Annotated in this window: 129 protein-coding genes, 2 tRNA genes and 1 pseudogene (2 of these 132 only partly in view); 67 read left to right on the top strand and 65 right to left on the bottom strand. The window is 57.8% G+C overall.

All coding sequences use genetic code 11. The features are described from left to right. A protein-coding gene (locus FZZ88_RS11600) for an SRPBCC family protein (protein ID WP_166017274.1) crosses the window boundary here: on the top strand, positions 1 to 96 show its end. Its footprint begins 426 nt before the window's first position; 96 of the gene's 522 nt are visible here — the last part of the coding sequence; its start codon lies off the left edge, out of view; the stop codon is at positions 94 to 96. 45 nt (positions 97 to 141) lie between these two features. Here FZZ88_RS11600 and FZZ88_RS11595 read toward each other — a convergent pair. Continuing rightward, positions 142 to 214: transfer RNA gene (locus FZZ88_RS11595), tRNA-Glu, on the bottom strand. A 47-nt stretch (positions 215 to 261) separates the two neighbouring features. Next, positions 262 to 1413 carry a histidine kinase gene (locus FZZ88_RS11590; RefSeq protein ID WP_166017273.1) on the bottom strand — a complete coding sequence of 384 codons (1152 nt, stop codon included), beginning with the start codon at positions 1411 to 1413 and terminating at the stop codon, positions 262 to 264. A gap of 107 nt (positions 1414 to 1520) precedes the next feature. Here FZZ88_RS11590 and FZZ88_RS11585 point away from each other — a divergent pair, with 107 nt between their 5' ends. The 3 genes from FZZ88_RS11585 (at position 1521) to pepN (ending at position 5417) form a co-directional block, all read left to right on the top strand. After that, positions 1521 to 2108 (top strand): hypothetical protein, encoded by a 588-nt coding sequence (locus tag FZZ88_RS11585; protein WP_166017272.1) that lies wholly within the window; start codon positions 1521 to 1523, stop codon positions 2106 to 2108. Between the two features lie 139 nt (positions 2109 to 2247). Further along, entirely contained in the window at positions 2248 to 2625 is a 378-nt protein-coding gene (locus tag FZZ88_RS11580) for a cAMP phosphodiesterase (protein WP_206339188.1), read from the top strand. 188 nt (positions 2626 to 2813) lie between these two features. Continuing rightward, positions 2814 to 5417, top strand: a complete 2604-nt coding sequence (gene pepN / locus FZZ88_RS11575) for an aminopeptidase N (RefSeq protein WP_166017270.1) — start codon at positions 2814 to 2816, stop codon at positions 5415 to 5417. On the opposite strand, the gene FZZ88_RS11570 is transcribed toward pepN, so the two are convergent. The 8 genes from FZZ88_RS11570 to FZZ88_RS11540 all read right to left on the bottom strand — a co-directional run bounded on the left by FZZ88_RS11570 (position 5407) and on the right by FZZ88_RS11540 (position 8834). Beyond that, positions 5407 to 5616: a TFIIB-type zinc finger domain-containing protein gene (locus FZZ88_RS11570; protein ID WP_166017269.1), complete on the bottom strand. Its 210-nt coding sequence runs from the start codon at positions 5614 to 5616 to the stop codon at positions 5407 to 5409. The genes pepN and FZZ88_RS11570 overlap by 11 nt on opposite strands. Before the next feature lie 40 nt (positions 5617 to 5656). Then, positions 5657 to 5896, bottom strand: a complete 240-nt coding sequence (locus FZZ88_RS11565) for a hypothetical protein (protein WP_230332881.1) — start codon at positions 5894 to 5896, stop codon at positions 5657 to 5659. Positions 5897 to 5934: 38 nt separating this feature from the next. After that, complete coding sequence (locus tag FZZ88_RS11560) at positions 5935 to 6153, bottom strand: hypothetical protein (RefSeq protein WP_166017267.1); 219 nt, start codon at positions 6151 to 6153, stop codon at positions 5935 to 5937. A gap of 65 nt (positions 6154 to 6218) precedes the next feature. Beyond that, positions 6219 to 6455: a hypothetical protein gene (locus tag FZZ88_RS11555; RefSeq protein ID WP_166017266.1), complete on the bottom strand. Its 237-nt coding sequence runs from the start codon at positions 6453 to 6455 to the stop codon at positions 6219 to 6221. A gap of 101 nt (positions 6456 to 6556) precedes the next feature. After that, positions 6557 to 6724: a DUF4278 domain-containing protein gene (locus FZZ88_RS12275; protein ID WP_166017265.1), complete on the bottom strand. Its 168-nt coding sequence runs from the start codon at positions 6722 to 6724 to the stop codon at positions 6557 to 6559. A 215-nt stretch (positions 6725 to 6939) separates the two neighbouring features. Beyond that, positions 6940 to 7311 carry a hypothetical protein gene (locus FZZ88_RS11550; protein ID WP_166017264.1) on the bottom strand — a complete coding sequence of 124 codons (372 nt, stop codon included), beginning with the start codon at positions 7309 to 7311 and terminating at the stop codon, positions 6940 to 6942. Positions 7312 to 7910: 599 nt separating this feature from the next. Then, positions 7911 to 8222: a ferredoxin gene (locus FZZ88_RS11545; RefSeq protein ID WP_166017263.1), complete on the bottom strand. Its 312-nt coding sequence runs from the start codon at positions 8220 to 8222 to the stop codon at positions 7911 to 7913. Between the two features lie 24 nt (positions 8223 to 8246). After that, positions 8247 to 8834, bottom strand: coding sequence for a phycobilisome rod-core linker polypeptide (locus FZZ88_RS11540; RefSeq protein ID WP_230332880.1), 588 nt, complete (start codon positions 8832 to 8834; stop codon positions 8247 to 8249). A gap of 369 nt (positions 8835 to 9203) precedes the next feature. Here FZZ88_RS11540 and FZZ88_RS11535 point away from each other — a divergent pair, with 369 nt between their 5' ends. Both FZZ88_RS11535 and FZZ88_RS11530 read left to right on the top strand, forming a co-directional pair. Next, positions 9204 to 9500 (top strand): hypothetical protein, encoded by a 297-nt coding sequence (locus FZZ88_RS11535; RefSeq protein ID WP_166017261.1) that lies wholly within the window; start codon positions 9204 to 9206, stop codon positions 9498 to 9500. Positions 9501 to 9863: 363 nt separating this feature from the next. Then, on the top strand, positions 9864 to 10232 hold the full coding sequence (locus FZZ88_RS11530) for a hypothetical protein (RefSeq protein WP_226426187.1): 369 nt from the start codon (positions 9864 to 9866) through the stop codon (positions 10230 to 10232). Positions 10233 to 10481: 249 nt separating this feature from the next. Here the strand turns inward: FZZ88_RS11530 and FZZ88_RS11525 are convergent, their stop codons facing one another. Further along, on the bottom strand, positions 10482 to 10760 hold the full coding sequence (locus tag FZZ88_RS11525) for a DUF3764 family protein (RefSeq protein WP_166017259.1): 279 nt from the start codon (positions 10758 to 10760) through the stop codon (positions 10482 to 10484). Between the two features lie 107 nt (positions 10761 to 10867). Between FZZ88_RS11525 and FZZ88_RS11520 the strand changes: the two genes are divergently transcribed. Further along, positions 10868 to 11149, top strand: a complete 282-nt coding sequence (locus FZZ88_RS11520; protein ID WP_226423686.1) for a hypothetical protein — start codon at positions 10868 to 10870, stop codon at positions 11147 to 11149. 234 nt (positions 11150 to 11383) lie between these two features. Here FZZ88_RS11520 and FZZ88_RS11515 read toward each other — a convergent pair whose 3' ends face one another. The 3 genes from FZZ88_RS11515 to FZZ88_RS11505 form a co-directional block, all read right to left on the bottom strand. Then, complete coding sequence (locus FZZ88_RS11515) at positions 11384 to 11962, bottom strand: thermonuclease family protein (protein ID WP_166017258.1); 579 nt, start codon at positions 11960 to 11962, stop codon at positions 11384 to 11386. Between the two features lie 1640 nt (positions 11963 to 13602). Next, on the bottom strand, positions 13603 to 14064 hold the full coding sequence (locus tag FZZ88_RS11510) for an FUSC family protein (protein WP_166017257.1): 462 nt from the start codon (positions 14062 to 14064) through the stop codon (positions 13603 to 13605). Positions 14065 to 14204: 140 nt separating this feature from the next. Then, complete coding sequence (locus FZZ88_RS11505; protein WP_166017256.1) at positions 14205 to 14648, bottom strand: cupin domain-containing protein; 444 nt, start codon at positions 14646 to 14648, stop codon at positions 14205 to 14207. Between the two features lie 1194 nt (positions 14649 to 15842). On the opposite strand from FZZ88_RS11505, the gene FZZ88_RS11500 reads away from it, so the two are divergent. Both FZZ88_RS11500 and FZZ88_RS11495 read left to right on the top strand, forming a co-directional pair. Next, the gene (locus FZZ88_RS11500; protein ID WP_166017255.1) at positions 15843 to 16046 is read left to right on the top strand and encodes a hypothetical protein; all 204 of its coding nucleotides are present in this window, start codon (positions 15843 to 15845) and stop codon (positions 16044 to 16046) included. Then, the gene (locus tag FZZ88_RS11495; RefSeq protein WP_166017254.1) at positions 16021 to 16752 is read left to right on the top strand and encodes an AhpC/TSA family protein; all 732 of its coding nucleotides are present in this window, start codon (positions 16021 to 16023) and stop codon (positions 16750 to 16752) included. Before FZZ88_RS11500 ends, FZZ88_RS11495 begins: the two co-directional genes overlap by 26 nt. A 2-nt stretch (positions 16753 to 16754) precedes the next feature. Here the strand turns inward: FZZ88_RS11495 and FZZ88_RS11490 are convergent, their stop codons facing one another. Next, positions 16755 to 17294, bottom strand: a complete 540-nt coding sequence (locus tag FZZ88_RS11490; RefSeq protein ID WP_166017253.1) for a rhomboid family intramembrane serine protease — start codon at positions 17292 to 17294, stop codon at positions 16755 to 16757. A gap of 44 nt (positions 17295 to 17338) precedes the next feature. Between FZZ88_RS11490 and FZZ88_RS11485 the strand changes: the two genes are divergently transcribed. Both FZZ88_RS11485 and FZZ88_RS11480 read left to right on the top strand, forming a co-directional pair. Continuing rightward, positions 17339 to 18874, top strand: coding sequence for an NAD(P)/FAD-dependent oxidoreductase (locus tag FZZ88_RS11485; protein ID WP_166017252.1), 1536 nt, complete (start codon positions 17339 to 17341; stop codon positions 18872 to 18874). Between the two features lie 43 nt (positions 18875 to 18917). Beyond that, positions 18918 to 19118, top strand: coding sequence for a hypothetical protein (locus FZZ88_RS11480; protein ID WP_166017251.1), 201 nt, complete (start codon positions 18918 to 18920; stop codon positions 19116 to 19118). Here the strand turns inward: FZZ88_RS11480 and FZZ88_RS11475 are convergent. Genes FZZ88_RS11475 through FZZ88_RS11465 form a run of 3 tightly spaced genes read right to left on the bottom strand, consistent with a single transcriptional unit; the run spans position 19104 to position 20438 of the window. Then, entirely contained in the window at positions 19104 to 19607 is a 504-nt protein-coding gene (locus FZZ88_RS11475) for a WbuC family cupin fold metalloprotein (RefSeq protein WP_166017250.1), read from the bottom strand. The two genes, FZZ88_RS11480 and FZZ88_RS11475, sit on opposite strands and share 15 nt — an antisense overlap. Next, complete coding sequence (locus tag FZZ88_RS11470) at positions 19604 to 19858, bottom strand: DUF6737 family protein (protein WP_166017249.1); 255 nt, start codon at positions 19856 to 19858, stop codon at positions 19604 to 19606. Before FZZ88_RS11470 ends, FZZ88_RS11475 begins: the two co-directional genes overlap by 4 nt. Next, positions 19836 to 20438, bottom strand: coding sequence for a PCC domain-containing protein (locus tag FZZ88_RS11465; RefSeq protein ID WP_166017248.1), 603 nt, complete (start codon positions 20436 to 20438; stop codon positions 19836 to 19838). Before FZZ88_RS11465 ends, FZZ88_RS11470 begins: the two co-directional genes overlap by 23 nt. Positions 20439 to 20522: 84 nt before the next feature. On the opposite strand from FZZ88_RS11465, the gene FZZ88_RS11460 reads away from it, so the two are divergent. Next, entirely contained in the window at positions 20523 to 20759 is a 237-nt protein-coding gene (locus FZZ88_RS11460) for a CopG family transcriptional regulator (protein WP_166017247.1), read from the top strand. An 8-nt stretch (positions 20760 to 20767) separates the two neighbouring features. Here the strand turns inward: FZZ88_RS11460 and FZZ88_RS11455 are convergent, their stop codons facing one another. Together FZZ88_RS11455 and FZZ88_RS11450 are read right to left on the bottom strand one after the other, a co-directional pair. Next, positions 20768 to 21841 carry a transporter substrate-binding domain-containing protein gene (locus FZZ88_RS11455; protein WP_166017246.1) on the bottom strand — a complete coding sequence of 358 codons (1074 nt, stop codon included), beginning with the start codon at positions 21839 to 21841 and terminating at the stop codon, positions 20768 to 20770. An 87-nt stretch (positions 21842 to 21928) separates the two neighbouring features. Beyond that, a complete protein-coding gene (locus tag FZZ88_RS11450; protein ID WP_166017245.1) occupies positions 21929 to 22108 on the bottom strand; it encodes a hypothetical protein in 180 nt (59 codons plus the stop codon). Positions 22109 to 22197: 89 nt separating this feature from the next. Between FZZ88_RS11450 and pdeM the strand changes: the two genes are divergently transcribed. Genes pdeM through FZZ88_RS11430 form a run of 4 tightly spaced genes read left to right on the top strand, consistent with a single transcriptional unit; the run spans position 22198 to position 25167 of the window. Continuing rightward, a complete protein-coding gene (gene pdeM / locus FZZ88_RS11445; protein ID WP_166017244.1) occupies positions 22198 to 22872 on the top strand; it encodes a ligase-associated DNA damage response endonuclease PdeM in 675 nt (224 codons plus the stop codon). A 38-nt stretch (positions 22873 to 22910) separates the two neighbouring features. Next, on the top strand, positions 22911 to 24317 hold the full coding sequence (locus FZZ88_RS11440) for a hypothetical protein (protein ID WP_166017243.1): 1407 nt from the start codon (positions 22911 to 22913) through the stop codon (positions 24315 to 24317). Between the two features lie 3 nt (positions 24318 to 24320). Further along, positions 24321 to 24911 (top strand): 4'-phosphopantetheinyl transferase superfamily protein, encoded by a 591-nt coding sequence (locus FZZ88_RS11435; protein WP_166017242.1) that lies wholly within the window; start codon positions 24321 to 24323, stop codon positions 24909 to 24911. A gap of 34 nt (positions 24912 to 24945) precedes the next feature. Further along, positions 24946 to 25167, top strand: coding sequence for a hypothetical protein (locus FZZ88_RS11430; RefSeq protein ID WP_166017241.1), 222 nt, complete (start codon positions 24946 to 24948; stop codon positions 25165 to 25167). Between the two features lie 826 nt (positions 25168 to 25993). Here the strand turns inward: FZZ88_RS11430 and FZZ88_RS11420 are convergent. From FZZ88_RS11420 to FZZ88_RS11395, 6 genes are all read right to left on the bottom strand, one after another. Then, positions 25994 to 26170, bottom strand: coding sequence for a hypothetical protein (locus tag FZZ88_RS11420; RefSeq protein WP_226426188.1), 177 nt, complete (start codon positions 26168 to 26170; stop codon positions 25994 to 25996). 888 nt (positions 26171 to 27058) lie between these two features. Next, positions 27059 to 27253, bottom strand: a complete 195-nt coding sequence (locus FZZ88_RS11415; protein WP_166017239.1) for a hypothetical protein — start codon at positions 27251 to 27253, stop codon at positions 27059 to 27061. A gap of 386 nt (positions 27254 to 27639) precedes the next feature. Further along, the gene (locus FZZ88_RS11410) at positions 27640 to 27864 is read right to left on the bottom strand and encodes a hypothetical protein (RefSeq protein ID WP_166017238.1); all 225 of its coding nucleotides are present in this window, start codon (positions 27862 to 27864) and stop codon (positions 27640 to 27642) included. Positions 27865 to 28318: 454 nt separating this feature from the next. Beyond that, on the bottom strand, positions 28319 to 28588 hold the full coding sequence (locus FZZ88_RS11405; protein WP_226426189.1) for a hypothetical protein: 270 nt from the start codon (positions 28586 to 28588) through the stop codon (positions 28319 to 28321). A 2395-nt stretch (positions 28589 to 30983) separates the two neighbouring features. Next, positions 30984 to 31253, bottom strand: a complete 270-nt coding sequence (locus FZZ88_RS11400) for a hypothetical protein (protein WP_166017236.1) — start codon at positions 31251 to 31253, stop codon at positions 30984 to 30986. Positions 31254 to 31285: 32 nt separating this feature from the next. After that, a complete protein-coding gene (locus FZZ88_RS11395; RefSeq protein ID WP_166017235.1) occupies positions 31286 to 31747 on the bottom strand; it encodes a L,D-transpeptidase in 462 nt (153 codons plus the stop codon). A gap of 85 nt (positions 31748 to 31832) precedes the next feature. Here FZZ88_RS11395 and FZZ88_RS11390 point away from each other — a divergent pair, with 85 nt between their 5' ends. Beyond that, the gene (locus FZZ88_RS11390; RefSeq protein ID WP_166017234.1) at positions 31833 to 32996 is read left to right on the top strand and encodes a hypothetical protein; all 1164 of its coding nucleotides are present in this window, start codon (positions 31833 to 31835) and stop codon (positions 32994 to 32996) included. A 1-nt stretch (position 32997) separates the two neighbouring features. Here FZZ88_RS11390 and FZZ88_RS11385 read toward each other — a convergent pair whose 3' ends face one another. Next, positions 32998 to 33471 carry a CBS domain-containing protein gene (locus FZZ88_RS11385; RefSeq protein WP_166017233.1) on the bottom strand — a complete coding sequence of 158 codons (474 nt, stop codon included), beginning with the start codon at positions 33469 to 33471 and terminating at the stop codon, positions 32998 to 33000. Positions 33472 to 33502: 31 nt separating this feature from the next. Here FZZ88_RS11385 and FZZ88_RS11380 point away from each other — a divergent pair, with 31 nt between their 5' ends. Then, positions 33503 to 34039: a CDP-alcohol phosphatidyltransferase family protein gene (locus FZZ88_RS11380; RefSeq protein WP_166017232.1), complete on the top strand. Its 537-nt coding sequence runs from the start codon at positions 33503 to 33505 to the stop codon at positions 34037 to 34039. Here the strand turns inward: FZZ88_RS11380 and FZZ88_RS11375 are convergent. Beyond that, positions 34008 to 34928, bottom strand: coding sequence for an NAD-dependent epimerase/dehydratase family protein (locus tag FZZ88_RS11375; protein ID WP_166017373.1), 921 nt, complete (start codon positions 34926 to 34928; stop codon positions 34008 to 34010). The two genes, FZZ88_RS11380 and FZZ88_RS11375, sit on opposite strands and share 32 nt — an antisense overlap. 71 nt (positions 34929 to 34999) lie before the next feature. Between FZZ88_RS11375 and hisA the strand changes: the two genes are divergently transcribed. The 15 genes from hisA (at position 35000) to FZZ88_RS11300 (ending at position 47729) form a co-directional block, all read left to right on the top strand. Continuing rightward, entirely contained in the window at positions 35000 to 35767 is a 768-nt protein-coding gene (gene hisA / locus FZZ88_RS11370) for a 1-(5-phosphoribosyl)-5-[(5-phosphoribosylamino)methylideneamino]imidazole-4-carboxamide isomerase (RefSeq protein ID WP_166017231.1), read from the top strand. 128 nt (positions 35768 to 35895) lie between these two features. Next, the gene (locus FZZ88_RS11365; protein ID WP_226408286.1) at positions 35896 to 36264 is read left to right on the top strand and encodes a Fur family transcriptional regulator; all 369 of its coding nucleotides are present in this window, start codon (positions 35896 to 35898) and stop codon (positions 36262 to 36264) included. Positions 36265 to 36331: 67 nt separating this feature from the next. After that, the gene (locus FZZ88_RS11360; RefSeq protein ID WP_166017372.1) at positions 36332 to 37930 is read left to right on the top strand and encodes a DUF3685 domain-containing protein; all 1599 of its coding nucleotides are present in this window, start codon (positions 36332 to 36334) and stop codon (positions 37928 to 37930) included. Positions 37931 to 37945: 15 nt separating this feature from the next. After that, on the top strand, positions 37946 to 38512 hold the full coding sequence (locus FZZ88_RS11355) for a thylakoid membrane photosystem I accumulation factor (protein WP_166017230.1): 567 nt from the start codon (positions 37946 to 37948) through the stop codon (positions 38510 to 38512). A gap of 64 nt (positions 38513 to 38576) precedes the next feature. Continuing rightward, the gene (locus FZZ88_RS11350; RefSeq protein ID WP_166017229.1) at positions 38577 to 39737 is read left to right on the top strand and encodes a F420-0:Gamma-glutamyl ligase; all 1161 of its coding nucleotides are present in this window, start codon (positions 38577 to 38579) and stop codon (positions 39735 to 39737) included. A 38-nt stretch (positions 39738 to 39775) separates the two neighbouring features. After that, a complete protein-coding gene (locus tag FZZ88_RS11345) occupies positions 39776 to 40807 on the top strand; it encodes a hypothetical protein (protein WP_166017228.1) in 1032 nt (343 codons plus the stop codon). Continuing rightward, on the top strand, positions 40807 to 41283 hold the full coding sequence (gene ruvX / locus FZZ88_RS11340) for a Holliday junction resolvase RuvX (RefSeq protein ID WP_166017227.1): 477 nt from the start codon (positions 40807 to 40809) through the stop codon (positions 41281 to 41283). The genes FZZ88_RS11345 and ruvX overlap by 1 nt, the downstream gene beginning before the upstream one ends. Before the next feature lie 20 nt (positions 41284 to 41303). Next, on the top strand, positions 41304 to 41858 hold the full coding sequence (locus FZZ88_RS11335) for a DUF3727 domain-containing protein (protein WP_115025245.1): 555 nt from the start codon (positions 41304 to 41306) through the stop codon (positions 41856 to 41858). Beyond that, the gene (locus FZZ88_RS11330; protein ID WP_166017226.1) at positions 41846 to 42367 is read left to right on the top strand and encodes a YqeG family HAD IIIA-type phosphatase; all 522 of its coding nucleotides are present in this window, start codon (positions 41846 to 41848) and stop codon (positions 42365 to 42367) included. Before FZZ88_RS11335 ends, FZZ88_RS11330 begins: the two co-directional genes overlap by 13 nt. Continuing rightward, the gene (gene proB / locus FZZ88_RS11325) at positions 42364 to 43437 is read left to right on the top strand and encodes a glutamate 5-kinase (protein ID WP_230332879.1); all 1074 of its coding nucleotides are present in this window, start codon (positions 42364 to 42366) and stop codon (positions 43435 to 43437) included. Before FZZ88_RS11330 ends, proB begins: the two co-directional genes overlap by 4 nt. A 35-nt stretch (positions 43438 to 43472) precedes the next feature. Continuing rightward, positions 43473 to 44516, top strand: a complete 1044-nt coding sequence (gene lpxD / locus FZZ88_RS11320; protein ID WP_166017224.1) for a UDP-3-O-(3-hydroxymyristoyl)glucosamine N-acyltransferase — start codon at positions 43473 to 43475, stop codon at positions 44514 to 44516. Between the two features lie 32 nt (positions 44517 to 44548). Beyond that, positions 44549 to 45622 (top strand): 3-isopropylmalate dehydrogenase, encoded by a 1074-nt coding sequence (leuB, locus tag FZZ88_RS11315; RefSeq protein WP_166017223.1) that lies wholly within the window; start codon positions 44549 to 44551, stop codon positions 45620 to 45622. Positions 45623 to 45686: 64 nt separating this feature from the next. After that, a complete protein-coding gene (locus FZZ88_RS11310; protein ID WP_115025240.1) occupies positions 45687 to 46589 on the top strand; it encodes a phosphoribulokinase in 903 nt (300 codons plus the stop codon). A 67-nt stretch (positions 46590 to 46656) separates the two neighbouring features. Beyond that, positions 46657 to 46944, top strand: a complete 288-nt coding sequence (locus FZZ88_RS11305) for a hypothetical protein (RefSeq protein ID WP_166017371.1) — start codon at positions 46657 to 46659, stop codon at positions 46942 to 46944. Further along, positions 46932 to 47729, top strand: a complete 798-nt coding sequence (locus FZZ88_RS11300; RefSeq protein WP_166017222.1) for an A24 family peptidase — start codon at positions 46932 to 46934, stop codon at positions 47727 to 47729. The genes FZZ88_RS11305 and FZZ88_RS11300 overlap by 13 nt, the downstream gene beginning before the upstream one ends. A 12-nt stretch (positions 47730 to 47741) precedes the next feature. Here FZZ88_RS11300 and FZZ88_RS11295 read toward each other — a convergent pair whose 3' ends face one another. Continuing rightward, positions 47742 to 48284, bottom strand: a complete 543-nt coding sequence (locus FZZ88_RS11295) for a ferritin (RefSeq protein WP_115025237.1) — start codon at positions 48282 to 48284, stop codon at positions 47742 to 47744. Between the two features lie 186 nt (positions 48285 to 48470). On the opposite strand from FZZ88_RS11295, the gene accD reads away from it, so the two are divergent. The 6 genes from accD to fba all read left to right on the top strand — a co-directional run bounded on the left by accD (position 48471) and on the right by fba (position 54529). Next, positions 48471 to 49352, top strand: a complete 882-nt coding sequence (accD, locus tag FZZ88_RS11290) for an acetyl-CoA carboxylase, carboxyltransferase subunit beta (protein ID WP_115025236.1) — start codon at positions 48471 to 48473, stop codon at positions 49350 to 49352. Continuing rightward, complete coding sequence (locus tag FZZ88_RS11285; protein WP_115025235.1) at positions 49349 to 49720, top strand: hypothetical protein; 372 nt, start codon at positions 49349 to 49351, stop codon at positions 49718 to 49720. The genes accD and FZZ88_RS11285 overlap by 4 nt, the downstream gene beginning before the upstream one ends. 1 nt (position 49721) lies before the next feature. Then, entirely contained in the window at positions 49722 to 50801 is a 1080-nt protein-coding gene (locus tag FZZ88_RS11280) for a Gfo/Idh/MocA family protein (protein WP_166017221.1), read from the top strand. Positions 50802 to 51241: 440 nt separating this feature from the next. After that, positions 51242 to 51952 carry a histidine phosphatase family protein gene (locus FZZ88_RS11275; RefSeq protein ID WP_166017220.1) on the top strand — a complete coding sequence of 237 codons (711 nt, stop codon included), beginning with the start codon at positions 51242 to 51244 and terminating at the stop codon, positions 51950 to 51952. Between the two features lie 309 nt (positions 51953 to 52261). Continuing rightward, entirely contained in the window at positions 52262 to 53329 is a 1068-nt protein-coding gene (locus FZZ88_RS11270; RefSeq protein WP_166017219.1) for a class I fructose-bisphosphate aldolase, read from the top strand. Positions 53330 to 53455: 126 nt separating this feature from the next. Next, the gene (gene fba / locus FZZ88_RS11265; protein ID WP_115025231.1) at positions 53456 to 54529 is read left to right on the top strand and encodes a class II fructose-bisphosphate aldolase; all 1074 of its coding nucleotides are present in this window, start codon (positions 53456 to 53458) and stop codon (positions 54527 to 54529) included. Positions 54530 to 54596: 67 nt separating this feature from the next. Here fba and FZZ88_RS11260 read toward each other — a convergent pair whose 3' ends face one another. Genes FZZ88_RS11260 through purS form a run of 4 tightly spaced genes read right to left on the bottom strand, consistent with a single transcriptional unit; the run spans position 54597 to position 57661 of the window. Next, complete coding sequence (locus FZZ88_RS11260; protein WP_226423682.1) at positions 54597 to 55784, bottom strand: CARDB domain-containing protein; 1188 nt, start codon at positions 55782 to 55784, stop codon at positions 54597 to 54599. 4 nt (positions 55785 to 55788) lie between these two features. Beyond that, on the bottom strand, positions 55789 to 56754 hold the full coding sequence (locus FZZ88_RS11255; protein WP_166017218.1) for an LD-carboxypeptidase: 966 nt from the start codon (positions 56752 to 56754) through the stop codon (positions 55789 to 55791). Further along, on the bottom strand, positions 56754 to 57410 hold the full coding sequence (gene purQ / locus FZZ88_RS11250) for a phosphoribosylformylglycinamidine synthase subunit PurQ (RefSeq protein WP_166017217.1): 657 nt from the start codon (positions 57408 to 57410) through the stop codon (positions 56754 to 56756). The genes FZZ88_RS11255 and purQ overlap by 1 nt, the downstream gene beginning before the upstream one ends. Beyond that, positions 57407 to 57661 (bottom strand): phosphoribosylformylglycinamidine synthase subunit PurS, encoded by a 255-nt coding sequence (gene purS, locus FZZ88_RS11245; RefSeq protein ID WP_166017369.1) that lies wholly within the window; start codon positions 57659 to 57661, stop codon positions 57407 to 57409. The genes purQ and purS overlap by 4 nt, the downstream gene beginning before the upstream one ends. Before the next feature lie 55 nt (positions 57662 to 57716). Here purS and FZZ88_RS11240 point away from each other — a divergent pair, with 55 nt between their 5' ends. After that, positions 57717 to 58121: a hypothetical protein gene (locus FZZ88_RS11240; protein ID WP_226426190.1), complete on the top strand. Its 405-nt coding sequence runs from the start codon at positions 57717 to 57719 to the stop codon at positions 58119 to 58121. A gap of 38 nt (positions 58122 to 58159) precedes the next feature. After that, a complete protein-coding gene (locus FZZ88_RS11235; RefSeq protein ID WP_115095327.1) occupies positions 58160 to 58474 on the top strand; it encodes a Tat pathway signal protein in 315 nt (104 codons plus the stop codon). On the opposite strand, the gene FZZ88_RS11230 is transcribed toward FZZ88_RS11235, so the two are convergent. Genes FZZ88_RS11230 through FZZ88_RS11220 form a run of 3 tightly spaced genes read right to left on the bottom strand, consistent with a single transcriptional unit; the run spans position 58435 to position 60460 of the window. Beyond that, positions 58435 to 59529, bottom strand: a complete 1095-nt coding sequence (locus FZZ88_RS11230; RefSeq protein WP_370520008.1) for a mechanosensitive ion channel family protein — start codon at positions 59527 to 59529, stop codon at positions 58435 to 58437. The genes FZZ88_RS11235 and FZZ88_RS11230 overlap by 40 nt on opposite strands. Next, a complete protein-coding gene (locus FZZ88_RS11225) occupies positions 59526 to 60143 on the bottom strand; it encodes a DUF938 domain-containing protein (protein ID WP_166017215.1) in 618 nt (205 codons plus the stop codon). The genes FZZ88_RS11230 and FZZ88_RS11225 overlap by 4 nt, the downstream gene beginning before the upstream one ends. A 2-nt stretch (positions 60144 to 60145) precedes the next feature. Then, positions 60146 to 60460: a helix-turn-helix transcriptional regulator gene (locus FZZ88_RS11220; protein ID WP_166017367.1), complete on the bottom strand. Its 315-nt coding sequence runs from the start codon at positions 60458 to 60460 to the stop codon at positions 60146 to 60148. A gap of 63 nt (positions 60461 to 60523) precedes the next feature. Here FZZ88_RS11220 and FZZ88_RS11215 point away from each other — a divergent pair, with 63 nt between their 5' ends. From FZZ88_RS11215 to FZZ88_RS11195, 5 genes are all read left to right on the top strand, one after another. Then, positions 60524 to 61546, top strand: a complete 1023-nt coding sequence (locus FZZ88_RS11215; RefSeq protein ID WP_166017214.1) for an ArsJ-associated glyceraldehyde-3-phosphate dehydrogenase — start codon at positions 60524 to 60526, stop codon at positions 61544 to 61546. Continuing rightward, positions 61543 to 62796: an organoarsenical effux MFS transporter ArsJ gene (arsJ, locus tag FZZ88_RS11210; protein ID WP_166017213.1), complete on the top strand. Its 1254-nt coding sequence runs from the start codon at positions 61543 to 61545 to the stop codon at positions 62794 to 62796. The genes FZZ88_RS11215 and arsJ overlap by 4 nt, the downstream gene beginning before the upstream one ends. A gap of 23 nt (positions 62797 to 62819) precedes the next feature. Beyond that, positions 62820 to 63290 (top strand): thermonuclease family protein, encoded by a 471-nt coding sequence (locus tag FZZ88_RS11205; RefSeq protein ID WP_230332878.1) that lies wholly within the window; start codon positions 62820 to 62822, stop codon positions 63288 to 63290. A gap of 89 nt (positions 63291 to 63379) precedes the next feature. After that, positions 63380 to 63601, top strand: a complete 222-nt coding sequence (locus tag FZZ88_RS11200) for a hypothetical protein (protein WP_041435027.1) — start codon at positions 63380 to 63382, stop codon at positions 63599 to 63601. 49 nt (positions 63602 to 63650) lie between these two features. Next, entirely contained in the window at positions 63651 to 64388 is a 738-nt protein-coding gene (locus FZZ88_RS11195) for a hypothetical protein (RefSeq protein ID WP_166017211.1), read from the top strand. Positions 64389 to 64575: 187 nt separating this feature from the next. Here FZZ88_RS11195 and FZZ88_RS11190 read toward each other — a convergent pair whose 3' ends face one another. Further along, positions 64576 to 64788 carry a hypothetical protein gene (locus tag FZZ88_RS11190; protein ID WP_206339145.1) on the bottom strand — a complete coding sequence of 71 codons (213 nt, stop codon included), beginning with the start codon at positions 64786 to 64788 and terminating at the stop codon, positions 64576 to 64578. 207 nt (positions 64789 to 64995) lie between these two features. Between FZZ88_RS11190 and FZZ88_RS11185 the strand changes: the two genes are divergently transcribed. After that, the gene (locus FZZ88_RS11185) at positions 64996 to 65298 is read left to right on the top strand and encodes a hypothetical protein (RefSeq protein ID WP_115095332.1); all 303 of its coding nucleotides are present in this window, start codon (positions 64996 to 64998) and stop codon (positions 65296 to 65298) included. A gap of 418 nt (positions 65299 to 65716) precedes the next feature. On the opposite strand, the gene ppk2 is transcribed toward FZZ88_RS11185, so the two are convergent. From ppk2 to FZZ88_RS11170, 3 genes are all read right to left on the bottom strand, one after another. Continuing rightward, positions 65717 to 66631, bottom strand: coding sequence for a polyphosphate kinase 2 (gene ppk2 / locus FZZ88_RS11180; protein ID WP_166017209.1), 915 nt, complete (start codon positions 66629 to 66631; stop codon positions 65717 to 65719). Between the two features lie 67 nt (positions 66632 to 66698). Next, entirely contained in the window at positions 66699 to 68024 is a 1326-nt protein-coding gene (locus tag FZZ88_RS11175; protein WP_166017208.1) for an ATP-binding protein, read from the bottom strand. Position 68025: 1 nt separating this feature from the next. Next, positions 68026 to 68751: a response regulator gene (locus FZZ88_RS11170; protein WP_206339144.1), complete on the bottom strand. Its 726-nt coding sequence runs from the start codon at positions 68749 to 68751 to the stop codon at positions 68026 to 68028. A gap of 136 nt (positions 68752 to 68887) precedes the next feature. On the opposite strand from FZZ88_RS11170, the gene FZZ88_RS11165 reads away from it, so the two are divergent. After that, positions 68888 to 69352 carry an EF-hand domain-containing protein gene (locus FZZ88_RS11165; RefSeq protein ID WP_166017207.1) on the top strand — a complete coding sequence of 155 codons (465 nt, stop codon included), beginning with the start codon at positions 68888 to 68890 and terminating at the stop codon, positions 69350 to 69352. On the opposite strand, the gene FZZ88_RS11160 is transcribed toward FZZ88_RS11165, so the two are convergent. From FZZ88_RS11160 to FZZ88_RS11150, 3 genes are read right to left on the bottom strand one after another with little or no spacing between them, the layout of a single operon-like run. Beyond that, on the bottom strand, positions 69337 to 69705 hold the full coding sequence (locus tag FZZ88_RS11160; protein WP_166017206.1) for a hypothetical protein: 369 nt from the start codon (positions 69703 to 69705) through the stop codon (positions 69337 to 69339). The genes FZZ88_RS11165 and FZZ88_RS11160 overlap by 16 nt on opposite strands. Positions 69706 to 69764: 59 nt before the next feature. Then, positions 69765 to 70379 carry a DUF4335 domain-containing protein gene (locus tag FZZ88_RS11155; protein WP_166017205.1) on the bottom strand — a complete coding sequence of 205 codons (615 nt, stop codon included), beginning with the start codon at positions 70377 to 70379 and terminating at the stop codon, positions 69765 to 69767. A gap of 7 nt (positions 70380 to 70386) precedes the next feature. Further along, on the bottom strand, positions 70387 to 70935 hold the full coding sequence (locus FZZ88_RS11150) for a DUF3038 domain-containing protein (protein ID WP_166017204.1): 549 nt from the start codon (positions 70933 to 70935) through the stop codon (positions 70387 to 70389). Between the two features lie 7 nt (positions 70936 to 70942). Here FZZ88_RS11150 and FZZ88_RS11145 point away from each other — a divergent pair, with 7 nt between their 5' ends. Beyond that, a complete protein-coding gene (locus FZZ88_RS11145; RefSeq protein WP_166017365.1) occupies positions 70943 to 71497 on the top strand; it encodes an adenine phosphoribosyltransferase in 555 nt (184 codons plus the stop codon). On the opposite strand, the gene FZZ88_RS11140 is transcribed toward FZZ88_RS11145, so the two are convergent. The 5 genes from FZZ88_RS11140 to dapB all read right to left on the bottom strand — a co-directional run bounded on the left by FZZ88_RS11140 (position 71488) and on the right by dapB (position 74733). Next, positions 71488 to 71700 (bottom strand): DUF2949 domain-containing protein, encoded by a 213-nt coding sequence (locus tag FZZ88_RS11140; protein WP_166017203.1) that lies wholly within the window; start codon positions 71698 to 71700, stop codon positions 71488 to 71490. The two genes, FZZ88_RS11145 and FZZ88_RS11140, sit on opposite strands and share 10 nt — an antisense overlap. A 20-nt stretch (positions 71701 to 71720) precedes the next feature. Further along, positions 71721 to 72866: an FAD-dependent monooxygenase gene (locus FZZ88_RS11135; RefSeq protein WP_166017202.1), complete on the bottom strand. Its 1146-nt coding sequence runs from the start codon at positions 72864 to 72866 to the stop codon at positions 71721 to 71723. 41 nt (positions 72867 to 72907) lie between these two features. Beyond that, entirely contained in the window at positions 72908 to 73162 is a 255-nt protein-coding gene (locus tag FZZ88_RS11130) for a high light inducible protein (RefSeq protein ID WP_115025216.1), read from the bottom strand. A gap of 76 nt (positions 73163 to 73238) precedes the next feature. Beyond that, the gene (locus FZZ88_RS11125; RefSeq protein WP_166017201.1) at positions 73239 to 73889 is read right to left on the bottom strand and encodes a hypothetical protein; all 651 of its coding nucleotides are present in this window, start codon (positions 73887 to 73889) and stop codon (positions 73239 to 73241) included. A 10-nt stretch (positions 73890 to 73899) separates the two neighbouring features. Next, entirely contained in the window at positions 73900 to 74733 is an 834-nt protein-coding gene (dapB, locus tag FZZ88_RS11120; RefSeq protein WP_166017200.1) for a 4-hydroxy-tetrahydrodipicolinate reductase, read from the bottom strand. A gap of 114 nt (positions 74734 to 74847) precedes the next feature. Between dapB and FZZ88_RS11115 the strand changes: the two genes are divergently transcribed. After that, positions 74848 to 78858 carry a magnesium chelatase subunit H gene (locus FZZ88_RS11115; protein ID WP_166017199.1) on the top strand — a complete coding sequence of 1337 codons (4011 nt, stop codon included), beginning with the start codon at positions 74848 to 74850 and terminating at the stop codon, positions 78856 to 78858. 113 nt (positions 78859 to 78971) lie between these two features. Here the strand turns inward: FZZ88_RS11115 and FZZ88_RS11110 are convergent, their stop codons facing one another. From FZZ88_RS11110 to FZZ88_RS11090, 6 genes and pseudogenes are all read right to left on the bottom strand, one after another. Next, positions 78972 to 79799, bottom strand: a complete 828-nt coding sequence (locus tag FZZ88_RS11110; RefSeq protein WP_166017198.1) for a hypothetical protein — start codon at positions 79797 to 79799, stop codon at positions 78972 to 78974. 136 nt (positions 79800 to 79935) lie between these two features. Next, complete coding sequence (locus FZZ88_RS12205; protein WP_255453069.1) at positions 79936 to 80430, bottom strand: UDP-N-acetylglucosamine-transferase; 495 nt, start codon at positions 80428 to 80430, stop codon at positions 79936 to 79938. Between the two features lie 77 nt (positions 80431 to 80507). Continuing rightward, positions 80508 to 80900 (bottom strand): annotated as a pseudogene (locus FZZ88_RS12200) (GlcNAc-transferase family protein); the annotation flags it as partial. Between the two features lie 14 nt (positions 80901 to 80914). Further along, positions 80915 to 81760: a dihydropteroate synthase gene (gene folP / locus FZZ88_RS11100; RefSeq protein ID WP_226423681.1), complete on the bottom strand. Its 846-nt coding sequence runs from the start codon at positions 81758 to 81760 to the stop codon at positions 80915 to 80917. Continuing rightward, positions 81738 to 82469 (bottom strand): triose-phosphate isomerase, encoded by a 732-nt coding sequence (gene tpiA, locus FZZ88_RS11095; RefSeq protein WP_166017363.1) that lies wholly within the window; start codon positions 82467 to 82469, stop codon positions 81738 to 81740. The genes folP and tpiA overlap by 23 nt, the downstream gene beginning before the upstream one ends. Before the next feature lie 30 nt (positions 82470 to 82499). Beyond that, on the bottom strand, positions 82500 to 82697 hold the full coding sequence (locus FZZ88_RS11090) for an RNA-binding S4 domain-containing protein (protein WP_206339142.1): 198 nt from the start codon (positions 82695 to 82697) through the stop codon (positions 82500 to 82502). Between the two features lie 39 nt (positions 82698 to 82736). Here FZZ88_RS11090 and FZZ88_RS11085 point away from each other — a divergent pair, with 39 nt between their 5' ends. Both FZZ88_RS11085 and FZZ88_RS11080 read left to right on the top strand, forming a co-directional pair. Beyond that, positions 82737 to 84482, top strand: coding sequence for an ABC transporter ATP-binding protein (locus FZZ88_RS11085; RefSeq protein WP_166017196.1), 1746 nt, complete (start codon positions 82737 to 82739; stop codon positions 84480 to 84482). 49 nt (positions 84483 to 84531) lie between these two features. Next, on the top strand, positions 84532 to 84765 hold the full coding sequence (locus FZZ88_RS11080) for a DUF6447 family protein (RefSeq protein WP_115093491.1): 234 nt from the start codon (positions 84532 to 84534) through the stop codon (positions 84763 to 84765). A gap of 58 nt (positions 84766 to 84823) precedes the next feature. Here FZZ88_RS11080 and FZZ88_RS11075 read toward each other — a convergent pair whose 3' ends face one another. Genes FZZ88_RS11075 through carB form a run of 3 tightly spaced genes read right to left on the bottom strand, consistent with a single transcriptional unit; the run spans position 84824 to position 90257 of the window. Then, positions 84824 to 86176 (bottom strand): sodium:alanine symporter family protein, encoded by a 1353-nt coding sequence (locus FZZ88_RS11075; protein WP_115025206.1) that lies wholly within the window; start codon positions 86174 to 86176, stop codon positions 84824 to 84826. A 56-nt stretch (positions 86177 to 86232) separates the two neighbouring features. Next, positions 86233 to 86898: a DUF3386 domain-containing protein gene (locus tag FZZ88_RS11070; RefSeq protein WP_166017195.1), complete on the bottom strand. Its 666-nt coding sequence runs from the start codon at positions 86896 to 86898 to the stop codon at positions 86233 to 86235. Between the two features lie 35 nt (positions 86899 to 86933). After that, the gene (gene carB / locus FZZ88_RS11065) at positions 86934 to 90257 is read right to left on the bottom strand and encodes a carbamoyl-phosphate synthase large subunit (RefSeq protein WP_166017194.1); all 3324 of its coding nucleotides are present in this window, start codon (positions 90255 to 90257) and stop codon (positions 86934 to 86936) included. Positions 90258 to 90361: 104 nt separating this feature from the next. Between carB and FZZ88_RS11060 the strand changes: the two genes are divergently transcribed. The 6 genes from FZZ88_RS11060 to FZZ88_RS11035 all read left to right on the top strand — a co-directional run bounded on the left by FZZ88_RS11060 (position 90362) and on the right by FZZ88_RS11035 (position 94664). Continuing rightward, entirely contained in the window at positions 90362 to 90997 is a 636-nt protein-coding gene (locus tag FZZ88_RS11060; RefSeq protein ID WP_115025203.1) for a DUF3318 domain-containing protein, read from the top strand. Then, entirely contained in the window at positions 90990 to 91346 is a 357-nt protein-coding gene (rsfS, locus tag FZZ88_RS11055; RefSeq protein WP_166017193.1) for a ribosome silencing factor, read from the top strand. Before FZZ88_RS11060 ends, rsfS begins: the two co-directional genes overlap by 8 nt. A gap of 11 nt (positions 91347 to 91357) precedes the next feature. Further along, positions 91358 to 91852, top strand: a complete 495-nt coding sequence (locus tag FZZ88_RS11050; RefSeq protein ID WP_166017192.1) for a CGLD27 family protein — start codon at positions 91358 to 91360, stop codon at positions 91850 to 91852. A gap of 17 nt (positions 91853 to 91869) precedes the next feature. Then, entirely contained in the window at positions 91870 to 92838 is a 969-nt protein-coding gene (locus tag FZZ88_RS11045; protein WP_166017191.1) for an asparaginase, read from the top strand. 46 nt (positions 92839 to 92884) lie between these two features. Continuing rightward, positions 92885 to 92961: transfer RNA gene (locus FZZ88_RS11040), tRNA-Met, on the top strand. Positions 92962 to 93020: 59 nt separating this feature from the next. Continuing rightward, entirely contained in the window at positions 93021 to 94664 is a 1644-nt protein-coding gene (locus FZZ88_RS11035) for a GMC oxidoreductase (RefSeq protein WP_166017190.1), read from the top strand. Here FZZ88_RS11035 and FZZ88_RS11030 read toward each other — a convergent pair. After that, positions 94645 to 94911, bottom strand: coding sequence for a DUF2811 domain-containing protein (locus FZZ88_RS11030; protein WP_166017189.1), 267 nt, complete (start codon positions 94909 to 94911; stop codon positions 94645 to 94647). The genes FZZ88_RS11035 and FZZ88_RS11030 overlap by 20 nt on opposite strands. Positions 94912 to 95313: 402 nt before the next feature. Next, positions 95314 to 96411 (bottom strand): sirohydrochlorin chelatase, encoded by a 1098-nt coding sequence (locus tag FZZ88_RS11025; RefSeq protein ID WP_166017188.1) that lies wholly within the window; start codon positions 96409 to 96411, stop codon positions 95314 to 95316. Between FZZ88_RS11025 and FZZ88_RS11020 the strand changes: the two genes are divergently transcribed. Continuing rightward, complete coding sequence (locus FZZ88_RS11020; protein WP_226423680.1) at positions 96352 to 97665, top strand: FAD-binding oxidoreductase; 1314 nt, start codon at positions 96352 to 96354, stop codon at positions 97663 to 97665. The genes FZZ88_RS11025 and FZZ88_RS11020 overlap by 60 nt on opposite strands. A gap of 30 nt (positions 97666 to 97695) precedes the next feature. Continuing rightward, positions 97696 to 99258: a SulP family inorganic anion transporter gene (locus tag FZZ88_RS11015; RefSeq protein ID WP_166017187.1), complete on the top strand. Its 1563-nt coding sequence runs from the start codon at positions 97696 to 97698 to the stop codon at positions 99256 to 99258. A gap of 15 nt (positions 99259 to 99273) precedes the next feature. Here FZZ88_RS11015 and FZZ88_RS11010 read toward each other — a convergent pair whose 3' ends face one another. Continuing rightward, positions 99274 to 99597, bottom strand: coding sequence for a hypothetical protein (locus tag FZZ88_RS11010; protein WP_166017186.1), 324 nt, complete (start codon positions 99595 to 99597; stop codon positions 99274 to 99276). Positions 99598 to 99687: 90 nt separating this feature from the next. On the opposite strand from FZZ88_RS11010, the gene FZZ88_RS11005 reads away from it, so the two are divergent. The 4 genes from FZZ88_RS11005 to FZZ88_RS10990 are packed head-to-tail and all read left to right on the top strand — an operon-like array spanning position 99688 to position 103353. Beyond that, a complete protein-coding gene (locus tag FZZ88_RS11005; protein WP_166017185.1) occupies positions 99688 to 100749 on the top strand; it encodes an amino acid ABC transporter substrate-binding protein in 1062 nt (353 codons plus the stop codon). Beyond that, the gene (locus tag FZZ88_RS11000; protein ID WP_166017184.1) at positions 100749 to 101639 is read left to right on the top strand and encodes an ABC transporter permease subunit; all 891 of its coding nucleotides are present in this window, start codon (positions 100749 to 100751) and stop codon (positions 101637 to 101639) included. The genes FZZ88_RS11005 and FZZ88_RS11000 overlap by 1 nt, the downstream gene beginning before the upstream one ends. After that, a complete protein-coding gene (locus tag FZZ88_RS10995) occupies positions 101639 to 102613 on the top strand; it encodes an amino acid ABC transporter permease (protein ID WP_166017183.1) in 975 nt (324 codons plus the stop codon). The genes FZZ88_RS11000 and FZZ88_RS10995 overlap by 1 nt, the downstream gene beginning before the upstream one ends. After that, a complete protein-coding gene (locus FZZ88_RS10990; RefSeq protein WP_166017182.1) occupies positions 102610 to 103353 on the top strand; it encodes an amino acid ABC transporter ATP-binding protein in 744 nt (247 codons plus the stop codon). The genes FZZ88_RS10995 and FZZ88_RS10990 overlap by 4 nt, the downstream gene beginning before the upstream one ends. 27 nt (positions 103354 to 103380) lie before the next feature. Here FZZ88_RS10990 and FZZ88_RS10985 read toward each other — a convergent pair whose 3' ends face one another. The 3 genes from FZZ88_RS10985 to FZZ88_RS10975 all read right to left on the bottom strand — a co-directional run bounded on the left by FZZ88_RS10985 (position 103381) and on the right by FZZ88_RS10975 (position 104627). Then, positions 103381 to 103656 (bottom strand): hypothetical protein, encoded by a 276-nt coding sequence (locus FZZ88_RS10985; RefSeq protein WP_166017181.1) that lies wholly within the window; start codon positions 103654 to 103656, stop codon positions 103381 to 103383. A 162-nt stretch (positions 103657 to 103818) separates the two neighbouring features. Further along, positions 103819 to 104208 (bottom strand): AbrB family transcriptional regulator, encoded by a 390-nt coding sequence (locus FZZ88_RS10980; RefSeq protein ID WP_006849603.1) that lies wholly within the window; start codon positions 104206 to 104208, stop codon positions 103819 to 103821. A 203-nt stretch (positions 104209 to 104411) separates the two neighbouring features. Further along, on the bottom strand, positions 104412 to 104627 hold the full coding sequence (locus FZZ88_RS10975) for a hypothetical protein (RefSeq protein ID WP_166017180.1): 216 nt from the start codon (positions 104625 to 104627) through the stop codon (positions 104412 to 104414). A gap of 179 nt (positions 104628 to 104806) precedes the next feature. Between FZZ88_RS10975 and FZZ88_RS10970 the strand changes: the two genes are divergently transcribed. Continuing rightward, positions 104807 to 105709: an AEC family transporter gene (locus FZZ88_RS10970; RefSeq protein ID WP_166017179.1), complete on the top strand. Its 903-nt coding sequence runs from the start codon at positions 104807 to 104809 to the stop codon at positions 105707 to 105709. Here FZZ88_RS10970 and FZZ88_RS10965 read toward each other — a convergent pair. Further along, on the bottom strand, positions 105700 to 106284 hold the full coding sequence (locus FZZ88_RS10965) for an alpha-ketoglutarate-dependent dioxygenase AlkB (protein WP_166017178.1): 585 nt from the start codon (positions 106282 to 106284) through the stop codon (positions 105700 to 105702). The two genes, FZZ88_RS10970 and FZZ88_RS10965, sit on opposite strands and share 10 nt — an antisense overlap. Positions 106285 to 106343: 59 nt before the next feature. Here FZZ88_RS10965 and FZZ88_RS10960 point away from each other — a divergent pair, with 59 nt between their 5' ends. Both FZZ88_RS10960 and FZZ88_RS10955 read left to right on the top strand, forming a co-directional pair. Next, the gene (locus FZZ88_RS10960) at positions 106344 to 106661 is read left to right on the top strand and encodes a hypothetical protein (protein ID WP_115093507.1); all 318 of its coding nucleotides are present in this window, start codon (positions 106344 to 106346) and stop codon (positions 106659 to 106661) included. A gap of 8 nt (positions 106662 to 106669) precedes the next feature. Then, on the top strand, positions 106670 to 107773 hold the full coding sequence (locus tag FZZ88_RS10955) for a DUF819 family protein (RefSeq protein ID WP_166017177.1): 1104 nt from the start codon (positions 106670 to 106672) through the stop codon (positions 107771 to 107773). A gap of 6 nt (positions 107774 to 107779) precedes the next feature. Here FZZ88_RS10955 and FZZ88_RS10950 read toward each other — a convergent pair whose 3' ends face one another. Continuing rightward, positions 107780 to 108411: the 3' portion of a homoserine O-succinyltransferase gene (locus tag FZZ88_RS10950; protein WP_166017176.1), read on the bottom strand. The gene runs 262 nt beyond the window's last position; 632 of the gene's 894 nt are visible here — the last part of the coding sequence; the start codon falls outside the window, past its right edge; the stop codon is at positions 107780 to 107782.

Genomic DNA, 108411 nt, shown 5'->3' with positions numbered 1-108411 from the left:
GGCATGCCGATTGGTTTGATTGAAGAGCGTCTACGCGATGATCTTTCCAGCAATCTGAGCGCTGTGGTGCAGGAAGCGCACCGAAGAAACGGCTGAAGTCGCTGCTCAATTCATCGCGAATTGAATTCGCGATGTTGTCTATACCCCCAAGGGGATTCGAACCCCTGTCGCCTCCGTGAAAGGGAGGTGTCCTAGGCCTCTAGACGATGGGGGCGAGGCCGTGATGAGCGAGCAGTCAGTGCTCCTGATCACTTGTGAACACTAGGGCTTGGTCGGACCCTCCGTCAAGACAGCCTGTCCCCATTCGACACCTTGTCCTTGCCAGATCGGCACCGTGAAGGTGAAGCAGGCTCCTTCTCCAGGGTCTGAGACAACCCAGATCTTGCCGCCGTGCACTTCAACGATGCGGCTGCAGACCGCCAGACCCACGCCGTACCCGGTGGTTTGGTCGGAGGTTTGCGGTAAACGGACCCGATCCAGAAAAATTCGCTGTTGTTCCGCTTCCGGAATACCGGGACCACTGTCACAAACACTGACCTCTACCCGCTGGCTGGTGCGGTGCAGCATGGTGAGCGAGATGTGCCCTCCATCCCCGGTGTACTTCAGGGCATTTTCCAAGAGATTCAGCAGCACCTGACGCATGCGGCGCTGGTCGGCAAAGACCTTGGGAAGATCAGCGGGGATATCAGTTTGTATTTCAACGTTTCGGCCCAACCACAATTTTTCGAGCTCGAGAATGACCTCGGCAGAAACGCTGGCAAGGTCGAGCCGTTGCGGGTTGAACAGCGTTTCCCAACGGGTTGTTCCCACTTCGAGCAAATCCTTTGACAGCGCCTCCATCTCCTGCAGGCGGCGGGTGATCACATCCTGAAAGCGATCCATGTCGATCTGTCCCAAGCGCTGGCTTTGCAGGGCTAACGCCGCTGCCGTGAGCGGTGTGCGCAGTTCATGGGCGACCATGCGCAACAAGCGTTCTTGGGCATGAACGCGATCGATCAGTGTCTCGTTCTCTTGACGTAGCACCAAGAGTTGATCCTCGAGTTGGAGTTCCTTTTGGGTCCGACTCCCATCAAGTTCCGTGGGTCTGAGGCTGAGGCCGAGACCGCTTACCACCCCATCCTGTTTCCAGCGCGGCACCCACCCTTTGAGTTGCTGAAGGATGTTGCTTCCTGCAAAAACCTGTTTCGGGTTTGGAGCAAGTTTGATGAGGGCTGGCGTCACCACAAGGCGATGCAGTTCCAGAAGTTCGGGTTGGTGCGAGGGATCAGCGACCTGCAGGGTGACTTCGAAGCCCAGGTCTTCACGTTCCAGAAACTGCACCACGGAACGAAGATCCTGGCCAGACAGGTGGTGTCGCGCTGCTACCAGCAATAGCTTCAACGGCTGATGGGTCTTGGGACCGTCCTTCACCACGCGGACTCAAGACAACAAAAACCGATGCTTACCTTATGGGTTTTTGACTAAACCGCCATCAGAGCTAAGACGATGAAGAACACTCCATTGCGTCATCGAGGCGGTCCATGTCGCTTTTTTCCGCGCAAAACCGTGTTCCTCTGACCGCTCCCGGTGGAGTGGCTGTCCAGCCGACGATTCAGGTCGACAGCAGCCTGCGTCGCTGGTTCAACCGCAATTTGGGGGTCTGGCGTTCCAGACGGCAATACACCTTCAGTGACGACCAGGTGCTGCATTTGGATATGAACCTCAAGATGGAGGCCTTCGCCCATCCCGAGGCCGGCGAGAGTCGGTACCGCTTCAGCTGGTGGTCCGACCAGGAGGACCAGCATTCCGACGAATTTTTTGCACGGAAGCCTTGGTTTGAACGCACAGGGGTGATGGAGGCCACGCTGTGGGGCCATCAGCTCCAGCGAAGTCGTGGTTACCTCGCTGGAGACCCGGTGCGAACCAGGATCCGGCAGGTGGATGAGCACGAAACCATCCTCGAATCCCACTATCAGCAATGGGACATCCTTGAGCACATTCGGCTTGTGGATCAGGACCGCTACCGCTACCGCGCTATTTACAGCTGGGAGAACGGTGATCTCTCCATCGTTGAGCACCATCACGAGATTCGACTTTCCGATTCCCTGCCGCTGATCGACGACGAATAGGGAGTTCCGTTCTGCTGTTGTCCCAGTTCAACAACCGCGCCTTGCCCTCGTGCAGCCTTGGCTTGGGCGGTAAGTTGCAAAAAACTGACGCTGTCCGAGAAACAAGGTGATTCGTCGTTCATTCGCTGCAGCTGCTCTTTTGCTGGCAGCTCCACTGCTGTCGCCGGCTACCGCCCTGGCTCAGGCGTCAAATGCCAAGTCCACCCCTGCTACGGCCATGGATGTCAATACTTACGGGGTGATGTCGATCGCCACCTTCTGTGAGGCGAGGGCCCAGAAGATCGATTTCAGCAAGTCTCTTGCCGTTGCTCTTGCCGCTCAGTTGCATGTGATCTACGGCAAGCATGGCGGTTTGCTCCCCGGCTCCAAGACTCCTTTGCCTGAGAAGCAGTTCTTGAACAATGCTGGTTTCATGGTCGTAGGCGGCGCTTTGAAGTTCTGTCCTAAATCAGTTCCGGCCGCAGAGAAAGCACGCTTTGAAAAAGCAGCCGCGTCCTTGAAGCCCGCCAAGAAATAGCTATAGCTCCTCTCCCGTTTTTAGTGTAATAAATATCTCGATTGGACTGGCTATGTACGATTCCGATCTTTGGATGAATCGATAGTATTTAGTTTCTCTCCTGGTGTTCCAGAGGTTCATCTTTGGCTTAAAAGCCCCAGTCTTGGATGCCGTCCGTCAGGATCGTTGTGTCCTTGCGTCGTTAGCCCATGACTGCAGCTGCTTCGATTCGTCTCGCGGACTACACGCCATGGGCATTTGATCTTCCCGACATCGCTCTTGATGTGAACATCCAGAGCGATCATGTCGTTGTTAACTCCAGGCTCAGCCTTCAACCGCGTCGTTCCAGTGAGCCCCTCGTGTTGTGCGGCGTCGATCTGGCCATCGAATCTCTCGCGATCGACCAGACGCCGTTGAAGCCAGAGGATTACAGCTTCACGGACGGACGTCTCACCATTACCAACGTGCCGGGTCAGCCGTTTGTCCTGGAGACTCGTTGCCGTCTGGACCCCTACTCCAATAGCTCTCTCGAAGGCTTGTATGCCAGTGGTGGTCTGCTGAGCACCCAGTGCGAAGCGGAAGGATTCCGGCGCATCAGCCTGCATCCGGATCGTCCAGATGTGCTCAGCCGTTGGCGGGTGCGGATTGAGGCCAGTCGCAGCAGCTGCCCTGTGTTGTTGAGCAATGGCAATGCAATAGAGACCGAGCGCGTTGGCGCTGATCGTCATGCGGTCACGTGGGATGACCCCTTCCCCAAGCCCTCCTATTTGTTTGCCTTGGTGGCCGGAGACCTCAGGGAGATTCGAGATCACTACACAACAGCGTCGGGCCGGCAGGTCACCCTGCGATTGCATGTGGAGGAGGGGGATGAACCCTTCACTGCCCATGCGATGGCGTCGCTGAAGCGATCCATGCAGTGGGATGAATCCGTTTACAACCTCGAATACGACCTTGACGAGTACAACATCGTTGCCGTCCGCCACTTCAACATGGGCGCGATGGAAAACAAGAGCCTGAATATTTTTAATTCAAAGCTTGTTCTTGCCGATGCAGAGACCGCCACCGATGCCGAGCTGGAACGCATCGAGAGTGTGATTGCCCATGAATACTTTCACAATTGGAGTGGAAATCGCATCACCTGCCGGGATTGGTTCCAACTGTCGCTCAAAGAGGGACTGACGGTTTTCCGGGATCAATGTTTTACGGCAGATCTGCATTCAGAAGCGGTGAAGCGAATCGAGGATGTTTCGATGTTGCGCAACACCCAATTCCGCGAGGATGCTGGCCCCACAGCCCACCCGGTGAAGCCATCGGAATACCAGGCAATCGATAACTTCTACACAACAACCATCTATGAAAAAGGCGCGGAATTGATCCGCATGCTTCGCACCTTGCTTGGGCCTGAGCGGTTCATGAAGGGAATGCAGGTGTACGTGGAACGTTTTGATGGCACGGCCGCCACAACTGAGGACTTTGTTCAGGCCATCGCTGATGGCGCCACCAGCGATGGACAACCCCTGGGATTTGATCTGGAGCGCTTCAAGTGCTGGTACCACCAGGCTGGAACACCGGAACTCAACATTTCGCGGCAGTGGAATTCCGAATTGGGTCGGTTGACGGTCGACTTGCACCAGTCGACGCCCCCCACGCCAGGACAAGCGGACAAACAGCCCCTGGTGCTGCCGATTGCCATGGCTCTCGTGGGGGATCAGGGTCGCATCGGTGAGGAACAGCTGCTGGTGATGGAAGCCCAGCACGCCAGCATCACCCTGCAGGGCCAGCCCGGCGACACCCCCCCTGCCCTTTCGATGCTTCGCCGCTTCTCGGCGCCGGTCCACGTGCGTTTGGACCAGCCGCTGGAGGAGTGCCTGCAGCTGTTGGCCTCCGATGATGACCCCTTCTGCCGTTGGGATGCAGCCCAGCGTTTGGCACGCCAGGTGCTGTTGGCGCGGGCTGACAACCAGCCGAAGCCTGCCGAGGAGGCGGCTTTGATTCAGGCCCTGGATCAGCGGATCTCCGCTTACGACGGTGGTGATGGCATGGACCTGGCGGCACTGTTGGCGCTGCCGGGAATGGCTGAACTGGAGGCGTTGCAATCCCCGGTAGATCCGCTGGCGCTGGACCAAGCCTTCCGGGCGTGGACCCAGGAGATGGGCGTTCAATTGCAGTCGTCCTTGCGACGACTCCTGGAGCTGGCCCGGGTCGACTGGACCCTGGCTTGGCCGGCTGGCCAGGGCGGCCGTGCCCTCACGGCCTTGGCCTGGCGCTGGCTTGCCGCCGCGGGCGATGCCACGGTTCAAGCGGAGGCGTTGGCGGCGGTTTCTGGCCCCTCGATGACCCTGGCGCGGGGAGCGCTGCGGGCTTTGCTGCCGCAGGAGAGCGCTGAGCGTGAGCAGGCGATGGCGCTGTTCTACGACCGTTGGCAAGACAAGCCCGTGATCCTGGATGCCTGGTTTGCGATGGAGGCATCAGCTCCAAGGTCCAACGCTTTGCAGCGGGTGAAACAGCTTTTGGAGCATCCGCGTTTCGACCCCCTGGCGCCCAATTCCCTCCGCGCCGTCCTGGGCGGATTTACGGCCAATGTGCAGGCCTTTCATGCCGCCGATGGCAGTGGCTATCGGTTCATGGCTGAGCAAATCGCAGCGGTTGATTCCCGGAATCCGATCACAGCTTCACGGATGGCCAAGGTGTTCAGTCGCTGCAACAGTTACGGATCCGACCGCCAGAAGGTGATGCGTCAGGCCATCGAACAGCTGGCATCCGAGCCCCTGTCTGCAAACACGGCCGAGGTTGTTCAGTTGCTCATGACGTGATCACCACAAGCACGATGATCGCCAGAAGCAGGATGACGAGCCACAACTTTCTGTTGCTGCGCCTACTGCTCAGGGGCGTTGGGCGTGTGGCTCGGCTCCCTGCCGCAAGACCGCAGTTCTGACAGACCAGCCGACCGGCCATGGATCGATCGGCACGAAACCGACGGCTTCCGCAGTTCTGGCAGACGGTGACGGCCAAGGTCTCTCAATCATCGTTCCACCAGCTTGCCTGGCATCCGTTAGTCCCGTTCCCAGCCATCGCAGCCTGCTTTGGAGCGCTGACGTTTCGTGCGTCGATAGCTCTCGTTCTGTTGGGTAAGAGCCTCGCTCGCAACAGCAACAGCTGCGCTGTCAGTGCTTTCAGCGATGATCGCTCGATTGATTGCCATGGCGTTGCCCAGGCGATTCAGCACCTGATCCATCAGCTGGCACTCATCGAATGCGGCGCGTCCCGCGGCCGGTACTCCAAGCAGCAGCAAGGCCCAACATGGAGCAAGCAAGCCTTTCATTGATCTGCTCAGGGGCTGTAAGTGATGGTGCACTGATAGCGGCTGCTGAATCCCACATCAATGCTTTTGCAGGTTGTGTCGGTGATCGTTGCCCCTTTTGGGACCACGCGCATGGCCTCTGCGGTGGCGAACTGCTCTGAGGCCCCCTGGGCTGTGGCCCGATTTCCGCCTGCGAGAACCGTGGAGCCCCAAAGGATTGTGGCCATCACCAGCGCCGCACGTCGCATGATTGGAGTCAGAAGTGATGTCTTCGGTTTACACAAAACGCGTTTGTGCGACAGCACTGGTGGCTTTAGCAACGGCCACGGCACCAGCGGCGGCCCTGACGTCTCGGTTCAGTTTTGGATTCCGCGTCCTGATTCGCGTCGGGGACTGGCGGTGGGGGCAGAAGCGCTGCTGGCTGGATGGGAAGACGTCGCGATCCCCATGCCGCGTCAAAAGGAACCACCACGAGGGGAATCGGTTCCGCACTCAGCACCGGCAAGGTCAATGCCGATGACGCGATGAGGGCTGTGACCAGAAATCTCATCCAGCCATTTTTGCTGATGCTTGATCTTTTCGCCGTAATTTCTGCTGCCCCATCCGGGCTCAGGCCGGCGGCGACAGGGCAGGGGTGGCCCCTGAGCCTGTTCAGGCCTTGGAATAGGAGACGCCGCGATAAGTCAGAACAAAGGAATTACGAACCAAATTGACTTGATCAGCTCGATAGGATTTACCCATGTATTTGAGTTGGATTGTTGGCCTGGAAGTTACTTTCTCTGACTTTGCATATTTGTTGCCCAAGAAAGTGAGTTCCATGGCTGAATAGGGCGTGAATAAAAATGTTTTCAAGTTCTACATCGTTGCTGCTGGCCCGCAAGGTTCCACTGGATACTTCATTCTTTAGCCATTGTTAAAATTGCCTCGGCTTGATACAGGTACCGCCTTCTGGCCTTGGCCTGACAGGGAAAAGTGTCTATTGCTATTTATCGACTGTCGTCTCAGTTGTCATGAAGAGCGCGAAGTATTGGCGATTATTTTTCTTTACTGCACCGTTGGCAGGCAGAAATTCTGTCTTTGTGATGCTCTGGCAATGTCAGCCGAAAAGGGTCAACATCAAATTCATAACCACATGAGCATCTCGCGTGGAATCTCAGCTTTTTTGATTTTGTGAGTCGTTTCAAGAGGGTGACCTCTCCATAGATTTGCTCTGGCTTGAACCGATCAAGCTTGATACGTTCTTCGGGTGCATTTTTGATTCGTGCCTTTTGCAGTGCGTTGCGCACTGAGTTTTCACTGCCTTTGCCAAGGATCTTGGGGATCTGGAGAATCGATCGACCTTCCTTCAGATACAGACGCTTGATCTCTTCGATCTCTGCACTGGTGAAGCCAGACTTTTTGCCCACCTGCTTTCTCGTTTTGGGTTGATTCTCTCAGGGCGCTGGTCGCTGCCCTGACGCCTTGCCAATAAGAGGTCCGGGAGTCAGACCAGCATGATTCACTGAAGCTGATTTAAGCCACAACATTGCTGCGGCTCATATGGTCGCTGCTTTCGCCTCATAGGAACAGCATTGAACCCATCGCCGGGTGATGGTGTTGTTGGAGGGTCCACACCTCCATCCATTGGCCCCTGCATGGTCATTGGGCGCTGAGTGTTAGCGATCTTTCCCACGCCGACACAGCATGCACAGCCTGGCTCCTCTTTTGAAGGGGAGGAGTCAGATCAGCGTTTCTCACCGGCTGCTCACGAGCCAACCATTACCGACCGGCTACGGGCGGTAGTAACCGGGAGCATCAAGCCTTGAAATAAACATCAGCCGATGAATTTGTCTGTCGATAGCGCATCTTCAATTGCGCAATTTTTGAGAATTTTAATTGTTAGTATTTGCCAATAAAAAAGAAATAGCTCCTAACATGCCAGACTCTTGAATTTTTGATTTAATAAAAGAAGCCACTGCTGATGTAATCATGGTTATAAGCTCCTTTGGGAGTAAATGGCTCATGTTTAGTTGAGGTCTTTAAAATCAACCCAGTGAATGCAATCGACGGGACAAGTGTCAATCGCTTCCTGGATTCGATCTACTGAATCACCGTCTTGTCGAATCGCACGACAGCGACCTGTTTCTGGAACCATCACAAAAGTATTGGACGCTACATGTGCGCAATAACGGCAGCCAATGCAGTCAATTTCCTCAACCCAAACTGCTTTGTCACGAAGTCCTCCGCCTAAAGACGGTTCGGATCCCGTACGAAGATTACGAAGCTGTTCAGAATGTGATAAAAAAGCTGCATCAACCGGATTTTTTTGCGTGTACATCTGTATCAAGCTGGCATAAAGATTTCAGCGGATCGTGAACATTTGGCTGAATATTAAAAGCACCAAGTAAAGGCTTCCAACGCCACCAACAATTAAGAAAAGAAGCCAAAGCTTGAGAAGACGACCCTTTGGCTTTTCGTAAATCAGACGGGATACCGTCATTGGACGACTAATTTTATTGAAAGCATCTATAGACAACATCAACTCATCACGAATCAAGCGCTCGCGCCAACTCTCTCCATAGCGAGGCAGGCGCTGATAGATGGGCATCTCACCCTGAGAACGACCTGGCAATGTTCGATTAACTTGTTCAGGTATCTCATCATTGCCAAATCTCTCAAAATACTCAGGAGAGGCAAGAACAGCATCAACAAATCCTGAAAATCCTTGCTCAGCAATAACAATAGACCAAGACCTCTTTTCGTCTGAACCATAAACAGGACGGCCCAAAACCCGCCCTACAACCTGCTCGACAATTCTCTCGTTATTGTTGCATGCAACATATCCATTGTAAAAACGCTCAGAGAGCAGCAAGCCCCTTACGAAATCCCTTACTGTGATGCTGCCAGACTGAAATTGTGATTCCAGAAAAGGATCACGATCAAAAGACATCGCATGAAAAAAAATCTGGCGGTAGCACTTCCCGATTATTTCAGATGCTAATTCTGCCGATAGATCTGATCGACGCTCAGGTAAGCGACCTGCTATAGCGTCAACTCGGGAGTTCTGGCTTGATAGATTGAATCGTAAACGAGCCCTGGAAGAAAGGGAGGCCAATTAACCCGGAAATTCTTTAATATAAGAATTACATCAAAAGAATAAGAGGCAAGACAATAAGTGACAGTAGAATGAAGGTTCAAAACATTTGCCATGCAAAAAAGAGTCAAAATTTTGACCATTTGATACTTGCGTATGGTGCGTTTTGAGATCCTGAAATGCTTTTATCGTGCAGTATTGCAATTGTATTTGCTTAAATGAAAGATGGCTCTAAGTGGATTTGAAATTGCCATGGGTGGTATCGCTTCGATCCCTGTGGTCGGCGGACTGGTCTTGCTGGGTTATAAATCTTTTGGTGAAAGTGCTCTGGATGCAAGCAAGCTGAAACCAAAAAAGAAGCCAGCAGCCAAACAAGAAAAAGCAGTCAAACAAGAAAAATCTGTATCTGATAAAAAAACATCTGCAACAAAGAGCGAGACTTCAGAGGGTCAGCAGAACCCGTCCGCAAGTGTGAAAGAACAATCTGCTTCGGCCGAGCAGGCAGCTGCAATAAAGAAATAGGCTTCTGCTCCAATTAAAAGAAGCCCGGAATCACAATAGGAAATTCAATGCCCGTCTAAAGCCGTGATTGTCAATGAAATTGCTACCCGGTAGTTCAATGGCCTATGAGTAAGCAGTAGGTAATAATCAATCAAGGCTAGTTGAGTTTAGTTTTTATGTGGTTCTTTTCGAGGCATTTTTCTGGATGCTTCGTATAAGGTTAGCCAAGGCGCCCTTTCTGCGTAGCAAATTTGTGTGCATATTGCATCTATTCTTGGCCGTCTTTGCCAAAAATAATCAGAGGAATGGAAGATATGTCAGCGCGACTGTGATCAAAGTAATAGCTGCTCAGGAATTTAATGGGCAGAATATGATTTTAGTCTAATGGATTATCTAAACATCCTTGTGTGCATTCCAGTAATCTTTTGGATTGTGATTGGTATTCGCGCGCATAGTAATTGGATACAGTCTGTTTTTATGGCTGAGAGTAAAAAAATTAAGCAGCAATCGCAAATGATTAGTGAGTTTGGTTACGGCTCGCTAAATACTCGTGACAAGCTTGTGGCCAAGAAGGGTTTGGTCTTCGCCTATTGGGAAGGATCTCATCAAGATCAAAAGCCGACGGCACAGTTGGAATTGCTGCAGAGCCCAGTGATTTTTCAATTAGTTAATTTTAGTTTGGTAGCTGGCACCTCAATATGCCTATTAATGATTCTGAGCAAAGGTCTATTCGCTACTATCGGACTTATTTGATGGCTTCTTGTTTTTGGCGGAAGTTTATACTTGTTATCGGTTTTCTTTTGCATCCATAGTGCAATCAGCGCTCCTTCAATTGGATGGCTGCATTGATAGTGATAAGTGTAGCGACATTGCTGCAACGAGTTCTCCAAGCAGGAATGGGACTTTGCGGGTGTCTCGTGTCATGGGTCAAACGTGACTGCCTTGAGTGTTCCCCGCTGATTAGCCAGCCTCAGGCGCTCACTGACTGCTCTTCAGAGGGTTCTACGCAAGCCAGCGAGTGATCACGGTGCCTTCATAGACATGACCAGAAGCTTCAACAATCGGCTTGGTCTCTCGGTTCGTGAAGATGTTGTAGAGGACGTCTTCGGGTCCTTGAAATATCACTGTCGCTCTTTGGGGGTCGTCTTTGCAGACACCGATAAAGAAGGTCTTGACTCCCATCTCGGCAAACATCGCTTGCTGATCAGGCGCATTCATATATGCGCGATATTCCTCAAACGTGTTGCTGAGCTTGAAGTCCAGAACAGTTGTCTCTGTCATCTTTTAAGGGGCTTTTATTCGCGATAGACCTCTTTTAGCCCGCCTCAGGAGCCCAGCCCATCTCCTTGTGCCAGGTCGGTGCCCTGAGCTGGCAGCTTTTTTTATGCATGCTGCAGCTTTCCCGATGGTTTGTTCCAACACAGTTCTCACCCCTGAAGACGCCTTACAACGGAGTCACCACTGAAGGAGGTGCCATGAGCCGATCAAGGTCGTTCAACCGCTTTCATCGTTATTTGGCTCGACAGAAACGTCGTGGACTGCGCTCCGTCCTGCCGCAGTTCCAGATGGACTTCGAGTACTACGGATCGCCCATCGATCACAGCCGCGACATCCTAAATAGGCTGAAAGGGCGTGAAGTGCAGATTGAGCTGCTGGATTCTGAATCCTGACTGACTAGCCAGCCTCAGGAGCCCAACCCACTTACTTCTGCCAGGTGGGTACCCAAAGCTTGCAGCACTTCTTCCGGTGCTCTCCTTCTCAGCATCTTCTGTCTGAGGTTGAAGCCCGCCGTTGTGTAGCTCTACAGCACCGATGGAGAGGATGGCAGCCAGCAATTCAGGGAAGGAGGCTGGGGCTCGATTGATTGGGTCGCGTGATGATTCAGCCTCCCTTCGCGGCCCCCCTCACATCTTCCAAGGATTCATCCAAAGGGAGTCCCACCAGAACTTGAGACCTCGCTTGTCGCTGTCAGGGCAATAGCCCCTCCGACTATTCCAGGGATTGCAGAAGTTGCCATCACCCTGGACACCACGGCGAAAGACACGGGCCCACTTCTCGTCCCACCAGTAATCAGAGCGATTGCACTTGCTGAGGTACTGCGGATAGACAACGGCCTTCCCCTCGGCAACCAGCTTGCGGTTGGCATTTGTGTAAAAGGGCCAGCGTCCGGAATACAGCTCACCGGCGCGACGGCCCCAGCCACCTGAACCAAGCTCCACAAAACGGATGGTGGCGCCTACGGGGGTCAGTTCCTCCAGGCGTCTAGCAGCGGCACCACCGTGGCCTTCAACATTGCCTTCGGGCGCATCAATGCAGGCCAGCCTGACCCTGAGCTTCCTCCCGTCTTCGGTCTCCAGTCGGACGGTGTCGCCATCAGTCACTGATGTGATGACAGCTGAGACCCCTGGCGTTGTTGATGACTTGACCCACACCCCGCCGCCAACAACAGCCAGCGCCGTGACGGTGAGAAGAGTGCGTTTCATGGCTTCAGCTTTGACTCGATGAACTGATTGCACCTCCCCTATCCGAGTGGTTGTTCTGGCTGTTTTCAGGGGTCCCCATCCCCCAACCGAGGGATTGATCCAACCTCAGCCAGCCTCAGGAGCCCAACCCACTTACTTCTGCCAGGTGGGTACCCAAAGCTTGCAGCACTTCTTCAGATGCTCACCCTTTGGCGCTGCTATCAAATTGACGTACTGGGTTCTACGCCGATGCGACTTGCTGCGCTTCTCTCGCTGGCGTTCCTGAGCCCAGTGGCTGTGTATGCCCATAACTCGCACACAGCACGTGCCTCAGATCAGTCACAAGAGGTCGCGACAGCCAAGGCAATGCGCCGTGTACCTGAAGGAGCGACGGTGACTGACACTTTTTGCAAGAAGCTCAACTACGTATTCCAAATACGGTGGCGGTGCACGATCACGTACAGCGACTAGCCAGCTTTTGGCTAGTTCTCGTTTCTCTTGAGCTTCTCGAACGCTGCCATCACGTTTGCCGTGGCTACCGCTTGAGACTCTCCAGTGTTCTGCATCCGTCTCTCGACGAGCTTTTCTAGAAGTCTCTTAGTGGAGTCCATAGAGAAGTGTTAACACGGGTCAGTTCGTTTTGGCATATAAAAACCCCGCCATTGCTGACGGGGCCTCTGATCAGTCTTCATCAGAATGAATGATTCGGATTGCATTGGCATAGATGCCAAGCAGTAGTGCAGCGAGAATGAAGACGATGGATTGATTTGAATGGTGTTATTTGACTTCAATTCCAGGGCGTAGTGAACCTGATGATGAGCCTCGGTACACTAAATCTTCTGCTTCGAGTTCTGTGGTGTCTAGGCTTGTCGAGAAAGGGAACTTTTCCATTGCCACCGCAGTACCAATAGTAATTCCAAGCATTGCAAAGCAGGAGATTATTAATGCTGGATGGATGTCAAAATTTTTAGTCATTAGGAATCGAGAGTTTAGTGGCGATAAAGCATCCAATCACGCAGGATGAAATCAGAGTAAAACCTTTGCAAAACTGACCGGTATCAATACCAATTAGAGTTTCAATCATGGCCGTCTAAAGTGTTGATTTGGTCCTCCAGGAAACAGTAGATGCCTATGACCCATAGTCCGCCAATGATGATGCTGGCCAAGGGTGTGCCTCCCGCGACGAATAAGGCAGAGATTGAAAACAGAGTGAATGAAAATGTAATCATCAGCCTTTGAAGAGGTTGAAGCTGTCTCCCTGTAAACACACCTTCGCTTTTTGATTGACTAAATACATTCAAAACAAAAAAGAGTTGCCTGAGAATTGGATAAGTGCGCATTCCTGCCTGGTTAGAGGCTCACGCCCAGGTGCTAACCCGTCAGCCTGTCCTGCTCTTCCACCGTTAGGAACGAATAGAGTCAGTCCAGCAACAACTCCTCGACTACAGGCTCCCCAAGGTCTTGCAGGCCTCCAGATAGCCAACACTTGAAGGCATCAGGGCCATTGGCTCGTAGTGCTGACACCAGTTCCCCCTATAAGGATCAAGGCAATGCGGGTGTCTTGAACGAGCAAAATGCCAAGCCCGAAACTGCTCCAATTGTTGTTATTAGTGGTTACTTGATCATCTGCGCATGATGGCTGTGATAACCCGTCTTTTTGTTCATTGAACTTGTTTGCTGCCTTTGGGCCAGGCTTTAACCACTAAGAGAGCAACTGCTATGCCAAGTGCAACATCGATAAATCTTGCTCCAGCTGTGAACCAAACCTCAGATTTGTTTGGATCGCTCACGACCACCGTCAATGCTATGGCGCCAAATCGTAGTGCGCTTGGGTGCAGCCTTGCAGCACGACATAGCAGTCCCAGCAAAGCGATAGCCAGTCCGTAATTGATGAGGTTGTATGCCGTAAAACTGATTTGCAGTGCTGCCAGAAGAACGCCAAGAAGAGTCCCTAAAAGGCGACGACGCGCCGTGGCTGTGGCCCCTTCAAAAGCATCTAAAGAGCAGACGATTGCGGAGATAGGCGCCCAATAAGGGTCTGGCAAATGAAGAGCTTGCGCTAAGCCCATCGAGACAACTGCAGCGACCGCCGTCTGAAGTGGGCTGCTAATGAAGGAATGCATTTGTCCTTACCCCGCTGACGGTGAGCACCGTCGACAGCTTGTTTTGAGCATCTTTTCGCACGCCTCAATGGCGTTGTGCCGAAGCATTCACCTGGGGTTGCGGCATCGGTGGACGAGGCGAAGCCCTCAAGGCATGAACGTCATTTGGACAAAACGGTTGTCGGCTGCCCTTGGCTGCCTGCATAAAACACAATTAGGTCAACATCTTCGGAGCCCAAAGCCTTCCCTGCGTGGACTGTATTGACAACTTCAATCAGAGCCTCACCTGGCCCAAAAGCCTTGGTCATCCCACCCTTTGAATAAGGCTCTAAACGGCCTTTGAGGATGACTGCCGCATTTATCACGGGGTGATAGTGCCATGGCAGTGTCACTCCGGCAGGAATCTTGATCCTTAACACTTTGATTTCCGGTGGGCTAGCTGGGTAAGCAGGCAGAGGTTGCCCATCCCATTCTTTCGTTGAATTTACTAACTCTTTGATCGTGACACCAAGTTGCTTCGCGCCATGACCGTCATCAGCGCGGATTTGTAGCGGACTACAAGGCAATGCTAAGAGCACAAGAAAAGTCAATGCGACTCGCTTCATGGGGCTCCAAAAAGATGATTCACACTCTCACGATAAGGAGAGGTTCCATGGCCAAATAATGGACTCTCCGTAACGAACTGGCCGTCTACACCTGCGCCAGCCGCGGAAACGCCCTTGCACGTCTGATGTCAGCCGATAGGCAAGCTCATCTGCGTATGGGGCAGGTGTGATGACACGGCTTTTTGTGCTGACCTCACTTTCTCTTACTGAGGCTTAGATGCTCCGACTGGGCAATGTGAGACAGCCATCTGCCGCATGATTGCTGCTACTGCGGTCTGATTGTTGAATGCACGATAGACAGAGAGCTGTTTGCTCAATTCTTGGCATTCCTTCTGTTGGGAATCCATGAGTAAAACCTTGGTATAGAGATCATGGCTTCAGCAGGCACGGGGTGAGTGTGTCAAGTGCCACAAAATGGCATTGCTGTGCATCGAAGAACCTAATGCTTAGGCTAAGTATTAATGCTCCCGAAAGTTTTGTGTGCTGAATGATGCAGAGCCTCCTTGATCAGCCTATTAAGGTAAAACCCTTCACGAGATGGCTATGGGATTCACTATTCCAACGTTCTCAATCGGGCTTGTTTTGTATATTTGCTTTCACTTTTTGCTGAGTGGTGTATTGCGCTAGTACGCGCAGTCTGACTGAGCCAGTCAGTCGCTTACTGCAACAGGACGGAACCACATCACTGAGCGATAAGTAACGCGGTTCCGCCACCGGTAGCCCTGCATTCATAACTACCGGCTCATCGTTCTTATCCCTGGCAATTGCCGGAATTACGCGTCACTTACTACAGAACGCAACCCTTTAAACAAACCTTCTCCGAGCCCTAATCAAAAGTAGGGGCAATAGGCAAGGGGTGGAGGATTGACGACCCTGCTAAGAAGGTCGTCAACGCTGAGTTTCCCCACTCAGGCTCCACCGAGACAACGATGGCTCAACAGAGCTGGAGAGTCAGTGTTTTGGCTGAAATCTGAGGAGATATGGCTATTTACGAGGCTGATTGTTTGTTGGGCATGAATGTTCCCCGTTGGTTAACCCTTGTCAGGGATGAATGCGCACAGCAGCTGTGCAGCAGAGATGCAAGCCATCGCTGAGAGAAGCCTTTTGCGTGCGGCCTGCATCGACTTGATGACTTCAACGTGGGATTAGTGGTGTGGTCCTTGTTCGGCATGGCCAACCGCATCTCTTGAAGTGGTGGCAGCCACGGTGCGCCTGCTGCTGCGCCACCTGACCTGGAACGGCAAACGTCTGCTGGGGGCGATGGTGCTGAATCGCCTGGACGTGGAGTTGGCACCCACCCGACTGGATGTCGATGTTTGCCACGCTGCCGTTGACAACAGCTCTTCTTGTCAACCAGGTTCTCAACATGGCCATGATTTCACTTCAGCCACTGCTTGACCGTCTCGCTGAAATCCCAGGCATGGAGGGCGGCAGCAAGCGTCTGGTTGTTGTGCTCGGCCAGCTGGGTGACTTTGACTCGATCGAATATGCCCAGGCGTTGGTGCCGAGGCTTCCCCATTTGGCGGCGGTCGGGGTCAAGGTGCAGTTGTTCGGCATTGGCAACGCCTCTGGCGCTGACCGCTTCGCTGCCTTCACGGGGTTTCCCCTGCAGCAGCTGATCGTGGATTCTTCACCGGTGTTGCATCACTCCCTTGGTTTGGAGCCCGGGCTGCATCTGCTCGGTGGGCCATGGCCTGGTTTTCTGCTGATGTGTGCTGGAGTGGGATCTCCAGGCACCCTTCGTGAGGTGGTGCGTGGTTACACCGGTGATCGCTCAGCTGCCCAGATCTTCGATGACGAGGAGTGGATCGAGGCGTTTCCTCTGCCGCGCTTTCGTGGAGGTCTGTTCCGCCGGGCCGGTGGTGATGGCTTTCAGCGACCTTTTGAGCTCGCGACCAAGCGTCTGCGCAACATGAACGAAGTGCTCAGGCACTGGCGCACCTATGTGCCTTGCGATGACTACCTCACTCAGCGCGGTGCCACGGTGCTTCTTGATGCTGACGACAGCGTGATTTACAGCCATCGCGATCAATGTCTGCTGGGTTATTCCGCCACCATGCATCGACCCCTGGCGTTTCTCGATGTTGTCTTGTCTCACCCCTGACCTCAATCGGTGGAGGGCTCGCGATACACCGCAAGGGCCGCCACCAATCCGCCGATGAACCCTGCGCTGTGGCCGATCCAGCTCACGCCGGCCGGTGAAACGCCGGGAATCAGGGCGATCAGGGCTGAGCCGTAGAGCCAAAACGCCACAAGCCCCAGGAGGATGGACAGGATGCGACGTTCAAGCCAACCGATCAGCAGCAGGTAGCCCAGGAGCCCATAGACCACACCGGAGAGTCCATGACTCCGTGCGGGCCAGAACAGGGCGACCGGAATGTTGATCACCAGCACGCACAGCCAGACGCTCAGGTAATCGCGCATTCCCCTGCTGAGGACCAGCCAGCTCAGGGGGAGAAAGGCCAGGCTGTTGGAGATGAGATGTCCAAAACCAGCGTGACTGAACGGGGCGGTGACGACCCCCCACCACGGTTGATCCGGCCCCATCGGCAGGTTCAACTGCCCCGCAAAGATCAATTGGTCGATCAGCTCCTGAGCCCAGGCCACCGCCAGGATCAGCAGGGGAAGTAGCAGTCGACTGCGCATCGTCTTGCGCCAATGACCACAATGATGACGCGCGTGCTCCATGGATGCTCAAAAGCGACGTCGACGTCCTCGTGATCGGTAGCGGCATTGGCGGATTATGTGCCGCTGGCCTCTGTGCCCGCGCCGGCCGCGAGGTGTTGGTGCTGGAGGCCCATCACCAACCGGGTGGGGCCGCCCATGGGTTTCAACGCCAGGGCTATCACTTTGAATCCGGTCCATCCCTCTGGAGTGGGCTGGGGCGCTGGCCCACCAGCAATCCCCTAGCGCAGGTGCTGCGTGCGTTGGGACAAACCTTGGAGGTGATCCCTTATCGAACCTGGGATGTGCTGTTGCCGGAAGGTGATCTGCGCATCGCCGTGGGGCATGACGATTTTGAGGCTGTGGTACTCGGCTTGCGCGGTCACGAGGTGGCCGCGGAATGGCGGCGTTTTGTCGAAGCCCTTCGGCCGATCGCCGCCGCCGCCGACGCTCTGCCCTTGCTGGCCCTGCGTCCAGGGGTGGATGGGATGGCGCAATTGCTTAAGCGCGGCGGGCGCTTGTTGCCGCATCTTGCGGCGATGCGTCACCTCTCCGGTTCCTTCGGACCCTTGGTGGATCGTCACCTCACCGATCCCTTCCTACGCCATTGGGTGGATCTCCTCTCCTTCCTGATCAGCGGCATGCCGATGGGAGATACCAACGCAGCGGCCATGGCCACGCTGTTCGGCGAGTGGTTCGACCCTGAGGCCCATCTTGATTACCCCGTTGGCGGCAGTGCTGCTGTCGTTGAGGCCTTGGTGCGTGGCCTGAAGGCCCATGGCGGCAGCCTGAACACGGGCGTGGCTGTGCAGCAGCTGCGAGTGGAAGGGGATCGCGTCGTGGGTGCGACGCTGGCGGATGGAACGTCGATCGCGGCGCGGCAGGTGATCTGCAATGCCGATATCTGGTCCACCCTGGCGCTGCTGCCGGACTTCGTCGCGCCGAAGTGGCAGCGTCAGCGTCAGGCCACGCCGGCCTGCAATGGCTTTCTGCATTTGCATTTGGGCTTTGATGCCACGGGGCTGGAGAATCTGCCGATCCACACCGTCTGGGTTGATGACTGGGAGCGTGGGATCGACGCCGAACGCAATGCCGTGGTGTTGTCCATCCCGTCGGTGTTGGATCCTTCCATGGCACCGGCCGGGTGCCATGTGCTGCATGGCTATACCCCCGCCAGCGAGCCCTGGGAGCTCTGGACTGATCTTGAGCGCGACAGTGCGGCGTATCAGCAGAGGAAACAGGAGCGATGTGCTGTGTTTTGGCGCGTGCTGGAACGACGTATCCCTGATATTCGCGACCGCTGCGAGGTGATCATGGAGGGAACGCCGCTGACCCACAGCCATTTCCTCAATGTGCATCGCGGCAGTTACGGCCCCGCTCTTTCTGCAGCTGAAGGCCTTTTCCCCGGAGTGACGACTCCCCTCGCCAATTTCTGGCTGTGTGGTGCCAGCACGTTTCCAGGGATCGGGATCCCGCCGGTGGCGGCGAGTGGCGCCATGGCTGCCCATGCCGTGCTTGGCCAGGAGGCGCAGAACGGTTTACTGCGTGAGCTGGAGCTCTGAAACAGCTGCGTCATAACCTCCCTTCGGAACCCCCTCTCAGTCCATGAATTCCAACGCTCGGATTGATTCGCTTCAGCTGATGCTGACGGATCTGCGCATGCGCAACGAGCCGATCCGTCACAAGGCGGCGTTTCGTGGCTGCCAACCGGAATTCCAGGCGTTGGTCAGCCGCTTAATTGAACAGCTGGAGGGAGAACTGCTCGAGGAGAAGCAGCGTTACCGCGCAGCGTCACGCCAGGCGTGATTCTGAGAGGAGGTCGCGCCACTGCGCCTCCTGCAGTGCGGCTTCCGTTGTGCCCTCTTGGGGGAAGCCGCTGAGGAAGTCCTTGTCCTGCGAGGGCTGATAGGGCCCTTGTTTCAGTTCAAAAATCACGCTGTCTGTGTCTAGGGCCACCAGGGTGTGGAACTGATCTTCTGCAATCTCAATGCCATGGGTGGGCCCAGCGGCGTTGAGATGAAGCTGCTGCTGGATTTCGCCGTCCCCGTTGAACAGCAGCAGCCCAATGGCTCCCTGAAGCACCAGGAAGCATTCAAAGCCTGTACCTGAACCGTTGCGCCGGTGGCGGTGGGGGCGCACATAGCTGCCGGGCTGCAGCACATTGAGGAAGCGTTGAACCTGATCCTGCTCCTGGTGAAGATTGTGGTTCAAGCGCAGACGGGGATGCTGCCGGGCCTCTGCGGCAACCCGTGCGAACAGCTGCTGGTCGATGCGGCGAAAGGGTGAAGACGTCATCCGTGCGGCTCCGCAGCGGATCGGTAGGCGGCGGGGACGAGTCCCAGAAACAGCAGCCACCAGGCCAAAACGCCGAGGGCCAGGGGAAGGCTGATCCAAAGGCGATGCAGGAGTCCCCAGGAGCCGCCAACCACCAGCACCCCTGTGGAGACGATGGACCAAGGCTGGCACCACCAGGGTTTCAGAGACCAGAACGGTGGCTGTTTCGGAGGTGGCTGCTCCGGCGGTTCAGCGGAGGGCGTTGAGTTCACCGGCGGCTTGCATGGCGGCGAGGTTGTCGTAGCCACCAATCACGGATCCGTCGATGAACACCTGGGGGAAGGTGGTCATTCCACTGCGTTGTTGCACGGCCTGGAAGGCTGCGTCGTCGTTGATTGTGGTGACGGTGTGCGGCAGGTCCAGGGTTCTCAGGATGCGTAGGGCACGGCTGCACCAGGGGCATCCGGGAAGAACGGCGATCTCCAGCCGTGGCGTCGAGGATTGCGGCGAAGGGCTGCCTTCGCGTTGCTCAAGCACACCAATGAGCAGGTCGACGCCTTTCTGGACGATGGTCCCTGGCTCCAGGTGGCCTCCCCAGACCTGGCAGGCCCCATCCGAAAGGCTCAGGTGCAGATGAACGCCTTCAGGGGAGAAGGTTCCATTGAGGGTGATGACTTCGAGGTCGCCCTCCAGCACGGTGGGGTTGGCCTGGCCGGGGCATTGAAACGACGCCTTGGTGAGGTTGCCGACCACGCCGAGAACAAAGCCGTTGATGCCGTCCCGCTGGGCCAGCTCTTCAAGGCTGAGGCGCAGATCACTGCCGGGAGCAAGCTTCAGCGGCAGGGAACGCATGGCGCCTCAAAAGGGTGCTCAAGATTACGCAATCCTGGCTTGCACGATATTGTGCTTATATTGAGTAAATATATTCACGCTATCGTGCCCCTCCTTCAAGACCTGGTTCAAGAGTTGCAGCAGCGGATCGAAGGGCAGGCCGTGGCTCCCAGCACGGCTGCGGTGGCGGATGCGGCCGGTTCGGAGCGCATCAACGTCACCCTGCCTCGCGGTGTGATGGACGACCTCAAGCGCCATGCCCTCGCTGAAGGGCGCAGTTGCGGAAATCTCGCCGCCTATCTGTTGGAAGAGGCCCTACGTCGGCATCGCCCCCTGGGCTAGGGCTCCGTTCAATCCAGAAACTTGTCGGCGATGGCTTCCGCCTGGCCACTCTGTTGGAGCTTCAGGATCGACACCCCCATGGGCGTGCGCAGATGGCTGTTGGGGGACAACACGAATCCGTAGGTCTCATCCGAGAGGGTGAACGGTGCGATCCGCAAAGCAAGGTCGGGGTTCTGTTTGAGGTGGTAACGAAGCGAATGCCGATCGAAGATCAAGGCGTCGGCCTTGCGATCCAGCACCAACTGAACGGCGCTGTCGAGGCTGGGTGCTGGCACGACGCGCAACTCGCGGTTTTCCGCGAGCTCCATGCCATCGGTGCCTTCGACGACGGCGACCCGGCGGCCGCTGAGCTGTTGAGGACTGTCAATGGCTGCTTCGGAGGTCCCCGAGAGAAACAGCGTGAAGGCTGAAGCCAGGCTGGCGGTGAGGGACGACACCGCGATCAGCGAGATCACCATCCAGGCGCCGGTGATGCCCCGGCCGGTTCGTGTGATCGGTGCCTTGTCGCCGTAACCCACGGTCGTCAACGTCACCAGGGCAAACCACATGCCGCTGCTGATGCCGGGCAGCCAGTCGCGAGGGAACTGTTCACTATTCGTGTGCCGCTCAGCCATCCAGATCAGGCTGCCGACCACCAATAACACGCTGATCAGAACCAGAACGGAGGAGATCACGGCCCAGCCGAAGAACACCTGAACGCGACTGAAAATTGAGGGGGCCTTCAAGGGAAGAAGAATGCCCTCCTTGCTCAGGAAGTAGGGCTGGGTGAAGTCAATCCCCGCAATGGCAAGTCGGCGGGAGGTGATGCTGATCGGGCCGACGAGCAAGTCGATGACGCCCTCGTCCACCGCCTCAATGCCGGCTTTAGGTGTCGGCTGGGGAATCAGGTCGTAGCTGAGGTTGTTGTCTTCGGCGACGCGTCGCCAGATCTCAAGGCTGATGCCGCTGATCTGGTCGCCGTTTTTGATCACGAAGGGGGGCGATCCGCTGATTCCCACCTTCAGTTGATTGGCCTGCAGAGGAAGTGCGCTGCCCAAGCAGGTGATCGCGAGGACGATGGGCCAGCGTCGAAGCCTGCGCATCAGCGCTGTTCAAGACGACGCACGATCACGGCCATTGCCGCCAGGGAACCCGCTAGCGCGATCAGCAGGGCAATGGTCATGGAAGGATCAGAGGAAGGATGGTGCGCTCAGGTTGGCATCCCTGGCACCGAGCAGCCAGTCGGCCACTTCCATCCTCAAGGCATAGGCGCATTCGTAGCGGCCCTCCTCTTCCAGCAGGCTCAATCGTTGTTCGAGCGTTCGCAGGGTTGAAATCGCGAGCTGGTGTGGACTCTTGCTCCGCGCCACAATGAGTCTTCTGGAGGCTCTTGAAGCTTGAGGCACGACGTCGGGAATCAGATGCAGCCAGCGCTACAGATCCGACATCTGAACGATTCATGACCCCATTGGAGTGGTCCTGGGGCAAGAGCTCCCTGACGTTTTTGCCCCAGCGGGCCTTATGGCGGGCTGAGGGTCGTGAGCTGTTCGTGGCCGATCTGCATCTCGGCAAAGCCGAGGTGTTCCAGGCCCATGGCGTTCCCATGCCCAGTGACGGTGATCAAGGAACCCTGAATCCACTGCTGGCCCTGTGTCACGCCTGGTCGCCGGAGCGCTTGTTTGTTCTGGGTGATCTCGTGCATGCCCGGATTGGCATCACCGCTCCGCTGCGTGACACCTTGCTGGCTCTGCCCGATCTCTGCGGTTGTCCGGTCGTGCTGATCGGTGGAAACCATGACCACGGCAGCTGGATTGAAGGCTTGCCCCAGCAGTCCTCCCAGCGTCTGGGCGATCTCTGGTTAAGCCACATGCCTGAACAGGTGCCAGAGCCGGGTTTGTTGAACGTATGTGGTCATCTGCACCCCACGACCCGGCTTCGCAGCCGTTCTGATCAGTTGCGTTTGCCGTGTTTCGCCTTTGATCCGGATGGTCCGCGTCTTGTGATTCCCGCGTTCGGACAGTTGACGGGAGGCCATAACTGCGGCGACCGTTACCGGCAATGGCTGGTTGCTGACGGCTCCATCATTCCTTGGTTCGAACCACTCCCCCACCACCGAGAGCGAAGGATCGCGTGACTCAGCCTGCTGAGTTGCGGACCAGACCCAAGCGGAGCATGCAGCTCCGCAAGAGATGGCTGCTGCTGACGATGCCGTTCGTGGTTTTCGGTGGCTTGATCGCGCTTGCGCCTGGCGCTCCCGAGCGTTCTGATCGCGGTGCCCGGGATGTCAGCCTTGCTCAACAGAGACGGCTGGATGCCGAGCCTTTCAGCTACATCCCAGACGACGAGGTCTACGCCCTGGATCTCGATCCAAGACGGGTGCGGTTCGGGTTGCTGGAAGGCTGGGATCGTGAACAGGATGCCTACGAGGACAGCGCCGCTCTGGCCTATGTCTCAGGCCCCATGTATGAGCGCCATGTGGACAACGCTGGCCGTGAGATCACTGTTCCTCTAGGCGATCTTAAATTCGGTAGCAAGGTCTGGCGTGGGCGTAACCGCACGGCCTCACGGCAGCGTGCCTATGTCGGCATCCGCCATGACGGCAGCATTGATTTCGGTTATGGGGAGCTGAACGATGCCCGCAGCCGGACCTACGACACCTTCATCGGTGGCCTCCACAGTCTCTACAACGACCTTGAGGCGCCACCCGAGAGCTACAAGGGGGCTTACAGCATCAGCATGGGCCAGCGAATCCGCTACTACCTCCCGCGGATCCGCATGGTGATGGGACTGCGGCAGGACGGTCGCATGGAAGTGTTAATGAGCCGTGACGGTCTGACCCTCGAACAGAGCAAGGAGCTGGCTCATCGCAGGGGCTATCTCGCGGCTTATATGCCGGACCATGCGTCGAAGAGTCGGTTCATCATTCCTGGGGTCAAAGGATTCACCGAAGAGGACGCGAACTGGATCAGTGGTGGGGCGACCAGCTTTGTGCATGTGCCCTACATGCTGCGGTTGAGCCCGCGCCAGATCCCTCTGCAGGGCAACCTGATTGCGGGTCTGACGCCAAAACTGGTCATGGATGAGGCCTGCAATGGCCCGGCCGACTGTGTGTTGTCCTTCGGTAACCATCTCGCTGATCGCGCCCTGGCGGGGTTGAACAGGGTGATGGAACAGGGTGTTGAACCCTTGGCCAGGATGATTTGGGGACCATCAACCCCCACCAAGCCTGGGGGCCCTGCAGATGCCGGCAACGCTGGGGCCGATGTGGATCGATCTCCTTTGCGGGAACCCCCCATCACGGCGGATCCGTTGGTCTTGCGGGAGCAGCCTGCCTTGATTCGGGAGCTGGAGCCTGCCGAGCCCGATCCGGATGACAGTTGGATCGAGCCGCAGCCTTTTGCGCCGTTACCCCCCGATTTGCCGCCGCCGATCGTCCTCGATGAACCCATGGCCAATCCCGCAGAGGTTCTCCTGGCGGAGCCTGCGGATGCAGTGACCTCTGATCTCCTTCAGGAGGCGCCGCCGCCACCGGATCTACCGCCTCTCCCGCCGGTGCCCCTATCGGTTGAGCAGGATTGAGTTTTGGAAACCGCGTGGTCCTGGTGGCCCATTCCCGGCACGCAACGGCGGGTTTTGGTGGCGCGTCTGCCCCAGCCCTCGACGCGAGCCGTGCAGCGGGCGTTGAGTGATTCGCTCACCTGCCGGCTGTTCGCCGATGCAGGACACCTCGTTGAAGTGGATGACATCGGCCGCACGATCTACGGAAAGCCCCAGGTGCGTGCCCACCCTTTGCACCACAGCATTTCCAACACCAGGTCACTCACCATCGGGGTGTTGGGACCCGATCCGATTGGCGTTGATGTCGAAGCGCTCGACCGGCCGTTGCGTGTGGCCACCGATCTCCTGACCCAACGTCTGTTTGCCTCTGCCGCTGAAGCAACAGACTGTTTGCAGCATTGGACGTTGATTCAGGCCTGGACGGCGAAGGAGGCCGTGTTGAAGGCAGCGGGACTGGGGCTTGCTGGAGGACTCGCCAACGTGAGGATTGCGCCGGACGGGGCCGCGGCATGGCTGCATGGCTCGGGCTATTCGCTCAGCCTGTGGAAGCAGGAGGGTTTCAGCGTTGCTGTCGCTGAGTGCCTCAGCTTTGGGTCCCCCTGCCAGGGTTCATAACGCGTTGTTGGTGTGGCCATTCGTGGCTAGACGAATGAACGGAGCATCGGAAAGCAGCGTGGTAACTCGACTTCAGCAACGTCTCGCCGAGGCCAACAATTTTCAGAAAGCGTTGATCACGTCCTTTCTCGCTTGGGTGGCCCTGGGAGTTTGGAGCTATCTCATCGTCGTTCCCATCCTGTCGGCCGTGGCATTCCTTTGGCTCGGGGTGACCGGCTGGCTCGTCTGGCGGATCTGGCGCAAACCTGCCTCCTGAAGCTAAGAAATGAGGTGCAACAACTTATAGTTCTGCACGATTTTTGGTTCGGGTTCGGTGGAATTCACGGTAGTGATTCTGAATGAGCATGTCGGCTCATATTCACAAATTATTTGGACTGAATGGAAAGATCGCAATCGCAAGCAGATGAAAAGTCAGGGAGATGTCTGGTCAATGGCAACACTTTCTGGAGCCACAATCTGGGATTGTTTGGAGAGCAATCAAATCAATCGCCTCCATCTCGTTCAATGGAAACCTGCCGAGGATTCGATGTATCAAGTCAGCCTTCCGCGTAGGTGAAGGCTCTTTTGGCGTTGCAACTCCTAAGGGCAATCAGCCGTTGGCTGGCTTTGTCAGCTTGTAGATGTTCAAGGCAAAGAGGGCGATTCCGAAGCTGCCGAACAGGACGAGCAGATCTTGGGTGCTGACAACCATGGCTCTCGCAACAAAACTATGTTGACTAATGTAACGGAGGCGCAGGGATGCGTCGTCTAGTCGTTCCTAGGGGGCCGTGGGCGGTCCTCTTTTTTATGACCTACCCGTTTGGTGCCACGAAGACAGGCCTCGAGAAAGCTTTTCGCCTCCCAGACGCGCCTTCCTTTGGGGAGACTCAGGAGCATGAGCCTGCTGAGCTGTCTGAGTCAGAATTGGCAACCGTCTTGTTGGAACACCCAGGAGTCTGAAAGTCGCACCGATGAGCGGTGTGCATCAGGAAGTAGCCCTACAAGATTGCGCCCTTCTTGCGGCCAGGTCTCCGATCTGCGTCTGCGCCTTAGCGTCGGCAAGCTGTGCTCTTTCGGTGTTGGGTGGAGTGTGGCTTTGATGATCACGAGGAGAAGCGGTTGAGCTTTTTCCTTTTGATGACACAGCCGGCAATGCCGCAAATCACTTCGTGCGTCTCGTCGCTGAGTTGGATGAGCGCTGGTTCGTCAATATTTGCCAGGCGTTTGCCGATCCTGCGAGCTTCCTTTAGCCACTGAAATGTCATCTGGTCAAAAGCCAAGAGGTGGACAGTAAAAAGGCAAGGTCCCACTCCTGCCTCTCCTTCTCACGACGCATGAGGAAGACCTATGAGCTACCTCAACTCCACTGTCTATCGATTCGATGCAAAAGAAATCGGTTCAACAGCTCATTGCCAAAGGGTCGTCAGCCAGTGCGCTCTTTCGGATCGCTGACGGGTGGTTGTTGATGTGCTTTCCTCTTGTTTTTTGGTGGCAACCAAGAAACAGAACGTTTGTATCGCGTCTGGTTTCTCCTGCACTGCAATGGGTCCCATGCCTGATTGGACAGCTGCATCGTTCTCGATGTCTGGTCTTCCAGTCGTCTTTGGCTTCTAGGCCGCGGTAAACCAGGAGCAGCACGTTCCAACGCGGTAGGCCAGGAGGATGAAGACCCCGATGGCTGCTGTGCTGAACGAAATTCCCATGACTAGCTGACGGTTCTTCTCTTCAGCTGCCAAGTCGAATTGGGATTCGTCCAATGAAGATTTTTCTTTGAGGACTATCGTAGGTCATTTTGTATCGGTCGCGACACTTTTGAGTGGAAATGCTGATGAGTATTGGCGTCCGATCTGGCAGGGTTTTAAGCCTCCGCCATGTCATTGCGGGAAAAGCTCGCCGTTCATTAGGCCTGAGTTTTGAACAGCAAGGTTGGTTTTAGAGGGGATAGCCCCTTTGCATGCGCTCAATAGGCCAATGCAATGCCTTGGCTAAATACCCCGGGTCAACCCATGAAAGTCACTTCTCCGCGAGGTTGATGCCTGGTCTTGCCAGCGCAATACGTCGATATTTAGAGCTTGCAGCGATGAATGCGCCTGACGGGAACAAACGCAGGCGAGCAGGATGCGCGACTCGCTTCCTCTTTAATTCTGTGGGCTGACATATCGATGGTCTCAAGCCGCCACATCGACATCCTCGTAGCCCAAGAAATTCACCACTTTTTTCTCTTGTCTTGAGGCCAGTGCTTCTTCAGCTAATCGAATGAGCTGTTGCTCTCTTGCCTTGATAGCGGTTTGCCACCTCCTCTTCGGCTTCTGATTGACAATCATGATCGAGCCCCTGGGCGGCAGGTACTTAGTTGGATTCATTCGAATCGCTTGGACGATGAAGATTAAGGATCTATTCCCTCTCGAACAGATTGTTTACATACTTGTTTAAGTAGGTTCGTAGCGATACCCAACTTTGGTATCTCCTTGAACACTTGAAGGGCTGAGGTCTTGTTGCAGGATCCTCGGCCAGCTTGTCATCGCTTGACGCATGCCAACGAACCCTGAATCGCTCCCCAGCGTTGTATTGGCCTTGCTTTGTGGTCATCGTCATTCCATCAATTTTTAGCCCATGATGATGCCCTTGTCAGAAGAACCGTGTACTGCACCGACAAGTGTTTGAGAACTCAGGCTTGGACTATTTTTTCTACAAAGTCCAAAACGGAAGCTGGCGATACACACTCACTTGATCAAGCCAATCCAAGCGCTCAATGCTGCCCCCAGCCGAAGCCGAACCGCTTTTGAGCGGCAGTTTCCATCTCTTTCCGGATTTGTTGCATTGCCTCGCGGGCAAAGGCCTTTTCATTCTCCTGCGCGGTAATGATCTGCTTCGTGAGGGCACGAAGCTTTTCAATGTCATTACAACTGTCAATCTCCCTGAACGCTGCTTCTAGATGGAACCTTTGTTCGACTGATAGATGGTGGTTGGTCATCAGAAAAAGTGAGGCTAGATACAGCCCTGGATTAAAGCCAGGGCTGCTTGAGCGTTAACGACTAATCAGGCTGCAGAAATGCTAAAAGGTGCCGCCGGATAGCTTGTTGGCATTGGGTCGGATTCGCCCGCAGCAAGAGCTTTGGCACGACGATACATGTCGCTGTTGGTTGCACCTCGGGCTTCCATTGCTGCAGCAACGACGGCCCAGTTACGGATTTCGGCTGACATCTTTTGAAGAATCTTGGCTGCTCAAATTTCGCAAGAACTGCATTCCACTGTGAGGTGGATAGCCGCCTGCAGGCCGAACCACAGTGGCGGCAAAGTACTGCTAGCAAACGCGGATCCAGCTGCTGAATTCAGAAGACGCCTGTTGCGCTCAAGCAAATCAATGTTGTTGCTAGCAGCACCCAGACAACCAATTGGAGCCACTGCGTTAGTGGAGTTCCCATGGCTCAGTTGAGTGGGTCGCCCCAAAGAGGTGGCTCGTCAAATTCCTCCAAAAGGGAGTTGGCTTCCAACTCTTTACCCATCACAAGGAGGCGCATAATTCTGTCCCAAATAAAACGAGTCAGGCGTTCTGCCTCTCTCCCCTGATGCCCGGTCTCGAACTTGATGGGCGGGACATCGCCTGTGTCGTCGTGGAACTGTGTGGTCAACGCCACGCGGTAGGGGGCAGCTACACCTCCGTCGTAACTCTCCTCGATTTGCAGATGACGTATCAACGGACCCCGTTCCCTTCGTCAAGTTGAAAAGCAGACATTGCTTCGCCCTCTGCAAAACAAGGAGGCATGCTTAAGGCATGCAAGCCAAGACGTCAGAAGGCTTAGAGGTCATCGTTGCTGTGGTTGTCACTGCTGGCTTGGCGGCGGGCAACCTCGTTTTGTTCTCGCCGTTGCGCGTTGATAACCGTATACAACCCGCCTCTGCAGCCCAACAGATTGAAACCCCATCGCGGTGACTTCACCCTTGGTTCGATCATTCACCAGTACATCAGTCAATCTCACTGACTTGACCAGCATGGGGCAGGTGACTGACTCCCCCTCATGGCGCCAAGGCAGTTCAGGACGTTCCGATTTTCCATCTGATTCACAAACTGATGGAAGTCAACCTTGGTCTTCTGCTAATCGGGTTGTTGTTTGATGCAGCTGACCACTGCCTAGCTTGAGATGAGTAATTTCAACTACAGCGAGTCATGGGAATCAGACCGATACTCCGTCCAACGGCAAACGGCTTGTGACCCCTGAGCAGCAGTACGTGAAATGTATGGATGCTGCCTACGCCGCTGCTGATAAAGAGACTTGCCACATGATGATGCGAAGGGCAGAAGGTGTTCTGCGAGGAGAGTTTGGTGCTGAGCAAGCAGTCGATGGTGCTGGAGAGGAAGCGTTCGCAGTCTGAGAGAACTATCCCCTTGTTGGTCCTAAAAGAACGAATTCAAATCTCGATTCTTTGTGACCCTGCAGTCGTTGCTAGTCAGTGTTGGCATTTTTACTTGATTTTCTTGGAAAAGAGCCGTCAGCCTGTCAGTGGAGCTTTTGGTGAGTGCATTAATTGTTTATCCCGCTCTTGCCCAAAAAGTTTCGAAGGAAAACGTAAGTGCAATCAACACCGCGAGGATGCGTGCTGAATCCATTAATGGTGGACTCAGCAACTACAGAGCAGCGAAATGTATGTACGCCACACCCAAGGGAGGGGGGCGACTGCTTGAAGAATGCCAGCGACGGCTTCCTGTTTGTCTTTGATGGTGGAGCTCCAGGTTGGCAAGAGGCAGGTGAGCCGCCAGCGCTTGAAACTGAAATCCTTATCTCTGACGACGGAGCTTCTGTCTTGGAGGTCGTTTGCAACGGCGATCCGCGTTAACCGAGAACCCCACCACATCTAGTGGCCTGGCCACAAAAAAGCCCGCTGCTGGAGCGGGCCGGGTGATGGGGTCATTCAGACTACCGCCAATAGCCGCTACATGCAGTGTCGCCGTGTTTGGGAAGACAATCGTTATGCAACTACACCACAGCATTAAGTGACTTTGTAGTGCACCACATCTAGGGCATCTATGAGTAATATTCATCCATCGCATCAAGATTTGGTGCAGATGGCCGGGTGATGGGGATTGCTACGGCTTTGAGAACCACTCCATATCTGGGGTGGTTTTTTTGTCTGCACCGGACGTTTTATACCGACTCTGAATTTCGGATCAAGGCGAGGCAGCCGGCGTTTGGTCAGCTGTTGAGCTGCACCCAATGACCTTGCGACTTTCAACTGCTGTCCATTGAGTCGCGCATGGTGAAGGGTGGAGAAATGTGCTGGATCTAGTTCAGGGGCAACCCACTTGAGGCAGGCGGCAGGAGATGCGAGCGCTTCGAGTTCGTTCCCTGCCGCCTGCCTCAATGGCCTGTTGCGTGGGAAGAACTGCAGGGATCGACGAGCTGCACACGAGATCCCCGAAGCTGCTGAGTGGATGCACTGGCCGTTGGGCTGAAGACGGTGGGGCGGTATCCCTACGCCCCGCACTCATGTTCAAGGCTTTGCCCTATGCACCGTGGCTTTTCCGCAGAAAAAAAGCCCCGATGTTCGATGCCGCGGCCGCCTCTCATGACGTGACTCGGGTCTAGCGGCCTGCGTAAGTATTTATGCGTACGGTTAATGCGGTCTTCCAATAAAAAACCTCCGCTGAAGAAGCGAAGGCCGGCATTGAAGTGAGCTACCAAGCTGGCAGCGCTTGGCGGTTGTGGGCTGCCGGGTCAGTAAGTCCTCACTGGAAGACACGACACGGGCAGCTCTCAGGCCAGCTTCAGCCCAACGTTGATAACCCTGCGTATGACTGCAGAGTTATGAATGCCATAACCCAGGCAATCGCTCAACGCCTGGGTTTTTTATTGCATGAGCAATGAGTGGAGTGCTTCAGTCAGACACTCCTGACCCGTGCCTTAAGCACACGTATCGCCCTGTTCCTGCGAGGAGAAATCGTCTCAGTGCTTCTGGCTCATGACCCTGACATCTTCAAGCGGCAGCTGTCTGGCGCCATGCGAGACCGAGGAGAACTAGCGGTAACGAAGCTTTTGCTGGACTGGCTGAATTCGTTTCTGCCCTTTATTTGGCCTCTTCAATCATCAAAACCGATCAGCGCTTGAAAACGCCGTTGCAATCTCCTGGGGCGGGTTTCACAAAGCAGTGACCCTCCGGAGACCAGTACCCCAGGGCAGGAAACATCAGGCCTTGGGACAGTGCTTCGGCGTTGACAGCATCAACACCTCGGGCCTGGATCAGGACGTTTCCGTCGCCATCCACAAGGTCAAGGAAGTCATTTTCTTTGGTCTCCTCCGTCGGGTTGGCATGCCCGTGAAGGGGAACAACCGCAACCACACAAACAATCAATAGGAAGCGCAGCATCAGACTTGAAAGGCAAATGAAGGGGAGGGGGGTCAGTTGCTGGTGACGACCACCGGTGTGCCCACCTTGATGCGGTTGTACACCTGAATCACGTCGGTGTTCAGCATGCGGATGCAGCCAAGGCTGACTGCGGCTCTTAATTTCACCCAGTTGGGCCAAGCGGTGCCGTGGATGGCGTATTCACCTGTCCCGATCTGCACGTAAGCCACGTAGCGCACTCCCACGGGGTTCTTCGGACCGGGAGCAATGACCTTGCCTTTCTTGTGATAAACCGGCTGCGGGTCCATTTTGGTCACTGAATAGCTTCCCGCTGGAGTCGGTGATTCCGGCGCGCCGATCGCCACGGGGTACTTGGCGATCACCTTGCCGTCGTCGAGAAGGGTGAGATATCGGTCTTTGAGGCTGATCTGGATGGAGGTTTCGGCTTGCGCAGGAACCGCGGCCATCGCGCCAAGGCCCAACGCCGCCGTCAGGAGGAGTGAACGAAGCTGCATCGGTTTGCGCAACAGGCGACCGCAGGCATTTTGACCTATACGAAAGGGGCTAGCGTCCTCCCGTCGCTTTGCCCGTGCCTGAACGATGACCCGCTGCTCCGCAATCAGCCGTGTCTTGGCCGCTGGGGCTGCTGCTGTTGTGTCTGCCCTGGCGTTCAACATGCCTTCCAAGGCTGGATTCACGCCCGAGCAGCTGGCCGGTTTTGAAGTCACCCATCTGCGTGGAGTGGTCAATGCCGTTCTGCCGAAGCAGAAGGTGATCGAGGTGATCGATCCAGAAGGTCATAAGGAAATCGTCACGGTCGGAATCGACATGGCGCCGCTCCGCCTGCGCAAGGGAGATCGCGTGGATGTCTCCCTCTTGGACGGCCTGGTGGTTGATCTTGAGCGCAGCAAAGAAACAACGCTGAGCTTCGATCGTGAAGACATTTATATGCCAATGGATATGGGTCCCTTGAAGAAAGGCATGCGGGTGGCCCTGGCTTCAGGTACAGCCAGGGTGTTGAAGGTGTCGACGACCGACCGCAGCCTCAGCCTGATGGGTCCGCTCGGAGGCATCCACAATCTGGATGTTGTGATGCCCAGTGGCAGTGATCTCTTCCCTGCGCTTAGGGCAGGCGATCTGGTCGATTTCCGCTTGATTCAGCCCGTGGCCGTGGGCATTGACCGGGTCTCTGCACCCGCTCAAAAGGCAGGGTCGTCACAGAAGCAACCCTTGTTGAGTGCCGTTCCTGCTCGCACCACCAGCTTGAAGGGCGAGCTGCTGGAGGCTTTTGAGCTCTCGCAGGTGAAGGGGACGCTGCTGCAGTTCAAGCCTGCCCAGCAAGTGATGGAAGTGCAGAGCCCCTACGGCCACAACCTCTTGATCACCATGGGCGGCGAGCTCAAAACAGCCGGTCTCAACAACGGTGATGAGGTCATCATCGACATCCTCGACGGGCTGGTGGTGGATCTGCGCAAAAGCTCTGTGAACACCCTCACCTTCACGCGCCAAGACGTGATCTTGTCTGAGGATTTCGGTGAAGTGCGCAAAGGGGCTCGGGTGGCGATGGCCACAGGCACCGCTGAAGTGGTGAAAATCTCCGAACAAGACCACGAACTCAGCCTTCGGGGGCCTTTCGGAGGGGTCCACAACCTTGATGTTCGCAATGGGCTCAACGTTGATCCGCTGGCACAGCTCAAGGTGGGTGACTTCGTCAGTTTCCGTTCGATTCAACCCATTGCGATCGGTATTCGTCCGGCCCTCTGAATCAGCCGTCGTTATGGGAGGCGAGGGCACGCACCACATCGCCACGGGTGATCACGCCGACGGGACGTTGGTTGCCGTCCAGGACGAACAGGCGTTGCGTTCCCCGCTCATGGAGCTGGGATGCTGCCCTAGGAAGCGGTAGGTCGGTCCCACAGTGATGGGAGTCCTTGCGCATGAGATCGCTCACGCTGGTGCCGAGCACCTGGTGCACTTGCTTGTCCCAACTCAGGGGATTGCGCAGGTAAATCACGCTGTCCAGCAGCATCACGTAGGGGCCGGCATCTACGCCGCTCTCCCGCACCATCAGATCCTGCTCCGTCAGTTCGCCGATCAGACGCCCTTCTGTATCCACCACCGGCAAGCCGCTGACGTGGTGGTCACTGATCATCTGGACGGCCTGCTGCAATGGGGTCTCGGGCGTGACAGTCAGAACGGGCTGCGTCATCACATCAGCCACCGTGAGCTGCAGGACCATGATCGGAGTTGAGCTATCCGCATTCTGAGCGTTGTCTCTGCCTTTGCGTTCGATCGCCAACGGACTCACCGTGGCGCGAGCGGTTGCCGGTCTACCTCTCGTTATCGCGTTGCAGCTGGGCTGGCAGAGCTGGGCCTGGTGGTTGCTGCTGCTGGCGGGTCTCAGTGATGCGGCCGACGGCTGGCTCGCGCGCCGGGCTGGGGGTGGAAGCAGCTGGGGAGCGCGTCTGGACCCCCTGACGGACAAAGTGCTGATCGCGGCTCCGTTGCTCTGGTTGGCGTCGTCCGCTTTGCTCCCGCTCTGGGCCGTCTGGTTGCTGCTTGCCCGTGAATTACTGATCTCGGGATGGCGAGCCCAGGCCAGTGATGGGGCGCCTGCATCGTTGTCGGGAAAAGCCAAGACGATTCTTCAGTTCGTCAGCTTGTTGTTGATGCTCTGGCCCTCCGGCTGGATCGGTTCTCCCGGGCTGCCGAGCCTGGGCTGGTGCCTGTTCTGGCCATCCCTCGCCCTGGCTCTGAGTTCAGCTCTCGCTTACATCACTCCCCGATCAGCGCCACGTCAGAACTGAAGTCCGGCTCAGCGGTTGGGTTCAGGGCGTAGTCATTGGTGTAGCTGTCGGCCAGGCCCTTGGCCAGGTCAAAGCTTGGTTGCCAGGCCAGTTCGCGTTCGACCCGAGTGATGTCGGTGAGGAAGTGATTGAGCCGTAAAGGGAAGGCCTTTCGGGCCTTGGGGTCGAGCTCGCTGGGATTGAAACTGCGCAGATCGAGGCCGTCGGGATCGCGACCGCAAGCCACCGCTGCTGCGCGAATCAGGCCCCGGAAGGTGATGCCCTGTTTCCCGGAGCAGTTGTAGATGCGGTTGGCTGCAGCATCCACCTCGATGCAACGGGCCATCGCCTCAGCCAGATCCTCCACATGGCCCAGTTGGGTGATGGTGCTGCCGTCGCCGGGGAGCGGAATCGGTCGGTTCTGAACGACGCGGTTGAAGAACCAGCGTTCGACGGGGTTGTAGTTGCCAGGGCCGTAGATGTAGGTCGGCCGGAAACTGGTGAAGGCAATGCCTTCACGCCGCAGCCAGGCTTCGGTGTCGGCCTTGCCGGCATGACGGCTCTGCGGGTCGGTGGGGCTGGACTCATCCAAGGGCCACTGATCGGAGTCGGCATAGACCCCGGCCGAACTCACGTAAACGAAGCGATGGCTTGGGGCCCCGGTGATGTCCACAACCCGCCTGCTGTCTACTTGCTTGCGGCCGGAACTGTCGACGATCACATCGAAGCTGCGGCCCTGAAGCGCGCTTAGTCCTTCATCGCTGCTTCGATCACCGCAGAGGTGTTCCACCCCGGCGGGGACAGGGTTCTTGCCGCGGGTGAACAGGGTGAGTGCATGGCCCTGGGCCTGCAGGCGGGCTACCAGGGGCCGGCCCACGAAGCGGGTTCCCCCCATCACCAGGATCTTCATGCACTTGGGCCCGAAAAGCGCAGCCATTGAAGCGTGGCGCTGCAGGATGGTGGGTCTCTGGTCCGACCCCGATGGAGATCATCCCCGCCATTGATTTGCTCGATGGAGCCTGCGTCCGGCTTCACCAAGGGGATTACGACCAAGTGACGCGCTTCAGTGAGGATCCCGTCGCTCAGGCCCTCAGCTGGCAGAGCCAGGGGGCGACACGGCTGCACCTGGTGGATCTCGATGGCGCCAAACGGGGTGAGCCGATCAATGACGCAGCGGTGCGGGCCATCACCGCTGCCCTCGACATTCCTGTTCAGCTCGGTGGTGGCGTGCGCTCACTCGAACGCGCCGAAGAGTTAATCGCCTGTGGCCTGGACCGGGTGATCCTCGGCACGGTGGCTATCGAACAGCCGGAGTTGGTCCATGAGTTGGCCCAACGCCATCCCGGCCGCATCGTGGTCGGCATCGATGCCAACGACGGCCGGGTGGCGACCCGGGGATGGATCGAGCAGAGCGATGTTCTGGCCACCGATCTGGCCCAACAGTTCAGTGCTGCCGGCATTGCTGCGATCATCACCACCGACATCGCTACCGATGGAACTCTCGCCGGCCCCAACCTGGATGCCTTGAGAACCATGGCGCAATGCAGCGCTGTTCCTGTGATCGCCTCGGGTGGCATCGGTTGCATGGCTGACCTCCTGGCGCTCTTGCCGCTCGAGCCCCTCGGTGTTTCAGGGGTAATCGTTGGGCGAGCTTTGTATGACGGCCGTGTCGCCCTAGGCGAGGCCATCGCCGCGATCGGTGCTGCCAGGCTTCAGGACGTCACCGCAGTGGCTGCAGACATCGCCTGACCTGGTCTTGGGCCTTATGGTTGATGGAGCAGGCACCTTTTGTGGTAAGAGCAGCCGCCACTCAGACCAGCACTCTGTCTCCTCCGGGCAGCTTGCAGCAGGTGTTTGAGCAATGCCGACGGCTGGGAATGCGCCTCAGCCGTCAAAGACGCATGGTGCTGGACCTGCTCTGGAGTGAAAAAAGCCACCTCAGTGCTCGAGATATTTTTGAACAACTGAATCTGAGGGGCCGCAGCATCGGCCATACCTCGGTGTATCAGAACCTCGAAGCCCTGCAGTCGGCAGGCGTGATCGAGTGCCTGGATCGTGCGAGTGGTCGCTTGTACGGCTACAGGAGCGATCCCCACAGCCATCTCACCTGTTTGGACAGCGGTTCGATCGAAGATATCGATGTCGTTCTTCCGCCAGATTTGTTGCGTCAGATCGAACAGCGCACCGGCTTTCATATCGAGTCGTACACGCTGCAATTGAACGGCAGGCGCGCACTGGAGGATTGAGCAGAAGCTCGTTACCTTGAGCCCAACTGCTTGGGTTCAGCGCTTGGCCTCTCCTTCACCGGTGCGGATGTTGCTGCTCGCTCCGGATCTGCTCGGAGAGTCGCTGGCGCTAAAACTCACGTCCGCCCATGACGATTGGGAGGTTGTTCTTCGCCCAGAGCGACTGACGGGTGCTCCGGTCTTGGTGATTTGGTCGATCGACCGCGTGGCCTCGTTGGCGGCGATTCAACAGGAGCTGTTCGCATTGCAGGAGCGCTGGCAACCGGCCCCGGTTCTGCTGCTGTTGCCTAGCGAGATCCGGTTGTCGCGGGAGCAGCTGCTGGGTCTGCCAGCGGCTGGCTTGCTTCAAAATGCTGATTCGCAGAGCCTGCAGAACTCGATTGAAATCCTGCTGCAGGGGGGGCGGGATATTCGTCTTGAGGCACCTTCGGAGGGGAGGCGCCAAGACCAGACCATGGGCCTTGGGCAGTGGCTGTTGGTGAGTGGGTTGCAGCAGGTGAGCCGCGAGCTCGAGTTGGTGGAAGCCATGCTGAATCCGCCTCCGCAGCAGGCGTTGCTCTTCGCGCTGCTGACGGGTCGTCGTCGCGAACTTCAGTTCGCCAAAGGGCTGCTGCTCTGGCTCTGGGGGCCACTCCAGCTCGGTCTCGAGGATGCAGAACCCCTGACCTCAACTGCGTCATCTTCCCCTGGATCACCGACGACCACGGCGATCAGTCTCAGAGAACGCAATGCCGTTGCTGTCTGGGATGCCATCCGCGATCGCATTGATGGCTCGGTTCAGGCTGGACTGACCAATTCCACCGGTCGTCTTCTAGCGATTGAGGGATTGCACCCGGAGCGGCGCCGGGAGTTGCTGTTGGCCTTGCTGCAACAGCTCGATCAGGTTTTACAGCGTCTGCGCACCCGCCAGGACGGTACGGCGATGGCGCAGGCCTGGAATGCCCTGCAGCCGGAGTTACGCCAGCAAGCGCTCACCGCCCTGGCAGGCAGCTATGTCCAGATCCCCTGCAATGGGGAGCTGCAACCGGTCGTGGCGTCACTGCTAAGCCGTGCTGATCTCACCGGGGTGGATGGAGAGATGCCGGATCCAACGGGGATGCTGGCTCCGCTGGTGGCAGATCAACCGATGCTGGTGAATGGGTTGCTGCTGCCGGCGGATGACCCCAGGGCATTCCTGCAGCTCGAAACGCTGGTTAGCAATTGGCTGGTCAGAACGGCTGAACTGATTGGGGCAGAACTCCTCGATGCTTGTGGTGACTGGCCTGAGCTGCGTCGTTATCTCCTGCGCGATCCGCTCCTGGCGACTCGAGAACTCGATCGCCTCAGAAATCGCTTGAACACCCAGCTGCGTTGGGCCGACTGGGTCGAGCGCCCGATCCAGCTTTATGAGAGTCAGCGCACCTTGTTTCAGCTTCGGGCTGGTCGCATCGAACCGCTGCTGCTGATGGAGCCCCGTGACAACGAGTTGAATCAGCTCGGTTGGTGGCAGCGACAGGTGGCGTTGCTGTTGGAGGCCAGGGATGCCCTCGCACCGCAGGTGCAGGCCGTGGTGCGTCGAATTGGCGATCTTGCCGTGATCCTTCTAACCCAGGTGCTGGGCCGGGCCATCGGACTTGTTGGGCGTGGCATTGCCCAGGGAATGGGTCGCAGCCTCGGCCGCAGTTAGGGCTCCGGGTCCACAATGGCGATCCGCTGCTTCGGCTTGATGCTTGCTTTGGTGCGCTGTCTGATCACCGTGTCGATCGCGCTGCTGCTCCATGTCGCCCCAGCGTCCGCTCTGTTGAACAGCGACAGCTACGACGGCAACATCTATGCCCTTTATGCCGGCAACGGCTCTTTGGTTCCTCCTCCCAACACCCTGGAGGACTCCCTCGCGGAGGGACGGACAGCTGTGATTGTTTATTACCTCGACGACAGCGCCGTCAGCAAACGCTTCGCCCCGGTGGTGTCGGAGCTGCAACGGCTTTGGGGACGCAACATCGATTTGCTGCCTCTCCCAACCGACCCGCTTCAGGGACGAGAAGCGCTTGGGGCGGGTGACCCCGCCACCTACTGGTCCGGAGCTATTCCTCAAGTGGTCGTGATTGGCACGGATGGCCGGGTTGTCTTCGATCAGAACGGCCAGGTCCCTCTGGGGGTGATCAATAAAGCCATCAGCGCATCCACCGGACTTCCGGCTCCTGATTTGGGCCGAATTGATCAGGAAGGCAGTTTCAACGAAGTGAACATCGAAGTCACGGCGAACTGAGACTCCCACAGCCACGCCGCCTACGCTGCCGCCCAATTGTCCCGGTCGTTGAGCCGGATCCACTGTGTCGCTGCTGTTTGCTCCGCTTGGCCTTGGACTTGGTGTGGCCTGGCTTGAGCTCCGTCATCGTCTCCGGCCAGCGTCTCCGTTGCGGATGACTCCCCTGGACTGGCGCGTGGACGAACTGGGCGGCCGTCTCCGCGTTGAAGGTGTGCTGGAGATCAGCAACCCCCATCCACGGATGGAGGTTTTTGTGCCGGAACTGCGGGTCGAACCCGTGCTTCTGGGCTCGTCAGACCCCGCCGGTCTGGAGGTCAAAACGCGGATCATTGCTGACCATCCCGATGAGGAAACCAGGGAAGATGGCTACTGGCCGGCTTACATCGTCAAGGGCCGTAAGAGCACACGCGCCAAGGTCTCGATCGAGATCACCGGTCCTTCTCCCTCCGCTCGGGTCGACAGCCTCTGGGTTGATGCTCACTGGCTGAATTACGGACCATTTGGTCGGTTGCAGCGCCGTCAGGGTGTGCTGGTTCCACTTCGGCGTCCTGAACCACTGCAGCCCGATCAAGCCCGCTTCAGAGAAGGAGACGGGTGCCGTGTACTGCCGCTTCGAACCCACTTGCTCGGTCCGCTGGATGATGCCATTGCGGTCTTGCGCACCTATGCCGCTGACCTGATTCAGCCCGGTGACATCCTCACTATCGGGGAGACCCCCGTTGCGGTGATCCAGGGGCGATACCGCCACCCCAGTGAAGTCGAGCCTGGAATGGTCGCGCGTCTGGCTTGCCGGGTGTTCCACCCCACCAGCAGCCTGGCGACAGCTTGCGGGATGCAGACGTTGATCGATCTGGTGGGGCCGACCCGGGTTCTTGCTGCCTTGCTGGGGGGGCTGTTGATGAAGCTGGTTGGTATTTCCGGAGGGTTCTATCGCCTTGCTGGTGATCAGGCCCGTTTGATTGATGACATCACAGGAACCACGCCCCCTTATGACCAAACCATTGTTCTCGGTCCATCCCGTGCCGAGCAGTTCTGTCGTGATGCCTCTGCCGAACTCGGTGTTGACGTCGCCATCGTGGACGTCAACGACCTCGGCCGCGTGAAGGTTCTGGCCTCCAGTCCCGGTTGTGACGAGGGATTGCTGGGGAGGGCCCTGCGTCCCAACCCCGCTGGAAATGCCAATGAGCGCACCCCACTGGTGTTGGTGCGGCCAGGGCTGGAATGAGCGATACATTGTGATCAGTTGGGGTTGGAGGGTGTCCGGTGACAGAGCCCAAGACAACCTCAATTCGCATTGAGCCTCTTAATCCGGCCCATCTGGCGCGGTGGGTTCAAGATGCGCCGGTTGATCAGCTGTCGCGTTTTCAGGGCTTTTTGATCGGTGAATGGCTCTCTTCAGTGGAGCAGCGCTTCCCTGATCTGCTCCCCAGTCGCTCGCCGCGTTGCTTGCTGGCCCTCGATGGTGACCGCCCAGTGGCCAGCGTTGTTGCCCGGCCGTTCAACCGTCGTGGCAGCTGCTGGATCCTCCAATTGCCGGAGCTGCTTGGCCCGGTTGATGTTCACAGTCATCGGATGGTTCAGCAGGCCCTGCTTCAGCAGGCCCTGCACTCCTGGACGGCCCAGATCTGCAGTTGGGTGATCCGTTGCCCTGCAACGGATGCCGAGGCCATAGCTCTGTTGCGGGAACTCGGCTTTCAACCGCTTCGCCCCTACCAGTGCTGGCATCCACCGAGCACAGATGCTGAACGGAAGAGCACCGATCAGTTGCCCGCGGGTCTGCGCTGGGCAGCTCTCAACCGTCGCACAGCCCAGTTGCTTTGGCCCATCGAGCAGGGCGGCAGCTACAGCCATCTCCGACAGATCACAGACCGTCATTGGCTAGATCTGTTGGATCGGCATGGGCCAGGGTGCGGCGTGCTTATGGCGGGAGACGCTGTTCTGGCGGGCTGCATTCGACTCCCCGATGCAGGAGAGGCCGGTCTTGTGGAGCTGATGCGGGACATGGCCTGGGATCCACGGCTGGATCAGGCCCTTCCCAGCGTCTTGAACGGGATCCTTCAACGCGGTCGCCCCAGCGGGCTGCTCACGGCTTTTGACGATGCACCCCTCAGCAAGATTCTGGAGACAGAGGGTTGGCCCCGCGGTGATGAGCAGCTGTTGCTGGGACGCAGCATGTGGCGTCGTCAGTCACCCCAGCGCAACCTGCAGCTGACGCGATCGCTGGATCAGGTGCTGGGTCGTCTGCGGCCCCAGGGCACACCCCTTCCCACACCAAGCCTTGGCGATCGGCGTTGATGCGGCCGCGACCCTGTTCGATCCTCAGTCTGGATGTGGGCCGGCGGCGCATCGGTCTGGCCGGTTGCGATGCTCTCGGCATCAGCGTGACGCCCCTCGCTGCCCTGCGTCGAGGTCGGTTTGATGCCGATCTGATCGTTCTGCGTGCCCATTGCCGTCAACGTTCGGTGCAGGGTCTCGTGGTCGGATTGCCCCTGGATGCTGCGGGCCAGCCCACGGCCCAGGCGGAACACTGTCGGCGCTACGGCCTCCGACTGGCCATTGCCCTCGACCTGCCCCTGGCTTGGGTGAATGAGCACAGCAGCACCTGGGCAGCCGGGGAACAATTCGGGCTGACGGGGGACCGCAGCGGACGTCTGGACAGTGCTGCCGCTGCCCTGCTGCTGGAGCAATGGCTGGCGGAGGGTCCGGAGCTCAAACCGTCCCAACAGAGTGCTTCAAGGTCGGGCGCCGGGGCGGCCGATGGTGGATCCTGAGCCCAGTCAGAGTCGCGTCGATGTCTGAGTCGGGACCCGGAAAGAGCAGCGATCACCCCACCCTGCTGGTCCGCGATCGCGAGGGCCATGACCTGCTGTGTTTCCTGGAACATCTGATTCCCCTCGAGGGGCAGGATTACGCCTTGCTGTCACCGGTTGACACGCCGGTTTCCCTGTTTCGGCTCAATGACGATGCTGAGCCGGTTCCGATCACGGAAGTCGCCAGCAGTGAGCCGATTCTTTCGGTGGCTGATGTGGTGCTCCAGGAGCACGACCTGGTCTTGGTGCGATCGGCGATCACCCTCACGGTGAGTGGTGAATTGGATGAGCCGGATCAAGATGATCTCGATGAGCTGGAAGAGGACGACGACGTTGACGAGGACGCCGAGACCTTTGAGCTGTTGGTGAGCTTCATGGTCGAAGCGGAGGAATACGGCCTCTACATTCCGCTCGACCCGTTCCTCGTTCTGGTGCGGATGGTGGACGGCCAGGCGGTGCTGCTGAGCGACGATGAGCTGGATCGTGTTCAACCTTTGATTGAGGCCGAACTGGAGGAGCGTGAATGGCCGGATTAACGGGACAGCACTGGTTGACTCCTGATTGGGATCCACGGCTCACCATTGCCCAGCTCTCGCTGCCCCACCTCACTGCCCATGGTCTGCGGGCCGCGGTTATTGACGTCGATCGCACCCTTCTGCCCGGTCGTGATGTGAATCTCCCGGGCCCGGTACACGACTGGTTGGTCGATGCAGGCCGCCGCATGCAATTGCACCTGTTCAGTAACAACCCCTCCCGCGATCGGATCGCCGCAGTGGCCGATCAGCTGGGGGTCAGCTTCACCTCCGGGGCTGGAAAGCCGCGCCGTGGAGCACTGCGCTTCGTTGTTCGCGATCTCGCGGTGCCACCGACCGCGATCGCAATGATCGGTGACCGCCTGTTCACAGATGTGCTCTGCGGCAACCGCATGGGGCTCTACACGGTGTTGGTCCGACCCGTTCGGGATGACGGCAAGCCCTGTCGCCATGACCGTGTACAGCGGCTTGAACGCGCCTTGGCGCGTTGGATGGGGGCGCCTTCAGCATGACCCTGTGGGTCGTGAAAATCGGCACCAGCCTCCTGAGGGGTGAGACTGCCGCAACCATTGAGGGCTACGCCCGTTGCTTCGCAGCGGCCATGGCCCGTGGGGATCAAGTGGTGCTGGTCACCAGTGGTGCCGTCGGGCTGGGATGTCAGAAGCTGGCCATGTCCAGCCGACCGGACACGGTTGTCGCCCTGCAGGCGGCTGCGGCCATCGGCCAGGGCGCGCTGATGGCTCTCTATGAACGCGCCATGGCCCGTCATGGTCGTTCGGTGGCGCAGGTGCTGCTGACCCGCTCTGATCTGGCGGATCGACGTCGTTATCAGAATGCTTCAGGCACCTTGAGGCAGTTGCTGAGCTGGGGGGTTCTGCCGGTGATCAACGAGAACGATGCCTTGTCGACGGCGGAGTTGCGTTTCGGCGATAACGACACCTTGTCGGCCCTGGTCGCCGCAGCCGTTGAAGCGCAGCAACTGATCTTGCTGACGGATGTTGATCGGCTGTACTCATCGGATCCCCGGGTCGATGCCGACGCCGAGCCGATCTCGGATGTTCGCCACCCTCGGGAGCTGGATTCGTTGGAACGGGGGGCCGGCGACGGGGGGCGCTGGGGCACCGGGGGCATGACCACGAAGCTGGCGGCAGCCCGAATCGCCACCGCCAGTGGCATCACGGTGCAGCTCGCCGATGGCCGCAATCCCTCCCGCTTGGAGGCCTTGCTGCAGGGGGAACGAGGTGGAACGGTGTTCCATCCCCACCCCGAACCCCTCGGCAATCGACGCAGTTGGCTGGCCCACGTGCTCCGGCCTGAGGGTGAACTGCAGCTGGATGCTGGGGCCTGTGATGCGCTAAAGCACCGTGGCGCGTCCCTCCTGCTCGTGGGTGTGACGGCGGTGCGGGGCGACTTCGCTGCCAATCAGCCTGTTCAGTTGCTTGACCCCAACGGTGTGGACTTGGGCCGTGGCCTTTGCTCGATGGACAGCGACCAGCTGCGGGCCGCCATGAACGCCGTATCTCCTGGTGAGGCTTCCCCGGTGGTGGTGCATCGCGATGCTCTGGTGCTGCGCAGTCGTTAACCACGACTACGATCCGCGCGACTGTCGTGGCGGCCATGCGTTTCAGCACCCTGATCAAGGTTCTGCAGACCGGCGATGCAGGCTTGCGCTGGAGCCAGCACGGGTTGGATCCATGGCTGGAGGGTGCCGCTTCGCTCGACCAGGCCTCGTCCTCGCAACTCAGCTTCCTGGAGAAGGGCAACGCCTTAACTGCTGCGCTTGGCGCCAGTGGAGCGGGCGCTCTTTTGCTGCCTGATCAACAGGACCTGATTGATCTTGCTTCTGAGCGTGGCATTGCCTTTGCCGTCTTCGCTGACCCCCGTCTGGCCTTTGCTGAAGCCCTCGACCAGTTGCATCCCCGTCGCCGGCCGTTGGCGGAAATTCATCCCTCGGCGGTCATTGATGAACGGGCAGTGGTGGGGCCCGGCTCGGCGGTGGCCCCGCGGGTGTGTATCGGCGAGGGGAGTCGAGTCGGCTCTGATTGCGTCCTTCATCCCGGGGTTGTGATCTACGACGATGTGGTGGTTGGTGATGGCTGTGAGCTGCACGCCAATGCGGTGCTGCACCCTGGAAGTCGTCTCGGAAAGCGTTGCGTGGTGAATTCCAACGCGGTTGTCGGCTCCGAGGGGTTCGGCTTCGTGCCGACGGCGAAGGGATGGCGAAAAATGCCGCAGACCGGTCAGGTGGTTCTCGAGGATGGCGTTGAGGTGGGTTGTGGGAGCACCATCGACCGTCCGTCGGTGGGGGAGACCCGGATTGGTGCCGGCACCAAGATCGACAACCTCGTCCAGATCGGCCATGGCGTGACGACAGGCCCTGGCTGTGCCTTCGCATCCCAGGTTGGAATTGCTGGAGGAGCCCGGATCGGTCAGGGGGTGATCCTGGCGGGTCAGGTGGGTGTTGCCAATCGAGCCGTGGTGGGCGACCGTGCCATTGCCAGCTCCAAGAGCGGCATTCACGGTGAGGTGGCCCCCGGTGAGGTGGTGAGCGGTTACCCCGCGATTCCGAATCGTCTCTGGTTGCGTTGCTCTGCCGCCTTCAGCAAGCTGCCGGAGATGGCGAAGACCTTGCGCGAGCTCAAACGCGACTCCCCTCAGTAACCTCAGCGGTCGACCTGCCGCACAGCACCGTCATGGCTCAGCACCGCGTTGTTCTTCTGCCAGGTGATGGGATCGGCCCGGAGATCACAGCTGTCGCCCGACAGCTGCTGGAGGTCGTCAGTGAGCGCCATGGCTTTGCGCTGAGCTTCGAGGAACAGCCCATCGGCGGCAGCGCCATTGATGCCACCGGTGAGCCACTTCCCGCCAGCACCCTGGACGCCTGCCGGTCAGCGGATGCTGTCTTGCTGGCAGCCATCGGCAGCCCTCGTTTCGACAGTCTTCCCCGCGAAAAGCGTCCGGAAACCGGTCTGCTCGGTTTGCGATCCGGCATGGAGCTGTTCGCCAATCTTCGCCCGGTCAAAATTGTTCCGGCCCTCATTGATGCCAGCAGCCTCAAGCGGGAGGTGATTGAGGGTGTGGATCTGATGGTGGTGCGTGAACTCACCGGTGGCATTTACTTCGGTCAGCCCAAGGGACGCATCGAGACCGAGGGAGAGGAGCGTGGCTTCAACACCATGACCTATTCCGCCTCGGAAGTGGATCGGATCGCAAAGGTGGCCTTTGAGATCGCCCAGGAGCGGCGTGGACGACTGTGCTCGGTGGACAAGGCGAACGTTCTCGACGTGAGCCAGCTCTGGCGTGATCGTGTGGATGCCCTGGCGCACGCTTACGCCAGTGTTGATGTGAGCCACATGTACGTGGACAACGCAGCGATGCAGTTAGTGCGTGATCCCCGTCAGTTCGATGTGCTGCTCACGGGAAACCTCTTCGGCGACATTCTCAGCGACGAGGCGGCGATGCTCACCGGTTCGATCGGCATGCTGCCTTCGGCCTCCCTCGGCAGCGCAGGGCCTGGACTGTTTGAGCCTGTGCACGGTTCGGCCCCGGATATCGCTGGTCAGGACAAGGCCAATCCGATGGCCATGGTGCTCTCGGCGGCGATGATGCTGCGCACTGGTTTAAAGCAGAGTGCAGCTGCCAATGATCTTGAAGCCGCTGTTGATGCCGTTCTGGCCGGCGGATTTCGTACCGGTGATTTGATGGCAGAAGGCTGCACACAACTGGGTTGTCGCGCCATGGGTGAGGAATTGCTCAAAGCTCTTTGAACTTCGGATTGGTGTAATTGGGCCCTGATCTGGCAAGATCGCCGGGCCTCTAGTCCCCGCGTCGATGTCGAAGCGTCATCCGGTTGTCGCTGTCACCGGTTCTTCCGGAGCTGGAACCAGCACCGTCAAGCGCGCCTTCGAGCACATCTTTGCGAGGGAGGGCATTACCCCTGCAGTGGTGGAAGGCGACAGCTACCACCGCTACGAGCGGATGCCCATGAAAAAGGCCATGGCGGATGCCCTGGCCAAGGGTGAAAACTTTTCTCATTTCGGCCCTGAGGCCAACTTGTTCGACAAGCTTGAGGAGCTATTCCGCACCTATGGCGAGACCGGTGCCGGTCAGAAGCGCTACTACCTGCACAGCCCCGAAGAAGCTGCCGAACACAACGCCCGTCTCGGCGTCAACCTCGAGCCGGGTCAGTTCACGCCTTGGGAAGACATCCCCTCAGGCACTGATGTTTTGTTCTACGAAGGCCTTCACGGTGGCGTGAAGGGAGAGGGATACGACGTCTCGGCCCTGGCTGACCTGCTGGTGGGCGTGGTGCCGATCACCAACCTCGAGTGGATTCAGAAGATCCACCGTGATAATGCTGAGCGCGGCTATTCCGCCGAAGCGATCGTTGACACGATCCTGCGCCGGATGCCGGATTACATCAACCACATCTGCCCCCAGTTCAGTCAGACCGACATCAACTTCCAGAGGGTTCCCACGGTGGACACCTCCAACCCCTTCATCTGCCGGAATATCCCGACGCCTGATGAAAGTTTCGTGATCATTCACTTCCGCAAGGGTGCTCGCGAGAAGTGGGGAATCGACTTTGGCTATCTGCTGAGCATGATCCACGATTCCTTCATGTCCAGCCCCACCAGCATCGTGGTGAACGGCGGCAAGATGGGCTTTGCAATGGAACTAATCCTCACTCCGATCATTCACCGCATGATCGAAGAGAAGAAGAAGGTCAGCTGATCGCTTCTCGATACAACATTCATCTCTACAATGAGCCCATCTGAGTGATCAGGTGGGCTCTATTTCTTTGTCAACGCCCTCCTTCGAAATTCGTGGAGCTTCGGGTGTTCCGTCGGCTCCACGCTGGGATCGCATTGACAGCCGTTCGCTGATTGCCCAAGCCCGTCGGGTCTACTTCGCTTATCTCTCCAACACGCCTGCGGGGCATGAGCCTCTTGGGGTTGTTGTTGATTCGCAGCAGCCCGACGGTCGGGTGGTCTTCGAGACGCCCGTCCTGCTGCCGGATGAAGAGTTCATCGCGATCGATCTGATCCGTGGCCGCACGAGCCGTGGCCGGACCCGATGGAAGGGTTGATCTGGCTTTGGATCGTTTTGCTTGGCGCCTGCGTCGGCAGCTTCACCAACGTGGTGGTGTGGCGCTTGCCTCGTCAGGAATCGGTGGTGTTTCCCGGCAGCCACTGCCCCAAATGTGGCCATTCCATCCGCTGGTATGACAATCTCCCGGTGCTCGGTTGGCTTCTGCTGAGAGGGCGATGTCGCGACTGTCATGCCCGGATTAGCTGGCGCTATCCAGCGGTGGAGGCCCTGAGTGCCGGCTTATGGATGACAGCTGTATTGGTGTGGCCTGGTGCTGGTGCCGGGCTCCCCGATCTCTGGCTCCCCTGGGCTGGTCTTCCTCTGATCGCCCTGCTGCTGCCTCTTGTGTTGATCGATCTGGACCACCTTTGGTTGCCGGAGCCCCTGTGTCGCTGGGGTGTGGTGCTGGGGTTGTTCGTCAGCAGCGTTGGTGGGGTCTCCGTTCTTGCAACCCATCTGATCGCAGCTGTACTGGCTTTGCTGCTGTTGGAAGGTCTCAGTGCCCTGGCCGAACGGCTTTTGGGTCAACCTGCGCTGGGCCTGGGTGATGCCAAGTTGGCTGCGCTGGGTGGGGCATGGCTGGGACTTGGGGGTATCGCAGCCGCGATGGCCATTGCGATTGCGTCGGGTGCCGCTGTTGGGGGTGCAGCTCGTTTGAGTGGGCATCTTGGCCCTAAGGAACCCTTCCCCTTCGGTCCGTTTATTGCTCTCGGCATCTGGTTGGTCTGGCTGACGGGCCCGCTGTGGTGGTGGAGTGAATGGGTGATGCTGCTGGGTGGCTGAACCGATCTGGGCTCAAGCTCCTGCGCTACTTCCCTGGGAATCAAAGGCTCGGCCTGCTTTCACATTGGCCAGCAGCGTTCCATCGAGGAATTGTTGATCCAGAAGAATCAGCGCTGCGCTGTTCGAATCGGCCAGCCGCAACCGTTTGATCACAAAACGAGCTTCTGATTCTTCCTGTAGTTGTTCTTCGATAAACCAATCCAGCATGGCTGTCGCGGTGCGATCTCCTTGCTTCTCTGAGAGGTTGTAGATGTCGTTGATCGAGCGTGTGACGTCTTTCTCCATGCTGTAAACCATGTCGAAGAGTGCTTCGACGGAATCCCAATCCCGTTGCGGTGACTCAATCGTCGGCAATTGGACCTCGCAATCACTGTCCACCAGATACGAGATCAGCTTGGAGGCATGTCCACGCTCTTCAACGCTTTTGTTCAGCATGTAGCTGGAAAAACCGATCAGATCTTTTTCTCGCAGCCAGATCGACATAGCCAGGTAAGTGTGGCTGGCTTGGAATTCAAGGGATAAGTGGGTATTGATGGCAGCTGTGTGGGAGCTCATGCCTGACGTTGCTCAATCTCGTTATCGGCAGGCTAAGGACAGCATCTGTCGGGTTCAAAAACGAAAAAACATTGCCCCAGAACATGGATCACGTCCTGGGGCTGCAGAGCGTGGTTCGCTCTGCTGTGAGCCATCTGGAAGGTCTTCCCCCGGGCAGCTTTTAATGGAGAGAGCTGACAGCCCTGTGTGTCTCTGTTCGATTGGTTTGCTGATCGCCGCAAGGGTCAGTTCGTCGCCAATGTCAAGCAGGAACCCGATGAAGGCGATGGTCTGTGGAGCAAATGTCCTGAGTGCGGTCAGGTCGTCTATCTCAAAGACCTGAAGCTGAATGCAAGTGTTTGCGCTAATTGCGGCTACCACCACCGGATCGACAGTGCTGAACGCATTGCACTGATTGCCGATCCCGACAGCTTCCAGGTGCTGAATGCTGATTTGGCACCGGTGGATCCACTGGGATTCAAAGACCGGCGCGCCTATGCCGACCGACTGCGGGAAAGTCAGGCCTCGACTGGGCTGCGGGATGGCGTGGTGACGGGGCTGTGCCGGGTTGAAGGCATCCCCATGGGGTTGGCGGCGATGGATTTTCGCTTCATGGGTGGGTCGATGGGCTCCGTGGTCGGTGAAAAAATCACCCGTCTGATCGAGGAGTCCACAGCCCGAAAGCTGCCGCTTCTGATCGTCTGTGCGTCCGGCGGTGCCCGGATGCAGGAGGGGATGCTCAGCCTGATGCAGATGGCGAAGATCTCCGGAGCACTGGAACGCCACCGCGAAGCCGAGCTGCTCTACATGCCCTTGCTCACCCACCCCACCACCGGGGGGGTGACGGCCAGTTTCGCCATGTTGGGAGACTTGATCCTTGCGGAGCCGAAAGCGCTGATTGGCTTTGCTGGGCGTCGCGTGATTGAGCAGACCCTGCGCGAGAAGTTGCCGGACAATTTTCAGACGGCTGAATATCTGCAGGAGCACGGATTCGTGGACACGATCGTTCCACGCACCCAGCTGCGCTCCACCCTGGCCAATCTGTTGCGCCTGCATGGCTGCAAACCGATGGAGCTCACCAGCGCATGATCAGGTTCGGACTTGCCCTAATTCTGGGTTTGATCTGCTGGGCTGCACCCGTCTTGGCCGCTCCTGTCGAATGGATCGAGGTTCCATCCACCGACGCTGGCCAGCAGTGGTGGGATCGCGGCAGTGTCCGCATCGATCGGGATGGCTTCCGAACGGTGCTGAGCCGCTTCACACCAGCGGCAACTGACGATGGCAACCAGCCTGCTGGTGAGCTTTATGTGATGCAACTGGACTGTGCGCAAGGTCTCTTTCGCGACAAGCAGGTGAATGGTTTGCCGCGGTTTCGTGCCCAATGGCAGCCTGCCGGGGACGACGGGTTGATCACCTCTGTGATTGAGGCTGTCTGCACCGAACCCCTCTCCAGCTGAGATGCCTCCACAACCCATTGGTGTTGCTATTGCCGGTCTCGGCTTTGGTGAGAAGGTGCACCTACCGGCGCTTGCCGCAGCTCCCGATCTGAAGGCGGTCGCCCTCTGGCACCCACGTCAGGAGCGGCTGGATGACGCCACGGCCGTGCATGGGCTGAAGGGATACAGCGACTGGGACGCTCTGCTTGCGGATCCTGCAGTCGAAGGAGTTGTGATAGCCACGCCCCCTGCACCGCGCTTCGAGTTGGCTCGTCGAGCCCTTGAGGCCGGTAAGCATCTTTTGTTGGAGAAGCCCATCGCCTTGCATGCCGATCAAGCCCGGGAGCTTCAGCGGCTCGCGATGGCAGGGGCTCTATCGGTTGGTGTTGATTACGAATATCGAGCCGTCCCCTTGTTCATGCAGGCGGAGCGTCTGCTTCGGGCCGGTGCTGTTGGTACTCCCTGGCTGGTCAAACTCGACTGGTTGATGGGCAGCCGTTCCGATCCCCGGCGCAGCTGGAATTGGTATTCCCAGGCCGATCAAGGCGGCGGTGTGATTGGCGCTTTGGGAACCCATGCCTTCGACATGCTCGCCTGGTTGGTTGGTCCCCTGGGGTCTGTTCAAGCCTTGAACAGCGTGTCGATTGCTCAGAGACCTCATCCCAATGGGGGCTTGGCCTCTGTTGATGCATCGGATGTGTCATTGATTCAGGCCAATCTGCAATGGCAAGGCCGATCGGACGTGCCGGTGCCAGCCCAGGTCAGCTTGAGTTCGGTGTCCCGCTGCGGACGTGGGTACTGCCTCGACATCACTGGATCAGATGGGTCCCTGGTGCTCAGCAGCAGCAATCAGAAAGACTATGTGCACGGATTCGAACTTCACCACGCACCGTTGGGTGAGGGCCTAAGGGAGGTGCCTCTAGATGCGGACCTCGCGTTTAAACAAACCTGGAGTGATGGTCGGATTGCGCCCGTTGCCAGAGTGTTGGGTTGGTGGGCTGACAGCATTCGCAGCGGCAATCCGATGATTCCTGGCTTGGCTGAAGGAGTGGTGAGCCGCGACGTATGCGATCGGGTTGAAGCATCGCTTTCTCACACTTGATCGCTTCAAATGATGCAATCTCTTGGCCTAATTTATAGGCCTGCGCTTAACTCACGTGTGTTTTTTATCAGTTCAGATTGAAAAATGGATGTTGCTTGAACCGATACGACGGTTCTAGTGGATTACACCTTGGAACTGATGGCTACACCGCAAGCCCTTGCCGCTCCTGGGAAGGAGATCTTGGCTGTTGATGAATTCAACCAAGACGCTTGGTAAGCGTCTTGGTTGGATCGGTTAGGGCCTGGACAGTCAGCAAGCCTGTGAAAGGGGTTTGTCGCCACGATGATCTGGCCAGAAAATCGCTTGATTTCAATCCTGTATAAACGGAGACGCCTTGGCGTGTCTTTGAAAATGTCTCGCATTTTTTCAATCGCTTTAATAAGTACATCGCTCTTTGATCAATGCTTAGAAAAGTAACTTGCATTGCTGCCCTTCTCCTGATGGCGGCATGCTCCTCTGGATCGGTCGGCGAGGATTTATCCAAGGAAAAACCTGATGTAAAAACCAGTGAGGTTGAAGCCTATGAGCAAAATGACACCACCCTTTCTGGAGAACAGAACAACCAAGATTTCGTCAACAAAGTTGAGGGCAAAGATCTCGCCAGTGCTCTCAGGGATGGCGGTTATGTTATCTACATCCGTCATGCCAAAACCACAAAGGACTGGGGCGATCAGGTCAGCCCTGAGCTGAATCTTTTGGATTGCACCACTCAGAGACGCTTGAGTGATGAAGGCAAGGCTGATGCTAAAAGAATTGGTGAAGGTATTAAGGCTGTAGGTATTCCTGTAGGAGAGGTCATCTCAAGTGATTACTGCCGTGCGTACAACACAGCTGAGTTGGCTTTCGGCACCTATACCAAGAACTCAAATTTGAATTTCTTGCCTTGTGTTGAGTGCACTCCTGAGGATTACAAAGAGTATGCGAAGCGCGTTGCTCCCTTGATGTCCGCCAAGCCTGAAGTCGGGGAAAATACATTCCTCGTTGGACATGATGACCCTTTCCAGGGTGTGACGATGCCGATCGTTCCAATCAATGGAATTTATCCCGCACCCATGGGCGTCGCATACGTTGCAAAGCCTCTCGGTGATGGCGGCTTCGAATTAGTTTCCAAAATCCTGCCCAATCAGTGGCAGGCTCTATCTCAGCTGTGAACCGGTCTGCTCAAGATTGAGGCTTGGTTCGAAAAAAAGGCTGACTCTGAAAAGAGCCAGCTTTTTTGTTGAATAGGAGCATTGAACGATGATCAATCCAAAAGGGTGAGATGTCCAGCAACACTGCGCATCTGAAGCCTGAAATCGCACAACCCATGCGCACAACCTGCGCAAAACTGATCCAATCTCGCACGCCCTCAAAAAACCAAAAAATACAAATAGCTCGTAGCAAATATTACTCAAATGCGTAATGAGAGAGGCCAGGTTGTCCTTCGAGGCCCCGAGACTCCCTCAATTCCGATAAGTCAAATGGCACTGTCTGATTATTCCTCCGAACTGATTGCAACCGCACAATCCCTCGCCTCACCTGGCAAAGGAATTCTTGCTGTTGATGAGTCCACCAAGACCATCGGCAAGCGTCTTGGCTCCATCGGAGTGGAGAACACCGAAGCCAATCGACAGGCTTATCGGGGGATGCTCTTCACCACAGCGGGGCTCGGAGATTTCATTAGCGGAGCCATTCTTTACGAAGAGACCCTCTTCCAAAACCATGCTGACGGCGAGTCCATGGTGAACAAGCTGGGCAAGCTCGGAATTATTCCCGGCATCAAAGTCGATATGGGCCTGAGGCCTCTGGGTGGTGCCAACGCCGTCGAGACGCTCTGCACTGGTCTTGATGGGTTGGTCGAGCGTGCTGCTGACTACTACGCCCAGGGCGCTCGCTTCGCCAAGTGGCGTGCTGTGCTGCAAATCACGGCAGATGGCTGCCCTTCAGCCCTCTCTGTTCGCGAAAATGCATGGGGTTTGGCCCGCTATGCCCGCTCGGTTCAGGAATCCGGCCTTGTCCCCATCGTGGAGCCCGAAATCCTGATGGATGGCAACCACAGCATCGAAACCACCGCTCGAATTCAGGAACACGTCATTCAGGAGGTGTATCACGCTTGCTACGCCAACGGTGTCTTGCTTGAAGGAACCCTGCTGAAGCCCTCGATGACGGTTCAGGGCGCTGACTGCCCAGACAAGGCAGACCCTGCAAAAGTCGCGGCCATGACGGTGCGAACCCTCGAGCGCAGTGTCCCTGCCAGTGTTCCCGGCATTGTGTTCCTGTCCGGAGGCTTGAGTGAGGAAGCTGCTTCGGTGTACTTGAACCACATGAACAGCATTGAGCGCAAGGCCAAGTGGAACCTCGGTTTCTCCTATGGCCGTGCTCTGCAGCACTCTTGCCTCAAAGGTTGGGCTGGTACTAACACCGAAGCTGGTCAGAAAGCACTGTTTGCAAGGGCCCAAGCCAACTCTGAAGCCTCACTCGGCAAATACGTGGCTGGCTCTCAGCCTTCGTCTGATGAACAGTTGTTCGTCGCCGGTTACACCTACTGAGACTGAATCGAATTTCACCAAGCCCTGTCGTTTGTTTGGATGGGCTTGGTGACAATTTGAACACAAATAGGTAAAGTCGTCGCCCGGCGGAGTCTTTCCGTCAAGGTTCCGTATCAGATTTTTCCTATGGCGCTCGTTCCGCTTCGGCTTTTGCTCGACCATGCCGCCGAAAACGGCTATGGCATCCCTGCGTTCAACGTGAACAATCTCGAGCAGGTCCAGGCCATCATGGAAGCGGCTGACGAGACCGACAGCCCCGTGATCCTCCAGGCGTCCCGCGGTGCCCGCAGCTACGCCGGCGAAATCTTCCTGCGTCACCTGATCCTGGCCGCGACCGAGACCTATCCCCACATCCCTGTGGTGATGCACCAGGACCATGGCAACGCTCCTGACACCTGCTACTCCGCTGCCATCAACGGTTTCACCTCCGTGATGATGGACGGATCCCTGGAAGCCGACGCCAAGACTCCCGCCAGTTACGACTACAACGTCAACGTCACCAAGCAGGTTGTGGACTTCGCCCACTCCGTGGGTGTCAGCGTTGAGGGTGAGCTGGGTTGTCTGGGCTCCCTGGAAACAGGTAAGGGTGAAGCCGAAGACGGTCACGGTTTCGAGGGAGAGCTGTCCAAAGACATGCTGCTCACCGATCCTGCTGAGGCAGCTGACTTCGTCGCTAAGACCAAGTGTGATGCTCTGGCTATCGCTATCGGTACCAGCCACGGCGCTTACAAGTTCACCCGCAAGCCCACGGGTGAAGTGCTGGCCATCAGCCGCATCGCTGAGATCCACAAAGCCATCCCCAACACCCACCTGGTGATGCATGGCTCCTCCTCCGTTCCCCAGGAATGGCTGGAGATGATCAACAAGCACGGTGGTTCCATCCCCGAGACCTACGGCGTTCCCGTCGAAGAGATCCAGGAGGGCATCCGCAATGGTGTGCGCAAGGTGAACATCGACACCGACAACCGTCTGGCCTTCACCGCCGCTGTGCGTGAGGCAGCCATGGCTGACCCTGCCAACTTCGATCCCCGCCACTTCAACAAGCCGGCTCGGAAGTACATGAAGCAGGTCTGCCTCGACCGCTACCAGCAGTTCTGGGCTGCCGGCAATGCCAGCAAGATCCAGCAGCAGAGCATCACCCACTTCGCCGGTCTGTACGCCAAGGGTGCTCTCGATCCCAAGGCTGCTGTCGCCGCCTGATTTAGAGATCAATCTCCAGCAGGGGCCCTTAGGGGCCCCTTTTTTTGTGGATGATGGATGTCAGAGCTCATGGAATCTGGACTTCCAAGTCCAATCGATTGTTGTTCCTACGGTTCTCTGCTTCGATCACAATCTCCTCAGGATCTGCGATCACTGTGATCAGCTGCTTGCCGCTTGGGAGGGATAACGACAAGGTGAATTCCTCATCGTCGCCTGCACTTAACCAGGGGATCCTGATGTAACGACGACTGCTGTAGCGGTCATTAATCACAACGGCCACGCCAACGTCGCTCACGTCCATTTCCCCTGCATTCACAACACGAAAACGAAGCATTCCGTTGTCGAAGCTCAAGTCCTCAATGGCCATATCGCTTCCAAGGGCACTGAGGGTCTGGAGTGGATACAGCCAAAGGCGTTCCAATTGTTTGAGTCTGGTTGAAGCATGTTCATGGTGAAGATGTCCTCCATAGGCCAGATCAGTGCTGCATCCATGTAGATGCAAGTGGGCGCCTGGCTGAGGAACGGTGACGCGCCCCAGCTCCGGTTCGGTGTCAAAAAAGCCACAGCAATCCCACTGCATCGCGCGTCCCAGATAGCGGATTGGATCGTTGGTTTCCTCTGTAGGTTGCGGCGCCAGTCGGTAGTGCTGAAGCATGTCGTAGATGCTTTGACCTGCGGTTGATGATCCCGCTTCACTGGCGGCGACCTTCATGTTGCGCCGCTGCTGACCCATGCAGAGCTTGGAGGCCACGGTGATCACGAGTTCATGCCAGTGGGTCAGCATCCGCACTCCGTAGATGGGAGCCGACTCAAGGGTTCCGGAGCGTTGTCCCTGGGCGATTGCTTCTGCCACCAGTCTTTGCAGAGGCGCTTCCTCCGTGGGGCCGAGCGATTCAATCGCCACAGGGCGACGCAGGGTGGATGCATCCCTTGTGAAGCACACATAAGGGAAGTGACCACTCCCATCGCCAGGAGAGAGTTTGATGATGCTGCCGTCGTGGGCAACGCAGCGCCAGATGGCTGATGTCGATGCGCTGTCCTGCAGAAAGGTCAGCTCTCCGTTGTCAATGCTGGTTGTGGTCCCAAGCCCAAGCACGTCGCCCTGCAGGGGAATCCGCTCCAGCGGCAAATGTTCGCGGACATCACCCTGGATCAGATCGGACACCGTGTTCGCGATGGTGAGGTCGGCCACGAGGGTCAGCTGCTCTGGTCCATCGCTAGCGGCAAAGCCAGCGAAGTACCAGCGTTTTGCCAACAGATCAAGGAATCAGGCTGAGAAGGCCCCGCTGGCCATCCAGTTGTGCTTGTGATCCCAGAGGTAAAGCCTCGTTGGGGCGACCATGGCCCACCGGCAGATTGAGCACAAGGGGAATGCCAAGATCGCCCAGGCGTTCCTCAAGGATCTCCTCCATGGTGAAATCACCGGGGAGGATGTCGTCTTTTGCCCAGCTGAAGCGACCGCAGGCCACCCCCGCTAAGTGCTGCAAAAGGCCAGCGCTGCGCCATTGGGTCAGCATTCGGTCCACCCGGTAGGGCGCTTCTCCAACGTCTTCCAGCACCAAAATGGCCCCCTTCAGGGAGGGAAGCCAGCGCGTTCCGATCAGATGGGTCGCCACGGTCAGATTGGTGACAACCAAGGGGCCGCGAGCGATCCCCCGCCGTCTTGGCTCTCCCTGCAGAGGTTCCACCGGACGTCCACGGAGCAGATCCACCGTCCGTTGCCACTGCGCATCTGTGCCGCCGCTGGATCCATGGATGCCCCCAGGCAGGCCGGCGGCCCATTGGGCCAGCAGCAGGGAGCTGGTGTCAGAGAACCCAAGGCTCCATTTTGGGTGTCGTGGAAAGCGGAATCCGGCTTCGAGCAGGCGGGCGGCCCCCCAGCCACCTCCAACGGTCAGCACTGCATCAACTGTTGGATCATTCCAGGCAGCCGTCAGATCGCTGCTCCGCTCCCGGTCGGTTCCGGAGAAATAGCGCCATTGACGGGTGACTGTTGCTGGGATCTCCAGATGCCAGTGCTGTTCATCACAGCGCTCGAGCAAGAGTTTCAGATCGGTGTCTGGATCCATCCATGTGCCGGGGTTTACGGCGCGGATGCGTGCTCCAGGTTTCAGGGGTGCCAACCTCCGCTGGGCGCTCATGGCCCGGGGGGAGAGCAGGGCCGTGACGACAGTGGATGCAATGGTGGATGCCCCTGAGATCAGCAGCGTCCGGCGGGTCTGCATCAGCCCAGCAGGGCTTCCAGCATGCGTCGGCCGTCGGTTCCTCCAGTTGCAGGATCACAGGCCCGTTCCGGGTGGGGCATCAAGCCCAAAACGTTGCCGCTGGGGTTGGTGATGCCGGCGATATCTGCGACCGATCCATTGGGATTGTTGCCGTAGCTGAGGGCAATGGCGTCTTCGTCCTGAAGCTGTTTCAACGTGTCATCACTGCACTGATAACGGCCTTCCCCGTGGGCGATCGGCAAGGTCAGCGTTCCGCCCCCGTCGCTGTACCCCTGCATCCAGGCCGAGCGCTGACTCACAACCTTGAGGGGCGCGTCCTCACAGATGAAGTGCAGATCCCGGTTTCTGGTCAGTGCTCCGGGCAGCAGCCCAAGTTCCGTCAGTACCTGGAATCCGTTGCAGATCCCGAGCACGCGACCGCCCCGGGCTGCAAAGTCAATCAGCGATTGCAGGGCTGGTGCGAAGCGGGCAATGGCACCGCAACGCAGATAGTCGCCGTAACTGAACCCTCCAGGCAGAACGATGGCGTCAAAACTGCTCAGGTCGGTCTCTTCATGCCAGACCCGGCGTGTGCTCAAGCCCAGGCATCCCTCCGTTGCCCATTGCACATCCCGATCACAGTTCGAGCCGGGAAAAACGATGACCCCGATGCTCATGAGTGGTTCAGCTCCAGACTCCAGTCCTCGATCACTGGGTTGGCCAGCAGTCGATCACTGAGCAATTCCAACCTGCGGCGGGCCTCCGCTTCATCGGGGGCCTCTATCTCCATTTCCACGGCTTTTCCGATCCGCAATTTGCTGAGGCCTTCCACCCCAAGACGTTCAGCGGCACCACGCGCGGCTTCTCCGGCTGGATCGAGCACAGAGGGGCGCAGACGCACAAGGACGCGGGCTTGAAAACGCGGCACGATCAGCAACTGGTCTGATCGAATCCTGACAGACACCAAACCCTGAAGAGATCCGGTGCCCCCCACGGGCGCGACTGTTACCCGTTCGCATGGTGAGGAGGAGCCCTTTCGCCAGCGTGCTGCCCAGCGAGTGTCTCTGTTTCACATCAAGCTCTGGACAGCTGCTCTACTGATGATCGGTAGTTCAGCAGGTGGCATGTCCGTTGCAGCGGCATCGATGCGCTGCCGGATCGGCCAGCAGGCCTGGAGTCCATGCCGCATGGTCGCTGCGAGTCCGGGGCAGCGCTGGGTGTTGACCTGGGATCAGCAGCGCGTCGAATTCGTCCATGACGGAACTGGTCAGATGATGATGAGGGTCGGTCAGAACCAGGCGTGGCTGCAGGTGCAACCTTCCTGGAGGGCGGATCGCAGTCTCTGTTGGGGCGCTGTCTGCGCCAATGGGGCCATCCCTCTGGAATGAAATCGGGGTGATAGACCTGTGGAGAGGGCAGATTCCTGATGGCTGTTTTTTCTCTCCCCTGTTCCAGCTGCGGAACACCTGTTGAGATTCCAGGCCGTTACGGCTTCAAGTTGAAAAATGCAGGCATTTCCAACACGGTCTGCACCAGCTGTCGTCAGGGATCATTTTTGGCGTCGCGGCGCGACAACATCTCCCAGCAGATCACTCTCGGAACAAGTGCGGATCAGCGACGCTTGATTCCTTTCACGGCTGCTGTGGCTGCGTTGGCCTTGTTGATTGGTGGTGTTGTCTGGCGTTCGGCAGCCCCGACCCATCAAGACGCTTTGCCAGTGAGTGAATCTCCCTCCAAGTAGAGCGTCTGGCTTGGGAAGGCAAATTCAATGCCTGCTCGGGCAAATGCATCCATGATCCCGAGGTTGATCGCTTGCTGATCATTTAATGCAGTGGTGAAGTCTCGGGTATCGATGTAATAAACAAGCTCAAAATTCAGACTTGAATCAGCAAATTCGGTGAAGTGACAGCGATTGAAGGTGCTGTGCTCCTGAGAATCGATGATGGTTTGAATCATGGTTGGGATGGCCTTCATTTGATCGACAGTTGTGTCGTAGGTGACGCCAATCGAATAGATCATGCGGCGTTGAGCCATTTCGGCGAAATTAAGGATGGTTGAGCCTGTGAGGCTTGAGTTGCTCATCACCACTTGTTCGCCACGCAGGCTTCGCAGATGGGTAGATCGAACACCGATTCTTTCCACTGTTGCTGATGTTGAGCCCACCGAGATGAATTGACCAACGGTGAATGGCTTATCCAGAAGAATCATCAAGTAGGCAAACAATTCCTGGGCCGGCTCTTTTAAGGCCAAGCCAATGCCGATACCGCCGGCGCTTAACAAGCCCCAGATCACGGTCATCTTTACACCGAGGCTCTGCAGCAGCACCATGGTGCCGATGCCCCAGATCACTGCTCTTAGCAGTGGGAGAAGACTTTGAAGCAAATGCTCAAGATCTTCTGCACCCGAACGTCGGGCGACCCCCGTCAGAAAGCGTGCGCCGACACGATTTACAAACCTGATCAGCACGATTGTTCCAACAAGTCTCAGTGCTGTGTCGTAGGCACGTTCAACGTTGATGGGCAGGCCAAGTTCTTTTTGCGTGAGGATCAGGACGACGACAATTCCGAACGGAATGATTGAATCTGCAAGGGCATTTAGGACAAAGTCGTCGAAGTTGGTTTTGCTTCTCTTGGTGAAGCGAGGAAAGATTTTCCTGCACAGAAAAGACAGGACCAGGGTGGCAGAGATGCCGATCAGGATTTTCACCATGAGCTCACCAAGACCCATGCCTTCTGCCGTTGTTAAGGCTGAATTGTGTAGTGCCTGGTGGGAGCTGGCAAGAACCTCTTCGCTCAACGGCGGCGAAGCACCAGAGTCAGGTTGTTGGCGGGCATGGGCACCACGTCGTCGATTTTGAAACCAGCGCTGGCGGCGAGTGATGTGATCAGGCTCACCTCCCTCAACCCCCACTGGTTGTTCCGCTCCCTCAGCGATCTGTCGAAGGCGGCATTGCTCGCGCTCGTGTGGGCGCCATTGCGCATGAAGGGGCCGTAGATGATCAGTGGGGCGCCGCTGGGCAGCAGCACGGCAGATTCTTCGAGCACCGCATTGGTGCAGTTGGCTGGACTGATGTGCAGCAGGTTGATGCAAACCACAGCCATCAGTGACCCTCCAATGGTTTGGGGGAGGGGCCAGGGTCGTTCCTCAACATCAAGATTGAGGGCTGCTGGCATGACATCGCTCAGGCCTTGATAGCGGATCCAGGCGTCGATGCTGGCGCGATGGTCTGGATTCGGATCGCTGGCCTGCCAGAGCAGATTCGTGAACCGCTGCTGAAAACAGACGGCATGTTCTCCACTACCACTGGCCAGCTCCAGCACAGCTCCTGCAGCGGGCAGCAGCTGGCTCAGCAGATCCCCGATGGGCCTGCGATTGCGTTCCGTTGCCGGAAAAAAAAGCCGTTGGTCCATCGTTATTCCTGACAGGGAACAGCGTCTTGGCTGCAGTGGAGGCGCAGATCGGCTAGCCAGGCCTCCAGCGCTGCAAGGGCATTCGGTTGCAGCCGGTAGTAAATCCAGCGACCACTTTGCCGATCGGTCAGTAGCCCTGCTTCGCGAAGCACCCTGAGGTGAAAGGAGAGTTTGGACTGGGGGAGATTGAGATCTCCCGTTAAATCACAGACGCATCGTTCCCCAAGTGCCAGAGCATGAATCACCTTGAGGCGGATGGGGTCGGCCAGTGCTTTGAGCATCTGCCTCGACTGCTCGACATTGAGGGTGTTCTGCATCACAGGAGCAGCATCCACCGATCTGTTTGGATCAACATAATTTGATTGATCAGTGGGGTTGCTATGCGCATCGGTATCAACGGGTTTGGGCGGATTGGTCGTCTGGTGTTTCGGGCTCTCTGGGGTCGGCCTGGCATTGAACTGGTGCATGTCAATGATCCCGCTGGTGACGCTGCAACGGCGGCCCACCTGCTGGAGTTCGATTCCGTCCATGGTCGTTGGGATCGGGGGATCGCCAGCAGTGCCGATGGTTTCACTGTGGAGGGATCCGAGCTCACCTGGTCCAGCGAAAAAGATCCCACGGCTGTTCCCTGGATCGATCGGGGTGTGGAGATGGTGCTGGAAACCAGCGGCAAGATCAAGACGCCGGAGACCCTCAACCCCTATTTCGAGCAGGTGGGCCTGAAGCGTGTGGTGGTGGCCTGTCCGGTGAAGGGCGTTGTTGCCGGTGAGGAGGCGCTGAACATTGTTTATGGCATTAATCATCAGCTGTATGAGCCGGCGCGGCACAAATTGGTGACGGCCGCCTCCTGCACCACCAACTGCCTGGCGCCGGTGGTGAAGGTGGTGCACGAAAACTTTGGGATCGAGCACGGACTGATCACCACCATTCATGACATCACCAACACCCAGGTGCCGATCGACTCCTTCAAAAGTGATCTGCGCCGGGCACGTTCCGGACTGACCTCGCTGATCCCCACCACCACCGGGTCGGCCAAGGCGATCGCCATGATCTTTCCCGAGCTCAAGGGCAAGCTCAATGGCCATGCCGTGCGCGTTCCCCTGCTGAATGGGTCCCTCACCGACGCGGTGTTCGAGCTCAAGCAGAACGTCACGGTGGAGCAGGTGAACGCTGCCTTCAAGGCTGCGGCGGATGGTCCGCTGCAGGGAATCCTCGGGTATGAGGAACGCCCGTTGGTGTCTTGCGACTACACCAACGACAACCGCAGTTCGATTGTCGATGCCCTGTCGACGATGGTGGTGGATGACAACCAGCTGAAAGTATTCGCCTGGTACGACAACGAATGGGGCTATAGCTGCCGCATGGCCGACCTCACCTGTCACGTGGTGGAAAGCGAGGCATGAAGCTCTCCCCCCTGCAGCAATACGGCATCGTCACTGCCAACTATTGGGCCTTCACACTCACCGATGGTGCCCTGCGGATGTTGGTGGTGTTCCATTTCCACCAGCTCGGCTACACCACCCTCGAGATCGCCGCTCTGTTCCTCTTTTATGAGTTCTTCGGGGTGGTTACCAACCTGTATGGCGGTTGGATTGGTGCCCGCTATGGGCTTCGGCTCACCCTCTGGATGGGCACGCTGCTCCAGATCTTTGCACTGCTGATGCTGATCCCCGTCACAGCTGGGTGGCCGAAGCTGTTGAGCGTGGTTTATGTGATGGTGGCTCAGGCGATCAGTGGCATCGCCAAAGATCTCAACAAGATGAGCGCCAAAAGTGCCATCAAAACGGTGGTGCCCGAAACCCCAGAGGATGAACAGCAGGGGCAACAAAAGCTGTTCAAATGGGTGGCGATCCTGACGGGATCCAAGAACGCCCTCAAGGGTGTGGGCTTCTTTCTGGGTGGGGTGTTGCTCACCGCTTTTGGCTTCAACGCCGCCGTGGGCTGGATGGCCGCGGGCCTTGCCCTCGCCTTCCTGCTGACCCTGGTGCTGCCGGGGGAGATCGGAAAGATGAAGTCAAAACCGGCGTTTGCATCCCTGTTCTCCAAATCCCAGGGCATCAATGTGCTGTCTCTGGCGCGCTTCTTTCTGTTCGGTGCCCGTGATGTTTGGTTCGTGGTGGCCTTACCGGTGTTTCTGGAGGCTTCCTTGGGGTGGAGCTTCTGGGAGATCGGTGGCTTCCTCGGCCTTTGGGTGATCGGTTACGGCATCGTCCAGGGAACAGCTCCTGGTCTCCGAAAACTCTGGGGTCAGACCGCTCCGCCCGGCGTGTCCGCCGTGCAGTTCTGGAGTGTGCTTTTGACGGCGATCCCGGCCTTGATCGCTATTGCGCTTTGGCGAGAGGTTGATGTGGAGGTTGCTATCACCGCCGGCCTTGCCGCCTTCGGGGTGGTGTTCGCCATGAATTCTTCCATCCACTCCTACATGGTGCTGGCCTACACCGATGCGGAGAGTGTCAGTCTCAACGTGGGTTTCTATTACATGGCCAATGCTGCCGGGCGCCTGGTGGGAACCATGCTCTCTGGAGCGGTGTTCATGCTCGGGAAGACGGAGGCCGCTGGCATGCAGGCCTGCCTCTGGGCATCGTCACTGCTGGTGTTGTTGTCATGGATCAGCAGCCTCAGACTGCCGACTGTGCGAAATGCCCCAGGATGAAGAAGATTGCTGCAGCACTGTTGATGGCTTTGGCTCTGCCGCTTGAGAGTCGCGCAGAGTTGCAGCCGGTTCGGGTGTTGAGCATCAGCAACGCGCAGCAGCTGCTGGTTGAGTTGGATGGTCAGGGGAGAGCGGTTCGGCTGGCTTGTCTCCAGGCTCCGCGACGGAGTCAGACGCCATGGTCAACGCGTGCATTGGTGGCCATCAATGCCTTGGTGAAGGTCGGAGACCAAGCTTTGTTTGAGCTCCGCTCACGCGATGTGTACGGACGCCTAGTGGGACGCCTCCTGATCGATGGGGATGATCTCGGTGCTGCATTGATTCGTCAAGGTGCGGTTGTGGCCTGGGATGGCTTCCTTGGACGTTGTGATGATCTGGATTATTCCGTTCTTGAAACGGAGGCGGCCTCTGCAGCGCTCGGGGTCTGGTCAGCGCAACCTCCGCTCGAGCGTCCTTGGGATGTGATGGAACGGGAAGGTGGTGGTGAACCCTGAATTTCTGCTGAATATCGCTGCATTGGTAGGGATTCAGACACCCGAATGCCGGGATTTTCTGCTGAATGGAATGATTCGCTTCCGATCTGATGCGCGATGAGCCTGGCAGCCCTGATTGTCGTTTGGTGATCGACGCCAAGCGATCCCTGGAAGATGTGCTGCGTTTGATCGCTGATCTGCCCCATACCGATCACATGCGGCGGCAGCTGCTGTCGGTGTACAACCAGTTGGAGGGCATGCACGACTTAAAACGGAGTGGTGGTGCCAATGTGTCGTTTCGCTCTGCCGATTGGAGCTCTTCGGCGAAGTGATGCTGTTTCGGCCGCTGCTGATCAGACTTTGAGCAACTGATTTCGTTGAGTGGTCTGGGGGGTCGCTTTTTTCTGCGTGCTGGCGATCGGCAGTTGTCATTGGCTCGCCAGTTGGGTCGCCTCGCGTCCAGAGCAGCATCAGCAACGCTGGGCGTCGGTTGGAGGTGGGGCTGGCTTGGCCTATGTGTTCCTCCATCTGCTGCCGGAGTTGGCATCGGGGGGATCTGAACTTTCGGAAGCTCGGGGTCTCATCGATTATGTGCCGACACCTCTGGTGGAGGCTTTGCTGTTCCTGGTTGCCCTCTTGGGTGTCCTGGTGGTTTTCAGCCTGAACGTGGTGATGAAGCAAAGGGAAGATGCACCTCCTTTTGCGATGTGGTTGCAGCTCTTCAGCTTTGCGGCGATCAACTATCTCTATGCCTATTCCCTGCCATCACTCATCACAACTGGGATCGGTTACGGCGTCTTGTTCACTGTTGCGATCAGCGCCCACGTTCTGTTGGCGGACCGCTACGCCGCGGCGCACCATCCGCAGCGATTCCGCCGTCGTAATCGTTGGATTGGAAGCGCCGCCCTTGTGGTGGGGCTTCTGCACGCCTTGGTGTTTCATCCGGTGGATGCGCTCACCCTGGCCATGGCGACGGCATTCCTGGGAGGAGGGCTTTTGATGGCGGTGTTTCGCGATGAATTGCCTGACGCCCGGCAGGCTCGCCTTCCCTGGCTCTTAGGAGGATGTGGCGGCATGGGAGGCCTGCTGCTGCTTCAACTCCTTCGCCATGGCCATTAATGCGCGTCACCGATAACGTCAGGTGTCGCCTTCGCTTCCCTTAGAGATGTTTGAAAACGACCGCCGTCCCGCTTGGCTGAACTGGGTGTTTCTTGGGATGTTTCTCTGGTCGTCTTGGCAGCTCTTTGGCTTTTGGTCCCAGCGGCTCAGCGGTTGAGCGTTTGAAACGTTGATTGATGCGGTGCTCTTAGACGAGGGCGCCGGTCAGACGCAGGGTTCCCCACAGGTCAAAGACACAAAAAATCAGTCCGATCACGATGATGTCCCAGGCCTTATGTCGCAGGGCCCAAGGAGCGAGAAACAATTCAGCAATCCCGTGGAGTGCCGTACCAATCGCGATGTGCTCAAGCACCAGCAGGCCATGGGCCAATAGGAAGAGCGCACTGGCGATACATCGCATTAGGACTTGCCAGGAACCGAGCAAAACCCGCAGGACTGGATGGTCCGATACCTTAAAGCGTGCTGACGTCTTGACTCAAGCCCAGTGAGCACTTCGGGTGAAGCCTGCTCATTGGCTATCAGCACGCAATGCTGTGACGTTATTTCTCCTGGGTTGAGGCAACACTTTTGATCGCTAAATTTCAGGTATCTCTCTTCGAGCTCCTCGATGCGTCTTCAATACTGGATTGGAGAGCAACTTAGAAAACACAAAGAGTTGCTCTACAACCTCGGAGCGATTTCATCCTATGCATCCATGCTGACATTCTTTTGGCATGGGATCGGCATGATTCTTGCGAAGGAACATCCAAAACACACCTTGGTTGTGTATGCCGGATTGACGTTGTTTTCAATTTTGGTGATGGCGCCCTATAAGTGGGATAAGAAATGGATGCGTATTAAGACATCGGTTGGAATGTTGGTGTTTGGCTTGTCGCTGCTGATCTATTTGTTCTGCTTCATTGTTTATTGACGAGGCTTTGGGCTTCAGACAGCAGATTGGTGTATGTCGATATGTAGTTCGGTTTTATTCGATGACAGTTGCTTTGTCTCAGTGAAACCGGGTGGAGCTCTCATTGGTTTCCCAGGTTGGCTGGGCTGATGAGTGGTGAACTTAAGCTTGGTCCCTTTCCTTCCAGGCGTGCATCGCATCTGCTGTTGATGGGAGCCGTTTGCAGCGTGATTGTTCCTTGCATGGCTGGATTGGCCTTGAGCCAGAAGCTCCATCGCTGGCCTGTTGGGGAGAGAACTTCAGGGTCTGGTGAAGCCACTCGGGTGTATAGAAGCTGTCGACATGCGACGGCGCCTGTGCATCCGAATGCTGTTTTATAAGAAAGAGTATGGATGTGGATTAAATATTTTTGGGCTCTGCTTTTGCGAAGGAGAGCCCTTTAGTCTTTGTAGGGATAGTGGTTGGGAACAAAGAACTGTTCGTTGAAAGGAGGTCGCTTATAGCCTCCTTGCTTTGGACGTTTTGGCATCTTGATCGGTTCTGGTGTCATGTCTTCATAGGGCACCTTGCTGAGAATATGGCTTAGGCAATTCAGGCGAGCGCGACGTTTGTCATTGGCTTCCACGGTGAACCAAGGTGCTTCTGGAATATGCGTCTTGGAAAACATGATGTCTTTCGCCTTGGAATACTCCACCCAGCGATTGCGTGACTCGATGTCCATCGGACTCATTTTCCAGCGCCGCTCTTCGTTATCAATGCGTTCCTGGAAACGCTTCTCCTGCTCGTCATCGTTGATGGAGAACCAGTATTTCAGCAGCAGAATTCCGTCCTGCACCAGCATTTGCTCAAACCGGGGGCAGGACACATAGAACTGCTCGACTTGTTTGTTGGTTGCAAAACCCATAACCTTTTCCACCCCGGCCCGGTTGTACCAGCTGCGATCGAAGACGACGATTTCTCCAGCACCGGGGAAGTGCTCGACGTAGCGCTGGAAATACCATTGGCTTTTCTGATGCTCTGACGGGGTACCTAGGGCAACCACCCGACAGCCCCTTGGGTTCAATGGTTCCGTCAGACGTTTGATCGATCCTCCCTTGCCTGCGGCATCCCGTCCTTCAAACAGGATGATCATGCGAAAGCCCGTGGCTTTTACCCAGTACTGCATCTTGACCAGTTCCGTCTGGAGTTTGGCCAGCTCCTTTTCGTAGATCTTTTTGCTCAGCCGTTTGTGCTTGTTGGAAAAGCCCTCTTGTAGCTCCACCATGAGTTCCTGTGGATGGTCGATATCGCCATCGCTGTAGTGATCGATGGCCTCGAGTACACCTGTGAAGTCATGCTCGTTTGACTGACTCATGCTGGAGCTGGATCTTTCTTCTGTTTTGGCAAGAACGCCGTCAGCGGGAACGATCCGGGCCGATTTTTTACGGAATTACGCTGCTTTTCGTCTCATGCCTGGGGAGATTGATGATGACGCCAAATCGTCCTGGGTCACCATTCCCTTGCCGGAAATTGATCTTTCCCTCGTGGGTGCGGACCACATGATTCACGATGGCCAGCCCCAGGCCGCAATGGCCTTGCCGTCCCCGTGCCGAATCCAGGCGTTGAAAGGGTTGCAGAGCACGTTCCCAATCACTGCTGGGTATTCCCTGGCCCTGGTCCCAGACTTCAATCACTACCTTCGATCCCGTCATTCGTAGGCGAACGACAACTGGTGTGGCGCCATAACTGAATGCATTGTCGACCAGATTGCTCACGGCGCGCCCCAGGGCAATCGGTCGAATTCGCGCGCTGATGGAACTGAGTTGGAGTTGCAGCTGGTTGTTGGGCTGTCCAGCCACCGTTTCAGCCAGCCACTGATCCAGCGGACAGACGACATACTCCTCGCGTTCACCGCCTCCGGCGTACAGCAGAAACTGGCCTGTGATCCGCTCGAGTGCATCCAGATCGCTTTGGCAGCGGGTTCGCTCATCTGCGTTCAGCTCCGGCATCGACAGACGGAACTGCAGGCGCGTCAAAGGTGCCCGCAGATCGTGGGCGATGCCCGTCAGCATCGTGACGCGCTCCCTCTGAGCTTCCGCGAGCCGACGCACCATGGCGTTGAAGCGTCGCGAGATTCGCCGAACCTCTGGAGCCCCCTGCTCCGGGACTGGATCGCGGTCGTTCTCCTCCCCCACGCGGGAGACCGCGTCCTCGAGCTTTCGAAGCGGACGGGCGACATCAAGGAGTAGGTAGAGCACCCCAGTGATCACGACAGCACTCACCAGGGCCAGCAGCAGGAGCATCGGTTGCGGCGGCCAGGCGCGTGCCATCGGGAGGGGCGTGCGCAGCCAGACCGGTTCCAACGGAGAAAACAGCTCAATCCAAACCTCGGGCGTTCCAGACCTGTTGGGGACTGGTCGGAGCTCAGGGCAGTGCGTCAGGCGAGAGCAGAGCACCTGTTGCAGTTCCTGGCGCCGCTGGGCCATCCCCTGCGTCTCCTTGGTTGGGCTCGATGGTTGGTGGCTGACCAGCAGTTCCAGACCGGTGAGCTCGCTGATCAGTGCGGGGGGATAACGCTCCAGGGTCAATTCGGTGAGGCGCACGTTCAACGCCAGATCTCGACCCAGCTGTAGGGTCTGGATGCGTTCCAGTTGCCGCCCGAACAGCACCTGCAGCACCAGCAGTGCCAGCATCCAACTGGCCAGAAGTGTCGTACCCCAGACACCGAAGCGGGCTAGTCCACGTGTTACCCCCCGTTGGCTGGGCATCTCAGCGGGATCTCGGCGTGCCGTCCGGCACGAAGACATAGCCATATCCCCAAACCGTCTGCACGTAGCGGGGCCGGCTTGGATCCGGTTCCACCAACTTGCGCACCCGTGACACCTGAACGTCCATGCTGCGGCTATCGGTGTCGCTGCCGGGACCTCTGGCGAGTTCGATCAGGCGCTCTCGGGAGAGGGGCCGATGCGGGTGGCGAACAAAGGCGGCCAGAAGACTGAACTCACCACTGGTGATTACAACCGGTTGATTGTTCTTCAGCAACGTGCGCGCGGAGAGATCCAGCTGGTTGTCGCCAAAACCGACGCACTCTCCACCTTCCACCGGTGTTCCTGCAGGCAATGCGTTGCGCCGTCGCAACACGGCTTCGATCCGGGCCGTGAGTTCCCGAGGCAAGAACGGTTTGGCGATGTAATCATCTGCGCCCTGCTCGAGGCCGATGATCCGATCAACACCGTCGGCACGGGCGGTGAGCATCACCACAGGGAGATCATCTCCGGCATCCCGCAGTCTCCGCAGCGCCGTCAGGCCATTATCGCCAGGCAGCATCAGATCAAACACCACCAGGTCTGGGCGTTGGCACTCCAAACGCGCCTCGAATTGCTTTACATCGCAGAGACTGCGCACGTCGTATCCCTGATCCATCAGGTATGCGCCGACCATCTTTCTCAGTTCCGGGTCGTCATCCACCACCCAGATCATGGTGTCCTTGGCCATGTCCATCAGCGGTTGGGCTGATGGTATGCAGTGGCTAAGCCTCTGTCCCTTTCCGGTAGGACCCAGTCACAGCTGATCAGGCGTCGGTCATCCATCAGTCATCGTCAGAGATGCCCAAGCTCCATAGGCTGGCGTCATGAATGCGCTGACCGCCATCCGTGTGCTTGGGCCGTTGGCATTCGTGGTGAGTCCCTTGGCGCTGCAGGCTGGCCCGGGCAACAAGACCATGCGTGTTTACAGCGCCAGGATGGAAACATTGTTCATCCGCTTGGACGTCAACAGTGATGGTCGACTGGATGCGTCTGAACTGCAGGGACGCCGTGGGCTGAGCCGTCGGCTCAAACGCCAGAACAATCGTTCCTATCTTCTGCTGGAGGATCTAGGTCTCCAGGATTCATCACCCAGTGGGCCAAGGCTCAAGCAGTATTTCAGCCAGGCCGACCGCGACCGGAACCGTGGCTTGGATCGACGGGAAGCCCAACGCATCCCCTGGATTAGTCGCAACTTCAACGTTTTGGATCGTGATCGGGACGGAACCGTGACGTTGCAGGAGTTGTGGAATCATCAGCGCTCCTTAGCTCCGCGTCAGCGTCGGCCATGACGGGGGGGAGACACCACCAGTCGGATCATGCGAATCAACCTCCAGAGAGCACCAAGCAGAAGGACGCCAGCCAGAAGCGCAATAGCAGTGATCAGCACGATGGCGGCGAGCCCGAGCATGGCTTCCAGCAGTTGCTGAACGCCGCGAATCAGATCAGCGATGGCTTCGCTGAGCAACAGCATGATGTCGACCTGCTGGGGCAACTGATGCAGCAGCACGGCGAGGCCTGCAGCAGCAGCCAGCATCAGCAAAACAACCGTCAACTGACGGAATACGGGGCCGTAGGGAAACCGACGCCGGGGCCGAAAGACTCGCCGCTGATCGAGTTTGCTGCTCCGGCGTGCCTTGTTCATGGCCTGGTGCGGATCAGGGTGCCGTCACTCCGGCGATTCTGAAGCGTGTTTCCTGCACGTCAACGGTCTGACTGCGTTTCCGGCTTCTCCTCGGGCGCTGCAGCTGGCGACGTCTCCTTGATCTCCTGAGGCAACGGAACCAGCCATGCGGTCGCAATGGAGCACGCCAGGGCGACCCCAGCAAGAAGTGGCGGTCCTAGGCGTTTTTGCAAAGGAATGCGATCGACGATCTCCTGGCGCTGCAGGGGCCGGTCCTCGGGAAACGTCCAGGTCAGCTTGACCCTGGAGTCGATCCGCAACTGATCGAGGCAGCGCACCAGGTCGGCTAATTCAGCGTCATCGAGCTTGAGCTGCAGCGGCTCAACGCCCTCTCGACTGCTGCGTAGTTCCAGCAGATGGTTTGTCTGATCCGGCCCGATGCTCACAAAACCGCTCTCCTGGCCAAAGCGGCGTTGCACTCCAGATAAACGATGTCTGGCGTAGGGCATCACCGCTGCCATCAGGGCCTCGAGATGATCCCGGGTGCCTTCCAGTTCCGGTGCTCCCACCAACTGCAGCCGCCAGGACGACAGGATTCCGACCGCATCACTGGACTGGCCGGCGGAGAGATCTGGAAAGCCCTCCACCACAAGTCGTGCTGCCGTTTGTTCGTATTGGTACGTCGTTTTCAACATGGTCGGCCTAAGGAGTGGGATCGAGCAAAGTGGCGCGGAGCCGATTGATTCCGCCTGGGCCTGCGCAGAACGCCAGGGTGCTGATCAGCTGACGGTGCAGAGCTCCCGCCGGCTCCATCTTGAGAAGGCGAACCACGGCTTCCCGCCGCAGATTCATTCGCTCCTCAATAAGGTCCCGCAGACGCTCGTGGAATAACTGCCAACGCTGTTGAGTGAGCTGTTCCGGCTCGCGGCTTGACAGGAGTTGGTGGAGCATCGGATACAGCCGCTCCGCCATGGCACAGACCAGGCAGATCAGGGATTCGGCATCGACAGGGTCGAGCTGGTCCCGACAGGTGGTGCGCCTCAGGGGGTTGTGACAACGCCGCTTCCAGAGCTCAACCCGGTTGGGGAATTGAGCCTGGAGGCCCATCTGCTGGCTGGTCCAGACCATCGCCTCGCCACCATTGAGGTCGAGAGCCTCGATGGTCAGCAACAGCAGATCGAGACGCTCAACGCCCCGTCGGCTAAGCCGTGCGCCCCCTTGGAGAATGCTGGACGATCGAGCATCAGTCATGGCTGCGATGATGCCAGGGGCCATGCCATTGCGTCACCTGGATTTGGATCTTCAGTCGCACATTCGCTCAATTCCCGACTTTCCCAAGCCTGGAATTTTGTTCCGAGACATCAACCCGCTTCTGCGATCACCAGAGGCCATGGCTGAAGTGATCCGGCAGCTGGGCCGGGTGTGCGATGAGGTGAAGCCTGATTTGATCGTGGGGATCGAATCCCGGGGTTTCATTTTTGGGGCTCCTCTGGCCAGCGATCGACGCCTTGGCTTCGTGCCTGTGCGGAAGCCCGGAAAGCTTCCCGGTGAGGTGGTTGGTCTGGATTACGCCCTGGAGTACGGCACCGATCGGCTAGAGATCCAAGCCGATGCTTTTGAGAATTCACCTCGCGTGCTTGTGGTGGACGATCTGCTTGCCACGGGTGGAACGGCTGCAGCGACGGGACAACTTGTGGGGCAGGCCGGTGGTTGCTTGGTGGGTTTCGCGTTCGTGATCGAGCTGGAGGGGCTTGGTGGGCGCCAAGCGTTGCCCGCAGGTCAACCCGTGGAAGCGTTGTTGCGTTACGGCTGACTGTTCTGCCAGTCGAGGACCTCTTCGAGCTGGTTCAAGCTCAACAAGCCAAAGCTCCAAAGCACGATCGGCAGGGGGGCCTGTTCCAGTTCCGCCTGGCGTTGCCCCAGTTCAAGGGCACTGGGGCTCAGTCCCAGCCGACGCTGAAGAAATTGCAGCAGGGAGTCGGCTGGTGGGGGTTGCCGATGGCTGCACAACACCATGGTCTTGACCGGCGCTGCTGTCAGTTTGGCAACGCCTGCCAAAGCTGCATGGGGCCGTCACTCATGGCCCGCAGGCTGAGTCTGCGCAGACCAGAAAACTGTTTCAGCAGCTGCAGAGCCAAGCGCCGCAGCGGCAACAGCAGCGGTTGGCGGTTGGAAAAAACACGCACTAGAAGATCAGTCGCCAAACCCACTTGGAGCACATCTAGCCAGCGGCTCATCCCGTAGTTCCTCGCGATCGTTGCGGCGCTGCCGCCCCGTTGCACGGCGCACAGAAGACCATCAACATCGCGCCAGCACAGATTGAGCCCCTGGCCTCCTACGGGATGGCAGCGGTGAGCGGCTTCTCCGATCAGCACGCCTCGACCGCGGTGAAAGCGTCGGGCTAGCAGCCATTGTTGAGGGAAAGCTCTGGGTTGATCGAGCAAACGATCTGGCTCAATTCCGGGGGGAAGAACGGCAGCCAGCTGATCCAGAAACTGACTGCGCTTCAGCGTGCTGCGCTGTTGGCAACGCTGCCAGGGTGCGCTCCACACAACCTGGAAGCTTCCCTGCCCCAAAGGCAGAACAGCGAACGGTCCTTCCGGCCGAAACAACTCACAGGCCCTGTCGTGGGCGAGCCCCCGCAGAACGACCTTGGCAGTGAGACAACCCTGGCGATAGCGCATCTGCCAGTGACGGATTCCCCAGGCTTCTCGGGTGGGGGAAGCAGGTCCATCAGCCGCAACGACCAGGGCATCTGAGCTTGGGTCAGGGCATGGTTCTGCCAGATGCAATTCAACGTTGTTGTGGCCCTCCAGTCGGGCCAGCAACAGCTCCATCAATGGACGGTGATCCAGGATCCACCCAATCCCATCGTGGTTCCTGTTGGCGGCAGCGAGATCGGCCTGGCTGAACAGGACCTGAGAATTCGTGGCACCGTCCCGTAAATCCAGTTCTCGGAAGGGCACCAAGGCATCGGAGAGGTCCTCCCAGAGCCCGAGGCTGGTCAGCAGCCGACGACTGGAATGTGTGATTGCGTAGGCCCGGCTTCTTGCTTGAAGTTCGGAAGCTGTCAACGGGTCAAATAGGACCACACGCTGATCATTGAGGCCGAGGGCTAGTGCTGTGAGGGCACCGGTTGGACCAGCACCCAGAACGCGTATTTCAGGAAGGGATGGAGCCATTCATCAAGTCTGGCCAGCCATCCCTCCGGAGCGCGAGAGGATCAACCCAGGCCGAGCAGCCCGTGAACGAAGGATTCTCCGCCCAGTGCCAACTCAGTGGCCAGCAGGGAAATGAAGCCGAGCATGGCCATGCGGCCGTTCAGCTTCTCGGCGCGGTCATGGAAGCCCCAGCCTTGTTCAGCTTCAACAACTTCCATGCGGGGTTCGGATGCAAAGGCGTTGAGACGGCCACCGTCTTCCGTTGTGACAGTTGCACCACGGATGACCGCAGCATTGGAGGAGGGGGCCTGGGACATGGGGACCACTGATGAATTGCTACGAAGTGTAAACCAACTTTAAGAAATATTCACTGATGCTTGCTTTTCGGCCGTTTTAACGACGGTTGATCCGGAGCTGGCACAGCTCTTCAAAGGCGGGTCTCAACAAGAAGGGGTATTCACCCACCCACATCTTCAAGCCAGGCAGCCAGGCATCGCTGAGAGCACCGATTTTTGAGAAATCCTTGCGCTCACTCAGCACCAGACAGCGGATCAGGCTGCCGCGGCGAATCGATTGATGTTTTTTGTCCATCGGAAAAGCCACACGACCGAGATAACCCTCCTCGTCCTCGAGTTCAAGAAGCATCCAGGTGCGTCGGTTCTCAACAAGTTCAAGCCGGCCGCGGCTATCGGCCTGTTCGTGGCGGTTCTCGATGCGCTCTCGGGTAATCACGTCTGCCACCTCTCCTTCGAAGAGGGCTGCCGCCGGATAGCGACGCAGGGTGGCATTGCGTTGACCTGCCTGCAGGATCGGTCCCCAGAGCACGTAAAGCAGAAACACCACGCCTGTCACCAGCCAGAAGGGGCCCCAGCGGCTGGACATCTGGCTCTGACTGATCAGCAGGGTGATCACCCCGCCGATGGCGGCGACCATCAGGCGTTGCAGCACCTCCCGCGGCTTGCCGAGGGAGAAGCGGAATTGGTTGCCGGTTGCAACGGCTGGAATCAGGCGTTGCAGTTCACCGGGACGGAGGGGAATGAGCATGGTGTCGCCCTCAGATCAGACGCTCGAGGCCATAAACAAGGCTGCTCAGGCTCCCCACTTTGCGCACCGTGAGCAGCACACCTGGCATGTAGGCAGAACGATCGATCGTGTCGTGACGGAGGGTGTAGGTCTCCCCGGGGGCGCCGAACATGACCTCCTGATGCGCCACTAGCCCCGGCAGGCGTACGGAGTGAAGCCGCAGGCCACTATCTCGTTGCCCGCCGCGGCAACCCGCCAGGGACTCGTGCTCCTCCACCTCGTCCGGATTGAACGTTTTGCCGAGTTCTTCCATCAGCTCAGCGGTTTTGATGCAAGTGCCGCTGGGTGCATCCGCCTTGCGGTTGTGATGCAACTCCGTCAGTTCTGCGTGGTCGTAAAACCGCGCCGCGGCTGCTGCCGCTTGCTGCAATAGCACCATGCCCACAGAAAAGTTGGGAATCACGGCTCCACCCACGGACGCTTTCGAGGAAAACTCGGTGAGGTCGTTGAGTTGCTCAGGGGATAACCCGGTTGTGCCGATCACGGGATGAACGCCATAGGCAATCGCTGCCCTGGTGTGCTCGTACACAACCGAGGGGTGGGTGAAGTCCACCAGGACGGCACCGCTGCCGCTGTTTCGTACCGACTGGCTCACAGCACAAAGACAACCTTCGAAATCGGCTGTGACGGCCACCTCCAGCTCGCCCAATCCCAATTCCAGCCCAACATCCACGCCTTCTTTGCCAGGAGTGTTGTCGATCGCTCCAGCCAGGCTGCAGTCCTGGGCTCCCACCACAGCCTTGATGACTTCGGCTCCCATGCGCCCCAGGGCGCCGGCGACAACGACGGGAATAGGAGCGGTCATGAAAGCGCAGCAGACGCTTCAAAGCCTATGGGGCGGCTCGTGTAACGGCCGATCCAAAATCCTCGCGCCCAAGGGGCGGTCACCGTAAGGTTCTTCACATTGCTCAAAGCGCTGATGTTCACACAGGTCCGCTCCGCCGATCGCCGCGTTGCTCCTGTGGAGGGTCAGAACCACAAATCCGTGATGAAGGCGGTTTATGTGGTGCTCGAGCCCCAGTATCAAAACGCCCTAACCCAGGCAGCTACTGCGCTTAACGCCTCTGGTGGTGATCTCGGAATCGAGCTGAGCGGCTACTTAATCGAGGAACTGCGAGACGAGGACAACTACGCCGGGTTCTGCGCAGACGTGGCCGAGGCGGATGTGTTTATCGCCTCGCTGATCTTCATCGAGGACCTGGCACAAAAGGTTGTTGATGCAGTGGCGCCTCACCGAGATCGCCTGAAAGCAGCGGTGGTCTTCCCGTCCATGCCCGAGGTGATGCGGCTCAACAAGCTGGGCAGCTTCTCCATGGCGCAGCTCGGTCAGAGCAAGAGCGCCATTGCTGGCTTCATGAAGAAGCGGAAGGAAGCCGGAGGCGCCGGTTTCCAAGACGCCATGCTCAAGCTGCTGAACACGCTGCCCACCGTTCTCAAGTACCTGCCGGTTGAAAAAGCGCAGGATGCCCGCAGCTTCATGCTGAGCTTTCAGTACTGGTTGGGGGGGACGCCCGACAACCTGCGCAATTTCTTGCTGATGCTGGCGGACAAGTATGTCTTTCCTGCAGCGGAAGGAGATGAACGTCCAGCGATGGAGGTGGCGGAGCCCGAGGTCTTCCCTGACCTTGGCATTTGGCACCCCCTTGCCCCTTCGATGTTTGAGGACCTCAAGGAGTATCTGAACTGGACGTCAAGTCGTACGGATCTCTCTGAGAAAGCCCTTAAGGGGCCCGTGATTGGTCTGGTGTTGCAGCGCAGCCACATCGTCACCGGTGACGATGCCCACTACGTCGCCATCATTCAGGAACTGGAGTTTCGCGGTGCGCGAGTCCTCCCGATCTTCTGCGGTGGTCTCGATTTCTCCAAGCCGGTCAACGCCTTCTTCTTCGACCCCCTGAATCCCGACCAGCCCTTGGTGGATGGGATCGTCTCCCTCACGGGCTTTGCACTGGTCGGAGGGCCTGCTCGCCAGGATCACCCGAAAGCCATTGAGTCACTGAAGAAGCTCAATCGTCCTTATATGGTCGCGCTTCCTCTTGTGTTCCAAACCACCCAGGAGTGGGAACAGAGCGACCTCGGCCTTCACCCTGTGCAGGTGGCCCTGCAAATCGCCATCCCTGAATTGGATGGCGCGATCGAGCCGATCGTTCTCTCCGGCCGAGACGATGCCACCGGCAAGGCGCATACCCTCCAAGATCGTGTTGATGCCATCGCTGAGCGCGCGATTCGTTGGTCATCGCTACGGATCAAGCCCCGCATCGATAAGAAGCTGGCGATCACGGTGTTCAGCTTCCCTCCCGACAAGGGCAATGTCGGAACGGCGGCCTATCTCGACGTCTTTGGTTCCATCCATCGGGTGATGCAGGAGATGAAGGCGAAGGGCTACGACGTGCAGGGCTTGCCTTCGACGCCTCGTGAGCTGCTTGAGGCAGTGATCAATGACGCCGATGCCATGCAGGGCTCGCCGGAGCTTTCCATTGCCCATCGGATGAGCGTTGAGGAGTACGAGCGCCTGACCCCTTACTCCGAGAGGCTTGAAGAGAACTGGGGAAAGCCTCCCGGCAATCTCAACAGCGATGGCCAAAATTTGCTGGTCTTCGGTCGCCACTTCGGCAATGTCTTTGTCGGCGTTCAGCCCACCTTCGGCTACGAAGGCGACCCCATGCGCTTGCTCTACTCCCGTAGTGCAAGCCCCCACCATGGTTTTGCTGCCTACTACACCTATCTGCAGAAGATCTGGAAGGCCGATGCGGTGCTCCACTTCGGCACCCATGGCTCCCTGGAGTTCATGCCCGGCAAGCAGATGGGCATGAGTGAAACCTGCTACCCCGATTCCTTGATCGGTGCCCTCCCCAACCTCTATTACTACGCCGCCAATAACCCCTCGGAAGCCACCATCGCCAAGCGTCGTGGCTACGCTTCGACCATCAGCTACCTCACCCCACCGGCTGAGAATGCAGGCCTCTACAGGGGACTGAAGGAGCTGGGTGAGCTTGTTGGTTCCTACCAACAGCTGCGTGAAGGTGGCCGCGGCGTTCAAATCGTCAACACCATCATTGAGACGGCGCGTCAGTGCAACCTCGATAAGGATGTCGACCTCCCCGAAGATGATGCCTCTTCCATCGATCTGGAAGGGCGCGATGCCTTGGTCGGTGCCGTCTACCGCCAGTTGATGGAGATCGAGAGCCGTCTGCTGCCCTGTGGTCTCCACACCATCGGTAAACCTCCCACTGCAGAGGAAGCCATTGCCACATTGGTGAACATTGCTGCTCTGGAGCGTGAGGAGGATGGACTTCGTTCGCTTCCCGGCCTCTTGGCTGAAGCGATAGGTCGTTCCATTGAGGATGTCTACAAAGGTAACGACGAGGGTGTGCTCGCCGATGTTGAGCTCAATCGCACAATCACAGAGACATCGCGAGCTGCGATCGGAGCCATGGTCCGTACGCTCACCGGTCGTGATGGCAGGGTCAGCTTGCGCAACAGCTTCGGCTGGTTCTACGACCTGCTGGCCAAGTTCGGCTTCAAGCTGCCCTCCCCCTGGCTGCGAGCCTGCTGCACCGCTGGCTTCGTTCAGATCGACGCCACCGAGCTCGACAAGCTCTTTGCCTACCTGCGCTTCTGTCTCGAGCAGGTGTGTGCCGACATGGAGATGGAGAGTCTGTTGAAGGCTCTCGATGGTGAATACATTCTTCCGGGTCCTGGTGGCGACCCGATTCGTAATCCTGGTGTGCTGCCCAGTGGCAAGAACATCCATGCTCTGGACCCACAGGCGATTCCTACCCGCGCTGCGGTCGCAGCAGCCAAGGGTGTTGTTGACAAGCTGATCGAGCGTCAGCGCGAGGAGCAGGGCACTTGGCCCGAGACCATCGCCTGTGTGCTTTGGGGAACTGACAACATCAAGACATACGGCGAATCCTTAGCTCAGATCCTCTGGTTCGTCGGTGTCAAGCCGATGCCGGATTCCGTGGGTCGGGTGAACAAACTCGAGCTGATTCCTCTGGAAGAACTCGGACGCCCCCGCGTTGATGTGGTGGTGAACTGCTCCGGTGTGTTCCGCGATTTGTTCATCAACCAGATGGCCCTGATCGATCAGGCCGTGAAAATGGCGGCTGAGGCCGATGAGCCCCTTGAACAGAACTTTGTGCGTAAGCACGCCCTAGAGCAGGCGGAGAAGGAAGGAACCAGTCTTCGAGATGCAGCCTGCCGGGTGTTTTCCAATGCCAGCGGCAGCTACAGCTCCAACGTGAATCTGGCTGTTGAAAACAGCACCTGGGAAGAGGAGGGCGAACTTCAGGAGATGTATCTCTCCCGTAAGACTTTTGCCTTCAATGCCGACAATCCTGGCGAGATGAACCAGAACCGGGAGGTGTTCGAGAACGTGATGAAGACAGCGGATGTCACTTTCCAGAACTTGGACTCTGCTGAAATCTCCCTCACCGATGTCAGCCATTACTTCGATTCCGACCCCACAAAATTGATTGCTGGGCTCCGTGACGACGGCAAAGCTCCCACCAGCTACATCGCGGATACCACCACGGCCAACGCCCAGGTTCGCTCCTTGAGCGAAACGATTCGATTGGATTCACGCACAAAGTTGCTGAACCCCAAGTGGTACGAGGGCATGCTTAATTCCGGATATGAGGGTGTGCGTGAGGTTTCAAAACGGCTCAACTTCACTCTGGGCTGGAGTGCCACCAGTGGCGCCGTCGACAATTTTGTCTACGAGGAAGCCAATGAAACCTTCATCAATGATCCAGAGATGCGCAAGCGTCTGCTGGAACTGAACCCCAATAGCTTCCGCCAAATTGTGGGTACGCTTCTTGAGGTGCATGGTCGGGGTTATTGGGAGACCTCAGACGAAAACATCGAGCAGTTGCAGGAGCTTTATCAAGAAGTGGAAGATCGAATTGAGGGCGTTGTAGTCGACTAGTATTTATTCTTTCTCGTCTACTCAAGTCAGCTCATAAATGTAATTCAATTTTTAGATTATGTGGGTTGCCTTTATGTGTTTTCAAAATGCTTTGAATAAGTTGGGTTTATTGATTAAGTCCAGCCTTTAATTCTAGATTTCGTTAAATAGTTAAAAGCCTTACCTATAAAGTTTGCATTGTTGTCAAGCTTTATTTTGGATGTCCAGCCTGGGCAGATGCATTTGTTGTTGGAATAAAGCCCGCCATCCTTGGCAACTGTCGTGAATAATATTTTTGAGGGCTTCAGTAGGTAAATATTCCTTTCCCATGCTTCATACATAGCGCGATGCTCTTTGCCGAACATTTCTTTTAATTTTTTGCGCTGTTTTGTGCTATTTGGTCGGTCTCTTTGCATTTTTTGTAGGTAATTGGTGTGGCAATCAGTGTAAATTGTATTGACAATGATATGATCAAATCTAGAAAAAAATTGATGCTTGAGAAAGCTAGATACCAATAAATCGCAAACTTTTGGATCCACTCTGTCTTCGTGGGGAGTGGGGAATTTGGTGACTAATTTAATTTTCCTTTTGTCTTTGTCGGATGCAGCAGTTTGCCCAAGAGCGTGGATTAAGAGCTTGAGGTCGACATGCATGAGGATAGTCTTCGGTGGGTCTTTCTCATCCCTTAAATTATTAATGTGCCTTCCTTCAAAGGTTGATCCGTTTCTAAGTGCTTCCTTGTATTTGTCGAATTCTTGATGGGGGTAGCCGCTCCTTGTTTTTTTGAAATCCTCATGGAATTCTTTCCCGTAGAGCTTTACGTCAAGAGCGTGGGAATGTTTGACGATGGTTGATTTCCCTGCCCCAGAACAGCCCGCGATGATGAAGCAGGTTTTTAAATCTTTTGCGTTTTGTCCTTTCTTCTTTACGCTTTTCTGCTCAATCGATTCAGATATTTGCATCTAGCGGCCTATATCTAAGCCTAACCTTAGCTTAATTTCCTCTTAATGTCTAGTTTGGAGCGGTTCTCCTCTTTCGCTTGCTCCTCAGGTCTTCACTTGTGTGTGTTGATTGTGAGTGGTCAGTTTTTATGGGTCTTCAGTTTTGCGTTGTGCCGAAATGACCACGCTCAGCACTTTCGCTGATCTCTGACGTACTGAAATTCACTCCCGCCCATCGCTCGTAGTCATGCAGGGAGCGTTGCTCTCCAAGCCAGTAGTCGTGGATGTCAGTAACGTCACTGGCCGTCGGTCTGAGTTGCTGAGGAGCGCGATCAAGGCTTTGCAGGAGCGTGTGCACCCGCACCAAGGATTTCCGGTTCAGCTCAAACCAGTTGTCGTGATCGCTCCAATGGTTTGCTGATTGCTCGACCTGTGTGGCTTCCGTCTTGTAGAGATGGAAAAGCAGCAGACGATTCGGCGCGTAAATATTGAAGCCTGAGGTCCACAGCCGTGCCGACATGGCCACTTCCTCCCCATAGAAATAGAGCCCTGGGTCGTAGGGCACTCCGCTGGCGATCGACCCAGGCCCGAAAAGGAATCCTCCGGCGATAAAGGCCCCGGGGATTGGACGCTCAGGCTGTTGTTCTGGCAATCGGAAACGACTGATGCCTGGAACCTGAGAATGCCGTTGTCGTCAAAGCCGTCGGCTCCCATGACCGGCAGTGTTGACGTCTGTAGGAAGCACGGTTGCTGGAAGCCATTGGGGTAAACACTCAGAACTGCGCCTGGATCGCTGCATTCCGCCCAGGTCTTCAGAAGCAGCTCATCCCAGCGCTCCACAGCGCGCATGTGACTGTCGATCTGGAGTAGGAAATCTTCCCCGCCGTAAAAACTCTGAGCCTGTCGTCGCGCCCAGCAGGCTCCCAGGCTGTCAGAGGCACGAAACGAGCAGACGCTGATCTGAGGATGATCTGGAAACGCATTGGTTCCCCAATGGTTCGGATCGTTATCGCCAAGTTGCAGGCAGATGCCGAAGCGCAGGCGTTCTGGCTGGGCTGCCCTCTCGATCAGGTTGTGAAGTGTGGCTGGAAGATCTGGGTCTCGGTAAGCCGCGATCTGCACGAAAATCGTGGCTGTCACCAGAGTGCGGCAGCCATGCGTAGTGTCTGGCTGATCGGCCCCACATCGTGAACCCTCAGCACGGCTGCACCGGCCTGAGCGCAGCGGCAGGCAACCGCAGCGGTTCCCCAGAGCCGCGCCTTCGGTCTCGGTTCGTCGAGCACGGCACCAATGAAGCGTTTGCGTGAAGGGCCGATCAGCACAGGTCGAGGCCCCCGGGTCAGTTGTTCCAGATCCCGCAGCAGCTGCAGGTTCTGCTCGTGAGTCTTGGCGAAACCGAGGCCTGGGTCCCAGATGATCTGGCTTTCTTGGACGCCCGCGTTGATGGCGGCCTCACTGCGCTCCACTAACGCCCCTTTCACATCCGCTACGACATCGGAGTAGTTCGTGAGTTGATCCATGCTTTGACTGTTGCCTCGGCTGTGCATCAGAACCACTGGACACCGGGCATCGGCGACCACACGGAGCAGATCGGGGTCTCGCCTGCCACCACTCACATCATTGATCCAGTTCGCACCGGCCTCCAGCGTTTTGGCCGCCACCGGTGCCAGAAACGTGTCGATCGAGATGAGCGCCTCGGGACAGTGCTCCCGGATGCTTCTCAGTGCTGGTAGCAGCCGGCGCAACTCCTCTTCGGCTCCGACCTCCTCTGCTCCAGGTCGGGTGCTCTGGGCGCCCAGATCCAACACGTCGGCCCCGTTGTTCAGTTGCCGCTGGGCTTCAGAGAGGGCACGTTCGCTTGCAAGGAAACGTCCTCCATCACTGAAGGAGTCGGGGGTGATGTTGATCACCCCCATCACCGTCGTGCGTTGGCGCCAGCCCTGGGGCCAGACCCCTGATTCAAGCGGTTTGGTAATTCGCAATGCGAGCAAAGCTTTCGGGTTCCAGGGAAGCGCCCCCCACAAGCACCCCATCGATATCGCTCATGCCCATCAACTGATCAATGTTGGTGGGTTTGACGGACCCTCCGTACTGGATTACGAGATCAGGGGAGCCGACCCAACTCCGGATGAGACCGCAAATGCGGTTTGCTTCTTCGGCTTCGCAGGTTTTGCCTGTTCCGATCGCCCAGATCGGTTCGTAGGCCACGACTAACTTCTCGGCGTCGAGTCCCTCCAGACCCTGCTCGATTTGGCGTCGAATCACCCGTTCGGCTTCGCCGCGTTCGCGTTGCTCATCACTTTCACCGACACAAACGATCGGAATTAAACCGTTCGACTGGGATGACCTGGCTCGGTGGTTGATTTGCTCGTCGCTTTCACTGAAATACTTTCTCGGTTCGCTGTGGCCCACGATCGTGTGGGTGACCCCATGCTCCTTGAGCATTGCAGGGGAGATCTCGCCAGTAAAAGCTCCTTGTCCTTCCCAGTGCACGTTCTGGCTGGAGAGACAAAGGCGGGAGCCTTGGCTGAGATCCGCCATTGTGGACAGAGCCGTGAAGGGTGGTGCCAAGACCAGGTCGCGGTCGTCAGGGGTGTCAGCGATCAACGGCAGGAAGGCCGCCATGAACTCCCGCGACTGGGCACACGTCATGTGCATTTTCCAGTTGCCAGCGATCACCGGTCTTCGCACGCCTTGCTTCCCCATGGAATGGCAGCCAACTTACGGCCCGGCCGCGTTTTCGCTCCCCACAACGGACTCCTCCCCAGCAAGCACAACCCGATCTCCCGGGGAAAGTTGGCGTCCTCGCCGGGTTTCAACGCTTCCATTGACTTCCACCTCACCCATCTGAATGCGTTGTTTCGCTTCACCACCTGTGGACACCCAACCCTTCCATTTCAGGAACTGATCCAGCTTCATCGGAGAGAGTTTTAAGCCCACCATTGATACTGTGCCGCGATGCTGACACCATCCCAGGCCGGTTTCCGCCGACTGCTGCCGCTACTCCGCCCCCACCTGCGGGAACTGCTTTGGGGGGGCAGCTGCATGGTTGTCTACGTCGGTAGTTTTCCGCTGTTAGTGCAGCTGGCAGGAGATCTGTTTCCCGCATTGGGGTCGGGTGATCTCGCCCGAGTGCTTCAGCTGATTGGCCTGGCGTTGCTGATCTTTGCTGTTCAGAAAATCGCTCAGTTCGGCCAGGACTCTCTGCTGGCCGGTCCTGCTCTTCTGGTGAGCCAGGGGTTACGTCGGGATCTGTTCCGTCGCTTGCAGACCGTTGAGCTTGGTGCGCTTGAGAAGCTCTCGGCCGGTGATCTCACCTACCGCTTTACGGAAGACGCTGATCGCGTCAGTGAAGTCCTCTACAAGACCATCCACGACACAGTCCCAAGCGTGCTGCAGCTCTTCGCGGTGCTGGGGATGATGCTCTGGCTCGACTGGAAGCTGACGCTGGCTATCTTGATGCTTGCGCCTGTGATCGTCTGGCTCATCAGCCTGTTTGGTGCTCGCGTGATGGCAGCCACCGAACGCAGTCAGCAAAAGGTGAGCGAATTGGCAGGTTTGCTGGGTGAGGCGATTGAGGGCTTGCCTTTGGTGCGTGCTTTCGCGGCTGAGCCCTGGCTTCAGGACCGTTTCGAGACGGAGATTGACCAGCACCGGCAGGCTCGTCACCGCACCTACAGCCTTGTGGCTCTCCAGCATCCGGTGGTCGGCATCATCGAGGTGGTGGGCCTGTTTGCGGTGTTGGCGCTCGGCGCCTGGCGAATCCAGACCGGTGACCTGAGCATTGCCGGGCTGAGCAGTTATTTGACGGGACTGATCGTGCTGATCGATCCCATTGCGCACGTCACCAACAACTTCAACGAATTCCAGCAGGGACAGGCGTCGCTGCGACGTCTGCGTCAGATCGAAAGAGAACCTCAAGAGGCCGCTGATCCAGCGGAGGCGCAATCCATCGGTACTCTCAAGGGCGATCTGGTCTTTGACCAGGTGAGCTTTGGCTATGACCCTGCCGAGCCGGTACTGCAACAGCTGGATCTATGGGTCGATGCGGGCCAGGTGTTGGCCATCGTTGGGCCCTCAGGTGCTGGGAAAAGCACCCTGCTTTCGCTCTTGCTGCGTTTCAACACGGTGCAACAGGGCCAGATTCGTCTCGATGGCACCGACATCAGCCTGATGCGCGCCCGTGAGCTGCGTCAGCAGGTGGCCCTGGTTCCCCAGAGAACGACCGTGTTCTCTGGAACGATTGCGGAAGCCATCCGGTTTGGACGTCGCGCGACGGATGACGAGGTTCGTCATGCCGCGCGTTTGGCCAATGCAGATGAGTTCATCCGTGCCTTGCCTTGTGGTTACGACACCCAGTTGGAAGAAAGGGGAACCAACGTTTCTGGTGGACAACTGCAGAGAATCGCCATTGCTCGGGCGGTCTTAGGAAATCCAGCGCTGTTGCTCCTTGATGAGGCCACCAGTGCTCTCGATGCTGAGGCGGAAGCTGCAGTTCAACTCGGTCTTAAGCAGGCGATGAAAGGACGAACGGTGTTGGTCATCGCCCATCGTCTGGCAACGGTGCAGGAGGCGGATCGAATTGTGGTTCTTGAGAAAGGTGCTGTTGTTGATCGCGGAACCCACGATGAGCTGATGCAGCGTGGTGGGCGTTACCGAGAGTTGTGCGAACGGCAATTCATTCGAGATCGGCAGACGTCCTGAATCCCTCTACGATCTGGCCGCCGGTTCCACGCAATCCCGGCGATGAACGATGACTGACTCTGCAGCCAACAACCCTGTCCTGACGTTTGAGGGCAAGCGCTACGACCTAAATACACTTCCTGATGAGCTCAAGGAGCTTGTGCGTGGCATGCAGGTTGCCGATGCTCAGCTGCGGATGCATGAAGACACCCTCAAGGTTCTGGCTGTAGGACGTCAGAGCCTCGCCACGCAGCTGAATGACAAGCTTCAGTCAGTCACCCCGCTGCCTGATGGTCAGGGCTGATTGCCTGCCAATAAAAAAGGGAGCTAGGAGCCCCCTTTTTGGATAAATACTTACGGCATCAGTCGCTGAACTTGTAAGCCTTGGTGAGTTTGAACACTGTTCCCGAGAGGAGCAGAAGGGCAACAAGGTTGGGGAGGGCCATCAGCCCGTTCAGCGTGTCGGCGATCGACCAGATCACGCCACGGTCACCGGCCACAGCGCCGATTACAACAACAGCCACCCAAACCAGACGGAATGGCATCACGGCAGACTCACCGAACAAGTACGTGGTGCAGCGTTCGCCGTAGAAGCTCCAGCCCAGAATGGTGGTGAAGGCAAAGACCACCAACCCCAGGGTGACCACCACGCCACTGCCGGAGATTCCGGTGTTGAAGGCAGCGATGGAGAGGTCTGCGCCGCTTAGTTTTTCGCCAGCTGCATCGAGGATCAGATTGGCTTTGGTGGTGATGATCACCAGAGCGGTCATCGTGCAGATGATCAGGGTGTCGATGAAGGTGCCCAGCATGGCCACCGTGCCCTGTCGAACGGGGTCATCAGTTCTTGCGGCAGCATGAGCGATCGGCGCGCTGCCGAGGCCTGCTTCATTGGAGAAGATGCCCCGTTTGAAACCCATCAGCACCACCTGACCAAGAGCACCACCGGCAGCTGCTTTGCCGGAGAAGGCGTTGGAGAAAATCGTGGCGAAGGCTTCAGGTACGCCCCCCAGATTGAGAAGCAGCACCAATAAGCATGCCGCTACGTAGAGGATCGACATCAGGGGAACGATGGCTGAAGCCGCTTGGGCGATGCGCTTGATGCCTCCGATCACAACAGCAAAAACAAGTGCTGCCAGAACGATTCCGGTGACCAGCTTCGGAATGCCGATCAGGCTCAAGGCAGACGAAACTTCAAAGGCCTGAACCCCATTGCCGATGCCAAACCCAGCCAACATGCCGAAGAGAGCAAACAGGCCCGCCATCCAGCTCCAGCCGCTGCCGAGCCCATTGCGGATGTAATACATCGGGCCACCGACATGGTTGCCTTCACCATCGGTTTCACGGAATTGAACCGCGAGCACCGCTTCGGCGTATTTGGTTGCGATACCGAAGATCGCAATGATCCACATCCAGAAGACGGCGCCAGGCCCGCCAACGGCGATCGCCCCTGCAACACCGGCGATGTTCCCTGTGCCGATCGTGGCCGACAAGGATGTCATCAGCGCCTGAAAGGGTGTGATTTCCCCTTCGGTTTGTGATGCAGCAGGCCGGAGCATCATCGAGATGCCATATCCCAGCCTTTGCAGCGGCATAAACCGCAACCCCACCATCAAGAGAATGCCCGTCGCGGCAATCAAAATGACGGTGGGCCATCCCCAAACGACACTGTTGATCGGGCCATTGATGGCCTGAATGGTCGACTCGACTCCGCCCATGCCTTTCAACAAGTTTGGGCGGATGGTCTCATAGCCGGCTGCTACGGGCAATCAACTCAGAGTGATTCGAGATCTTCAAAGCGGAAGGTCTGGCGTCCGGCTGGGGTGTCGCCGTGGGCTTCGGTGGTCACGACCCGCTCGGTCAGCACCCAGGGACCATCCCCGGGAAGAGGAGCGAAGGTGTCCTTGAAGCTGCTGCGGCCGCCCCGGGCTTCTCCCGTTGCGGGGTCGGCGTATTGACTTGTGTAGGTATGGCTGAGGTATCCCGAGCCCGTGTGGGTGACATCGGTGGTGAAGATCGTCACGACGGTGCCGTGGATGTGTCGGTGAACCATGGTCACCACGTCATCTTTGATGCGGTATTTGTCACCTGCCCCCTTGCCGCCGATCAGAACTTCGGTTCCCACCTCGTTGGTGTCACCGGCCGTGAAGGTGTTCTCCCCGTGGGTCTGATCGAAGCTGCGACGAACGCGATGGATCGCCACCTCCCAAAGCTGTGAATTCACCGCCTTCAGGATGTCTTCGTTCTCAATTCCCTCAACCTTGGCCTTCAGATCAGCGCCGATTTCGAACTGGCCTTCGACCCGTTGATCGTCCTGCTGCCAGATGCAGCGTCCGTGATAGCCGGAAAAACCAGGGGCCCAGGTGTAGCGGTTCTCGTAAGCGCGACGAAAAACATCACGCAGGTCGCATCCAGGCTTGACGGGAACGGAGGCTGTCACAGCAGTGAGGTGGCTTCTGCAACCCTACCGGTGGTTTAACGCTGCATGGCGTGGACGTCTTGCAGTGCATGGATGCTGAGCCTTGGCTGTTGCTGGAGCGCGGAGATTGCTTCCACCGCAGCCCGTGCGCCTGCGAGGGTTGTCACGGTTGGTACGGCGTAATCAAGCGCTGCCCGGCGTAGATATTTGTCGTCATGGGCTGCTTGACGGCCAATCGGTGTGTTGATCACCAGCTGGACCTGATTGGAGCGGATCTGGTCCTCGATATTGGGTCGACCCTCGTGCACCTTGAGCACGGATTGCACTTTCAGTCCAGCGTTGGCGAGCGCTTGAGCGGTTCCTGAGGTTGCTGTCACATCAAACCCGAGTTCGATGAGCCGAGCGGCGATGGGCACCAACGCTTGCTTGTCGCGGTCGTGGGTGGAGAGAAACACTGTTCCTTGGGTGGGCAGCGCTTCACCCGCGCCGAGTTCGGCTTTGGCGTAGGCCATTCCGAAGCTGTCGGCACATCCCATGACCTCCCCAGTGGAGCGCATTTCTGGCCCCAGCACCGTGTCCGCTCCAGGGAATCGCCTGAAGGGAAGCACGGCCTCCTTGATCGCCTGCAGCGGCGGATTCGGTTCGCGGGTCAAGCCAATGTCGCTGAGGGTTTCGCCCGCCATCAGACGGGTCGCCAGTCGTGCCAGAGGTTGTCCTGTGGCTTTGGCGACGAAGGGGACCGTCCTGGAGGCGCGGGGGTTGGCTTCGATGATGTAGACGACTTCCGAACTGTCGGTATTGCGCTGGACGGCGAACTGGAGGTTGATCAGTCCACGAACCTCCAGGGATTGCGCCAAGGAGCGACTCCAGTCGCGAATGGTGTTCAGCGCCGCTTCACCAAGGGAGACCGATGGCAAACAGCAGGCTGAATCACCGGAATGGATCCCAGCCGGTTCGATGTGCTCCATCAGACCCCCGACAATGACGGCGCCGTTGTGATCGCAGAGGGCGTCAACGTCTACTTCAACGGCATTTTCCAGGTATTGGTCAATCAGAACCGGATGGTCGGGCTCCACCTGAACGGCCTCGCGCATGTACCGGTTGAGTTCTTCTTCGTCGAAGACCACCTCCATGGCACGTCCACCTAAGACGTAGGACGGCCGAACGACGACTGGATAGCCCACTCTGGAGGCCACGGCCCGCGCTTCCTCCTCACTGCGCGCCAGGCCATTGCGCGGTTGCCGGATGTTCAGATCGCGGAGGATGGCTTCGAACTGCTCGCGGTCTTCGGCGCGGTCGATCGATTCAGGGGAGGTGCCCCAGATGCTGGTGCCTGTCGCGCGTCCCTCCTCACTCTCGAGCCAGCGCAGCAGGGGAATGGCAAGTTTCAGGGGGGTTTGTCCACCGAATTGCACCACCACTCCATCGGGACGTTCCGCTTCGATCACATTGAGAACGTCCTCCAACGTGAGTGGTTCGAAGTAAAGGCTGTCACTGGTGTCGTAGTCGGTGGACACCGTTTCGGGATTGCTGTTCACCATCACTGTGGTGATCCCTTGCTCCTGCCCGGCAAAGGAGGCATGACAGCAGCAGTAGTCGAATTCGATGCCCTGCCCGATCCTGTTGGGACCTCCGCCCAGGATCATCATCTTTCGCCCGTCCTGGCGACGTGTCACTTCAGTAGAGGCTGGAAGGGGCTTGAGGGGCCCATCCGCCTGCAGGGTCTGTAGCGGACGCTCATAGGTCGAGTAGTGGTAAGGAGTGGATGAGGCGAACTCCGCAGCGCAGGTGTCGACGGTTTTGAAGATGGCGCGAACATCGAGCTGATGACGTCTCTGACGCACCAACAATTCATCGCTGTTGGTCTGCCAGGCGATCTGTCGGTCTGAAAAACCCAGCTGCTTGGCTTCAAACAGGCTCTCGGCATCGAGCTGTTCGAGGCTTTTGCCCTTGATGAGCCTTGTTTCCGCCTCGATGATCCGCCGCAGTTTTGCCAGGAACCACGGGTCAATCTTGCTGATTCGATGAATCTCTTCATCGCTGCGTCCGCGCACCATCGCCGTTCGTACGCTGAGGATGCGCTCTGGTGAGGGGGTCCTCAGCCGACGATCGAGCTCACCGTCGCTGTGGTTCGGTTCCTCCCGGTCGCCTCCCCAGCCCGAGAGCCCTGTCTCCAAGGAACGCATGGCTTTCTGGAACGACTCTTCGAAACAGCGGCCGATGGCCATGGCTTCGCCCACCGACTTCATCGACGTGGTGAGTACCGCCGGACTGCCCCGGAATTTTTCGAAGGCGAAGCGCGGGATTTTGGTGACGACGTAATCGATCGTCGGCTCGAAGCAGGCTGGCGTCTTGCCGGTGATGTCGTTGAGGATTTCGTCGAGGGTGTAGCCAACGGCGAGACGTGCGGCGATCTTCGCGATCGGGAAGCCGGTGGCCTTACTCGCCAAAGCAGAGGATCGACTCACCCTGGGATTCATTTCGATCACTACAACGTCGCCGTTGTCCGGGTTGATGGCGAACTGGATGTTGCTGCCGCCTGTGGCAACACCGATCTCGCGAATGATGGCGATCGATTGGTCGCGCAGCCGCTGGTATTCACGATCCGTGAGGGTTTGGGCCGGGGCCACCGTGATCGAATCCCCTGTATGAACCCCCATCGGGTCCAGGTTTTCGATGCTGCAGACGATCACCACGTTGTCCGCCAGATCACGCATCACCTCGAGCTCGAATTCCTTCCAGCCCAGAAGCGATTGTTCGATCAAGATTTGGGAGACCGGACTCGCCTCAAGCCCGCTTTTGCAGATCGCTGCGTATTCCTCCGGGTTGTAGGCAATTCCCCCGCCACTTCCGCCAAGGGTGAAGGCAGGCCGGATGATCCGGGGGAAACTGCCGATCGCGGCCCCAACGGCTTCGGCTTCCTCCTGAGATGAGGCAATCCCTGATGGGCAGACCTTCACACCGATGCGCTCCATGGCCTGCTTGAACAGCAGACGGTCCTCCGCCTTTTGGATCGCCTTGAGGTCGGCACCGATTAATTCGACGCCGAAGCGCTCCAAGGTGCCGTTTTCAGCCAGGGTGACTGCCAGGTTCAGAGCGGTCTGACCGCCCATGGTGGGGAGAAGAGCATCCGGTCGCTCCTGCTCGATCACCCGGGTGACGATGTCCGGCGTGAGCGGTTCGATGTAGGTGCGATCCGCCATCTCCGGGTCGGTCATGATCGACGCCGGATTGGAATTGATCAGAATGACCTCATATCCCTCGGCTCTGAGGGCTTTGCAGGCCTGGGTTCCGGAGTAGTCGAACTCGCAGGCCTGGCCGATCACAATCGGACCTGACCCCACCAGGAGAATGCGACTCAGGTCAGACCGCCTGGGCATGGGAAATCGTCCTAGGCCAAACAGTTCAAGCCTCTCACGCGGCCAAGACCTGAGCCCCGAGCTTGGCCTCGCTACGGTGATGGAATATCAGCACCAGATTTGCGATGAGTGAGCTCCAGCGCCTGAAGGGGGTGCTGCCACCGGAAATGCAGAGCTGGGTGTTTGTGGAATCAGCTGCTGCAGTTGATCCTCCATTGATCACCCTTGAAGAGATCGGTCGGGATGAAGTGGAGATCCAGGTGGATCTCGACGAATGGGACTCCCTCGCGTTGGACCACCGAAATTTGCTGTTCTGGCACGAGGTTGGTCGCATTCAGAACGACACCATTCCCAGGGATGGTTGGGAGATGGCCGCCCTGGCCATCGGCCTCGGCGGTGCCATCGGTGAATTGTGGGTTCAGGACGGCCTGCTGCTGCTGATGGCCCTTGGCCTTTCGGGCTTCGCGGGATACAGGCTCTACTTGAAGAACAACTCGGAAAAGCGTCTTCAGGACGCCATTAGTGCCGATGAGCGTGCGATTGATCTGGCCTGCCGGTTTGGTTACAGCGTTCCGAATGCCTATCGGAGTCTGGGGGGAGCACTGAAAGAGTTGGTCGAAAAGACCCGCAAGAAGAGTCGCCGCAGCTACTACGAGGACCGTCTGGAAGCCCTGCGGAAGAGCGCCAGCAAGGCCAGAGCTGAAATGGCTCAGCAAGAGGGCTCGCGCAGCTCAGTCACCAGCGAGAATGTCTATGGATAGTCAAAAGCTTGCCGAGCTGGTCGCCGACGCTTGCGATGACCGCAAGGCCACCGACATCCGTCTGATTCGCGTTGATGAGGTCTCCAGCCTGGCCGATTGGATGGTGATCGCCGGTGGGCAATCCGACGTCCAGGTTCGTGCCATTGCACGGTCTGTTGAAGACCGGCTGGAGGATGAGGCAGATCTCTTGCCCTTGCGTAAGGAAGGTCTCAATGAAGGGCGCTGGGCTCTTCTGGATTACGGCGATGTCATCGTTCACGTGCTGATGCCCGATGAGCGCGGCTACTACGACCTTGAGGCTTTCTGGAGTCACGGTGAAAGTAGAACCTTCTTACCGTCAGCTCAATAGCCGCTTTTCCCATGCCAGAAGCGGTGTCCTGCCCCGTTCCTCCTGAGCAGCGGCCTCTTGAGGAGTTTCAGCAGCTCTGCGAGTCGTGGTTTTTTTCTTGGCCGGCAGGCCAGGATCCTCGTTTGATGCAACGCCTTGCAGGCAGCTGGCTGTTGATGCTGCCGGTGTGCAGTTTGATCGCCAGTGGCAGTTGGACCCTCAAGCAGGATCCGCCCAGGCTCGTGGCTGCAGCAGCAGTTGCTGCTCTCGTTCTGCCTTTGCTGCTCCTTGTGCGCCAATGGTTGGGATGGACCTATGTCATGCAGCGTCTGCTGCGTGAATCCGTCGACTACGAGGAATCCGGCTGGTACGACGGGCAGACCTGGGAAAAACCCTTGTCATGGCGAGAACGAGATTTGCTTGTAGCTCGCCATGAGGTTCGACCAATCCTTGGGCGTTTAGGCCGCGCAATGGCCACCTCGGCCGGTTTGATGCTTGCTGGTGCCAGTCTCTGTCAGGCTCTTTGAACCACTCGGGGTGACCGATGACTTTGCCCTCGGGCTTCAGCCCTGCAGCCCGGTCCGGGTCAGCGCCCCTTGAGGTTTGTCTTCGGCGGGGATCGATCACGGAGTCGGTCCATCGTGTCCATGCGGTGGTCTGCGATGGACGTGGTCGGGTGCTGATGTCGGCTGGAAATCCCGGCTTGGAAAGTTTCATGCGCTCGGCGCTCAAGCCGTTTCAGGCTCTGCCCTTTCTCAGCAGTGGTACCGCCGGCCAGATGGATGTCGATGACCGGGGAATCGCCATCAGTTGTGCGTCCCATGCAGGCACCAATGCCCATGCGCGGGAAGCCTTCCGGTTGCTGTGGAAAGCGGAGTTGGACAGTGCTTCACTTCAATGTCCGGTTCCGGACGGTGCTGACAGTCCGCTTCAGCACAATTGTTCCGGCAAACACGCTGCTTTTCTGGCCACCAGTCGGAAGATGGGATGGCCGCTCGAGTCGTATCTGCAGAACGACCATCCGCTGCAGGTTGAAGTGAACCGTCGGGTTGCTGAACTGATTGGCCTGCCTGCCGAGGAATTGGTTGCAGAACGGGATGATTGCGGCGCTCCGACCTTGGTGCTGCAGTTGGCCCAGATGGCCGTTCTGTATGCCCATCTCGGGGCCTCACAGCATGCTGAATTTGAACAGATCAGTCGAGCCATGCTGAGTCATCCCGACTTGGTGGCAGGCGAGGGGCGTTTCGATACTGAGCTGATGCGCCGCAGCCATGGACAGGTACTGAGCAAAAGTGGAGCGGAGGGCATTCAATGTCTGAGCCGCATTGGTGAAGGCCTTGGGGTAGCCATCAAGGTTGAAGACGGCTCCCGTCGTGCCAAGCAGGCGGTTGCATTGCATGTGTTGCGTCAACTGGAGTGGCTCACACCCATGGGGCTCGACGAGCTGGACGAGCAGGTACTGGTCGTGAACCCGAGCGTCAAGCTCACCGTGAATGGTGCTTTGCACACCTGAGCTCTGCAGTGATGCGTGACACCGACATGTATGATTTTCAGGTCGCCGCGGGGTAGAGCAGTCTGGTAGCTCGTCGGGCTCATAACCCGAAGGTCGGGAGTTCAAATCTCCCCCCCGCCACCAACTCTGATTGAATGAAAGATCTCCCTCAGGGGAGATCTTTTTTTGTCTGTGGTCGTTCCATGAGCAGTCGCTCTATGAACTGCGATGGCCCCTGGGACGCCATCGTCGTTGGCTCGGGAGCGAGTGGAGGTGTGGCAGCCATGACGCTGGCTGAGGGCGGCGCCCGGGTGCTGGTGGTGGAGGCTGGCCCTGACCTCACCAGCACGGAGGCCTTCGGGTCTGAGCCGGGCAATCTGTTGCGGCGGATCGTGGGACTGACCAGCGGCAGTCATCGCCGTCAGTCCCAGCATCCTGGCTACTGGAAAGCAAACCCTCGGCTGTATGCCGACGAGAGAATCCACCCTTACGACCACCCGACGGACCAGCCTTTTCTCTGGACGCGAGGTTTGCAGGTTGGCGGTCGCAGCCTGACCTGGGGTGGCATCACTCTGCGTCTATCCGATGAGGATCTGGCCGGTGTCAACGTTGACGGCGAACAGGTTGGTTGGCCCCTTCGTTGCCGTGACCTGATGCCGCATTACGCCGAACTGGAGCGCTGGCTCGGCGTTCATGGTGGGCGCGATGGTTTGGATCATCTGCCGGATGGAGACACGCAACCGGCTCTGGCGGCGACGCCTGCAGAACAGCGCTTTGCCGAGGTTGTGCGGCATCGGTTGGGTTACCCCGTGATTCAGTCAAGGGGGTTTGGTCCATGGCTACAGGAGAAGAACGCACCTTGGCCTCGCTCGAGCAGTCGCGGTAGCAGCCTTCCTCGTGCCATGGCCACAGGACGCACACAGCTGCTGTCTGAGCATCTGGTGGAGCGTCTACTGGTGGATACAGGAGGCGACAAAGCCACTGGTGTGGTTGCCGTTGATCAAACCAATGGCAACAGAAAGGAGTTGAAGGCGGATCTCGTGGTCTTGGCTGCTTCGACGATTCAGACCGTTTCCATCCTTCTGCGTTCCCGTCGTGGAGAGCAGAGCAACGGTTTTGACGACCCTTCAGGACGTCTCGGTACACGCCTGATGGATCACGTCTCTACGTCGCAGTTTTTTGCTTTCCCCGAGCAAGTCCATGCAGCGCAGCCACCTCTCACGGGGGCCGGAAGTTTCTTTGTGCCCTTTGGGCGGCACCTGCCATCTGCTGAATTTCAGGGCGGCTATGGACTCTGGGGAGGTATTGGGCGGTTTGACCCACCTCGATGGTTGAGGCGTCGCCCGTCCTGCGTCACCGGTTTCCTCATTGGCCATGGTGAAGTCCTCCCCAGAGTTGAGAACAAAGTGACGCTGAGTGAGCGCAGGGATCGCTGGGACGTGCGTGTTCCCTTGATTTCGTGTCGTTGGAGTCGCAATGAGCTGGCGATGGTGACGCACATGCGCGCTTCCATTAAGGCCTGCATCGACGCTGCCGGAGGCGAGGCTCGGCCGATTAAGGACCTTTTCCATCTCCCCTTCGTTGAGCCGTTCTTGGACGGGGCGGTTGCTCTGTCTGACGGCGCAGCACCACCGGGCTATTACATCCATGAGGTTGGAGGCGCTGGGATGGGCTCGAACGAGACAAGCAGCGTTATCGATTCTTTCAACCGGCTCTGGCGCGTCCCCAATGTGCTGGTGGTGGACGGAGCCAGTTGGCCCTCCTCGGCCTGGCAGAGCCCAACGCTCACCATGATGGCCCTGAGCCGTCGGGCGTGTCTGCTGGCCCTTAGTGGTCGGGGCGGATAAACAAATCGTCGAGATAGCGCTCGGTCACGGCGCGATCGTCACTGCCGTTCTGAAACAGAAAGTGGGCAAGGGCGGAACTCATGACGCGGTATTGATCCCAGGTGGGGTTCTCACCGATGAAATCCTTCATGCCTCGATAGAGCACCTCGGGAATTTCAGTCTCAAGGCTCACGTAGTTGGCTTTTGCAGATGTTTCGCGTTCCGTTGTCCCCATCTCATGGCATCGCTCGAGATGATTTCGATCCATGTTGTCTAGCTCGCCCATGTCCAACGCCACTAAGAAAGCCACACAACCGCCATTTGCGTCAAAGCCGTCTCCATTTGCTGAATTACGAATGAGACAAGATGAGACAGCAGTCTGAGACTGGGGCTTGACGCATGAAGGGCGACGAAGGTGGCTTGGCCTAGGGGGTTGGAGCGGACTGTCAACCCGATGGCGCGCTTCCCGTGGAAATTCACAGGTTGACCGTCACGCCCGGCAAGCCGCCTTCAGCCTGTGGAAAAGAGCTGTGTTTCCTGTGGAGAAAGCGGGCGAACCCCTGCAAAGGATGTTCGATAAGCAAATCTGATCTTTGCTCCGTCGCTCCTGTCGCTTTCAAGAACCGTGTCATTGGTGACCGAGGAACGGTTTTCCTTAAGGGTTATGGACTCAATCTTTAGGGGCGTCGCTGGTGCGCTTCAGCGTGGTGGGCCCCAAGGGGTGATCGGCATGGGGATAAGGGGGGTGATGGTGGTCATGACTGTGATCTGCCCCATGGCTGTGGTCTGCCCCATGGCTGTGGTCATGGGCAATCGGTAGGCCGTCGGGTTGGCAAGCCCCTGTGCACTCCAGTTCGCAGAGCGTGCAGCTTTCCGCGAGTCCTTCCACGTGGTGGTGGTGGCTTTCCTGCGCACGCCCAACGTCCTGTTCGAAGCCCAGCACCTGGGCTCTGTACTTGCAGAGCGAGCAGTTCATGGCAGTGTCGCCTCGCAACACTTCCTCGACCCGCTCTTTAAAGGTGTCCACCACCAGTGTGTGGTCGCCCAGATACCCCGCCGAGAGAAATTCCACCTTCGGGTGGTCCGCTTCCACCAGAGCGGTGTGTTGGCGGATTCGGCTCACCAAAACCCCTGAAAAGAGGAAGTAGGGCACCACCACCACACGTTTGAAACCCAGCTTCACCGCATGGCGAAGCCCTGGTTCCACCAGCGGGAAGGTCACGCCCGAATACACCGTTTCTCCCCAGCCGAAGCCAAACCCTTCCACCAGTAGGCGCGTCACCTTGGCCACGTTGGAGTTGGCGTCTGGATCGGATGAACCTCGACCCACCACCACCAGGAGGGTTTCTGTCAGCGGAACGGTGCTCGTGGCGGCGTCGAGGCATTCCTGAACCCGCGCTCCGGCAGCCGATACCATCAGGCGATCCACGCCCAGCTCACGGCCGTAATCGATCGGCAGACCAGTTTCGGCGGTGTAGGTGTTGAGAACGGAGGGGATGTCGTTCTTGGCATGCCCCGCGGCGAAAAGCATGGCTGGAATGGCCAGCACCCTGGTGACGCCCTGTTGCCGAAGCGACTCAAGGCCATCCCGAAGGATGGGACGGGCAAATTCGAGATAACCGTGCTCGACAGGCATCGGAGCGAGCCGTGGTCGCAGGGCCTCCACCATCTGCGCGAACTCTTCAACGGCCAATCGGTTTCGGCTGCCATGGCCGCAGATCAGAACGCCAAGTTGCTCCTTGCTGCTTTCCGCGTGCTGTTCGGCCAAAAGGTCGCTCTGCTGTTCCAATGGATTGACGATATCGGTCGCATCGCGATGGATTCAGACCGTCCCGTTTTCATCAATGCGCAGGCGGCTGATGCAAGGTGCTCCGGCCTGGTGTCTCCGCGGCCGGAAACCTTGAGTGATTGCATTCGGGATTGGAGTGGTCCGCGGCCATTACGACTCTGTGGGGGTGGCACCACATCTCGCGCCGCCGCCGACGACAACTGGACGGTGGATGTTCAAACCCACTTCAAACGTCTTGACTGGGAGCCTGCCGATCAGACGGTGTTGATCGGTGCAGGGTGCCGAATGGGAGAGGTGCTCGATGCGTTGCTTCCCTACGGCCGCACAATCGCTGCCGGTTTGTCGGGGCTGCCCGGGCTTGGGTATGTGCTCACCGGCGGCATGGGGCCGTTGAGTCGACAAGTTGGGCTCGCTGTCGATCAATTGCTGGAAATTCATGGGGTGTGGGGTGATGGCACCCCCTTTTCGCTGTCACGAGCAGCTGATAGTGGCTCCTTGGAGTGGCGCGGCCTTTGTGGAGCAGCACCTTTTCTGGGTGTGGTGAGCGAGGTGCGCATGATCACCCAGCCAGTTCAGTCGCTGTGGGTGGAGCAGTGTTCGGTTCCTCCGGATCAACTCCCTGAACTCATGCTCCAGGCGGAAGCATCGGACTCCAGCGCCAGCCTGCAATGGCATTGGGAGAGCGCCGACGCGGTGCAGTCGCTCTGGGTTGGTCATGCTGCATGGGCAGGAGCGAAGCGGATCGAGGGGTTGCATCAGCTCCCATCGTTGAGAGGACCAGCCCCGCTGCCTCCCCGTTGTCATTCGGAGGTCGTTGGTTTGTTGGGCCCAGCTGCTGCTGAGGCCTGGGGACATTTGATGCCGGAGCTACGCCATCTGCTGCAGCACCGTCCGCATCCGGGGTGCAATCTGGCCTGTCAGCAGCTTGGTGTGGTGACAAAAAAGGTTCCAGTCACGGCCACCTCGTTTGTCCACCGCGACGCCGAGTGGAAACCTTGGATCACGGCGGCATGGACGCCAGGGGATGCCGATGGCAAATGCCGCAGCCTCGCTTGGCTGGAAGCGGTTTGGCAGATCCTCCAACCGGTCTGCCCTGGAGTGCATCTGGCGCAGTTGCATGACCACTTGCCGTTTCATCAAAGGGAGTTGGAGGCAGCGTTTGGACCGTGGTTGCTGGAGTTGCGAAAGCTGAAACAACGCTTGGATCCGGCAGGCATCCTGCCGGCGCTCTGATTTACGGTCGCCCCTAACCGGCATCCGCTGATGGCCAAGCGATCCAACCCAACCCTGGTGAATCAGTGGTTTGCCAACCCCAGCAAAGACCTTCTTTCCGGACTTGTGGTGGCTTTCGCCATGATCCCGGAGGCCATAGCTTTTTCTGGGATCGCTGGGGTGGACCCCAAGGTCGGTCTGTTCGGAGCGTTTTGCCTGTCGCTGACCATCGCTGTGGTTGGGGGCCGGATGGCGATGATTACTTCGGCCACCGGCTCCACGGCGCTTTTGATGACAGGCCTGGTGGCGACGGGTGAGGCTCGGGGGCCAGGTCTTGGGGTGCAATATCTGATGGTGGCTGGTCTGGTGACGGGCCTGCTCCAGATCCTTTGGGGGTATCTGCGATTGGCGTATCAGATGCGCTTTGTTCCCCAAGGGGTGCTGAGCGGGTTTGTGAATGCGCTGGCCTTGCTGATCTTTCAGGCCCAGCTGCCTCAGCTCGGTTTGAATCTCCATGCTGGAGAAGCCGATCACGGAGCCTCCTCTCTGTTGCCCCATGGCGGGCAGATCCCAGTCGTCTGGGGGTTGGTCTTGCTCGGCCTGGTCATCATCTATGGGCTTCCAAGACTGACCCGTGTGGTCCCATCGCAGCTGGTCGCCATCGTTGTGCTGACTGCGATCAGCGTCGGTTTCAGCTTCGACATCCCCACGGTCAGCAGCCTGGGCACCCTTCCCTCTGGTCTTCCCTCCTTCAGTCTTCCCTTCGGCGCCGGAGGTGTTCCCTTCAGCCTGGACACTCTGGGGCTGGTGCTGCCCACCGCCCTGGCCATTTCGCTCGTTGGCCTGATGGAAACCTTCCTGACCCAAGACATCCTCGACGACAAGACCGACACCACCACCAACAAAAACGTTGAGGCCCGGGGTCAGGGCATCGCCAACATTGTCGCGTCCCTGTTCGGTGGCATGGCTGGTTGTGCCCTTGTAGGCCAGTCCGTGATGAATGTGGACAACGGCGGTCGTACGCGCCTCTCAACCCTGTTTTCAGGAGTCAGCCTGCTGGCGATGATCCTGCTGGCTGGTCCTTGGCTGAAGCAAATTCCGATGGCGGCTTTGGTGGCCGTGATGATCAGTATTGCCGTCAGCACAGCTGATATCAATGGCCTCCTCAACCTGCGTCGCATTCCGAAGAGCGATACGTCGGTGATGGTGATGACCTTCGCCGTCACCATGCTCACGACCCCTCACAACCTTGCCCTTGGTGTTTTGGCCGGCGTGGCCTTGGCAGGAATTCTGTTCAGTCGCAAGGTTGCCAAGGTGATTCAGGTGGAGACCATCGAGATCAGTGATCAGGAGCGTCTGTACCGCGTTGAGGGGCAGCTGTTTTTTGTGAGCAAGGTCTACTTCCTTCAGTCATTTGATCTTCACGACCATCCCGAGCGCATCACCCTTGACCTGTCCCAGGCCCATATCTGGGACCAGAGCGGCGTGGCTGCGCTGGATCAGGTCATCCGCAAATATCGCAACGGTGGTTCTGTCGTGAGCGTTGTGGGCCTCAACGAAGAAAGCCTTGATCTGTTCGAGCGGATCGGGGGTCAGGAATCAGCACATGCTTGATCCTGAGCTTTGATTTCAGAGTCTTGAGGCTGAGGTTGGAGCTCCCATCGTGTCGAGACAGACACTGAGGTCTTGGTGCATGGCCAGGAGGCGTTGCTGAACCTGCGCATCATCAGGGTTTGTTTCCACATACCTTTCGGTGACATCGTTGCCGATGCTCAGCAACAGGCAAAGCGTCTGAAGGTCACCACCAGAGCGTTGCTGAGCACTCTCTAAAAGAACCCCCAACAGCGCCATTTTGTTGTTGTAAGCCCCCCGATCGTTGCCCTCCCATGAGAAAGCTGCGGGGGATGTCGTTCCAGTGATCAGTCCGGCCAAAAGCCAGGCCAATACTTTCATTGCAGCAAGGCTTGTGCCAGTGAAAGTAGGCCAGATGCGATGGATGTGCCTGGGATCTGGGACAATCCCACCCGATCCGTCCCAATGCAGATGTTCCGATCCAGTTCGCGTGTCCTGATCGTTGCTTTGGCCGGGTTGTCCGCTTTCCTGACTTCCTGCGCCTCCTTGGAGAGTGCAGGTGGGTCGCGCCTGGATCTCGTTAAAGCTCGAGGTGAATTGCTCTGCGGGGTGAGCGGCAAGATTCCAGGTTTTAGTTTTCTTAGTCCTGATGGGCGTTACACCGGCATGGATGTCGATGTCTGCCGTGCGATGGCAGCTGCGTTTGTGGGAGACGCTGACAAGGTTCAGTACCGGCCTTTGACTGCGCCCGAGCGATTCACGGCATTGCGATCGGGCGAGATTGATCTGTTATCCCGCAACACAACCCATACCCTCAGTCGCGATGCGGTGGGGGGAAACGGTCTGCGCTTTGCTCCAGTGGTGTTCCACGATGGACAGGGATTGATGGTGCGTGCAGCCAGCGGAGTGCGCTCTCTGGCTGATTTGAGCGGCAAGTCCATTTGCGTGGGATCAGGCACCACGACAGAACAGAACCTCAACGACGCCTTCGCTTCCCAAGGACTGCCTTACACACCGATCAAATACCAGGATCTCAATCAGGTGGTTGGTGGCTACCTCCAGGGGCGTTGTGAAGCCATGACCTCGGATCGATCGCAATTGGCGGCTGCGCGTTCCGGCTTTAGCGATCCCCAGCAGCATTTAATTCTCGACGACAGAATCAGCAAAGAGCCTTTGGCTCCTGCAGTGGTGGGTGGTGATCAGCGCATGGGTGATGCCATGGCATGGGTGGTCTATGCCCTGATCGAGGCGGAGGAGCGCGGCATTACTCAGGCCAATGTCGACGCCGTGGTCAAGCAAGCCGAAGCAGATGTATCCCAGACGGCTCTTCGGCGATTCCTGGGTGTGGATCCAGGCCTAGGTCGCAAACTCGCACTCCCCGATGATTTTGTCGTTCAGGTGATCCGGTCAACCGGCAATTACGGCGAGATCTACAACCGCCATTTGGGACCGGAGAGTGCGGTGGCCATCCCACGGGGCGCTAACCGCCTCGCTGGTGAGGGTGGTTTGATGATTTCCCCTCCCTTTACCTGATGCGGCATCGTCGTTTTCTGGTTCAAGTTGGTGTCGTTGCCGTTCTCTTGGGTTTGTTGGCCTTGTTGGTTAACAACCTGGCCGTCAATCTGATCCGTACGGGGTTGGGGCTCGGTTTTGGCTGGCTGGGAAGACCTGCTGGTTTTGCTCTGGCGGAGACAGCTCTTCCCTATGCCCCATCCGATAGCTATCTCTGGGCGCTGACCATCGGTTGGCTCAACAGCCTCAAGGTGATCGTTGCTGGCTTGTTGCTGGCCACCATCTTGGGGGTGGCTGCGGGTGCAGCCCGCAGCAGCGGCAACCGTCTGCTTCGCAGCTTGTCCGGGGCTTACGTGGCGCTGATTCGTCAGGTCCCCCTGCTGCTGCAGTTGCTGTTCTGGTATTTCGTTGCCTTCCTTGGTCTTCCTGCGGCACCGATGGGTGGGTTGATCAGGCTCTCGAATCAGGGCATTCAGTTGTTGGGTTTGAATCTCAGCGTTGAATTTTGCGCTGTCCTCGTCGGACTCACCGTTTTTACAGGTGCCTCGATTGCCGAGATTGTGCGTGGTGGCATCAATGCGGTGCCACGGGGGCAATGGGAGGCCTTCCGCAGCCTTGGGCTTGGAGAAGGCCTTGGGTTGCGTCGCATTGTGCTGCCCCAGGCGCTGCCGGCGATTCTTCCTGCGCTGACGAGCCAATACCTCAATCTCGCCAAGAACAGCACGTTGGCGATTGCCGTGGGTTATGCCGATCTCTACGCCGTAAGTGACACCACCATCACGCAAACCGGCCGCGCCATCGAGGGATTCCTGCTTCTGTTGCTCAGTTTTCTGCTGCTGAATTTGTTGATCAGCGGCGGTATGGCCGCCTTCAACAATGCGGTGCTGGGTCGTCTGAACAGGAGCCGCTGATGAACCGTTGGTTGGATCGCTTCATCACCCTGCTTCTGGTGGCTCTCCTCGGGTGGGCGGGCTGGTCGTTGCTGCACTGGTTGCTTCACGCGGCCGACTGGTCCGTGGTGACAACGAATCTGCCCCTATATGCGGTTGGCAGTTTCCCAGCGGATCAACGCTGGCGCCCGCTTCTCTGGATGGTTGTACTGCTCACCCTCACTCTGCTGACCCTCTGTGGCCCGAAGCATGGTCCCGTTCGCCATTGGCTGCCGCTTCTCTGGATCGCAATGGCACCGCTGGGGCTTTGGCTGTTGGCAGGAGGCCTTGGCCTTCTGCCGGTGGGATCGCGTAGTTGGGGTGGGCTGACACTCACGCTGCTGCTCACGGGAGGCAGCGGCGCTTTGGCGCTGCCGCTGGGAATCTTGCTGGCTTTAGGCCGCCGCAGTGACCTTCCGGTGTTGCGCTGGAGCAGCGCCACTTACATCGAATTGATGCGGGCTGTTCCGCTGATCGCCGTTCTGTTTTTCGGACAACTGCTGATTCCGCTGTTCCTTCCGCCAGGGCTTGAGATCAACAGAGTTTTAAGGGCGGTCGTGGCCTTCGCTTTGTTTGCAGCGGCGTACATCGCTGAGGATGTGCGCGGCGGCCTGCAGGCGATTCCGCCCACCCAGCGGGAAGCAGCAGCCGTGCTTGGTCTTTCGCCACGTCAATCACTGCAACTGGTGGTGCTGCCGCAGGCGCTGCGGGTGGCACTGCCGTCGCTCACCAACCAGGCGGTCGGTCTGCTGCAAAACACAAGCCTGATGGCCATTCTCGGTTTGGTCGAATTGCTGGGCATTAGCCGCAGCCTGTTGGCGAATCCTGCTTTCATCGGTCGCTATCTGGAGGTGTATCTCTGGCTTGCTGCGGTTTACTGGCTGGCGTGTACGGCGATGGCTTTGCTGGCCCGGCACCTGGAACTTCAGCTCGATCCTGCCCGCTCTGCCCCATGACTGTTGCCATTCGTGCCACTGAATTGGTCAAGAGCTACTCCCAAGGGGTCAAAGCTCTCGATGGCGTCTCGCTCGAGGTGAACAGTGGCGAAGTTCTGGTGGTGATGGGTCCTTCGGGATCCGGAAAGAGCACGTTGATCCGTACCTTCAATGGTCTGGAATCGTTGGATGGCGGTGCCTTGGATGTGCTGGGGGAGCGCTTGGATGCCACCCATGGAGAACGTCAGGTGCGGGCCATTCGCAAACGTGTGGGAATGGTGTTTCAGCAGTTCAACCTGTTCCCCCATCTCTCGATCCTCGACAACATCACCATTGCTCCGATCAAGGTGCAAAAGCGAGCCAAGGCTGATGCGGAGCAGCGCGCCATCGAGCTTCTCGATCAGATGGGAATTCGGGAGCAGGCGCGGAAGTACCCGGCGCAACTCAGTGGTGGTCAACAACAGCGGGTGGCGATCGCCCGGGCTTTGGCCTTGGATCCGGAGGTGATGCTGTTCGATGAGCCCACCAGCGCTTTGGATCCGGAGCGGGTGAAGGAAGTGCTTGATGCGATGCGCCAATTAGCCCAGGGAGGCATGACGATGGTGGTGGTGACCCACGAACTGAGCTTTGCCCGTGAGGTGGCGGATCGGGTGATGTTTATGGACCGGGGCCAGGTGGTGGAGACCTCCGACCCCGAAACGTTCTTCACCAATGCCAGAGAAGAACGCAGCCGCAGATTCTTGAACCAGATGCAGCACTGAAAGAGCTGAGCTATTTCATTTCAGCCATCAGGCTGATTGTCGTTCACTCCAAGCAGCAGCGGGCTTTTTGCTGTTGCCTTGAGGCACTGGAGGTTTGCTGGCTGTCTTTCGCTTCGTTTGCTGCCCATTCCACTTGAAGTAAGCGGTGACGCTGACCATCCAAAACATCACAAAAGCCAGGGTCAGCACCAGACCGTGCATTCGAAAAAAGGTCAGCACAATATGGATCGACAGGACAACTGAACCACCAAACAGAAACGTATTGCTCAAGACCGAAGCGACGGCTGCCTTGAAGGATTCCAACGCTGTCGCTCAATTCCGGCTCACCATACCGAGCGCGAATTGCTGTGCCAGCCCCCTGATCTCTGCAGGAGCGTGTTGGTTGTCCAGTGCTCAATAAAAAACCCCTCCCACAATGGGAGGGGTTGAAAGAGGGTGTGAAACTTCTGCAGATGGATCTGCAGATCACTCGTCAACCTGATCGGCAGCTTCGCTGTGCTCTGCTGCGGCACCTGTGGGGATCAGACGGATGGCTTTCTTGCCGAGTTTGATTTCAAACTCATCACCTGGCTCAAGATTCAGCATGGCGGTGTAGGCCTTGCCGATGAGCAGGTTGCCGTTGCCCTGCACCTTGGCGATGTAGCTCAACTTGCGGCCACCTTTGCCAATTGCAGCACCACCGCTGCTCAGATTGACGCCTTTGGCCTCAAGCAATGCCTCGTAGAAGGCAGTGAAATTCAGGCGATCTCCGCCGTCTTTCTTGTCAGAGACGTAGCCACAAGCTCTCACTAGATCGGATTTGGAAACATCGCCTAGTTCTTTGACCTTTGCAAGTAGCTCGGAACCGGTCAGCATTGTGAATGCATCTCATTGGATGATTAGTTCATAACTGATTGGTTGGCTGGGTGTCAATCAGTTGACCAAGCATTTTCATGACTTAGTGGCCTGATTTTTGGCATCTAGCAATGCGTCTCTGTGGTCTGACCCTTGAGACTGCTTTCTTGCTTTGAAACTTCACTTGGTGATATTGAGCCCTGTGCAGCCGTTTGACGTCAGGATCATTGATTGGGTCGTTTCATGCTCGCGTCGTGGGGACTCTCCGAACCCTCACAGATGATCGTGTAGTCGACACGATCATCGTCAGAACAGCAGAAGTCACCGTAGTACTGCTCAAGTTCATCGTAAGCAGCGTCGTAGCTGTCGAAACGTTGCCGCGTCAGGCGGTCTTCAGTACCGTCTCTGCGCACAATGCGATGGCGTGAAGCTGGTTTCATCAGCTGGTTTCACGCGACAGTCGGAACGCAGATTAGGCGCGTCTGTGGGTGAATTAGGACGGCGTCTTCATGGAATCTGCTTGTCGTTCGAGGTGTCGTTGTTGCGCGATTGAACGGTTTTGGTCTGATGCGTCAGCCGCCTCAGCTTTCTAGGGTCGTGATGTGAGCTGGATGCGCCGATGCTTCGGTTTTTGCTGGAGCTTGCGCCTTCCCTGCTGATCGGGTTTTGGGCTGGAGGACGCCATGAAGCCCTCGCCGCCCGCTTGGCCACACCGTTGGTGAGGTTCGGGGTACCGATCAGTGTGATGGGCCTGCTGTTGAAGGGTGGCCTGAGCGGCGACATGTTGCAGGCAGCGGGTCTTGCGGTGCTGGCCATGGGCCTTGTGCTGGTGGGGGCGTCGCGCTTGCCGGGATTGGCTGAGCTGGTTTCTCCAACGCTGCGGTTGGGGAGCTGCACTGGAAACACGGCTTATTTCGGAGTGCCTCTGGCCTTGGCCTTTCTGCCTGATGAGGCCCTCCCCATCAGCATTGGCTACGACCTTGGGGCGACACTGCTGACTTGGAGTCTTGGTCCGCTGCTGATCGGTGAGCGGGTCAACGGCTCTAAAAGGCTGCACGGTCTCTTGCGCAGTGTTGCGGCGAGCCCAGCGACCCGCGGGCTCATCGGTGCATTGCTGATTCAGGCGACCCCCTGGTCTGCGTTGGTGACCGACGCTTTGTGGTGGCCTTCCCGCTTGGTGATCTTGCTGGCTCTGATGGTGGTGGGAATGCGTCTTGGCAGCATTCATCGCAAGGGAATCACTCCGGCAGCTCGACCGTTGCAGCTGCTGAGGCCACTGCTGGCCAAACTCCTGCTTTATCCGTTGCTGCTGCTGCTGCTTGCATCTCTGCTGCGGTTCGATCCGCTGATGGTTCAGGCGGTTGCGCTGCAGGGGGCAGCGCCGACGGCGATCTCACTGCTTTTGATTGCGGAGTCTGTGGGGGCTGATCAGGAGCGGGCTGCAGGACTGGTGTTCTGGAGCACGCTGTTGGCGTTGGTCACGGCGCCTGCTTGGGGTGTGCTGCTGCGATCTCAGTTTTGAAAACGGCGAAAGGTGAGATTGATGCGCGTGGTCTGCACTTTTCGCCGTTGTGGAACACTGTGCATCCATTGGCTCTGACACCCCGGGTGCATCACCAGCAGGTCACCATCAGCCAATGGCAGCGATATCCGGCGTTGGGGAGTGCTGCGATGGCGGAGCTGAAAATCGCGTGTAGCCCCGAGTGAAAGGGAGGCAATCGGAGCCCGCTGATCAATCTCCGGTTCGTCATCAGCGTGCCATCCCATGCGGTCGTCCCCGTGGCGATACAGATTGAGCAGACATCCGTTGAACTCGGTCTCACAGGCTGCATTGACCTGAATCAGCAATGGCTTGAACCATTCGGGCCAACCACAGCCCTTGTGAACGGCACCGCTATAGCGATATTGAATGCCTTCGCCAGCAAGAAACACCGTCATCCTGGGGACTGGATGACGCCTGCCATAGACCTGCACGACCGGCTGTTGCCATAGGAGCTGTTGTTCAAGCAGCGTTTGCCAGCGCCTTGCTTCGTTTGCCTGGAGCCACCCCTCTTGTAGGGACCATTCCGTTTCGGGAGCGGCCGGATTGACGTTCATTCGTGACGTCGGATGACGAGGTCGGTTCCATCCCGAGACTGTCCCATACATTCGAATGCATGGGAGCCCGAATCACCGAAGAAGAATTCCTTAAGCGCGCTGTTCAGCGTTTTGGTGATCAATTCGACTACAGCTTGATCCGCTGGCGTAGTTACAAGAGCCCTGTTCAAATCCGCTGCAAAGAACATCCGGTTCAACTGATCACAATCACGCCTGAAAAGCATCTACAAACCTTGGGCGGATGCCGCCACTGTCTTCGTGAAAGGCGCATTGCCTCGCTGGAGAGGGAACTCAACCGCAAGTCTGCTCAGCGTCCTGATTCCGTTCCTATTGAGTCTTCAATAACCCTCGAAACAACTCCGAACCGTACGGTTTAAAGCTCGCGATGGTGGTGTCGCTGGTTGGAGTTCTGGCGCTCACCCTGACGGGATGGTGGATCAGTCGCTCGACACGCATTGGACGCCAGCTCGGAACCACGATGGTGGTTCTGGTGATCGGATTTCTGGTGACGAACGTCACCGGTTGGCAGCCGCAAACAGCTGCAGCGGCTTGGGTGAGTGGTCCGCTGACGTCCTTGGCCATCACGCAGCTCCTACTCGCTGTTGATCTGCGACGGATCTGGCCAGAGGCTCAGCGTCTTTTCGCTCCTTTTGTTGTGGCTGTGGTGGCGACGCTTCTCGCCGTTCTGCTCGGGGCTGTTTTGCTCAAGCCCTGGCTTTTGGGCAAAAGCACTGTTCTTGCAGGCATCTACACCGCCACCTTCACAGGAGGAAGCCTCAACTTTGTATCCGTCGCCCGGACCCTCCAGCCGCCGGAGCCACTGCTCCTCTTGGCAATGGCCGCGGATCATGTGGTCTTTGCTACTTGGTTCGGCCTCAGCATCCTGATCGGTCGTCGTTGGGGTAAAGAGGTGGGGTCCGTTGCGCCCCAGTTGCATCGAAACCAGCTCGATGCGCCATCGCGATCCGATGTTCCCCGGGTTCTGTGGTCACTGCTCTGGGGCGGTGTCGTTCTGTGCACAGCTGAGCTGTTCACTGCTCTGATACAGCGGGGTTGGAGTGACTGTCCATCCATCCTGGTGCTCACCACGACGGCGTTGATCGCTGCCCAGCTCCCTGGTGGTTCTTTGCGCTCGGGTTGCTATGGGCTTGGTTTGCTGTTGATCCAACCTTTCTTCACTGTGATTGGACTCAGCTCTCCCTTGACCGGGTTGTTCGGTTCTGGATGGCCTGTCTTCTTTTATGCCGTCTGGATTGTTGCTGTTCAGGGGGGTCTGTTGTTGGTGCTGCGTTCCTGGCAACGTTGGCCTTTGGTCGAATCTCTGGTGGCATCTCAGGCCGCCATCGGTGGCCCCAGCACTGCTCTGGCCCTGGCAACATCCCTGAACCGCCCAGCCCTTGCCATGCCTGGGGTGGCCATCGGTCTGCTGGGCTATTTGATCGGCACCTATCTGGGCTTGTTGTCGGCGTTTCTGCTGGGTTTGACTTAGCGCAGCTCAGGCCCTAAGGCTGACCCTCTGGTAGCAGAACCAGAGCCACTGTTGGAAAAGAAGGTTCCGATGGGATCGCCACAGGGTCTGGGGTTGGGCAGCATCAAAATTCTCAGGCGGGGGAACATCACCCCGGGCCCGGTCACGTTCCATCTCTCCGACGATTCGCCCGACGTTGTATTCGGGGTGGCCCAAGTGCATCAGCTGGCGTTGATCCGGGGTCTCGAAAATGGTGTAGCCCACCTGCTCGCCGTGGGCGAGCAGACGGAGACGTCCATCCCGTTGTGCGGCTTCCATGGCAGCGTCCGGCAGCCCTGCATGACGGCTCTGGGGACAGACGAAATCATCGTCTTGGGTGCCCATTAGGGAATGACCAGGAACGAGGCTGCGCATGGGGTAGATCCCGAACAGTTTTTGAGGGAACGACACCTTGTCGACGCCAGCCAGGTAGGCGAGGGCGAAACCGGCCCAGCAAAGGCCGAGGGTGCTGGCGCAGGTTTGTCGCGCTTCCTCGATCAATTTGACCAGCTCTGTCCAGTAACTGACCTGTTCAAAGGGCAGGTGCTCCACGGGGGCACCGGTGATGATCAGGCCATCAAGGGGGCCCTGGGACAAGGCCTCGTCCCAGCTCACATACA

It is taken from the genome of Synechococcus sp. PH41509 (genome assembly GCF_020514285.1).
Lineage (GTDB): Bacteria > Cyanobacteriota > Cyanobacteriia > PCC-6307 > Cyanobiaceae > Parasynechococcus.
This window is presented reverse-complemented; position numbering and strand designations above follow the sequence as displayed.

Bases quoted from the DNA above. Each gene is read 5' to 3' on its own strand.
- FZZ88_RS11585 (WP_166017272.1), top strand. From the start codon at position 1,521: ATGTCGCTTTTTTCCGCGCAAAACCGTGTTCCTCTGACCGCTCCCGGT.
- pepN (WP_166017270.1), top strand. From the start codon at position 2,814: ATGACTGCAGCTGCTTCGATTCGTCTCGCGGACTACACGCCATGGGCA.
- FZZ88_RS11560 (WP_166017267.1), bottom strand. From the start codon at position 6,153: ATGCGACGTGCGGCGCTGGTGATGGCCACAATCCTTTGGGGCTCCACG.
- FZZ88_RS11555 (WP_166017266.1), bottom strand. From the start codon at position 6,455: ATGAGATTTCTGGTCACAGCCCTCATCGCGTCATCGGCATTGACCTTG.
- FZZ88_RS12275 (WP_166017265.1), bottom strand. From the start codon at position 6,724: ATGGAACTCACTTTCTTGGGCAACAAATATGCAAAGTCAGAGAAAGTA.
- FZZ88_RS11545 (WP_166017263.1), bottom strand. From the start codon at position 8,222: ATGTACACGCAAAAAAATCCGGTTGATGCAGCTTTTTTATCACATTCT.
- FZZ88_RS11540 (WP_230332880.1), bottom strand. From the start codon at position 8,834: ATGTCTTTTGATCGTGATCCTTTTCTGGAATCACAATTTCAGTCTGGC.
- FZZ88_RS11535 (WP_166017261.1), top strand. From the start codon at position 9,204: ATGGCTCTAAGTGGATTTGAAATTGCCATGGGTGGTATCGCTTCGATC.
- FZZ88_RS11530 (WP_226426187.1), top strand. From the start codon at position 9,864: ATGGATTATCTAAACATCCTTGTGTGCATTCCAGTAATCTTTTGGATT.
- FZZ88_RS11525 (WP_166017259.1), bottom strand. From the start codon at position 10,760: ATGACAGAGACAACTGTTCTGGACTTCAAGCTCAGCAACACGTTTGAG.
- FZZ88_RS11520 (WP_226423686.1), top strand. From the start codon at position 10,868: ATGCTGCAGCTTTCCCGATGGTTTGTTCCAACACAGTTCTCACCCCTG.
- FZZ88_RS11515 (WP_166017258.1), bottom strand. From the start codon at position 11,962: ATGAAACGCACTCTTCTCACCGTCACGGCGCTGGCTGTTGTTGGCGGC.
- FZZ88_RS11510 (WP_166017257.1), bottom strand. From the start codon at position 14,064: ATGCATTCCTTCATTAGCAGCCCACTTCAGACGGCGGTCGCTGCAGTT.
- FZZ88_RS11505 (WP_166017256.1), bottom strand. From the start codon at position 14,648: ATGAAGCGAGTCGCATTGACTTTTCTTGTGCTCTTAGCATTGCCTTGT.
- FZZ88_RS11495 (WP_166017254.1), top strand. From the start codon at position 16,021: ATGATTTCACTTCAGCCACTGCTTGACCGTCTCGCTGAAATCCCAGGC.
- FZZ88_RS11490 (WP_166017253.1), bottom strand. From the start codon at position 17,294: ATGCGCAGTCGACTGCTACTTCCCCTGCTGATCCTGGCGGTGGCCTGG.
- FZZ88_RS11485 (WP_166017252.1), top strand. From the start codon at position 17,339: ATGCTCAAAAGCGACGTCGACGTCCTCGTGATCGGTAGCGGCATTGGC.
- FZZ88_RS11480 (WP_166017251.1), top strand. From the start codon at position 18,918: ATGAATTCCAACGCTCGGATTGATTCGCTTCAGCTGATGCTGACGGAT.
- FZZ88_RS11475 (WP_166017250.1), bottom strand. From the start codon at position 19,607: ATGACGTCTTCACCCTTTCGCCGCATCGACCAGCAGCTGTTCGCACGG.
- FZZ88_RS11465 (WP_166017248.1), bottom strand. From the start codon at position 20,438: ATGCGTTCCCTGCCGCTGAAGCTTGCTCCCGGCAGTGATCTGCGCCTC.
- FZZ88_RS11455 (WP_166017246.1), bottom strand. From the start codon at position 21,841: ATGCGCAGGCTTCGACGCTGGCCCATCGTCCTCGCGATCACCTGCTTG.
- pdeM (WP_166017244.1), top strand. From the start codon at position 22,198: ATGACCCCATTGGAGTGGTCCTGGGGCAAGAGCTCCCTGACGTTTTTG.
- FZZ88_RS11440 (WP_166017243.1), top strand. From the start codon at position 22,911: ATGCAGCTCCGCAAGAGATGGCTGCTGCTGACGATGCCGTTCGTGGTT.
- FZZ88_RS11430 (WP_166017241.1), top strand. From the start codon at position 24,946: ATGAACGGAGCATCGGAAAGCAGCGTGGTAACTCGACTTCAGCAACGT.
- FZZ88_RS11415 (WP_166017239.1), bottom strand. From the start codon at position 27,253: ATGAATCCAACTAAGTACCTGCCGCCCAGGGGCTCGATCATGATTGTC.
- FZZ88_RS11410 (WP_166017238.1), bottom strand. From the start codon at position 27,864: ATGACCAACCACCATCTATCAGTCGAACAAAGGTTCCATCTAGAAGCA.
- FZZ88_RS11400 (WP_166017236.1), bottom strand. From the start codon at position 31,253: ATGCTGCGCTTCCTATTGATTGTTTGTGTGGTTGCGGTTGTTCCCCTT.
- FZZ88_RS11395 (WP_166017235.1), bottom strand. From the start codon at position 31,747: ATGCAGCTTCGTTCACTCCTCCTGACGGCGGCGTTGGGCCTTGGCGCG.
- FZZ88_RS11390 (WP_166017234.1), top strand. From the start codon at position 31,833: ATGACCCGCTGCTCCGCAATCAGCCGTGTCTTGGCCGCTGGGGCTGCT.
- FZZ88_RS11385 (WP_166017233.1), bottom strand. From the start codon at position 33,471: ATGGTCCTGCAGCTCACGGTGGCTGATGTGATGACGCAGCCCGTTCTG.
- FZZ88_RS11375 (WP_166017373.1), bottom strand. From the start codon at position 34,928: ATGAAGATCCTGGTGATGGGGGGAACCCGCTTCGTGGGCCGGCCCCTG.
- hisA (WP_166017231.1), top strand. From the start codon at position 35,000: ATGGAGATCATCCCCGCCATTGATTTGCTCGATGGAGCCTGCGTCCGG.
- FZZ88_RS11365 (WP_226408286.1), top strand. From the start codon at position 35,896: ATGCGCCTCAGCCGTCAAAGACGCATGGTGCTGGACCTGCTCTGGAGT.
- FZZ88_RS11360 (WP_166017372.1), top strand. From the start codon at position 36,332: ATGTTGCTGCTCGCTCCGGATCTGCTCGGAGAGTCGCTGGCGCTAAAA.
- FZZ88_RS11355 (WP_166017230.1), top strand. From the start codon at position 37,946: ATGGCGATCCGCTGCTTCGGCTTGATGCTTGCTTTGGTGCGCTGTCTG.
- ruvX (WP_166017227.1), top strand. From the start codon at position 40,807: ATGCGGCCGCGACCCTGTTCGATCCTCAGTCTGGATGTGGGCCGGCGG.
- FZZ88_RS11335 (WP_115025245.1), top strand. From the start codon at position 41,304: ATGTCTGAGTCGGGACCCGGAAAGAGCAGCGATCACCCCACCCTGCTG.
- FZZ88_RS11330 (WP_166017226.1), top strand. From the start codon at position 41,846: ATGGCCGGATTAACGGGACAGCACTGGTTGACTCCTGATTGGGATCCA.
- proB (WP_230332879.1), top strand. From the start codon at position 42,364: ATGACCCTGTGGGTCGTGAAAATCGGCACCAGCCTCCTGAGGGGTGAG.
- lpxD (WP_166017224.1), top strand. From the start codon at position 43,473: ATGCGTTTCAGCACCCTGATCAAGGTTCTGCAGACCGGCGATGCAGGC.
- leuB (WP_166017223.1), top strand. From the start codon at position 44,549: ATGGCTCAGCACCGCGTTGTTCTTCTGCCAGGTGATGGGATCGGCCCG.
- FZZ88_RS11310 (WP_115025240.1), top strand. From the start codon at position 45,687: ATGTCGAAGCGTCATCCGGTTGTCGCTGTCACCGGTTCTTCCGGAGCT.
- FZZ88_RS11300 (WP_166017222.1), top strand. From the start codon at position 46,932: ATGGAAGGGTTGATCTGGCTTTGGATCGTTTTGCTTGGCGCCTGCGTC.
- FZZ88_RS11295 (WP_115025237.1), bottom strand. From the start codon at position 48,284: ATGAGCTCCCACACAGCTGCCATCAATACCCACTTATCCCTTGAATTC.
- FZZ88_RS11285 (WP_115025235.1), top strand. From the start codon at position 49,349: ATGATCAGGTTCGGACTTGCCCTAATTCTGGGTTTGATCTGCTGGGCT.
- FZZ88_RS11280 (WP_166017221.1), top strand. From the start codon at position 49,722: ATGCCTCCACAACCCATTGGTGTTGCTATTGCCGGTCTCGGCTTTGGT.
- FZZ88_RS11275 (WP_166017220.1), top strand. From the start codon at position 51,242: ATGGCGGCATGCTCCTCTGGATCGGTCGGCGAGGATTTATCCAAGGAA.
- FZZ88_RS11270 (WP_166017219.1), top strand. From the start codon at position 52,262: ATGGCACTGTCTGATTATTCCTCCGAACTGATTGCAACCGCACAATCC.
- fba (WP_115025231.1), top strand. From the start codon at position 53,456: ATGGCGCTCGTTCCGCTTCGGCTTTTGCTCGACCATGCCGCCGAAAAC.
- FZZ88_RS11255 (WP_166017218.1), bottom strand. From the start codon at position 56,754: ATGCAGACCCGCCGGACGCTGCTGATCTCAGGGGCATCCACCATTGCA.
- purQ (WP_166017217.1), bottom strand. From the start codon at position 57,410: ATGAGCATCGGGGTCATCGTTTTTCCCGGCTCGAACTGTGATCGGGAT.
- FZZ88_RS11235 (WP_115095327.1), top strand. From the start codon at position 58,160: ATGGCTGTTTTTTCTCTCCCCTGTTCCAGCTGCGGAACACCTGTTGAG.
- FZZ88_RS11225 (WP_166017215.1), bottom strand. From the start codon at position 60,143: ATGGACCAACGGCTTTTTTTTCCGGCAACGGAACGCAATCGCAGGCCC.
- FZZ88_RS11220 (WP_166017367.1), bottom strand. From the start codon at position 60,460: ATGCAGAACACCCTCAATGTCGAGCAGTCGAGGCAGATGCTCAAAGCA.
- FZZ88_RS11215 (WP_166017214.1), top strand. From the start codon at position 60,524: ATGCGCATCGGTATCAACGGGTTTGGGCGGATTGGTCGTCTGGTGTTT.
- arsJ (WP_166017213.1), top strand. From the start codon at position 61,543: ATGAAGCTCTCCCCCCTGCAGCAATACGGCATCGTCACTGCCAACTAT.
- FZZ88_RS11205 (WP_230332878.1), top strand. From the start codon at position 62,820: ATGGCTTTGGCTCTGCCGCTTGAGAGTCGCGCAGAGTTGCAGCCGGTT.
- FZZ88_RS11200 (WP_041435027.1), top strand. From the start codon at position 63,380: ATGCGCGATGAGCCTGGCAGCCCTGATTGTCGTTTGGTGATCGACGCC.
- FZZ88_RS11190 (WP_206339145.1), bottom strand. From the start codon at position 64,788: ATGCGATGTATCGCCAGTGCGCTCTTCCTATTGGCCCATGGCCTGCTG.
- FZZ88_RS11185 (WP_115095332.1), top strand. From the start codon at position 64,996: ATGCGTCTTCAATACTGGATTGGAGAGCAACTTAGAAAACACAAAGAG.
- ppk2 (WP_166017209.1), bottom strand. From the start codon at position 66,631: ATGAGTCAGTCAAACGAGCATGACTTCACAGGTGTACTCGAGGCCATC.
- FZZ88_RS11175 (WP_166017208.1), bottom strand. From the start codon at position 68,024: ATGCCCAGCCAACGGGGGGTAACACGTGGACTAGCCCGCTTCGGTGTC.
- FZZ88_RS11170 (WP_206339144.1), bottom strand. From the start codon at position 68,751: ATGGCCAAGGACACCATGATCTGGGTGGTGGATGACGACCCGGAACTG.
- FZZ88_RS11165 (WP_166017207.1), top strand. From the start codon at position 68,888: ATGAATGCGCTGACCGCCATCCGTGTGCTTGGGCCGTTGGCATTCGTG.
- FZZ88_RS11160 (WP_166017206.1), bottom strand. From the start codon at position 69,705: ATGAACAAGGCACGCCGGAGCAGCAAACTCGATCAGCGGCGAGTCTTT.
- FZZ88_RS11155 (WP_166017205.1), bottom strand. From the start codon at position 70,379: ATGTTGAAAACGACGTACCAATACGAACAAACGGCAGCACGACTTGTG.
- FZZ88_RS11150 (WP_166017204.1), bottom strand. From the start codon at position 70,935: ATGACTGATGCTCGATCGTCCAGCATTCTCCAAGGGGGCGCACGGCTT.
- FZZ88_RS11145 (WP_166017365.1), top strand. From the start codon at position 70,943: ATGATGCCAGGGGCCATGCCATTGCGTCACCTGGATTTGGATCTTCAG.
- FZZ88_RS11140 (WP_166017203.1), bottom strand. From the start codon at position 71,700: ATGGTGTTGTGCAGCCATCGGCAACCCCCACCAGCCGACTCCCTGCTG.
- FZZ88_RS11135 (WP_166017202.1), bottom strand. From the start codon at position 72,866: ATGGCTCCATCCCTTCCTGAAATACGCGTTCTGGGTGCTGGTCCAACC.
- FZZ88_RS11130 (WP_115025216.1), bottom strand. From the start codon at position 73,162: ATGTCCCAGGCCCCCTCCTCCAATGCTGCGGTCATCCGTGGTGCAACT.
- FZZ88_RS11125 (WP_166017201.1), bottom strand. From the start codon at position 73,889: ATGCTCATTCCCCTCCGTCCCGGTGAACTGCAACGCCTGATTCCAGCC.
- dapB (WP_166017200.1), bottom strand. From the start codon at position 74,733: ATGACCGCTCCTATTCCCGTCGTTGTCGCCGGCGCCCTGGGGCGCATG.
- FZZ88_RS11115 (WP_166017199.1), top strand. From the start codon at position 74,848: ATGTTCACACAGGTCCGCTCCGCCGATCGCCGCGTTGCTCCTGTGGAG.
- FZZ88_RS11110 (WP_166017198.1), bottom strand. From the start codon at position 79,799: ATGCAAATATCTGAATCGATTGAGCAGAAAAGCGTAAAGAAGAAAGGA.
- FZZ88_RS11090 (WP_206339142.1), bottom strand. From the start codon at position 82,697: ATGAAGCTGGATCAGTTCCTGAAATGGAAGGGTTGGGTGTCCACAGGT.
- FZZ88_RS11085 (WP_166017196.1), top strand. From the start codon at position 82,737: ATGCTGACACCATCCCAGGCCGGTTTCCGCCGACTGCTGCCGCTACTC.
- FZZ88_RS11080 (WP_115093491.1), top strand. From the start codon at position 84,532: ATGACTGACTCTGCAGCCAACAACCCTGTCCTGACGTTTGAGGGCAAG.
- FZZ88_RS11075 (WP_115025206.1), bottom strand. From the start codon at position 86,176: ATGGGCGGAGTCGAGTCGACCATTCAGGCCATCAATGGCCCGATCAAC.
- carB (WP_166017194.1), bottom strand. From the start codon at position 90,257: ATGCCCAGGCGGTCTGACCTGAGTCGCATTCTCCTGGTGGGGTCAGGT.
- FZZ88_RS11060 (WP_115025203.1), top strand. From the start codon at position 90,362: ATGAGTGAGCTCCAGCGCCTGAAGGGGGTGCTGCCACCGGAAATGCAG.
- rsfS (WP_166017193.1), top strand. From the start codon at position 90,990: ATGGATAGTCAAAAGCTTGCCGAGCTGGTCGCCGACGCTTGCGATGAC.
- FZZ88_RS11050 (WP_166017192.1), top strand. From the start codon at position 91,358: ATGCCAGAAGCGGTGTCCTGCCCCGTTCCTCCTGAGCAGCGGCCTCTT.
- FZZ88_RS11045 (WP_166017191.1), top strand. From the start codon at position 91,870: ATGACTTTGCCCTCGGGCTTCAGCCCTGCAGCCCGGTCCGGGTCAGCG.
- FZZ88_RS11035 (WP_166017190.1), top strand. From the start codon at position 93,021: ATGAGCAGTCGCTCTATGAACTGCGATGGCCCCTGGGACGCCATCGTC.
- FZZ88_RS11030 (WP_166017189.1), bottom strand. From the start codon at position 94,911: ATGGATCGAAATCATCTCGAGCGATGCCATGAGATGGGGACAACGGAA.
- FZZ88_RS11020 (WP_226423680.1), top strand. From the start codon at position 96,352: ATGGCCGCAGATCAGAACGCCAAGTTGCTCCTTGCTGCTTTCCGCGTG.
- FZZ88_RS11015 (WP_166017187.1), top strand. From the start codon at position 97,696: ATGGCCAAGCGATCCAACCCAACCCTGGTGAATCAGTGGTTTGCCAAC.
- FZZ88_RS11010 (WP_166017186.1), bottom strand. From the start codon at position 99,597: ATGAAAGTATTGGCCTGGCTTTTGGCCGGACTGATCACTGGAACGACA.
- FZZ88_RS11005 (WP_166017185.1), top strand. From the start codon at position 99,688: ATGTTCCGATCCAGTTCGCGTGTCCTGATCGTTGCTTTGGCCGGGTTG.
- FZZ88_RS11000 (WP_166017184.1), top strand. From the start codon at position 100,749: ATGCGGCATCGTCGTTTTCTGGTTCAAGTTGGTGTCGTTGCCGTTCTC.
- FZZ88_RS10995 (WP_166017183.1), top strand. From the start codon at position 101,639: ATGAACCGTTGGTTGGATCGCTTCATCACCCTGCTTCTGGTGGCTCTC.
- FZZ88_RS10990 (WP_166017182.1), top strand. From the start codon at position 102,610: ATGACTGTTGCCATTCGTGCCACTGAATTGGTCAAGAGCTACTCCCAA.
- FZZ88_RS10980 (WP_006849603.1), bottom strand. From the start codon at position 104,208: ATGCTGACCGGTTCCGAGCTACTTGCAAAGGTCAAAGAACTAGGCGAT.
- FZZ88_RS10975 (WP_166017180.1), bottom strand. From the start codon at position 104,627: ATGAAACCAGCTTCACGCCATCGCATTGTGCGCAGAGACGGTACTGAA.
- FZZ88_RS10970 (WP_166017179.1), top strand. From the start codon at position 104,807: ATGCTTCGGTTTTTGCTGGAGCTTGCGCCTTCCCTGCTGATCGGGTTT.
- FZZ88_RS10965 (WP_166017178.1), bottom strand. From the start codon at position 106,284: ATGAACGTCAATCCGGCCGCTCCCGAAACGGAATGGTCCCTACAAGAG.
- FZZ88_RS10960 (WP_115093507.1), top strand. From the start codon at position 106,344: ATGGGAGCCCGAATCACCGAAGAAGAATTCCTTAAGCGCGCTGTTCAG.
- FZZ88_RS10955 (WP_166017177.1), top strand. From the start codon at position 106,670: ATGGTGGTGTCGCTGGTTGGAGTTCTGGCGCTCACCCTGACGGGATGG.